Here is a 112578-nt window from a genome sequence, read left to right as displayed (position 1 = left end):
GCCCGTGCGACGGGCCGGTTCCGGAGCTGCCTACCCGCTTCCGGAGGAGCCGCCCCGCCGGGATCCGCTAGCCGGTCGCCTTCCGTGAGGCGTCGAGGGCGCGCAGCACGTCGGCGATCAGGTCCTCCGGGTCCTCCGCGCCGACCGAGAAGCGGACGAAGCCCTCCGGGACGGCGTCCCCGCCCCAGCGTCCGCGCCGCTCCGCCGAGGAGCGCACCCCGCCGAAGCTGGTGGCGTCGTCGACCAGGCGCAGCTCGTCCAGGAAGCGCTCGGCGCGGGCGCGGTCGGCGAGTTCGAAGGAGATCACCGAGCCGAAGCGGCGCATCTGCCGCGCGGCGAGCGCGTGCGAGGGGTCGTCGGGGAGCCCGGGGTGGCGCAGCCCGGTCACGTCGGGGTGGTCGGCGAGGACCCGGGCGAGCTCCAGGGCGGTGGCGCACTGGCGGTCGATCCGCAGCTGGAGGGTGGCCAGGGAGCGATGGGCGAGCCAGGCCTCCATGGGGCCGGGGATCGCGCCGACGATCTTGCGCCAGCGTCGTACCTCCGCGGCCCGCCGGGGGTCGCGGCAGCTGACGTGGCCGAGCAGCACGTCGCCGTGGCCGGTCATGCCCTTGGTGTCGCTGGCCACCGAGAAGTCCGCGCCCAGTTCCAGCGGTCGCTGGCCGAGCGGGGTGGCGAGGGTGTTGTCGACGGCGACGAGCGCCCCGCCGGCGTGCGCCTCGCGGACCAGCCGGCGGATGTCGCAGACGTCGAGCCCGGGGTTGGACGGGGTCTCGATCCACAGCAGCCTGGCGCCGTCGAGCACGTCGAGCTGGGCGTCCCCGCCGGTCGGGGCGGTGCGCACCTCGATCCCGTACGCGCGCAGCTGTTCGTGGAGGAGCGGCAGGGCCTGGTAGCCGTCGGCCGGCATGACGACGGCGTCGCCGGCGGAGAGCTGGGAGAGGAGCACGGCGGAGATCGCGGCCATGCCGGAGGCGAAGACCACGGTCTCGACGCCGGCCTCCCCGGGCGCCTCCAGGGTGCTGACGGCCCGTTCCAGATGGGTCCAGGTCGGGTTCTCGTCGCGGCCGTAGGTGTACGGGCCGGTGGGCTCGCCCGGCAGGTGGAAGTGGGCGGCGAAGACCGGCCCCGGCAAGGTCGGTTCGTGCTTCACGGGCTCGGGCAGTCCGGCCCGCACGGCGAGGGTCCCGTCGCCGGGACCCCCGTCGGGGTGGCGCTGTTCCTGAGGGCTCACGGTCTCACGGGGTCCTTTCCTCGATCTCGTCCCCCGAAGTGCCGGCCCGGAGGCCGGCGCGGACCGCGGCGAGGAGTCCCTCGCTCGCGGCCTCGGTCATCTGCAGGCATTCCTCGAAGCCCTCGTGTCCGCCGTAGTACGGGTCGGGGACGTCGAGCGCGTCCCCCGCGGCGGGGTCGTACGAGCGGAGCAGCCGGATCTTCGCGGCCTCGTCGGGGGTGCGGGCGAGGCGGCGGAGCTCCCGGACGTGCCCCTCGTCGAGCGCGACCACCAGGTCGAGGGCGGGGAACCAGGAGGCGCGGAACTGCCGGGCGGTGTGGGCGGAGGTGTAGCCGTGCTCCTCCAGGACGGCGACGGTGCGGGGATCCGCCCCGTCGCCCTCGTGCCATCCGCCGGTTCCCGCGCTGTCCACCTCGACCGCTCCGCCGAGGCCGGCCTCCTCCACGCGCGCGCGGAAGACGTGCTCGGCCATCGGGGAGCGGCAGATGTTGCCGGTGCAGACGAAGCAGACGCGGTAGGTCATGGGTGCGCTCAGTCGCCGTCGGGGAGCAGGACGTTGAGAGCCCAGGAGACGACGGAGATGATCAGGCCGCCGAGCACGGCGGTCCAGAAGCCGTCCACGTGGAAGCTGAGGTCGAACTGGCCGGCCAGCCACGAGGTGAGCAGCAGCATCAGGGCGTTGACCACCAGGGTGATCAGGCCGAGGGTGAGGATGAAGAGCGGCAGCGTCAGCAGCTTCACGATCGGCTTGACCAGGAAGTTGACGAGGCCGAAGACGAGGGCGACGAGCAGCAGGGTGACGATCGCCTTGCCGGTGCTCGCGTCGTCACCGGTCAGGGTGATGCCTTCGAGGAGCCAGATGGCGACTCCTAGGGCGCCCGCGTTGGCGAGCGTCTTGACTACGAAATTCTTCATGTGTCTGATCGTGGCAGAGACGATCGGGCAAAGGGCAGGGGCGAACGGCAGTGAAGGCATTCCGGCTGGACGAACTCGAGGCGGAGCGCCTCGCCAACGAGGGGGCGTACCTCCAGTTCCTGAGCGAACGGAACATGTCGGTGGGGCTGTACGCGCTCGACGCGGGCGCGCTGGACCCGCAGTCGCCGCACGCTCAGGACGAGGTGTACTTCGTGGTGTCCGGGCGGGCGGCGATCACCGTCGGGGAGGAGACGACGCAGGTGGCGCGGGGCAGCGTGGTCTACGTGCCGGCCGGTGTGCCGCACCGCTTCCACCACATCAGCGAGGACCTGCGGGTCCTGGTGGTCTTCTCCCCGCCGGAGGCGTGACGGGCCCCGGGCCTTCCGGTCTTTCGTCCGGGTTATCGGGGGCCGGATCCCCTGGTTCCCCTAGGGGGCGGGTCAGGGGAGAGCCCGGGCTTCCGGGGCCCCGTCGGGACGGGCTCCCCGCCTAGCCTTGAGGTGTCGGGGACGGAGGGTTCCGGACGGGCTTCGTGAGCGAAGGAGAGAGCCATGGCCGTACAGGAGATTCTCGCGGGGCTGCCGTGGTGGGTGAAGTGGATCGCGATACCCGCCCTGGTCCTGCTCGTCTTCGGCGGGGTCATCACCAGCGTCCTCGCCTTCGTCGTCGGCCTGCTGTTCAAGGTGCTGCTGTTCGTCGCGCTCGTGGCCGGACTCATCTACGCCGTACGGAAGTTCGGCACGCCGTCGAAGTCGGACCGCGACTGGTAGCACAAGCTACTCATCGGTATTCGGCCTCTGTCGGGCGTTAGCCCGGCAGAGGGAACGCGCTGGTGGAAACGGGGTGGGGGGTGAGGACAAGCCACTAGAGTGGCAAATCTCCGCCGAGTCGGGGGCTACGGGCGTAGATCTCCGGCAGACCAGCGGTTCCCCGCTCGTCCCTTGAGGGGTCCGTTCCACGGGCCCCATCGGTGTACCAGGTCCCAGGCCCGGCGGGTGCGCGGGGGCGGCCCCCGCGAGCGGGTGCAGTCATGCATTCGTTGTCACGCCTGGGGGTGACCTTTGGCCACGGCTACGCAGACAGCTGCGCCGACCCTGATCGGCTCGGTGCAGCGGGCGCTGAGACTTCTGGAGGCCGTGGCCTCCCACGAGGACGGCGCCCCCGCCAAGCAGCTCGCCCGGGAGACGGGCCTTCCGCTGCCCACGACGTACCACCTCCTCCGCACCCTGACGCACGAGGGCTATCTGCGCCGCGAGAAGGGTGCCTTCTATCTGGGGGAGGCAGCCGCCAGGTTGGCCGGCGGCGGGGCTGTGCAGAATCGTCGCATCAAGATCGAGGACTCCCTTGCCCACTGGCGGGACGAGATCGGTGTGCCGGTCTACTTCGCGCTCTACCGCGACGGCGAGATCGAGCTGGTCTCCGTGGCGGACACCCCCAACTCCCCCGCGGTGGAGGAGTGGGCGGACTTCCGGGAGACCGGTCACGCCCATGCGATCGGGCAGTGTCTGCTCAGCCAACTGGATCTGAAATCTCGTCAAGACCACCTTGACCGCCACCCGGTGGAAGCCATCACTCCGTACACGGTGCGTAACCGGCGGATGCTTTTGGATCGTTTGGGCGGTTTGGGGCGAATGGAGCCCCTGGTGGAGCGTCAGGAATATGCGCTCGGCACGGTCTGTGCGGCGATCCCCATTACAGCGGGTTCCACTGCCGCCACTCTGGCCATTTCCCTCCCCCTTCACCAGGAAGAACGGTTGCTCCCAGCAGTCGAGCGGCTACGCAAAGAGATCGGAAGTCTCTTCAGTTCGCTCGCCTTCTCTATCAGTATCTGAAAAATCACTCCTTGTGATCCGCTAGCGCGTACAGCACGATTGCGTCAAGAGGGCCACGGGGGATCATTCCTGGCCGTTTCGGTCACAGCTTTCAGCAGCTGTGTTTACACAACTGCTCCATCTACTGCGGGGTACATGATGCGAGAGTCGGTTCAGGCCGAGGTCCTGATGAGCTTCCTCGTCTCCGAGGAGCTCTCCTTCAAGATCCCGGTAGAACTGCGATACGAGACCCGGGATCCCTACGCGGTGCGGATGACCTTCCACCTCCCCGGAGACGCGCCCGTGACCTGGGCGTTCGGTCGAGAGCTGCTGCTCGACGGGATCAACCGCCCGAGCGGCGACGGCGACGTCCACATCGCCCCGACCGACCCCGAGGGCCTGTCGGACGTCTCCATCCGTCTCCAGGTGGGCGGCGACCGCGCCCTCTTCCGCGCCAGCGCCCCGCCGCTCGTCGCCTTCCTCGACCGCACGGACAAGCTCGTCCCGCTCGGTCAGGAGCAGACACTGGGCGACTTCGAGGACAGCCTGGAGGCCGCGCTCGGCCGGATCCTCGCCGAGGAGAGCGCCGGACCCGCCTGACCGCGCACGCTCCGTCCGGCTGACGCCGGCGCCCGCCCCGTACGCCCGACCCGAACCGCCCCGCTCGCGCACGGCCGTCGTCCGGCCCCGCCCGCGTACGGCTGCCGTCAGGCCCCGCTCGCGCACGGCCGCCGAACCGCCCCGCCCGCGTACGGCCGCGGAACGGCCCGCCCGGGTGTCGCCGCCGACAGGGACCGCGTCCCGTACGGCCGCCGCGCGCCCGTCACTTCGCGCGGCGCCGCCGCCCGCCGCGGCCCGCCGTCCGGACGCCGGTCTCCTCGGACGGGCGGTCGGCGGACACCACCAGTGCCGCGAGCGCCGTCGTGACCGGCACCGAGGCCACCAGGCCGATCGAGCCGACCAGGGTCCGGACGATCTCCTCCGCCACCAGCTCGCTGTTGGCCACCGTCCCCATGCTGCTCTGCGCGATGGTGAAGAGCAGGAGCAGCGGAAGCGCGGCACCGGCGTAGGCCAGGACCAGCGTGTTGACCACCGAGGCGATGTGGTCGCGGCCGATCCGGATGCCGGCCCGGTAGAGCGCGCGCGGCCCCATGCCCGGGTCGGCCTGGTGGAGTTCCCAGACCGCCGAGGTCTGGGTCACGGTGACGTCGTCGAGGACACCGAGCGAACCGATGATCACACCGGCCAGCAGCAGGCCGGACATGTCGATCTCCGGGTAGAGGCCGTGGATCAGCCCGGTGTAGTCGTCGGTGTTGCCGCTGAGCGAGGCCCAGCCGATGAAGAAGGAACCGAGCAGGCCGATCAGCAGCAGCGAGATCAGCGTGCCGAGGACGGCGACCGAGGTGCGCGCGGAGAGGCCGTGACACATGTAGAGCGCGAGCAGCATGATCGCGCTCGACCCGACCACGGCCACGACCAGCGGGTTCGAACCCTCCAGGATCGCGGGCAGGATGAAGAGCGTGAGCACCAGGAAGCTCGCCGCGAGCGCGATCAGCGCCATCACGCCCCGCAGCCGTCCGACGAGCACGACCGCGAGCGCGAAGATGCCGGCGAGGACCGCCATCGGCACCTTGCGGTTCACGTCCGTCACCGAGTACTGCAGGTCCTTCGGTGCGTCGGGGGCGTAGGCGACCACCACGCCCTGGCCCTCGTCCAGTTGGCGAGGCGCGTCCGGCTGGACGATCTCGGTGAACCGCCGCCCCTGGTCCGGGCCGCTGGTGACCTCGATCGTCGCCTTCTCGCACTGCCCCTGCTGGCCGTTGACCGCCTCGCGGCCCTGCGGGGTCGAGGTGTCGCCGGTGGGCGGCACCTGCGCGGCGTTCACGTCCTTGCAGTCCACCTGCTCGACCGCCACGACCTTGCCCTGCTCGGTCTGCCGGTCGAAGCCGACGCCGGTCCGCTCGTGCGCCGGCGTGCCGCCGGGCCAGAGCACCACGAGGCCGACGACCACGGCGGTGGCGAAGGGGATGAGGACGGCCGCGATGACTCTTCGCAGATGGCGGGAGACGGGTGCGGCGGGCCCGTGGCTGTGGCTGTGGCTGTGCCCGTGCCTGGAACCGTGCCCCGGGTCGTGGCCGTGACCAGCGCCGTGAGCAGCGCCGTTGCCGGAGCCGTGCCCGTGCCCGTGCCCGTGCTCGTGGCCGTGCGGATCGGGGGTCTGCTGCGAGGAAGTCACCGCCCGATCATCGCAAGAACGGCGGGGGCCCACTGTTCAGCACGCCAGGGAGGGCGCTAGCCTCGTGACACCTTTGCACACGCGGGAGCTCGGAGCACCGGGCTGAGAGGGCGCTGATCACCGTACGCGCGTACTGACTGACGTACGTACGGGAGGAGGCTGCGCCGACCGCCGAACCTGTTACCGGGTAATGCCGGCGTAGGGAGATTCGGTCTCATGACCATTCAGGACGCACGCACGCCTGCCTCCGACCAGAAGGACCCGAACGGCGCGCGCACGCCGGGCTGGCACAAGGGGTACGTCGAGGGCTCCCGCCCCGACCTCCGGGTGCCGGTCCGCCAGGTGCACCTCACCAACGGCAAGGACGTGACGCTGTACGACACGTCCGGTCCGTACACCGACCCCGCGGTCGACACCGACGTCCGCCGGGGCCTGCTCCCGCTCCGCGAGAACTGGATCATCGCGCGCGGCGACACCGAGGAGTACGCGGGCCGGCCGGTCCGCCCCGAGGACGACGGCATCAAGCACACCTCGCCGCGCGGCGGCGGGCTGAAGAACCTCGACGCGGTCTTCCCCGGCCGCCCGCGGCTGCCCCGTCGCGGCCGCGCCGGGCAGGCCGTGACCCAGCTCGCGTACGCCCGCCGCGGGGAGGTCACCCCGGAGATGGAGTACGTGGCGATCCGGGAGAACGTCTCCCCCGAGGTCGTCCGCGAGGAGATCGCGGCGGGTCGCGCGGTGCTGCCCGCCAACGTCAACCACCCCGAGATCGAGCCGATGATCATCGGCAAGCGGTTCCTGGTGAAGGTCAACGCCAACATCGGCAACTCCGCCGTCACCTCCTCCATCGAGGAGGAGGTGGAGAAGATGACCTGGGCGACCCGCTGGGGCGCCGACACGGTCATGGACCTGTCCACCGGCCGCAACATCCACACCACCCGCGAGTGGGTGCTGCGCAACTCCCCGGTGCCGATCGGCACCGTGCCGCTCTACCAGGCCCTGGAGAAGGTCGACGGCAAGGCCGAGGAGCTGACCTGGGAGATCTACAAGGACACGGTCATCGAGCAGGCCGAGCAGGGCGTGGACTACATGACCGTGCACGCCGGCGTGCTCCTGCCGTACGTGCCGCTCACCGCGCGCCGCAAGACCGGCATCGTCTCGCGCGGCGGCTCGATCATGGCGGCCTGGTGCCTCGCGCACCACAAGGAGAACTTCCTCTACACGCACTTCGAGGAGCTCTGCGAGATCCTCGCCGCGTACGACGTCACCTACTCGCTCGGCGACGGACTGCGGCCCGGCTCGATCGCCGACGCCAACGACGACGCCCAGTTCGCGGAGCTGCGCACGCTCGGCGAGCTGAACACGATCGCCAAGCGGCACAACGTGCAGACGATGATCGAGGGCCCGGGCCACGTCCCGATGCACAAGATCAAGGAGAACATCGACCTCCAGCAGGAGATCTGCGAGGAGGCGCCGTTCTACACCCTCGGCCCGTTGACCACGGACGTCGCGCCCGCGTACGACCACATCACCTCCGGCATCGGCGCGGCGATGATCGCCTGGTGGGGCACGGCGATGCTCTGCTACGTCACGCCCAAGGAGCACCTGGGTCTGCCGAACCGCGACGACGTGAAGACCGGCGTCATCACGTACAAGATCGCGGCGCACGCGGCGGACCTCGCCAAGGGCCACCCGGGCGCCCAGGAGTGGGACGACGCGCTCTCCGACGCGCGCTTCGAGTTCCGCTGGGAGGACCAGTTCAACCTGGCCCTCGACCCGGACACCGCCCGCGAGTTCCACGACGAGACGCTGCCGGCGGAGCCCGCGAAGACGGCTCACTTCTGCTCGATGTGCGGCCCGAAGTTCTGCTCGATGAAGATCTCCCAGGACATCCGCCGCGAGCACGGCGGTGACCTGAAGAAGGAGGAGATCGAGGCCGGCATGGCCGAGAAGTCGGCGGAGTTCGCGGCCTCCGGCAACCGGGTCTACCTGCCGCTGGCCGAGTAGCCGCCGGTCGTACGGGACGTGCCCCGGCCCGCGGTCCACGGGGGGATCGCGGGCCGGGGTGTCTCCGGGGCGTGCCCGGGACGTCTCCGGGGCCGTGCCCGGGGCGGGTCGGGGCCGGGTCGGGGTGGGTCAGACGGGCGGGGGCGGGGGGCCGGGGTCGGTGGTGGCGGTGAGAGCGGCCTGGAGGAAGGGGATGACACCGCGTTCCAGGAGGGCTTCACGCCAGTCGGCGCGGGCCCGGGTGAGTTCGTCGTCGGGGGCACCGGACTCGGCGGGGCTGTTGCGGAGGGCCGTCAGGAGGAGGCCGGCGCCGGCGCAGAGCAGTCCGGCGGCGGCGAGGGCGCCGAACATCAGGCCCGCGGTGAGCAGGGTGGCGCCGAGGGCGGCGTCCGGGGCGAACAGGTGGACCGCGGCGCCGACCAGGAGGAAGATCGCGGCCGCCGTGCCGGCGAGCACCGGGACGAGGACGGTGAGGACCGCGACGGCGCCCGGTGACTCGTCTGGGTCGGGGGTCCGGGGGCGGTTGGAGGCGGCGCGGTGCTCTTCGCGCACCTTGGTGAAGTGCTCGTACTCGCTCGCCGCCGCCGCGGTGATCAGCGCCGTCGCGTTCAGTGCCATCACGCGGAGCTGGGCGGCCGTCAGCCGCGTGCCCGCACCGGCGAGTTCCGGCCGTTCCGGTGCGGTGCGCAGTGCGTCGTCGAGGAGCCGCTCGTACTCGGCGCGGTCCTCGGTCAGCAGGTGCGGAGCCACGTTCATGTGCATCCCCCGATGCTCGATGGGCCGGGACCGGCCGTGGAGAACGGCGGTCCGGGCGGAAGCGGAGGAGAGCCTGCCTAGCTGGGGAGAACGATGGTAGGGCCGTGACCGTGCGCGCTGACAGGGGGTTTCCGGAATTCGCCTGCCCCGGATGCGCAGGGTGAGAGTCAGTCCGCCAGCGGGAGTTGGACCACCAGCAGCTTTCCGGCCATGGTGACCCCGCCGTCCATGGCGATGGCGAGCCCGTCGGCGTAGACGTGCGGACCGTCGACGGCCGGGCGGGAGTCCTCCTCGCCGTCCTCCGTGCCCACCTGGCCGAGGAGGTACGGGATCGGGCTGTGGCCGTGGACGATCCGGGAGCCTCCGTAGGTGCCGAGCAGCTCCTGGACGGCCTGGGGTCCGCCCTCGTCGCGGAAGGCGAAGCGCTTGGTGAACTTCCGGAAGAGGTCCCAGACCTCGTCGGCGTCGTTGCGCCGGATGATCTCGTGGACCGTCTCGTTGACGTCCTCGATGGTCTGGCCGTAGTCGAGGTACGCGGTGGTGTCCGAGTGCAGCAGCAGGTGGCCGTCCTCGTGGACGACGGCGTCGAGCCGGGACATCCACTGGAGGTGGACGTCCTGGAGGCGGTCCATGTCGTGCTTCTGCCCGCCGTTGAGCAGCCAGGCGGCCTGGAAGGTGGCGGTGCCGGCCCCGGAGTTGACCGGGGTGTCGCCGAAGCGCTTGGCGCCGATGAGGAGCAGCTCGTGGTTGCCCATGAGGGCCTTGCAGTAGCCGCCGGCGGCGGCGGCCTCGGCGGAGAGCCGCATGACGAGGTCGATGACGCCGATGCCGTCGGGGCCGCGGTCCGTGAAGTCGCCCAGGAACCACAGGCGGGCGTTGCCCGCGGCCCAGCCGCCGTTCTCGTCGACGAGGCCCTGGGCGCGCAGGGCGGCGACGAGTTCGTCGAGGTAGCCGTGGACGTCGCCGACGACGTAGAGCGGGCCGGGGCCGTCGCCGGTGGGGACGGGAGCGGGCGCGGCGGCCGCGGCGACGGGGACCTGGAGGGTGTCGCCGCGCTGGATGACCGGGAGGTCGCGCTCGGTCGGGGTGTAGCCGTCAGGGAAGTCACCGGGGTAGCCGTCGCCGGGGTGGGGCGCGGCGGCGTGTGCGGCGGGGGCGTGTGCGGCGGCGTGCCCGGTGGTGCCGTGGCCGGTGGGGGCGGGTGCGGCGGCGGGGTGGCCGGTGGGGTGCCCGGGGGTGGTGTGCCCAGTGGGGCCGTGGTCGGTGGCGCGCGTGGTGGCGTGCCCGGTGGCCAGGGGGGCTCCGGGAGCGGCCGGTTCGCGGTACGCGGCGGGTTCGGGGCGTGCCGGCGGCTCGGAGTACGCGGCGGGCTCGGGGCGCGCGGGCGGCTCCGGGAACGTGACCGGTTCGGGGTACGCGGCCGGGCGGGTGCCCAGGTGGAGTGTGGGATCGGCCGGTGCGGCGGGCGGCTCGGCCGGGTGGCCCTGCACGGGCACCCGGGCGTACGGGGGTACGCGGAAGTCACGCAATGTCGCCGTGCGCTCCACGGGATCCTGACCGGCCCCCTGAGTCATCGACCCCTCCACCACCGTCGCGATGCCCTGCACATCGCGGACCGGCCTGGTCGGGGGGTCCGCGGTGTCGTGCGCCCATCATAGGAATGAGGGTCCGCCTGTGTGACGCACCAGGGGTGGTGAATCCGGGTTCGCTCCGGGTTCACCGGTTGTTTCGCCCGAATTGAGAAGGTCCAGTCCAGGGTTGGGTCCGGTGGGGTGGCCGGTTTCGCCGTCTCCGCCCACGGGCAGGGGTGGGATGGCGCTCGTTCTTCCGGTCGTGGAGGGGCGCACGCGGGTCGTGCGCGGAATCGCGCGAGGGCGGTGCGAGAGGGCGCGCCCGGGTGGTGCGAGGGGGCGGGCCCGGGGTCGTACGAGAGGCCCGCGCCCGGGGTCGTACGAGGAGTCGGGCACGGGTCGTGCGGAGGGTTTCGGCGTGGGGCCGTCCCGGCCGCTCTTTCGGCGCGGCCGGGGTCCGGAGGGGGCGTCAGTCGTTCGCGGGCGAGCGCGGCGGGCTGACCGTCGTCCGCGGCGACCGGCGCTGCGAAGAGGTGCGGATGATGAGTTCGGTCGGTATCACCTGCTCGACCGGCCCGTCCCCCTCGACCCCTTCGATGGCGTCGATGAGGAGCTGGACGACGGCCGTGCCGATGCGGCGCGGTTTGAGCGAGAGCGTCGTGATGGGCGGTTCGGTCGTGGCGTACACGGTGGACTCGCTGCAGCACACGATCAGCAGGTCGTCGGGGACGCGCAGGCCGTAGCGCCGGGCGGCGGCGAGGAGGTCGGTGCCGTTGGGGTCGAAGAGGCCGTAGACGGCGTCGGGACGGTCGGGGCGGGCGAGCAGCCGGTCGGCCGCGACGGCGCCCGCGCACGGGTCGTGCGCCGGGTAGGCCTCGTAGACGGGGTCCTGTCCGACCCGCTCGCACCAGTTGAGGTACGCGGTGGTGGAGAGGCGGGTGTAGGTGTCGGTGGTGGTGCCGGTGAGGAGGCCGATGCGGCGGGCGCCGGCGTCGGCGAGGTGGTCGAGGAGGTCGAGGACGGCGGCCTCGTGGTCGTTGTCCACCCAGGCGGTCACCGGGAGCGTGCCGGCGGGGCGTCCGTCGGAGACGACGGGGAGGCCCTGCCGGACCAGCTCGGTGACGACCGGGTCGTGGTCGGAGGGGTCGATGACGACGGTGCCGTCGAGGGCGACGTTCGACCAGACGTCATGGCGTGATGTCGCGGGGAGGATGACGAGGGCGTAGCCGCGGGCTAGCGCGGCCGAGGTGGCGGCCCTGGCCATCTCCGCGAAGTAGGCGAACTCCGTGAAGGTGAAAGGTTCATCCCCGTACGTGGTCACGGTCAGGCCGATCAACCCCGACTTGCCGGTGCGGAGCGTGCGGGCCGCCGCGGAGGGGCGGTAGCCCAGCCGGTCGGCGACCTCGCGGACGTGTCGGCGGGTGGCGTCCGGGAGTCGGCCCTTGCCGTTGAGCGCGTCGGAGACAGTCGTGATGGAGACCCCGGCGGCGGCGGCCACGTCCCGGATGCCTGCCCGGCCCTGCCGGCTTCCCCGGGTCTGTGCCCGGCTCACCTGGTGCTTCCCTGCTGCTGTCATGGCGAGCCGATAGTAGGGCGATGAGGGGTGGGTGAGACGGCCGCATATGCAGACGTTGACAGGCACGTTTCTGCATGGTCGATGGGGGTGAATTAAGAGGTAATCCAAGGCAGTTGAGGGATTATCCATGCGAGTCGATGTCGTCGGGCGGGATGGGCCTGGCGTGGGGGCGAGGTCTCGAAGAGGTCTCAACTCACCTCTACGGGGGACGCGCGCCACGGCGCTCGCCACCGGCGCACGCCACCCACTCACGCGCCCCCTCCTGGGGGCGACCGGGCGAGGAGGGGGGCTGCTCCCGCCGGAAAGGACCTCGGGCAGGCCGGTGAGGAGGCCGCCGGGGAGGCCGCGAGGGAGGTCGCCGGAGAGACCGCCGGAGAGACCGCCGGAGAGACCGTCGGAGGGGGCCTTGGGGAGGCCGCGGGCGCGGGGTGCGAGGAAGCTCGTTCGGAAGCCCGTCCGCAAGGTCGTCGGAAGGCGGTCCGGAGGCGGTCCGGAGGCCGTGGGCGACGGCCTTCGAGGAGCCCCCTCGGGGAGGTTTTCCACAGCGTCGGCGTTGCAGGGCTGTTGTCCACAGCCCATTCGCAGCGGACGGGAATCCTCATAAAGTGAGAAGCATTGGCGGTACGGACGGTCGAGGAGGCCACACTGTGAGCGAGACGAGCGGGACGAGCGCGTCCACCCCGAAGCTGCGCGCCGCGCTGGACGGGGTCCCCACGTACAAGCCGGGCAAGCCGGCCGCGGCGGGCGGCCCGGTCGCCTTCAAGCTGTCCTCCAACGAGAACCCCTACCCGCCGCTGCCGGGCGTGATGGAGAGCGCGCTGGCCGCCGCCGCGAACTTCAACCGGTACCCGGACATGGCCTGCACCGAGCTGGCGGAGGAGCTGGCCGACCGCTTCGGCGTCCCCGTGTCCCACATCGCCACCGGCACCGGCTCGGTCGGCGTCGCCCAGTCGCTGCTCCAGGCGACCTCGGGCCCGGGCGACGAGGTGATCTACGCCTGGCGCTCCTTCGAGGCGTACCCGATCATCACCCAGATCAGCGGGGCCACCTCGGTGCAGGTGCCGCTGAACGCCGACGAGGAGCACGACCTCGACGCGATGGCGGCGGCGATCACCGACCGGACCCGCCTGATCTTCGTCTGCAACCCCAACAACCCGACGGGCACCGCGGTGCGCCGGGCCGAGCTGGAGCGCTTCCTGGACCGGGTGCCCTCCGACGTCCTGGTGGTGATCGACGAGGCGTACAAGGAGTTCGTGCGCGACACCGACATCCCGGACGGCGTCGAGCTCTACCGCGACCGGCCGAACGTGGCGGTGCTGCGCACCTTCTCCAAGGCGTACGGCCTGGCGGGGCTGCGGGTCGGCTTCGCGATCGCCCACGAGCCGGTGGCCGCCGCGCTGCGCAAGACGGCGGTGCCGTTCGGCGTGAGCCAGGTGGCGCAGGACGCGGCGGTGGCCTCGCTGCGCGCCGAGGACGAGCTCCTCGGCCGGGTCGGCTCGCTGGTGGCGGAGCGCGAGCGGGTCCACGCGGGGCTCGTGGCCCAGGGCTGGACGGTTCCGGACGCGCAGGCGAACTTCGTCTGGCTGCGGCTCGGTGAGCGGACCGTGGAGTTCGCGGCGGAGTGCGAGCGGCACGGCGTGGTGGTGCGTCCGTTCGCGGGGGAGGGCGTGCGCGTCACGATCGGCGAGACCGAGGCGAACGACCTGTTCCTGAAGGTGGCGGAGGGCTTCCGCCAGGGAGCCTGACGGCTCGGGACGCCCTTCTCAGACCCGTTCCACGCGGATCGGGTCGCCGTCGCGGACGGTGGCCAGGATCCGCGGGTCGTCGTCGAGCGAGCCCAGCAGATTGCACGGGCTCGCCAGCCGGCACTCCTCGCCCCGCGAGATCGGGGTGGGCCCGTAGGGGAGGGCGAGGGCGTCGCCGTCGGTCCAGAAGGCCACGGTGCCGGGGTCGACCACCTGGCGCGCCCCGTCCTCGCGCGGGACGGAGACCGGAGTGTCGAAGTAGACCTCCTCGCCCCAGGTGCGGGCGGTGGAGACGATCGGAAGAGCCCCCAGGAGCGCGCTGCTCGTGGGGGTTTCGTCGAGGGTGGCCGTGGTGTGTCCGGCCGGCCAGGCAATGCGTATCCGAAGGGTCATGGCCCGGATTCAACAATATGTTGAAGGTCTTGGGAAGGTGTGACCTTCGGTACAGCCCCCCGCTCTGCAGTACGGATTTCGTATGAGTCATAATGCTTGTGAATGTGAACGCGTTCACAAGCGTGTCCCGTTCGTCCCGGAAGCGGGGGGATATAAGGGGCAAACTGCCGATGTGACCACGGCGATGTAAGGAGAAGACGACGTGGACCTCGCTCTGGCGCCGGAGACCTTGGCGCGCTGGCAGTTCGGCATCACCACCGTCTACCACTTTCTCTTCGTCCCGCTGACGATCTCCCTCGCCGCACTCACCGCCGGTCTCCAGACCGCCTGGGTCCGGACCGAGAAGGAGAAGTACCTCAGGGCGACGAAGTTCTGGGGGAAGCTCTTCCTCATCAACATCGCGATGGGTGTCGTCACCGGCATCGTGCAGGAGTTCCAGTTCGGCATGAACTGGTCGGACTACTCCCGCTTCGTCGGCGACATCTTCGGCGCCCCGCTCGCCTTCGAGGCGCTCATCGCCTTCTTCTTCGAGTCCACCTTCATCGGGCTGTGGATCTTCGGCTGGGACAAGCTCCCGAAGAGGATCCACCTTGCCTGCATCTGGATGGTGTCGATCGGCACCATCCTCTCCGCCTACTTCATCCTGGCCGCCAACTCCTGGATGCAGCACCCGGTGGGCTACCGCATCAACGAGGACCGCGGCCAGGGCGCCCGGGCCGAGCTCACCGACTTCTGGGCGGTGCTCACCCAGAACACCGCGCTCACCCAGTTCTTCCACACCATGACGGCCGCCTTCCTCGTCGGCGGCGCCTTCATGGTCGGCATCTCCGCCTTCCACCTGGCCCGCAAGCGGCACGTCCCGGTGATGCGGACCTCGCTGCGGCTCGGCCTGATCACCCTGATCATCGCCGGCCTCGGCACCGCCATCAGCGGTGACATGCTCGGCAAGGTCATGTTCAAGCAGCAGCCGATGAAGATGGCCGCCGCCGAGGCGCTGTGGGACGGCGAGGCGCCCGCACCCTTCTCGATCTTCGCCTACGGCGACGTCGAGAAGGGCCACAACAAGGTCGCCATCGAGGTCCCCGGGATACTGTCCTACCTCGCCAACGGCGACTTCGACTCGTACGTCCCCGGCATCAACGACGTCAACAAGGCCGAGCAGGAGAAGTACGGGCCCGGCGACTACCGGCCCAACATCCCGGTCGCCTACTGGGGCTTCCGCTGGATGATCGGCTTCGGCATGGCCTCGCTCACCCTCGGTGTGATCGGGCTCTGGCTGACCCGCAAGAAGTTCATGCTCGCCCCCGGACTGAGGACCGGTGAGGACGAAGTGCCGAACCTCGTCCTCTTCAAGAACAAGGCGCTCAGCCCGAAGATCGGCAAGTGGTACTGGATCGTGGCCCTCTGGACCATGCTCTTCCCGCTGATCGCCAACTCCTGGGGCTGGATCTTCACCGAGATGGGCCGGCAGCCCTGGGTGGTCTACGGAGTGATGAAGACCAGCGCCGCCGTCTCCCCCGGGGTATCCCAGGGCGAGGTGCTCACCTCGATGATCGTCTTCACCACCCTCTACGCGATCCTCGCCGTCATCGAGGTCAAGCTCCTCGTGAAGTACGTGAAGGCCGGCCCGCCCGAGCTCACCGAGAACGACCTCAACCCGCCCACCAAGATCGGCGGGGACACCCGCGACCCCGACCGGCCCATGGCCTTCTCGTACTGAGGCTCAGGAGATCGAGGCATGGAACTCCACGACGTCTGGTTCGTACTCATCGCCGTCCTCTGGACCGGCTACTTCTTCCTGGAGGGCTTCGACTTCGGGGTCGGCATCCTCACCAAGCTGCTCGCCCGGAACCGGCCCGAGAAGCGGGTCCTGATCAACACCATCGGACCCGTCTGGGACGGCAACGAGGTGTGGCTGCTGACCGCCGGCGGCGCGACCTTCGCGGCCTTCCCCGAGTGGTACGCGACCCTCTTCTCCGGCTTCTACCTGCCGCTGCTGATCATCCTGGTCTGCCTCATCGTCCGCGGTGTCGCCTTCGAGTACCGCGCCAAGCGGCCCGAGGAGAACTGGCAGCGCAACTGGGAACAGGCCATCTTCTGGACCTCGCTGATCCCCGCGATCCTGTGGGGCGTGGCCTTCGGCAACATCGTCGGAGGCGTGAAGATCGACGGCGACATGGAGTACGTCGGCACCTTCTGGGACCTGCTCAATCCGTACGCGCTCCTCGGCGGGCTGGTCACGCTCACCCTCTTCACCTTCCACGGCACGGTCTTCGTCGCCCTGAAGACGGTCGGCGACATCCGGGTCCGCGCCCGCGCGCTGGCGGTGCGGCTGGGGCTGCTCACGGCGGTCCTCGCGGTCGCCTTCCTGCTCTGGACCCAGGTGGACTCGGGTGACGGCTGGAGCCTCGCGGCGATGCTGATCGCGGCGGTCGCGCTGGTCGGTGCGATCGGCGCGATCAAGGCGGGACGCGAGGGCTGGTCGTTCGCGCTCTCGGGGGTGGCGATCGCCGCCGCGGTCGCCATGCTGTTCCTGGCGCTCTTCCCGAACGTCATGCCGTCCTCGCTCGACCCCGCGTGGAGCCTGACGGTGACCAACGCGTCGTCGAGTCCGTACACGCTCAAGATCATGACGTGGTGCGCGGCCGTCGCCACGCCGCTGGTCCTGCTCTACCAGGGGTGGACCTACTGGGTGTTCCGCAAGCGGATCGGCACCCAGCACATCGCCGACGCCCACTAGGGCACACGCCGGCGCCTGCCAGGGCCGCTGTCGCCCGGGCCCTCGCGGACCCGGGCGGCTTTCCTCCAGGGGGCATGTTTCACGTGAAACCGCTGCCCCGGGCGCTCATCCAGAGGGGCATGTTTCACGTGAAACCGATCGACCCGCGTCTGCTCCGGTACGCCCGGGCGACCCGTTTCTTCCTCGTCGCGGTCGTCGTACTCGGCCTGGCCGGGGCGGCGCTGGTCATCGCCCAGGCGATGCTCATCGCCGAGATCGTAGTGGGGGCCTTCCAGAAGGGCCTCTCGGTTTCCGACCTGACCACTCCCCTGCTGCTGCTCGCCGGTGTCGCGGCCGCACGGGGCCTCGTCTCCTGGCTGACCGAACTCGCCGCCCACCGGGCGAGCGCGGCGGTCAAGTCCGAACTCCGCGGCCGGCTCCTCGACCGCGCCACCGCCCTCGGGCCCGGCTGGCTCGGCGGGCAGCGCACCGGCTCGCTCATCGCGCTCGCCACCCGGGGCGTCGACGCGCTCGACGACTACTTCGCCCGCTACCTCCCCCAGCTGGGCCTCGCCGTCGTCGTCCCCCTGGCGGTCCTCGCGCGGATCGTCACCGAGGACTGGGTCTCGGCCGCGATCATCGTCGGCACCCTGCCGCTCATCCCGCTCTTCATGATCCTGATCGGCTGGTACACCCAGGCCCGGATGGACCGGCAGTGGAAACTGCTCTCCCGGCTCTCCGGCCACTTCCTCGACGTCGTCGCCGGACTCCCCACCCTCAAGGTCTTCGGCCGGGCCAAGGCCCAGGCCGCCTCGATCCGCGCCGTCACCGCCGACTACCGGCGGGCGACCATGCGCACGCTGCGGATCGCCTTCCTGTCGTCCTTCGCCCTCGAACTGCTCTCCACGCTGTCGGTCGCGCTCGTCGCGGTCACCATCGGCATGCGGCTGGTGCACGGCACCCTCGACCTCTACACCGGACTCGTCATCCTGGTCCTCGCCCCCGAGGCCTATCTGCCGCTGCGCCAGGTCGGCGCGCAGTTCCACGCGGCGGCGGAGGGGCTGGCGGCGGCCGAGGAGATCTTTGAGGTCCTGGAGACCCCGGTGCGCGGCGGCGGTACGCGGGCGGTGCCGGCCGACGCGCGACTGGAGCTGGACCGGGTGACGGTCCGCCACCCGGGGCGCGCCGCGCCCTCGCTGGACTCGGCGAGTCTCACCGTGGAGCCGGGGGAGACCGTGGCCCTGGTCGGGCCGAGCGGGGCGGGGAAGTCGACCCTGCTCGACGTCGTCCTCGGCTTCACGGAGCCGGAGGAGGGCGGAGCCGTACGGGTCGGGGGCGTGGACCTGGCGGAGCTGGACCGGGCGGCCTGGCGGGAGCGGATCGCGTGGGTGCCGCAGCGGCCCTATCTCTTCGCCGGAACGATCGCAGAGAACGTGCGGCTCGCCCGGCCGGAGGCCGGTGACGAGGAGGTGCGGGCGGCGCTTCGGGACGCCGGCGCGGACTCCTTCGTGGACCGGCTGCCCGAGGGCGCCGCGACCGTGCTCGGTGAGGACGGGGAGGGGCTGTCGGCCGGTCAGCGGCAGCGGCTCGCGCTCGCCCGGGCCTTCCTCGCGGACCGGCCGCTGCTGCTGCTCGACGAGCCGACGGCGGCGCTGGACGGGGAGACGGAGGCGGGGATCGTCGACGCGGTGCGGCGGCTCGCCCGCGGCCGGACGGTGCTGCTGGTGGTGCACAGGCCGGCGCTGCTGGCCGTCGCGGACCGGGTGGTGACGATCGGGGCGGCGGCCGTGCCGGGGGACGCATCGGAGGTCGTACCGAAGGACGTGCAAGCGGCCGTACCGGCGGCCGTGCGGGCGGTCGTACCGGAGGGGGTGACGGCGGCGGGCGCGTCTGAGGAGCGGGCCGCCGGGGGGAGGGAGGCCGATGGCGGCCCCGGCGGCGGGGCGCGTCCTTCCGTGTCGGGGCCCGAGGGGCGGGCGGTGGAGGGACGCGGCGTACTCGCCCGGGTTCGGGCGACGGCCGGGGAACTCAAGGGGCGGATGGCGCTCGCGCTGCTGCTCGGGAGCCTGGCGCTCGGGTCGGCCGTGGGGCTCATGGCCGTCTCCGGATGGCTCATCTCGCGGGCCTCGGAGCAGCCCCCCGTGCTGCACCTGATGGTCGCCGTGACCGCCACCCGGGCCTTCGGCATCGGGCGGGCCGTCTTCCGGTACGCCGAGCGGCTGGTCTCGCACGACGCCGTGCTGCGGACGCTCGCCGAACTGCGGGTCTCCGTCTACGCCCGGCTGGAGCGGATCGCCCCCGCCGGACTGCGCCGCGCCCGGCGCGGCGACCTGCTCGCCCGGCTCGTCCACGACGTCGACGCCCTCCAGGACTACTGGCTGCGCTGGCTGCTCCCGGCCGGCGCCGCGCTCCTCGTCGGGTTCGGATCGGTCGGCTTCACCGCCTGGCTGCTGCCCGAGGCGGGCGCCGTGCTCGCGGTGGGCCTCCTCGTGGCGGGCGTGCTCGTGCCGCCGCTGGGCGCCGCGCTCGCCCGGCGGGCCGAGCGGCGGCTTGCCCCGGCGCGCGGTGCGCTCGCGACCGCCGTGGCCGATTCGCTGCGCGGCTGCGCCGAACTGACCGTGGCGGGGGCGCTGCGGGGCCGGCTCGACCGGGCGCGGGCCGTCGACCGCACCCTCACCGGCATCGCCTCCCGGCAGTCCGCCGCGGCCGCGCTGGGCGCCGGGCTGTCGGCGGTGGTGTGCGGACTGACCGTGGTGGCCGCGGCCTGGGTCGGCGTGCAGGCCGTCCGGGACGGGCGGCTCGACGGGGTCGCCCTCGCGGTCGTCGTCCTCACCCCGCTCGCGGCCTTCGAGGCCGTGACCGGGCTGCCGTCGGCCGTCCAGTACCGGCAGCGGGTCAAGCACAGCGCCGAGCGGGTCTTCGAGGTGCTGGACGCGCCCGTGCCCGTCCACGAGCCGGCCGTGCCCGCCGCTCCCCCGGCCGGGCCCTTCCCGCTGGAGCTGGCGGGGATCGGGGCCCGGTACGCCGGGCAGGAGCGGCCCGCGCTCGACGGTTTCGGGCTCACCCTGGACGCCGGGCGGCGGGTCGCCGTCGTCGGCGCCTCCGGCTCCGGCAAGACCACGCTCGCCCAGGTGCTGCTGCGCTTCCTGGACGCGGAAGCCGGTACGTACCGGATCGGCGGGGTGCCCGCGTCGGAACTCGACGGCGACGACGTGCGCCGCTTCGTCGGGCTCTGCGCGCAGGACGCGCACCTCTTCGACAGCTCCCTGCGGGAGAACCTGCGGCTGGCCCGCACCGACGCCGGCGACGAGCAGCTGCGCGAGGCGCTGCGCCGGGCCCGGCTCCTCGACTGGGTGGACGGCCTGCCCGACGGGCTCGACACCCTGGTGGGCGAGCACGGCTCGAAGCTCTCCGGCGGCCAGCGGCAGCGGCTCGCGCTGGCCCGGGCGCTCCTCGCCGACTTCCCGGTCCTCGTCCTCGACGAGCCGGCCGAGCACCTGGACCTGGCCACCGCCGACGCGCTCACCGACGACCTGCTGCGCGCCACCGAGGGGCGTACCACCGTCCTCATCACCCACCGGCTGCGCGGGCTCGACGCGGTCGACGAGGTGGTGGTCCTGGACGGCGGACGGACCGTGCAGCGCGGACCGTACGCCGAGCTCGCCGCCGAGGACGGCCCGTTGCGGCGGATGCTGGAGCAGGAGCGGGCCACCGATCTCCTCCTCGGCGGAGTCACGGCGGGCGCCGTCGCCGTCCGTCCGACTTTTCTCTCCAAATAGGACTAACTAGGCTCGGCTCCATGACCGCCGCCGCCACGCCCGATTCCCCGGACCCCCTGGTTGCCGCCACCGAGGCCACCCGCAGCCTCCAGGGGCTGTCGACGGAGCTGACCGCCCGGGTGCCGCAGCTGCTCGAAGCGATGCGGTCGGTGGGCAGCGGGCTGGAACTCCACACCACCCTCGACCGGATCTGCGAGACGGCCGCGGAGCTGGCGGGTGCCCGCTACGCGGCCATCGGGGTCGTCGACGAGGAGGGCAAGGGGCTCTCCGACTTCGTCACCCACGGCGTCGGGGAGGACGTGGCCCGCCGCATCGGGCGCCTGCCCGACGGGCACGCCGGGCTGCTCGGCGCGCTCATCCGCGAGCCCAGGACGATCCGGCTCGCCGACCTCTCCGCGGACCCGCGTGCGGCCGGCTTCCCGCCCGGCCACCCGGTTATGCGGACCTTCCTCGGCGTCCCCATCCGGGTCCAGGGCGAGATCTTCGGCAATCTCTACCTCGCGGAGAAGCGGAGCGGCGAGGAGTTCAACGACTACGACGAGCACATGGTCCGGGTCCTCGCGACCGAGGCGGGCATCGCGATCGGCAACGCCCGCCTCTACGAGGCGGCGCGTCAGCGCGAGCGGTGGATCGACGGCTCGGTCGCCGTGACCACCGCCCTGCTCTCCGGAGGCGACGCCGACGACGCCCTCGCCGTCGTGGCCGAACAGGCCCGGAGGCTCGCCGACGCGGACGCGGGGATCGTGCTGCTGCCGGCCGAGGACGGAGGGCTTGAGATCGTCGCGGTCTCCTCGGCCCGGCCCACCCGGTCCCTCGGCATGGTGATCCCGCCGGAGAGCCGGGTCGTGGAGCTGCTCCTGGAGGGCGAGGCGGTCTTCGTCCAGGACGCTTCCACCGACCCGCGCATGATCAGCCGGCTGACCTCCGCCTACGGGCCGAGCATGCTGCTGCCGCTGCAGAGCGGCGGCCGGGTCCTGGGCGCGCTCGCGATGCCCCGGGCCCGGGGGGACCGTCCCTTCTCGGAGGCCGAGCGGACCCTCGCCACCCAGTTCGCCTCGCAGGCCGCGCTCGCGCTGATGATGGCCGAGGCCCAGCGCGACCGGGAGCGGCTCGCGGTCTTCGAGGACCGCGACCGGATCGCCCGCGACCTGCACGACCTCGTGATCCAGCGGCTGTTCGCCACCGGGATGATGCTGGAGAGCGCGCAGCGGAAGGCGATCGTGCCGGCCGTCCAGGAGGGCGTCGGCAAGGCCGTGGACGAGTTGGACGTCACCATCCAGGAGATCCGTACGGCGATCTTTGCGCTCCAGCAGGGGCCGACGGAGGCGCCGTCGGGGCTGCGCACGCGGGTGCTGAGGGAGATCAACATGGCGGCGGTGCCGCTCGGCTTCAAGCCCGCGCACCGCTTCCTCGGCGCGATCGACGCCACCGTCGGCGAGCTGACCGGCAAGAACCTGATCGCCGCGCTCCGCGAGGCGCTCTCCAACGCCTTCCGGCACGCCTCGGCGAGCCGCATCGAGGTCGTCGTCGACGCGACCGTCACCCTGCCGGACGGCTCGCCCGGCGTACGGCTCACGGTCGCGGACGACGGCGTGGGTCTGCCCGCGGGCGGTCGCCGCAGCGGCCTGCGCAACCTCGCCCGCCGAGCCGAGTCCCTCGGCGGCGCGAGCTGGTGCGGCCCGGGCCTCGCCGAGGACGGCGGCGGCACGTCGGTGGTGTGGGAGGCGCCGCTCTGAGCGGGGCACCCGGGTGGTGCGGGGCGGGCCGGTGGTGCGGGGTGGTCAGCGGGTGCTTTTCTCCGCCGCTTCGGCGACGAGCTGTTCGATGACGACGGCGACGCCGTCGTCGTTGTTGCCGACGGTGCGGCCGGAGGCGGCGGCGATCACCTCGGGGTGGGCGTTGCCCATCGCGTACGAGCGGCCGGCCCAGCTCAGCATCTCGATGTCGTTCGGCATGTCGCCGAAGGCCACCACCTCGTCGGGCGTGATGCCGCGCTCGGCGCAGCAGAGCGCGAGCGTCGAGGCCTTGGAGACGCCGAGGGCGCTGATCTCGATGAGGGCGGTGGGGCTGGAGCGGGTGAAGGAGGCCAGGTCGCCTGCGGCCCGGCGGGCCGTCGCCAGGAAGACGTCGGGGTCGAGCTCGGGGTGCTGGGCGAGCAGCTTGAGGACGGGGGCGGCGGTGCCGGGCGCCTCCTCGTACAGCAGCTTCTCGGCGGTGGCGACGGTGGCGCCGGGGTCGAGGAAGAAGGGCGGGTACTGGGGCTCGTAGTGGATCCCGGTGGTCAGCTCGACGGCGAAGCTGGTGCCGGGGGCGGCGGCCCGCAGGGCCCGTACGACGTCGAGGGCGACGGGCCGGGCCAGCGGGCGGACCTCCACGAAGGTGCCGCCCGCGTGGAGGTCCACGACGGCCGCGCCGTTGGCGCAGATGGCGAGGCCGTGACCGTGGACGTGGGCGCTGACGACGTCCATCCAGCGGGCCGGACGGCCGGTGACGAAGAAGACCTCGATCCCCGCCCGCTCGGCTGCGGCGAGGGCGGCGACGGTCCGCTCGGAGACGGACTTGTCGTCACGCAGGAGGGTGCCGTCGAGGTCGGTGGCGACGAGACGGGCGGCGGGCCGGGAGGACGGTCGGGGAGAGGTCACCTTCTTATGGTGCCGCACCGGACGCACGGGCGTGCGGGTCCCCGCACATTTGAGTGGGTCGCGTGGTGAGGGCCCGTCCGGAGGTCTCGGCGACGGCCCGCCGGCCGGCGGCGGAGGGGCGGACGCCGTCGTCGGTGCGGAGGCCGGGGGCGGGGGCCCGGGCGGGGCGGGTGGTCACGCGGGGGTCTCCTCGTGGTGCGGGGGGCCGGTGCGGGCCCGGACGCGCGGGTCGGAGCGGTGGCGCGGCAGCAGGAACCCGGCCGCGATCAGCCACAGCAGACCGCCGAAGCGGGCGATCGGGAGCAGCACGGCGGCGCCGTCGAACAGCAGGGTGAGGGTGGACAGTTCCGCGACGGCGGCGAGGACGAGGCCGCCGAGGGCGAGCCCGCGGGGCAGCAGTCCCGCGAGCAGACCGGGCACGGCGATGCCGGCGACGAGCAGGCCCAGCGCCACCACGTGGCCGGGGCCGCCGGTCGCGAAGGCCAGTGTCTGGAGGGCGCGGACGACGCCCGTCTGGCCGAGTGCCTCGGGGCGGGAGAGCGTCCAGCTCAGCAGGGCGGACAGGCCGAGGAAACCCGAGGCGAGCAGGCCGCCGGCGAGCGCGATGGTGGCGCCGGGGGCGCGGACGCCGAGCCGGTGGAGGCGGGCGGAGGCGGTGGCGGCGTAGATCGCGAGCGGTACGGAGGCGCCGAACTGGAGCGTCGCGGCGATGCGGACGGCGTCGGTGTGGTCGCGGAAGTAGGCGGCGATGTCGTCGGTCGCGCCGGCGCCCCCGAAGGGCGAGGGGAAGGTGTCGCCGCCCGCCAGGGCGGTGCCGGCGACGAGCCCGGCGACGAAGAGGGCGGTGAAGACGAGGGCGAGCGGTCCGAGCGGGGGGCCGCCCTGGGCCTCGTGGCGCCGGGCGGTCTGGTTCTGGACGGCCATGGTCGTTTCCGTTCTCGGTAGAGAATGGTTCACCTTGGAGAATCATTCTTTTCGAGTACGATAACTCCGTGAGCAGCCAGGGGCAACGACCAGGGGAAGAGCGCGGGCCCGCCGAGGGGCAGGTCGGCGGATCGACCGGCGCACCGGCTGGCGGATCGAGTGGGGGGAGCGGCGGCGGACCCGCCGGGGCGCAGGGCGAGCGGATGCCGGGGCCGCGTGGGGCCGCGTTTCTGCTCGCGCAGCTCGGGGCGCACGCGGCGGGGCGGTTCGGCGAGCGCGTCGGCGGGCTGGGACTCGCCCCGCCGGACGTCGGCCTGCTGCGGATGATCGCCACCGACCCCGGCCGCAGCCAGCGCTCCCTCGCCGCCGACCTGGGCGTGGTGCCCAGCCGGGTCGTCGCCCTCATCGACAACCTGGAGCGGAAGGGCCTGGTGGAGCGGCGCCGCAGCACCGAGGACCGCCGCAACCACGAGCTGTACGTCTCCGACGCCGGCCGTGCCGCCCTCGCCGGGGTCCGCGAGGTGGCCGCCGCCCACGAGGACGACCTCCTGGCCGCGCTGGACGGGGCCGAGCGGGACCTGCTCGCGGAGCTGCTCGGCCGCGTCGCCGCGCAGCAGGGCCTCACCCCGGGCGTCCACCCGGGCTACCGCAACCTCTCCAAGCGGGCGGGGCGGCGGGAGGGGTAGGACTCACGGCCGGGCGGAGTCCCGCCGCGTGGAGTCCCGCCGGGCGGAGTCCCGCCGCGTGGGAGAGAGGGCTCCTCCCGTCCGTCGTACGCTCGGTGCATGAGTCTGCGCCTGAGCACCGTGATCCTTCCTGTCGACCGCTGGCACGAGGGTGGCCGTGCCACGTGGCAGCGCGCCGAGGAGCTCGGCTTCCACACCGCGTACACGTACGACCACCTGTCCTGGCGGTCCTTCCGGGACCGTCCGTGGTTCGGTGCCGTCCCCACGCTCACGGCCGCGGCTTCGGTCACGGAGCGCATGCGGGTGGGCACGCTCGTCACCTCGCCCAACTTCCGGCACCCGGTGACGCTGGCCAAGGAGCTGATCTCGCTCGACGACGTCTCCGGGGGCCGGGTCACCCTCGGCATCGGCGCCGGCGGCAACGGCTTCGACGCCACCGCGCTCGGCCAGGAGCCGTGGACGCCGAAGGAGCGGGCCGACCGGTTCGCCGAGTTCGTCCCGCTGCTCGACCGGCTGCTGACCGAGGACGCCGTGACGGAGAACGGCACGTTCTACTCGGCCGACGGGGCCCGCAACATCCCCGGCTGTGTGCAGCGCCCCCGGATTCCCTTCGCGGTGGCGGCGACCGGACCGCGCGGCATGCGGCTCGCCGCCCGCCACGGACAGGCGTGGGTGACGACCGGTGATCCCAAGCTGTACGAGTCGGGCACGGCGGCCCAGTCGGTGGAGGCCCTGCGCGGTCAGATCGAGCGGCTCGGCAAGGCGTGCGCGGAGACCGGCCGGGACGTGACCGAACTCGACAAGGTCCTGCTCACCAATTTCACCCCGGAGAAGAGCGCGGTGCTCTCCTCCCTGGAGGCTTTCGTGGACTTCGCCGGGACCCACCGGGACCTCGGCTTCACCGAGATCGTGATCCACTGGCCGATCCCGGACTCGGTCTTCGCCGCCGACCGGGCCGTCTTCGAGACCATCGCCACGGAGGCCCTCGGCCGCCTCGGCTGACCGGGCCGCGGGAGAGGACGTCGGTTCAGCGGAAGCGGCTGCTCAGCCACGGGGTGAGCGTCATCGTCGGGACCAGCTCCTTGTAGGTCTCGCCGCCGGGCACGGGGACGATCAGCCACTGGCCGGGCGGGAAGAACCGTCCCTTCACATGGGCCAGGCCGGTGTGGACCGCCCGGACGAAGCCGGGAACGGCGTCCCTGGGCACATCGGCGAACTCGATGCCGTCCACCGTGATCCGGGCGTCGCCCTCCGGGTGGAGCTGCACGGAGAGGTACGGGGAGCCGCCGAGCTCGATGAAGGCCTCGTGCGGCAGCGAGCCGTCCTCGTCCAGCACCCCGGAGGCGCCGGCGGAGGCGTGGCGGGAGGTCCGGTCCGCGCCGATGTCGTCGGTGACCGTGATCTCCAGGCGGAACTCCTCGGCGAGCGCGCGGACGGCGCCGACGGCGGCCTGGGTGCTGGGCAGGTGCGGAAGGGCCATGCCCCGATCATGCCCCAGCGGCCCAGGGCCTTCCGGGCGTTGCCCCGCGCGGGGCCGTCCCTCAGCCCGGGAAGCGGATGAACTCCGGCGGTACGGCTCCGGTCAGCCAGACCCCGTTGGCGCTGACCCGGAACTCGTGGCCCGCCCGGTGCATCGCGCCCGCGTCCACGCTCAGCACCACCGGTCGGCCGCGCCGGGCTCCGACCCGGGTCGCCGTCTCGCGGTCGGGGGAGAGGTGCACGTCGTGACGGGCCATGGGGCGCAGCCCCTCCGCCCGGATCGCGGGCAGCCGGTCCGCGACCGTGCCGTGGAAGAGGTACGCGGGCGGTTCGGCGGCCGGCAGGTCCAGGTCGACGTCGACGGTGTGGCCCTGGCTGGCGCGGATCCGGGTGCCCTCCACGGCGAACCGCTTCTTGTCGTTGGAGGCGACCACGTGGTCCAGCTCCGCGCGGCTGATCGGGAAGCCGTGGGAGGCCGCGGCGGCGAGCAGGGCGTCGATCTCGGTCCAGCCGTGCGCGTCCAGGGTCAGGCCGATCCGTTCGGGCTGGTGCCGCAGGTGCTTCGACAGGTACTTCGACACCTTCACCGTGCGACGTTCGTCCATCGTTCTTCCCCCTCCAGGTTTGGTCCACAGCCAACATGGGTTATCCACAGGCCAGTTGGTGATTCTGTGGACAACTACCCGGAAGAATCAAATGGTTTATTGAAGTGTGGGGTGATTACGGGCATTTGCCGCCAATATGTCCAATGTTCTTTTGTTGACCTCGCGTTCGGCGGCCGCCGTCACGAACGACGCTACGGCCTCCGGGCCGACCAGCGCCTGTACGGCCCTGATCGTGTCGGCCGGGATCTGCACCGGACGCGACTCCTCGCCCTGCGCGGGCAGCGGATCGGGGGACAGGTGGATCTGGAGGTGACGGGTCGCCAGGATCTGCATGGCCCTGGCCAGTTCGGCGTCCACGGTCTGCTGGGCGAGCGGGCGGAGCCGTCGCACCATCGTCGCCGCCTCGGCCGCGTCGGAGTCCGTCGGAGGACGGTGCTCCAGATAGCGGGAGAAGACGTGCTCGGTGGTGAACTCCAGGAAGCGCACCGCTATGTGCTCGACCTGTTCCCGAAGTTCCCGCAGGTGTCCGGTGATTGCCGACAGCGGGACGCCCGCCGCGTGCAACTCCACGGCCACCGCCAGCTCCTGGGGGCTGGGCACCAGGTACTCCTCGGTGTCCCGGCCCGGGATCCGCTCCAGGACGCCCAGCTCGACCGCCTCCCGGACGGCGTCCTCGTCCGGGGTGCCGCCGAAGCGGGCGTCGAGCTCCGCCCGGGTGATCCGGGCCGCCTCCTCGTCCGTCCACGGGCCCTGGACCTCCGCGACGAGCCCGAGCACCCCGCCGAGCCCCCTGCCGGTGTCCCACGCGTCGAGGAGCTCCTTGATCGAGGCCAGCGTGTAGCCCCGGTCCAGCAGGTCGGCGATCTGCCGCAACCGGGCCAGATGGCTGTCCCCGTACACGTTCGACCTGCCCCGCCGCTCCGGACGGGGCAGCAGACCGCGGTCCTGGTAGGCGCGGATCGTCCGGACCGTGGCCCCGCTGTGATGGGCCAGATCCTCGATCCGGTACTCCGGTCGCACTGCTGACTGCTCGGACAAAACCGCTCCCACCGGACGATCGCTCCACCCCGCGCGGGGCCCCTCCTGCGAGGGATCGTACGGCCGTCCGCCCGGCCCCCGGCCCCGGGCGGACGGCCGGGCCGCTACGCCGGCGGCTGCCAGCGGGCCAGGGTGCGCAGCACGCCCGGGGCCAGCCGGGAGAGGGCGTGGACCCCCCGCGCCTCCGGGGTGACCGGCACGACCGCGCGGTCGTGCAGCACGGCGTCCAGGATCGCGTCCGCGACCTTCTCCGGCGGGTAGTTGCGCAGCCCGTACATCCGCGAGGCCTTCCGCTGCCGCCGCTTCTCCTCCGCCGCGTCCGCGACCCCGGCGAAGCGGGTGGTCGCGGTGATGTTGGTGTTGACGATGCCGGGGCAGATCGCGCTCACCCCGATGGAGCGGTCGGCCAGTTCGGCCCGCAGGCACTCGCTGAGCATCAGCACCGCGGCCTTCGAGGTGCTGTACGCCGGAAGCGCCCGGGAGGGCTGGAAGGCGGCGGCCGAGGCGGTGTTGACGATGTGGCCGCCCTGGCCGCGCGCCACCATCTGCGCCCCGAACATCCGGCAGCCGTGGATCACGCCCCACAGATTGACGTCCAGGACCCGCTTCCACTCCTCGCCGGTGGTCTCGAAGAAGGAGCCGGTGAGGCCGATGCCCGCGTTGTTGACGAGGACGTCGACGATCCCGTACTCCTCGGCCACCTTGGCGGCCAGCTTCTCCATCGCCTGCTCGTCGGAGACGTCCACCGCCTCGCCCCAGGCCTCCGGGGCGCCGATCAGCCGGGCCATCTCCGCCGTCCGGGCCGCCCCCTCGGCGTCCCGGTCCACCGCGACGACCCGGGCCCCGGCCTCCGCGAAGGCGAAGGCGGTCGCACGCCCTATGCCGCTGGCGGCGCCGGTGACCAGCACCAGCTGGCCGCCGAACCGCTCCGCGTACTCCGGCCGCACCCCGCTCTTCGCCGTCGACCGCGCCACCGGCCGGGGCGCCCGTGTCTCCGGCTCCTCGTGGGTGCGGACGAAGTCCGTGATCCACGAGGTCAGCAGGTCGGGCCGGGTGCGGGGCACCCAGTGCTTCGCCGGCAGGGTGCGCCGGGTCAGCTCCGGCACCCAGGCGGCCAGGTCGTCGTAGAGCCGCTCGGAGAGGAAGGCGTCCCCGGTCGGGGTGATCAGCTGCACGGGCGCGTGCGCGAAGGCGTCGGCCCGGGGCCGGGAGAGGCGCGCCCGGACGTTGTCCCGGTAGAGCCAGGCGCCGTGGGCGGCGTCGCCGGGCAGCGAGGGCGTCGGGTAGTCGCCGGCCGGGACCTTCTCCATCCGCTCCAGGAGCTTCGGCCAGCGCTTGCCGAGCGGGCCGCGCCAGGCCAGCTCGGGCAGGACCGGGGTGTGCAGCATGTACACGTACCAGGACTTGGCGCCCTGGCCGAGGAGCTGCCCGACCCGGCGCGGGGTGGGCCGGGCCATCCGGCTCTTGATCCAGTGGCCGAAGTGGTCGAGCGACGGGCCCGACACCGAGGTGAAGGAGGCGATCCGCCCCTCGGTGCGGGCCACCGTGACGAACTCCCACGACTGCACCGAGCCCCAGTCGTGCCCGACGAGGTGGACCGGCCGGTCCGGGCTGACCGCGTCGGCGACGGCCAGGAAGTCGTCGGTCAGCTTCTCCAGGGTGAAGCCGCCGCGCAGCGGCGCCGGCGCCGTCGAACGCCCGTGGCCCCGCACGTCGTACAGCACGACGTGGAACTCCCCGGCGAGCCGCACCGCGACCTCGGACCAGACCTCCTTCGAGTCCGGGTAGCCGTGCACCAGCAGTACCGTCGGCCGGTCGGCGTCGCCGAGCTCGGCGACGCACAGCTCGATCCCGCCCGTCCGGACCCGGCGCTCCCGCGCCCCCTCCAGTCCCGCGCCCGCCATCACACCGCTCCTTCGTTCCACCGCCGCACGTGCGGCAGGTCGTCGTCCAGCCAGAACGCGCTCTGCTCGGGGTCCCCGGAGTCGGTGACGACCAGGATCTCCTCGAACTTCGCGCCCGTCCCCCGGAATCCGAGGTGCGGCTCGACCGCCCAGAGGCCCGGAGTGGGCGGGTGGTCGGAGAACTTGTACGGCGACCAGAGCGGCGACCAGCCGTCCCGGTGCCCGTGCACGGCATCGCTCAGCAGCCCCTTGAGGGACTGGGTGCCGAAGCCGAACAGGGTGGGGGCGAACCGCCGCTCCCGCACCCGGTCGATCTTGTGGGCGATCACGCCGAAGGGATAGGCCCGGTGCCGGTTGGCGTACCCCTGGCGGACCATGAGCCGGTCCACGTCCTCGTATATCTCGCGCAGGCTGCGGCGCTCGCGCACCTGGCGCAGGATCAGCTCGCGGTGCTCGCGCAGATCGGCGAGGAGCTTGTCGTGCAGCGGGTTGAGCCCGAGGCAGCCGCTGTAGCCGACGTCGGCCGTGTACCCCTTGTACACGGGCGCCATGTCGAGGATGAAGGGCATCCCCGCCTCCAGGCGCCTGTCGGTGGGGAAGAACTGCAGCGGGATCCTGAAGTCGACGAAGGCGGTGCGGTCGCCGAACCAGGCGAACGGGCGGTGGAACCAGTCCTTCACCCCCCGCTCGTACAGCCACTCGCGCTGCATCCGCGCCGCCTCGCGCTCGGTCACACCGGGCCTGAGCTGCGCCGCGACCGCTTCCGCGCAGGCGTAGGAGAGCTGCTGTACTTCCCTGAACCCCCGCAGTTCCGCGGTCAGTTCGCTTGCCACTGCTGAGGTCATGCCACCCGCCGTCCCGGTGTGAGCGTCCGGTCGCACTACGCGTCCGTAACTTGACACCGATGAATGTGACAATGCCCGGCGGCTACGTCAAGGGGTGTGCACGACCGCCTGTGGAAAACTCCCCCAAGCCGGGATCCGAACGACTTTCGTCTCGACCTTCCTCCGGGATCCGTACTCCCGAAGTCGGAGAGGGATCGAGCCGTAGGGCTGACGACCGCTGTGGCACGCGCCACTACCTTCGGAATGTGACTGTGATCGCCACCGAAAGCCTCAGCAAGCGGTTCCCCCGGGTGACCGCTCTCGACCGGCTCTCCCTGGACATCGGGCCCGGTGTGACCGGACTGGTGGGTGCCAACGGAGCCGGCAAGTCCACGATGATCAAGATCCTGCTCGGCCTCTCCCCCGCCACGGAGGGCCGCGCGGAGGTCCTGGGCCTCGACGTCTCGACGCACGGACCCGAGATCCGCGAGCGCGTCGGGTACATGCCCGAGCACGACTGCCTCCCGCCGGACGTCTCGGCCACCGAGTTCGTCGTCCACATGGCGCGGATGTCGGGCCTGCCGCCGGCCGCCGCCCGCGAGCGGACGGCCGACACCCTGCGCCACGTCGGTCTGTACGAGGAGCGCTACCGCCCCATCGGCGGCTACTCGACCGGCATGAAGCAGCGGGTGAAGCTGGCCCAGGCCCTGGTCCACGACCCCAAGCTGGTCCTGCTCGACGAGCCGACCAACGGCCTCGACCCGGTCGGCCGGGACGAGATGCTCGGCCTGATCCGCCGGGTCTGGACCGATTTCGGCATCTCCGTGCTCGTCACCTCCCACCTCCTCGGCGAGCTGGAGCGGACCTGCGACCACGTCGTCGTCATCGACGGCGGGAAGCTGCTGCGGTCCAGCTCCACCAGCGACTTCACCCGCACCACCACGACCCTGGCGGTCGAGGTCACCGACTCCGACGCCCACCCGGACGGCACCGGCGCCCTGCGCGCGGCCCTCACCGCCGCCGGCGTCACCCTCCACGCGGGCGTGGAGGAGGGCCTGCCCGGCGCCGGGCACATCCTGCTCCTGGAGGCCCCCGGCGAGGAGACGTACGACCTGGTGCGCGACACCGTCGCCGGCCTCGGCCTCGGCCTGGTCCGCATGGAACAGCGCCGCCACCACATCGCCGAGGTCTTCCGCCCCGAGGCCGCCGCGCAGCACGAGGAGGTCAAGGCCCGATGAGCAATCCCGCCCCCGAGGCCGCCCCCGACACCACCCGGATCCACAACATCGGATACCGGTCCTACGACGGCCCCCGGCTCGGCCGCTCCTACGCCCGCCGCTCGCTCTTCTCGCAGTCCCTGCGGGGGGCGTACGGCCTGGGCCGCAGCGCCAAGTCGAAGGTGCTGCCGATGCTGCTCTTCGCCGTGATGTGCATCCCGGCGTTGATCATCGTCGCCATCTCGGTCTACACGAAGGCCGACGAGCTCTTCGTGGAGTACACCCAGTACGCGATCCTCCTCCAGCTCGTCATCGCCGTCTTCCTGGCCTCCCAGGCCCCCCAGTCGGTCTCCCGCGACCTGAGGTTCCGGACGGTCCCGCTGTACTTCTCCCGCCCCATCGAGCGGGTGGACTACGTGCTCGCCAAGTACGGGGCGATGGCCTCGGCCCTCTTCATCCTCACCGCGTCCCCGCTGCTGATCCTGTGGATCGGATCGATGCTGGCCAAGATGGACTTCGCCCAGCAGGCCAAGCTGTTCGGACAGGGACTGGTCTCCGTCGCGGTCCTCTCGGTCCTCTTCAGCGGGATCGGCCTGGTCATGGCCGCGCTCACCCCGCGCCGCGGCTTCGGCGTCGCCGCCGTGATCGCCGTCCTCACCATCACCTACGGCGCGGTCTCCACCCTCCAGGGCATCTCCTACGCCACCGACAACACCGACGCCATCGCCTGGCTCGGCCTCTTCTCGCCCCTCACCCTCGTCATCGGCCTGCAGAACGCCTTCCTCGGCGCTCACGCCTCCTTCCCCGGCGAGGTGCCGGTCGGGGCCGGAGCCGGCGTGGTCTACCTCCTGGCCGTCCTCGGCCTCATCGCCGCCTGCTACGGCATCCTGATGCGCCGCTACCGAAAGGTCGGACTGTGAGCACCCTGCACATCGACCACGTCTCGCGCTGGTTCGGCAACGTCGTCGCGGTCAACGACATCACGATGTCGATCGGCCCCGGCGTGACCGGCCTCCTCGGCCCCAACGGCGCCGGGAAGTCCACCCTCATCAACATGATGGGCGGCTTCCTCGACCCCTCCACGGGCAAGGTGACCCTCGACGGCGAGCCGGTCTGGCGCAACGAGTCGGTCTACCGCTCCATCGGCGTCGTCCCCGAGCGGGAGGCGATGTACGACTTCCTCACCGGCCGCGAGTTCGTGGTGGCCAACGCGGAGCTCCAGGGCCTCGGCGCGGCGGAGGCCCAGCGGGCGCTGGCCACCGTGGAGATGGAGTACGCGCAGGACCGGAAGATCGCCACGTACAGCAAGGGCATGCGGCAGCGCGTGAAGATGGCCTCGGCCCTCGTCCACGAGCCGTCCGTGCTGCTGCTCGACGAGCCGTTCAACGGCATGGACCCGCGCCAGCGGATGCAGCTCATGGAGCTGCTGCGCCGGATGGGCGCCGAGGGCCGCACGGTCCTGTTCTCCTCGCACATCCTGGAGGAGGTCGAGCAGCTCGCCTCCCACATCGAGGTGATCGTCGCCGGCCGGCACGCCGCCTCCGGCGACTTCCGCCGGATCCGCCGCCTCATGACCGACCGTCCGCACCGCTACCTGGTCCGCTCCAGCGACGACCGGGAGCTCGCCGCCGCGCTGATCGCCGACCCGTCGACGGCCGGCATCGAGGTCGACGCGGTCGACGGCGGACTGCGGATCCAGGCCGTCGACTTCGGACGGTTCACCGAACTGCTGCCGAGGGTCGCGCGGGAGCGGGGCATCCGGCTGCTGACGGTCTCGCCCTCCGACGAGTCCCTCGAATCCGTCTTCTCGTATCTCGTCGCGGCCTGAAAGGAGCACGACCCCGATGTACGACCCCACGGTCGCCCGGCTCACCTACCGGGCCCTCCTCGGCCGCCGCCGGGCGGCGATCCTCTTCCTCCTGCCCGGCCTGCTCCTGATCATCGCCGCGGCCGTCCGGGCCATCAACGGCGCGGACGACCAGGTCGCGGCCGACCTCCTCGGCGGCTTCGCGCTGGCCACCATGGTCCCGCTGATCGGCGTCATCGCCGGCACGGGCGCGATCGGTCCGGAGATCGACGACGGCTCCATCGTCTACCTGCTCTCCAAGCCGGTGAAGCGGCCGACGATCATCGTCACCAAGCTGATCGTGGCCATCGCCGTGACCATGGTCTTCTCCGCGGTGCCCACCCTGATCGCCGGCTTCATCCTCAACGGCAACGGACAGCAGGTCGCCGTCGCCTACACGGTGGCCGCGCTGGTCGCCTCCATCGCCTACAGCGCGCTCTTCCTGCTGCTGGGCACGATCAGCCGGCACGCCGTGGTGATCGGCCTCGTCTACGCCCTGGTCTGGGAGGCGCTCTTCGGCTCCCTGATCGCCGGCGCCCGCACCCTCAGCGTCCAGCAGTGGGCCCTCGCGCTCGCCGAGAAGGTCACCGGCGAGGGGCTGATCAGCTCGGACGTGGCCCTGCCGACGGCGACGGTGCTGCTGGTCGCCGTCACCCTCGGCGCCACCTGGTTCGCCGGCCACAAGCTGCGCACGCTGACGCTGGCCGGCGAGGAGTAGCCGTCCTGGCGGACCGCGAGACGGTCCGCCGGCCCGACCGTCAGACGGTGCGGTCGCGGGCGGCGAGCAGTCCGACGCCCGCGGCCGCCGCGCAGACCCCGAGCACCAGCGTGATCGGCACCGTCCAGGAGCCGGTCACCTGGTGCAGGGCGCCGGCCGCGAGCGGTCCGGCGGCGGCCATCAGATAGCCGACCGTCTGGGCCATCCCGGAGAGCCGGGCGGCCGTCGGGGCGTCCTTGGTCCGCAGCACGATCAGGGTCAGGGCGAGCCCCAGGGCCCCGCCCTGGCCGATGCCGAGGACCGCGGACCAGAGCCAGGCGCCCTCGGCGGGGGCGACGAGCAGCCCGGCGTACCCGGCCGCGACCATCGCCGTCACCAGCACCACCAGCGGGCGCTGGCTCCGCATGCGGCCCGCGAGCAGCGGCACCGCGAAGGCCCCGGCGATCTGGATCAGGTTGTTGAAGGCGAAGACCACGCCGGCCTCGGAGCGGGTCATCCCGTGGTCGGTGAAGATCGTCGGCATCCAGGCGATCAGCACGTACGACCACAACGACTGCAGGCCCATGAATAGGGTCACCTGCCAGGCGAGCGCCGAGCGCCACACGCGCGTGGGCGCGGCGCCGGCGGCCGGGACGGCCCGTACCTCGTGACCGGTACGGCCCCGGGCGATCAGCACCTGCGGCAGCCAGCCCACCGCCGCCACGACGGCGAGCAGCGACCAGAAGCCGAGCGACCCCTGCCAGCCCCCGCCGAGCGCGTCCTCCAGGGGCACGGCCGCCGCCGCGGCGAGCGTGGCACCGGCGACCATGGCCCCGGTGTAGACGGAGGTCATCGTGGCGGCCCGGTCCGGGAAGTCCCGCTTGATGAGCCCCGGCATGAGCACGTTGAGCAGGGCGATCGCGGTGCCCACGAGGACCCCGCCGCCGTACAGCGCCAGGACCGAGGGCAGCAGGCGCACCAGGATGCCGCCGGCCAGCAGCAGGAGGGCGGCGAGGACCGTCCGCTCGGCGCCGAAGCGGCGGCCCAGCCAGGGCGCGACCAGGGCGCCGAGGCCCAGGAAGAGCACCGGGATCGAGGTGATGAGGGAGCCGGCCGTCGAGGAGAGGCCGAAGCTCCCGGCGATCTCGCCGACCAGCGGGGCCACGCTCGCCAGCGCGACCCGCATGTTGAGCGAGGCGAGCACGATGCCGACGAGCAGCAGCACCGGATGGGCGAGCAGCGCCCGCCGCGCGGCCGCCCCCGCCGCCGAGGGCCGTACGTCGGCCTCGGCGTCGACCAGCACGCGCGCGGGGCCCGTCTCCGTACCCCTCACGACCGGGCCCCGCCGTCCGCGCCGGCCGCGCCGGACCCCGGGTCCAGCAGCGCCGCCACCGTCTCCGCCGGTATCCGCAGCAGCTCGCGGGCCTGGCGTTCGGCGGCGTCCGCGTCGCCGGCCTCGACGGCGGCGACCAGGGCCTCGTGGGCGTCGATGTCGACCGGCGGCATCGCGCGGTCGCCGAGCGCCTCGACCAGGACCTCGTGGACCTGCGTCGAGAAGAAGCGGTAGACCTCGATGAAGGCGGCGTTGTGGGTGGCGCCGACCACGGCGAGGTGGAAGGCCAGGTCCGCGTCGGCGTCCCGGTCGCCCTCCTCGCGCAGGGTGGTCAGGGCGGCCCGCAGCCGCAGCAGGTCGTGGGTGTCCCGGCGCTCCGCCGCGAGCCGGGCCGCCTCCGCCTCCAGGGCGGTCCGCAGCTCCAGGACGTCGCGGGCGCCCGCGTGCCGGACCCCGTGCAGGACGGCGGCCGGGTCGGCGGTGGAGCGGACGAAGGTGCCGTTGCCCTGCCGGGACTCCAGGAGCCCGGCGTGGACGAGGACCCGGATCGCCTCGCGGACGGTGTTGCGGCCGACGCCGAGCTGCTCCGCGAGCTCGTGCTCGGTCGGGATGCGGTCGCCGACGGACCACTCGCCGCCGGCGAGTTGCGCCCGCAGCTGCTCCACCGCGGAGTCCACCAGCGAGGTCCGCCCCGCCGCTCTCAGTGCCGCCATCCGTTCCGCACCTCCATGCCGTCCGTCCCACCGGCTGATTCGCCCGGTTGCCCGGTCATCCTACAAGTAATCCACAGTGGTGGCCGCGGCCACCGGGCAGTGCCCGGCGACCGGACTACTGTGGGCTCGTACGTGCACCGAACACCCTCATCACCCTCGGGAGTCAGTCATGTCAGACCGCTTCGACGTCGTCGTACTCGGAGCTGGCCCCGGCGGCTACGTCGCCGCCATCCGCGCCGCCCAGCTGGGCAAGCGGGTCGCGGTCGTCGAGGAGAAGTACTGGGGCGGTGTCTGCCTGAACGTCGGCTGCATCCCCACCAAGGCGCTGCTCCGCAACGCCGAACTGGCGCACATCTTCCACCACGAGGCCAAGACCTTCGGCATCAAGGTCGACGGCACGGTGACCTTCGACTACGGCGACGCCTACCGCCGCAGCCGCACGGTCGCGGACGGCCGCGTCAAGGGCGTCCACTTCCTGATGAAGAAGAACGGCATCACGGAGTTCGACGGGCGGGGCACGTTCGTCGACGCGAACACCCTCCAGGTGGCGAAGGCCGACGGCACGACGCAGACGATCACCTTCGAGAACTGCATCATCGCCACCGGCGCCTCCCCGCGCCTGCTGCCCGGCACCGCCCTCAGCGACCGGGTCGTCTCGTACGAGCAGCAGATCCTCGCCGAGGACGCGCCGAAGTCGATCGTCATCGCCGGCGCCGGCGCCATCGGCATCGAGTTCGCGTACGTGCTGAACAACTACGGCACCAAGGTCACCATCGTCGAGTTCCTCGACCGGATGGCCCCGCTGGAGGACGAGGAGGTGTCGAAGGAGCTGGCGAAGCAGTACCGCAAGCTCGGCATCGACGTCCTCACCTCGACCCGCGTCGAGTCCATCGACGAGACCGGCCCGCAGGTCCGCGTCACCGTCACCGGCAAGGACGGCGCCAGCAAGGTCCTGGAGGCCGACAAGGTCCTCCAGGCCATCGGCTTCGCCCCGAACGTCTCCGGCTACGGCCTGGAGAACACCGGTGTCGCCCTCACCGAGCGCGGCGCGATCGACGTCGACGGCCGCTGCCGCACCTCGGTGCCGAACATCTTCGCGATCGGTGACGTCACCGCGAAGCTGATGCTCGCGCACACCGCCGAGGCCATGGGCGTCATCGCCGCCGAGACCATCGCGGACGCCGAGACCATGGAGCTCGACTACGCCATGATCCCGCGCGCGACCTACTGCCAGCCGCAGATCGCCAGCTTCGGCTACACCGAGGCGCAGGCCCGCGAGAAGGGCTACGACGTCAAGGTCGCGAAGTTCCCCTTCATGGCGAACGGCAAGGCGCACGGCCTCGGCGACTCCACCGGCTTCGTCAAGATCGTCGCCGACGCGAAGTACGGCGAGATCATCGGCGCCCACCTGATCGGCCCGGACGTCACCGAGCTGCTGCCCGAGCTGACCCTGGCCCAGCAGTGGGACCTCACCGTTCACGAGGTCGCGCGGAACGTCCACGCCCACCCGACCCTGGGCGAGGCCGTCAAGGAGGCGATCCACGGCATCGCCGGCCACATGATCAACTTCTGAGGCCCCGCCTGGCCTCATAGGTTTCTCCTGGTTCCAGGTGATAGGCACTGAGAAGTGCCGAGCGAAACCTTCCCGGGTGGCGAACCCTCCCGACCGATCAGGTCGTGGGTGCGTTCGTCACCCGGTACGCACCTCTGGCTCGCGGTCATCGCGCTCACCAGCCTGGTCCTCGCCCTCTCGCCCGACGGCTTCGACACCTATCTGCTGCACCGCAACAGCAGCAACCTCTACCAGCTCGCCCGCCATCCGGTCCGCGCCCTGCTCGGCAGCGCGTTCTGGATCCAGGACCCGGCCGCGCTGCTCTTCTACGCGGTCCTCTTCGAGCTGTTCCACGCGCCCGTGGAGCGCTGGCTGGGCACGCCGAAGTGGCTCTTCACCGTCGCCACCGCGCACATCGCCGCCACCCTCGTCAGCCAGCAGGTCGTCCTCCACGCGATCACCCACCACGACGTCCCGCGCAGCATGGCCCACGTCGTCGACATCGGCGTGAGCTACGGGCTGGCAGCCTCCGCCGGCGTCCTCGCCTACCGGCTGCACGGCGCCTGGCGCCTGCTGTACCTCACCGGGGCCGTCGCCTTCTTCCTCGTCCCGCTGCTCGCGGACCGCACGTACACCGACCTCGGGCACGCGATCTCGCTGGCGATCGGTCTTGCCTGCTACCCGCTCACCCGGAACCCGGACGGCGGCGGGCCGCGCGGAAAACCGTTCGCCCCCGAACGGCGCCCCGGCGCACACTAGTTGTGCGGGGGACACGGGGGATCTCCCGAGGGGCGGCCGCTTCGAGCGCGTGGACTCCGGTCCGCGCGGGCCGCCCCTTTCTCGTACACGGAAGGGCCCGCCTCCCCCGGGAGGCGGGCCCTTCCACGTACGTCCGAGACCCTCTCAGGAGGCCAGCAGGCGCTCCAGGACGACCGCGATGCCGTCCTCCTCATTGGAGGCGGTCACCTCGTCCGCGACCGCCCGCAGCTCCTCGTGCGCGTTGCCCATCGCGACCCCGCGCGCGGCCCAGCCGAACATCGGGATGTCGTTGGGCATGTCGCCGAAGGCGATGGTCTCCGCCGCCTTCACGCCGAGCCGGCGCGCCGCGAGCGAGAGGCCGGTGGCCTTGCTCAGGCCGAGCGGCAGGATCTCCACGATCCCCGGGCCCGCCATGACCACGTCGACCAGCCCGCCCACGGTGGCGCGCGCGACGGCGGTCAGCTCGTCGTCGGACATCGCCGGGTGCTGGATGTAGAGCTTGGTGAGCGGCGCCGCCCACACCTCGGCCGGATCCTCGTACGGCACGTACGGCAGCGGGCCCTCCTGCGCCTGGTAGCCGGGGCCGATCAGGACCTCGCCCTCCAGGCCGTCCCGGCTCGCGGCGATCGCCAGCGGGCCGGCCTCCGCCTCGATCTTGGACAGCGCGAGTCCGGCGAGCTGCCGGTCCAGGGTCAGGGAGGTCAGCAGCCGGTGCTCGCCGGCGTGGTAGACCTGCGCGCCCTGGCCGCACACCGCGAGGCCCTCGTAGCCGAGGTCGTCGAGGATGTGCCGGGTCCAGGGCACCGCCCGGCCGGTGACGACGATGTGCGCGGCGCCGGCCGCCGTCGCCGCGGCGAGCGCCTCCCGGGTGCGGTCCGAGACGGACTCGTCGGCCCGCAGCAGCGTGCCGTCGAGGTCCGTCGCGACCAGGCGGTAGGGGAAGGCGCTCACTTGGCGATCGGCTCCAGGACCTCGCGCCCGCCCAGGTACGGCCGGAGGATCTCCGGGACGCGCACCGAACCGTCGGCGAGCTGGTGGTTCTCCAGGATGGCGACGATCGTGCGCGGGACGGCGCACAGCGTGCCGTTCAGCGTGGCGAGCGGCTGGACGGTCTTCTTGCCGCCCTGCTCCTCGCGCATGCGGACCGAGAGGCGGCGGGCCTGGAAGCTGTCGCAGTTGGACGCCGAGGTCAGCTCGCGGTACTTGCCCTGGGTGGGGATCCAGGCCTCGCAGTCGAACTTGCGGGAGGCCGAGGCGCCGAGGTCGCCGGTGGCGACGTCGATCACCTGGAAGGGCAGCTCCAGGGAGGTGAGCCACTGCTTCTCCCAGTCGAGGAGCCGCTTGTGCTCGTTCTCCGCGTCCTCGGGCGCGACGTAGGAGAACATCTCGACCTTGTCGAACTGGTGGACGCGGAAGATGCCGCGGGTGTCCTTGCCGTACGTGCCTGCCTCGCGGCGGAAGCAGGGCGAGAAGCCCGCGTACCGCAGCGGCAGCTTGTCGGCGTCGATGATCTCGTCCATGTGGTACGCGGCGAGCGGGACCTCGGAGGTGCCGACCAGGTAGTAGTCGTCCTTCTCCAGGTGGTACACGTTCTCCGCGGCCTGGCCGAGGAAGCCGGTGCCCTCCATCGCGCGCGGGCGGACCAGCGCGGGGGTGAGCATCGGGACGAAGCCGGCCTCGGTGGCCTGCGCGATGGCCGCGTTGACCAGCGCGAGCTCCAGGAGGGCGCCGACGCCGGTCAGGTAGTAGAAGCGCGAGCCGGAGACCTTGGCGCCCCGCTCGACGTCGATGGCGCCGAGCGCCTCGCCCAGCTCCAGGTGGTCCTTGGGCTCGAAGCCCTCGGCGGCGAAGTCGCGGATGGTGCCGTGCGTCTCCAGGACGACGAAGTCCTCCTCGCCGCCGACCGGCACGTCCGTGTGGACGATGTTGCCGAGCCGGAGGAGGAGCGCGCGGGCCGTCTCGTCGGCCTCGTTCTGCTCGGCCTCGGCGGCCTTGACGTCGGTCTTGAGCTGCTCGGCCCGCTGGAGGAGCTCGGCGCGCTCCTCCGGGGTGGCCTTGGGGATCAGCTTTCCGAGCGACTTCTGCTCGGAGCGGAGCTCGTCGAAGCGGACGCCGGACGACCTGCGCCGCTCATCGGCGGAGAGCAGGGCGTCGACGAGGCCGACGTCCTCTCCACGGGCGCGCTGGGAGGCGCGAACACGGTCGGGGTCCTCACGGAGCAGGCGAAGGTCAATCACCCCACCAGGCTACCGGTGTGTGCTCGCCCGACCTCACCGGATATATGGGCGCGTGTTGATATGCCCGGATTGAGGTTGTTGTTGGGGTCTCGGGAATTCCATCGGGCCGAGTTATCCACAGGGTGTGCGGAAGTTCTGTGGATTTCGGCTCCGCCGCCTCCGAATTGCGTGATCAAACACCATTCACGCACTCATTTCGAGGGGAATCGATCGCTCCGGAGGGTGAGTGGGAGGGGGCCGTTCTGACGTATGCGGGGGTGGGCCCTGTGGATGGAGTGCATGCGCGCGAGGGGTGACGAGGGGGATTTGTCGACCTTGTCGGGGGCGGGTGTCGACTTGTCCCCAGCCTGCGCGTCACGCCTGTGGATAACTGATGTGGGAAACCGAAAAGTATGCAGGTAGGACTAATAAAGCCTGCCTGTGGATGACCGGACGCACGCACCGCGTCGTTCGGTCAGTATCGCGGTCAGGCCCTGCCGTCCTGGGCCCTCGCCAGCCAGTCGGAGGCAGCCGTGAACTCCTCGTCCGAGGTCCCCCGCCGCAGCGGCCTGACGTCCGCGCGGGACGCGCCCGCCCGCGGGTACGAGCCGAGGAACCGCACCTGCGGACAGATCCGCTTCAGACCCATCAGGGCCTCGCCGACCCGCCGGTCCGAGACGTGGCCCTCGGCGTCCACCGCGAAGCAGTAGTTCCCGATCCCCGCCCCGGTCGGCCGGGACTGGATCAGCATCAGGTTCACCCCGCGCACCGCGAACTCCTGGAGGAGTTCCAGAAGGGCACCCGGATGATCGTCACCCAGCCACAGCACCACCGAGGTCTTGTCCGCGCCGGTCGGCGCCGCCGGCCGGGCCGGCCGGCCCACGAGCACGAAACGCGTCTCCGCGTTCTCCGCGTCGTGGATCTCCTTGACCAGGGCCTCCAGGCCGTACGTCGCCGCCGCGAACTCACCCGCGAAGGCCGCGTCGAACCGCCCCTCCTGCACCAGCCGGGCGCCGTCCGCGTTGGACGCCGCCGACTCCCACACCGCCTCCGGGAGGTGCTTGCGCAGCCAGTTGCGCACCTGCGGCTGGGCCACCGGATGGCCCGTCACCGTCTTGACGTCCGACAGCGCGGTCCCGGGGCGCACCAGCAGCGCGAAGGCGATCGGCAGCAGCACCTCGCGGTAGATCATCAGCGGCTCGCCCGAGGCCAGCTCGTCGAGGGTCGCCGTCACACCGCCCTCGACCGAGTTCTCGATCGGGACGAGCGCGGCGGCCGCCTCCCCGTTCCGTACGGCGTCGAGCGCGGCCGGGACGGAGACCATGGGGACGAGTTCCCGCGTGGCCGCCTCGGGCAGGCTCCGCAGCGCGGCCTCCGTGAACGTGCCTTCGGGGCCGAGGTAGGTGTACCGGGTGGCGGACATACCGTCACCCTAATGCGGACCGGAGGCCCCGCCCTCCCCGTCTCAGCCCTCGGCCCCCGGCGGTCGCCTGCTCCCGGACGGCGGCGGGACTCAGCCCTCCAGCAGTCGCTGACCGACGTACTCGCCCTCGGCGGCCCCGCCCGGCACGGCGAAGAGCCCGCTGGACTCGTGCCGGATGAACGCCGACAGCGCGTCGCCCCGGTCGAGCTTGCGCTGCACCGGCACGAAGCCCCGCAGCGGGTCGGCCTGCCAGCAGATGAAGAGGAGCCCCGCGTCCGGGGTGCCGTCCGCACCGATCCCGTCGTGGAAGGAGAAGGGCCGGCGCAGCATCGCCGCGCCGCCGTTCTGTTCGGGGGCGGAGATCCGGGCGTGGGCGTTGTCGGGGACGGCGAGCTTTCCGTCCGGCCCCCTCTTGTCCAGGTCCAGGGGGGTGGTCTCCGAACCGCCGGACAGCGGGGCCCCGTCCGCCTTGCGCCGGCCGATGACCCGCTCCTGCCTCTCCCGCGGCAGGCCCTCCCAGTCGTCCAGGAGCATCCGGATCCGCCGCACGACCGCGTAGGAGCCGCCCGCCATCCAGTCCTGGGCGCCGGTCGCCCCGGCGGGGACGAAGATCCGCCGGTCGAAGTCGGGGTCGGTGGGCTTGGGGTTGTTGGTGCCGTCGACCTGGCCCATCAGGTTCCGGGCCGTCATCGGGCGGGCGGTCGCCCCGGCGGAGCGGTTGAAGCCGTTCATCTGCCAGCGCACCCGGGCCGCGTCCCCGGCCTCCTTCTGGAGCGCGCGCAGCGCGTGGAAGGCGACCAGGGCGTCGTCCGCCCCGATCTGCACCCACAGGTCGCCCTCCGAGCGCTTCGGGTCGACCGCGTCGGAGGAGAAGACGGGCAGCGGGTCGAGCTGCTCCGGACGCCGGGCGGCCAGCCCGGTCCGGTCGAAGAAGGTGCGGCCGAAGCCGAAGGTGACCGTCAGGGACGACGGGCCCGCGTCCAGCGCGATCCCGGTGTCCTCCGGCGGGGCCTCCCCGGCCATCAGCGTGCGCGCCGTCGCCGACCAGCGGCGCAGCAGCGCGGCGGCCTCCTTGCGCCCGGCGCCCGGCGCGAGGTCGAAGGCGACGAGATGGCCGCGGGCCTGGAGCGGGGTGGTGATCCCGGGCTGGTGTTTCCCGTGAAACATCACCTCGGTGGCCCCCACCGAGGCGAGGGCGCGGGAGCCACCGGCGCCGGCCGTCGCGGAGCCGTCGTCGGAGACGGCAGCCGCGATCCCGGCACCGCCGGCGGCGCCGATCACCAGGCCGGCCGCGCCCGCGGCGCCGACCGTGCCGAGCAGCCGGCGCCGGGAGATGTCGAGGTGGCCGCTGTCGGGGGCGGAGGCGGGGGCTCCGTCGGACGCGGGGCCGGTCACGGGGTTGCTCACGGTCATTCAGCCGATCTTGACGTTCTTCTCGATGGTGGTCTGGTCGATCTCGGAGGTACGGACCGTCACCTGGATCCGCCACTCGCCGGGCAGCGGGAGCTGGACGCCGCTCGCGCTCCAGTGCCCGGTCTGGATCCGGTCGGGGGCGACGGGCAGCGGGCCGACGCCCTTCTCCTCCAGGGTGAGGTTCACCTTGATCTCGGGGACGTCCAACGGCTTGCCGTTGGGGCGCTCGACGAAGAGGTGAAGGCCGTTGGCGCCGGTGCGGCCGGGGTCGAGGCTGAGCCGTACGACGCCCTTGCCGTCCACGCCGCCGGTGTCGAAGGGGAGCCGGAAGTCCACCGGGCGGTCGGGCACCGCGGTCGAGCCGGCCGTCGTCCCTCCGGTCCGGGCAGCCTCCTCCTCGGTGCGGCCGGGTTCGGTGGAGGTGAGGACGGTGGTCACGGCGAGCAGGACGACGGCGACGGCGGCCTCGGTCAGCACCGAGCGGCGCAGCCCGGTCCGCTCGGGGTCCGCGTCCCGCGCCTTCTTCCGCCGGGCGGTGGCCACGGCGGCCCGCTGCCGGGCGAGCTGGGCGGCCCGCTCGGGGTCGGGGTCGGGCTCGGGCTCGGAGGCGGTGCCGGGGCCGGTCTCCTCCTGAAGGCCCTCGCCCTCGGCGGCTCCGCTCTCCGGGCCCTCGCCCTCAAGGCCCTCTTCCTCGTCCTCCGGCTCCGGTTCGGCCTCGCCTTCCTGCTCCAGGCCCGGGTCCGGAAGCGCCGGCGCCCGGTCCGCCAGGCGCCGGGTCCAGCGGCGGGATATCCAGGCGATGCCGACGAGCACGCCCATCAGACCGATCTTCACCAGGAGCAGCTGCCCGTACCGGGTGCCGGTGAGGGCGGACCAGGAGCCGACCTGGCGCCAGGACTGGTAGAGGCCGGTGGCGACCAGGACGACCACCGAGACGAAGGCGACGCGGGAGAAGCGCTCGACCGCCGCGCGCTCCACGGAGGGCACCCGGTAGAGGGCGACCAGCAGGGTGGTGAGGCCGCCGAGCCAGGCGGCGACCGCGAGGAGGTGCAGGATGTCGACCGGCATCGCGATGCCGGGCTGGATGCCGGTGGAGGCGTGCTCGGCCAGCGCCCAGGTGCCGGCGATGCCCGCGGCGACCACGGTGCCGCCGAGGCCCAGGCCGAAGGAGAGGTCCTTGCGCTCCTTCGGGTCGGTGCGCCGGGCGTAGGCGCCGAAGAGGACGGCGACGAAGAGCGCGGCCGCCCCGAGCAGCAGCAGCCGGGAGGTGAGCGCCGCCCCGGTCTTGGTCTGGAGGACGGCCTGGAGGCCGCCCAGGTCGAAGACGTCGGCGAGCTTGCCGGAGCCGGTGTACGGACCGCGCAGCAGCAGCATGACCAGGGTGGCGCCGGTGAGGGTCAGCCAGCCCCGGACGACCGTCCGCTGAACGGGCCGGACGCCCGCCCCGCGCGGCCAGCACAGCAGCACGAAGGCGCCGCCGCCGACGAGGACGGCGAAGCCCGCGTACGACAGATAGCGCGCGATCCCGTAGAGGGCGCCGACGACCCCGCCGCCGGCCGCCTGCTCGGGCAGGGCGACCGAGGTGGCGGAGGGGGCGCCGATGGAGAAGGTGAAGGCCCCGGCGATGGGATGGCTGTCGGCGGAGACGGTCTGCCAGGCGACGGTGTAGGTGCCGTCCGGCAGACCGGCCCGCAGGGCCACGCCGTACTTGACGACGGCGCCGCTGCACAGGTCGATGATCTCGCCGGTGTCGGCCCGCCGGCCCGACGGGTCGAGGACCCGGATCGAGTCGGGGCTCATTGCGACCTGCTCCGAGAAGGTGAGGCCGACCTCCTCGGGGGCGGTGGCGACCACCGCCCCGTCCTGCGGGTCGCTCCCGGTCAGGGCCGCGTGCGCGGAGGCGGGGGCGGCGCCGGCGAGGAGCACGCCCAGGAGGGCGGCCGCGAGAACGAGCAGCCGGGCCAGGGCGGCGCCGAGGCGCGGGGCGGTGGATGTCGTCACAGTGTCACTCCGTCAACGAGCTCAGTGCTGCTGCGGGTTGTGGTTGGTGGCCTCGACGGGCAGCTCGACCGTGATCGGGTCGGCCTTCTCGAAGTGCAGCTCGACGCTGACCTTCTCGCCCTGCTTCGGCTTCTTCTTCAGTGCCATGAACATGAGGTGGTTGCCGCCCCGGGCCAGCTTCAGCTCCCCGTTGGCGGGGATGTCGAAGGCCTTCACCATCTGCATCTTCTGGTTCTTCGTCTCGTGCATGGTGACGTCGTCCGAGAGCGGGCTGGTGACCGAGGTCAGCCTGTCGGCGGTGTCACCGGTGTTCTCGATGGTGAGGAAGCCGCCGGCCATGTCCGCCACGGGCTGGGGCATGTACGCGCCGCTGACCTTCAGCTCGGGCTTTCCGCCGTCGGACGAGCACCCGGTGAGCGCGAGCGCGGCGGCGAGCGCCACGGCGGCGGACAGGGCGGTGGTGCGGCGGGTCACGGGTTCTCCCCCTTGATGATCTTCGGCAGGTCCTTGGCGTAGTCGTCGACGGTGGCGTCCTCCCCGTACAGGACGTAGCCCTGGTCGGTGGTGGGGGAGAAGGCGACGACCTGGGCGCCGTGCATGGAGACGACGGTGCCGTCCTTCTCCTTCTTCGGCGGGTCGATGCCGATGCCGATCGAGCGGGCGCCCGCCTGGATCGCCGAGAAGTCGCCGGTGAGCCCGGTGAAGGAGGCGTCGCCGAAGCCGGGCAGCCACTTGGCCAGCGAGGCGGCCGTGTCCCGCTCGGGGTCGGTGGTGACGAAGACGACCTGGAGCTTGTCCTGGTCGGCCTGGGGGAGCCGCTTCTTGGCGATGGCGATGTTGCTCATCGTCAGCGGGCACACGTCGGGGCAGTTGGTGTAGCCGAAGTAGATGAGCGTCGGCTTGCCCTTGGTGCGCTCGCGCAGGTCGTAGCTCTCGCCCTTGGTGTCGGTGAGGACGAGGTCGGGCTTGGTGAAGGGGCGGTCCAGGACGGTGGCGGCCCGGGTCTTCTCGGTGACGCCCTCGATCTGGGCGACGCCGGAGGACGCGGTGTCCTTCGTGTCGTCGCCGCCGAGGCCGACCGCGGCGACGATGCCGAGGGCGGCGACGATCGCGACGGCGGCGACGATCAGCGGGGTGCGCCGCCCGGGGCGGCCGGTGGTGCCGTCCCCGTCGCTCGGGGACGGGGACGTCTTCTCTGTGGACATGGCGGTGACTGTCTTTCGGAGTGCGGGACGTGCTGGAAGTGCTGGACGCGCCGGACGCGCAGGAGGCGCCGGGCGCGCTCGACGTCCCGGCGGGCCGGACGGGCCGGCCCGCCGGGACGGGCCGTCAGGCCGAGCGGCGGCGGCCGGCGAGGACGCCGAAGGCGATGCCGGCGAGGCCGACGAGGATGCCGACGACGCCGAGGACGCGGGCCATGGTGTCGGTGGAGGAGGCCGAGGCGGTCTCGGTGGTGGCGTGGTCGCCGTCGGCCCCGTGACCGGCCTTCGCGTCGGTGGAGGCGGAGGCCGAGGCGGTGGGCGCGGCGGAGGCGGCGCCGCCTCCGTGGTGGTCCTCGCCCGCGGGCGAGAGCTTCAGGACGGGGGCCGGGTTCTGGGGCTCCTCGGAGCCCTTCTGCTCCTCGATCCAGCGCACGACCTCGTCGTTGTCGTACGTCTGGACGGCCTTGAGGACGAGCTGGTCGGTGTCCTCCGGCAGCTGGCCGAGGGAGAGCGGGAACTGCTGGAACTGGCCGGGGCCGATCTTCGAGCCGTCCGCGGTCCAGGTGACCTTGGAGACGGCCTCGTTGATCTGCTTGCCGTGCAGGGTCAGCGGCTTGTCCAGCTTGGTCTTGGTGACCTCGGCCTTCCAGCCCGGGACCGGCTGCGGCATGACGGAGGCGAGCGGGTGGTCCAGCGGGAAGTTGACCTCCAGCTTCACGGTGGAGGCGTTGTCGCGCTCGTTCGGGACCTTGACGTTCACGGTCGCGTAGCCGCCCTGGGCGGCCTCGCCCTGCGGCTGCACGCCCACGTGGGCGAAGGCCGTGCCCGAGAGGAGCACGACGGAGGCGGCGGCGGTGCCGGCGGCGAGGGCGACGCGGGACAGGTTCATGAAGAGACACTCCGGCTCGGTGAGGGGGTCCGCGGAGGGACCCCGGAGAGGGGAAGGCGGTCCGGTCCTGCGCCGCGGGGCCACGGGGGAAACCGGGCGGGTGGGCGCGGACGGGCGCGGTCCCGCTCCCCGTGGAGCGGACCGCGTCAGGCTGCGAGGACGCAGGCGGCGGCCGGCGGGCCGCGGCGGATCACCGTGTGCTGGAGTGCCCCGGCCACCGGCGGCGGCGAGGAGTCGAAGGCGGTGCGGGTCGGGCCGCGCGGACCGGCGGGGGCCAGCGCCGCCAGGCCGGCGAGCAGGGCCCGGACGAGCCGGAGGGCGGTGCGCAGGGCGCGGACCAGGGTGCCCTCGGCGAGTTCGGCGGCCCGCTGTTCGGAGAGTTCGGCGACCCGGACCAGGGCGAGGTCGCCCCGGCGCAGCAGCCAGCCGGCCACCAGGGCGGCGAGCAGGTGCCCGAGGAGCATCGGCAGGCTCGGCAGCAGCGCGTCGCCGGGCGTCGCGCCGGCCGCGTGCATGCCCGCGTGGGCGTGCGCGGCGGCGGCCGGGTCGATGCCGGCGCGGCTGAGGATCCCGGCGGCGTCGCCGGGGGTGAGGGAGGCGGCGCCCGCCCCGCAGACGAGCTTGGCGGCCATCCGCACGAGCGTGTCGTCGGCCTGGGTGCTCAGGGCGAGCTGCCGCTGGCCGAGACCGAAGAGCAGATGGAGCCCGAGCTGGCCGCCGGCGAGGGCGGCGACGACGAAGCCGAGGGAGCGCTCGCGTCCGGTGAGCAGGACCGTGACCCCGAAGACGCCGAGGAGTCCGGCGAGGAGGGTCCACAGGGCGATGCCCGCACAGGCGGCGAGCGCGTGTCCCAGCGCGGACAGCACGACGCAGACCGCGGTGAACACCGCGGCCCTCAGCAGCCGTGGAGCGAGCGCGGGGGCAGACATGGCGGCCCCATCATCGCACCAGGCCCCCCGTCCTCATGAGGCAGGTCCGCAAGGTCGCTCTTGGGGGTGTTCGGGCGGACATACACCGGCCCCGGGGCCCCTCGCGTCCGCCGAACGGGCGCTCTTGACGCTTCCGCGCGCTTACGGACCGCCGTCGGCGGCAATAGCTAGGGGTATGTCGAGCCGCTGCCGGGAGGCTGGAGCATGAGCATCTGGTGGTCACTCCATCTGCGGCGCGAGGCCGCGAGCGTGCCGCTCGCCCGGCGCCTCTTCCTCGGCACCATGGAGACGGCCGGGGTCGATCCCGAGGTGTCCTACGACCTGTCGGTGGCCCTCACCGAGGCGTGTGCCAACGCGGTCGAGCACGGGGGCGGCGCGGCCGCGGGCCGGGGCTCGGAGGCGTACCGGGTGACGGCCTTCCTCGACGGCGAGACCTGCCGCATCGAGGTGACGGACGCCGGCCCCGGCTTCCCCGGCGCGCCGGCGGCGCCCGCTCCGGCGGCCCGTCCGGACGCCGAGGACGGCCGCGGCCTCCGCCTGATCGAGGAGCTCTCCGACCACGTCCACTTCGGCCGCTCGGGCCGGGGCGGCGCGGTGGTCAGCTTCGACAAGCTCCTCAAGTGGAAGGACACCCCGACCCTGCTGATGGCGTGACCGGACCGACGACGTGCCCCGGCCGCGGGCGTGATCGTGCCGACGACGCGCCCCGGCCGAAGCACTGGCCCGGCCGCGGGTCTGATCCGGTCGCGGGCACGGGAAAGGCCCCGCCCGGTGGTCACCGGGCGGGGCCTTCGCGCGGTCGTCAGCCCTTCAGGGCCGCCATCCACGCCTCGACCTCGTCGGAGCGGCGCGGCAGCTGGTCCGACAGGTTCCGGTTGCCGTCCTCGGTGACGAGGATGTCGTCCTCGATCCGGACGCCGATGCCGCGGTACTCCTCCGGCACGGTCAGGTCGTCGGCCTGGAAGTAGAGCCCCGGCTCGACGGTCAGGCACATGCCCGGCTCCAGCGTGGTGTCGACGTACGCCTCGGTGCGCGCGGCGGCGCAGTCGTGGACGTCCATGCCGAGCATGTGGCCGGTGCCGTGCAGGGTCCAGCGGCGCTGGAGGCCCAGCTCCAGGACGCGCTCGGCCGGGCCCTCGACGAGGCCCCACTCGACGAGCTTCTCCGCGAGCACGCGCTGGGCGGCGTCGTGGAAGTCGCGGTAGGCGGCGCCGGGCTTCACCGCGGCGATGCCCGCCTCCTGCGCCTCGTACACGGCGTCGTAGATCTTGCGCTGGATCTCCGTGTACCGGCCGTTGATCGGCAGGGTGCGGGTGACGTCGGCGGTGTACAGCTCGGTGGTCTCGACGCCGGCGTCGAGCAGGAGCAGGTCGCCGGAGCGGACGGCCCCGTCGTTGCGGACCCAGTGGAGGGTGCAGGCGTGCGGGCCGGCGGCGCAGATGGAGCCGTAGCCGACGTCGTTGCCCTCGACGCGGGCGCGGAGGAAGAAGGTGCCCTCGATGTAGCGCTCGCTGGTGGCCTCGGCCTTGTCGAGGACCTTCACGACGTCCTCGAAGCCGCGGGCGGTGGAGGCGCAGGCCTTCTCCAGCTCGGCGATCTCGAAGGAGTCCTTGATCAGCCGGGCCTCGGAGAGGTACACGCGCAGCTCTTCGTCGCGCTCGGCGGTGACCTTGTCGGTGAGGGCGGCCTCGATGCCGGCGTCGTGGCCGCGCACGGCGCGGACCGGGCCGGTGGCCTCGCCCAGGGCGGCGGTCAGCTCGCGCACGTCCTTCGCCGGGAGGCCGAGCAGCTGCTCCGCCTCGGCGAGGGAGTGGCGGCGGCCGACCCACAGCTCGCCCATGCCGTCGAGCCAGAACTCGCCGTTCTCGCGGTTCGAGCGCGGCAGCAGGTAGATCGTGGCCTCATGGCCGTCCTTCACCGGCTCCAGGACGAGGACGCCGTCGTGCGTCTGGTCGCCGGTGAGGTACGCGTACTCGGTGGAGGCGCGGAAGCTGTACTCGGTGTCGTTCGACCGGGTCTTCAGGTTGCCGGCCGGGATCACCAGGCGCTCGCCCGGGAAGCGGGCGGAGAGCGCGGCGCGGCGCGCGGCGGTCTCGGCGGCCTGCGGGATCGGCGCGAGGCCGGTCAGCTCCGTGTCGGCCCAGCCGGACTTCATGTTCTCGGCGAGCTCGTCGGACACGCCCTGGTACAGGCCGTTCTTCCGCTGCTTGATCGGCTCTTCGGCCTCGTCCGGGGTCTCCGGAGTGAGCTCTTCGGCCACGGGTCTGCCTCCTCTGGTACGACACTGAACCCCCTCCATCGTACGGTCGTACGGAAGGGGGCCCAGGGCCGGAGGACCTGTTACCGCGCGGTCACCGGCGGGATCAGTCGAAGCGGGCGGCGAGCAGCACCACGTCCTCGCCCTCCACCGCCGGGTCGAGCCCGTCCGGGAGCACGGTCCGCAGCACGTGGTCGGCGACGGCGCCCGGGTCGTCCCGGTCCGTCCGGGGCACGTTCGCGGCGGCGGCGTGGAGCCGGGCGAAGGCCCGGTCGACGGGGTCGCCGGTACGCCGCAGCAGCCCGTCCGTGTAGAGCAGCACCGTTTCTCCAGGCGCGGCCTCCAGCTCCACGCTGGGCGCCTCCCAGCAGGAGAGCATCCCGAGCGGGGCGGAGAGCGAGGTCTCCACGTACTCGGTGCGGCGCTCGCCGATGAGCAGCGGAGGGGCGTGGCCGGCTCCGGCCAGGACGAGCCGGCGGCGGGCGGGCTCGGCGTAGGCGAAGAGCGCGGTGGCCGAGCGGGCCGGCTCGGTGAGGCGGAGCAGCAGCTCCAGGTCGGAGAGGACGGCGACCGGGTCCTCGCCCTCCATCACCGCGTACGCCCGCAGCGAGGCGCGCAGCCGGCCCATCGCGGCCAGCGCGCTCGGCCCGGTGCCGGAGACGGAGCCGACGGAGAGCCCGAGGGCGCCGTCGGGCAGCGGGAGCGCGTCGTACCAGTCGCCGCCGCCGCGGGGGCCGGTGCGGTGGCGGGCGGCGAGCCGGACGCCGGGGACGCGGGGGAGCCGGCTCGGGAGCAGCTCCTCCGCGACGGTGGAGACCTGGACGCGGGCCCGCTCGACCTGGAGGAGGCGGGCGAGGTGCTCGGTGGCGAAGCGGCCGTAGAGGCCGACGAGGTGGCGCTGGCGGTCGGTGGGGGCGGCGGGCTCGTCGTAGAACCAGACGCCGGCGCCGATCCGGCCGGCCTCCTCGGTGGCGAGGGGGAGGGCGTAGCTGGCGGCGTAGCCGAGCCGGGCGGCGACCTCGCGGTGGCGGGGGTCGAGTCCCTCCTCGGCGCGCACGTCGGGGATGGCGATGGGGTCCGGGACGCGGGCGGGGCCGCGCGGGTCCGCCGGGTCGGCGAGTCCGTCGAGGAGGCGGCCGTGGCCGGTGGCGGCGCGGGGGACGGTCTCGATGGTGCCGAGGTCGGCGTGGGCGAGGCCGAGGCCGACGGTGGCGGTGGGGCCGAGGCCGTCGGCGGGTTCGAGGACGGCCATGCCGCGGCGGGCGCCCACGAGGGCGGCTCCCGCGGCGAGGACCTCGTGGAGGGCCTCGTCGAGGGTGGCGGTCCTGATGAGCCGCTCGGTGAGTTCGTGGAGGGTGGTGAGGTCGGAGACCCAGCCGGCGAGGCGGTCCGTGATCAGGGCGCCGGGCGCGGGGGCCGCGTCGGCCGGTGCCGCGGCGGCGGGAACGCCCGCGAGGGGCGCCTTAGTGTGCGGCGGAGCGGGAACCGTGGAGTCGATTCCGGCCACTTTCGCAAGGTGCTTCGGCAGGTGTGGGGAAGTCATCCCGGTCGGCTTTCCGACCGGTGCGTTTGAGGCCATGGCATCGCAAACCCCCATGTCATAGAGCACCGCTCGATGTCTCCACATGTACACGCACCCGAGGAGCGATGTCCAGCATTGTCCCCGTGGGACTTGTGGTGTCCGGGGGACGTTCCGGGAGGTCGTGCGCAGGGGTTGAAGTGAGCTGGAAGTTGGCTGAAAATTGCCCCCGGTGTGCACCATTTGCGGTCGACTGGCGTCGTTTGAAAGCGCGTCATTCTGAGCGTGTGGGGTACGTAATCGATGACAGGCAGGGGCAGTTGACAGTGCCCCGGGATCGAGAAGCGGAACCCCGGCGTCGTACGTGCCGCAGGCCGCGGCCCGTCCCCGCGTGGCGGGGATCGTGTTCTGAACCGGTTTCGACCTGACTGTGACCCGGCCCCGTTCCGGCCGGCCCCGCCCCGGGCGGGGCGACGCACCGCCGACGCTGTACGCGCTGATACGCACGGTGAAGAGATCTGCACGTGGTGTGATGTGGATTCGGCGTTCAACGGAAAGGAACGAGCGCTCATGCGCGAGATCCTCGGAAGGCGACGCAGGCTCCGGTTCCGGCGCAAGGCGAGGACCGCACGGCAGGAAGCGGCGGTCGCCTTCGCGGTCGATTGGGACTGGCCCGTCCTGCCGGGAGTGGGCCTGGCGGAGCCCGCCGGCGCGACGAAGACCTCCGGCCCCGGCGGCCCGCGGACGAAGCCCGGAACCGGCGGCGCGGAGCGGTCCGGCGCGGGCCGCGCGGAGCGGTCCGGAACCGGCGGCCCGGCCGAGCGGTCCGGCGGTGCGATCCGGGCCGGCGCCGACGGGCCGGTGTGCGCCTGCCCCGACGCCGACTGCGTGGTCCCCGGCGCCCACCCCTTCGACCCCGGCCTCCTGGCCGCCACCACCGACGAGCGGATGATCCGCTGGTGGTGGACCCGGCGCCCGGACGCCCCGGTCCTGCTGGCCACCGGCGGCCGCGCCCCCTGCGCGGTGAGCCTCCCGGCCCTCGCGGGCGCGCGCGCCCTGCGGGACCTCGACGCGATGGGCATGCGGCTCGGCCCCGTGGTGGCGACGCCGACCCGCTGGTCGATCCTGGTCGCCCCGTACGGCCTCGAACGGCTCGGCGAGCTGCTGTACGCGAAGGACAGCGTGCCCAGCTCGCTGCGCTTCCACGGAGAGGGCGGCTACCTGCTGCTGCCGCCGTCCACGGCGGGCACCGGTCAGGCCCGCTGGGAGCGGGCCCCGCTCGCGGGCTCCGCCCGCCCGTGGCTGCCGGACGTGGAGGCCGTCGTCGACGCCCTGGTCGCGGCGAGCACGGCCACGCCGGGCGGCGGGAGCCGGCTCGCGTACTGAGCCGGAGCCGGTGCGGGAGGGGGCCACGCGCGCGTGCCGGGTGATCCGGCCGCCCGCCGCCGTTCACCCGAACGGGTGTGTCCTGGGCCGACGCGTACGGGAATCGGGCGCGCGGCCCGCCGGGTGCCCGTCCGGCGCCGATAGGTTCGCCCCACCGTCCTCGATCGTCTCCCGAACAGAGCAGGTGGGTCGCATGAGTCGGCTGAGCCCGGCGCACCTCCGCATGGCCGGCCTCGGCACCGCCGTCGCGATCGCCGTCCTGGTGCCCCTGGCGGCCAAGGCGGGCGGCGGCGCCGGCACCCCGCCGAGGGCGGCGCTCCCGGCACCGGCCGATGCGAAGCCCGCCGATGCGAAGCCCGCCGACCCGGGGTCCGCCGACCCGGGGTCCGCCGACCCGGGGTCCACCGACCCGGGCGTCGGAGGTGCGGAAGGCGGTGGTCCGGACGGCGGCGGGGGCGGGTCGGTGGGCGAGCTGCTCGGTGGCCTGGGGCTCGGCCGGGAGGCCGGTGTATCCGGGGGCACCCCGCCCTCCCCGGCGGCTCCGGTACGCGGGGAGGCCGCCGCCCCCGCGGGGGCGCCCGAGCGGATCAGCCGCTGCGGTCCCGAAGTCGCCGCGCCCGAGGGCGTCGAGGCGCAGACCTGTGTCCTCTCCGAGGGACCGGACGTCTGGGCGCGCACCTACTACCGCAACGCCACCGGCCGGAAGATCGACGCGATTCTGACCCTCATGGCGCCCGGCGGCCGGACGGTCCAGGTGCGCTGCGCGGTGCCCGCGCGCGACGAGCCGGGCACCTGTGAGACCCCGGAGGAACCGGGGGCGGGAGCGGCGTCCGCGTATACGGCCGTGGCGGAATTCGCGGAGAGCGACGAAGGCGGCGACGCGCCGCTGTTGCTCCGCTCGGGCAGCAACACGGCCGACGACGAAGCGAGTTGAGAAGCGGCCCCGGCGCGACGGCGGGGCGGGCATGGAAACGCCCGGTCGCTGGCGACGGGGGATGCACCAGCGACCGGGCTCCCAGAACGGTAACAAGAGATCTGCTGTTCGCAAATTCGATCTCGGTTATTCGGACAGGGATTTACCGCTCCGTAGGTTCCGCTGTGGCGGAAGTCACCGACTGGTCGGTCTGTCAGTCACCGATACCACCTGGGGTATCAGCTGAGAGTGACCTGACGGTTCGTGAGGCCGCCGCGCGCCCGGCGCTCCTCGGCGGTGAGCGGGGCGTCGACGCCGAGCGCCTCCGCCAGCCGACCGGCGAACTCGGCGGCGGGCTTCTCGCACTCCTCGGCGGTCATCGCCGACGGCAGGTCCCACACCGGCACCATCAGGCCGTGGGCGCGGAAGGAGCCGACGAGACGGGTGTCCGGGCCGAGCGAGGTGGTGCCGGCGACGTGGAGGCGGGCGAGCGCGTCGAGGAGCTTCTCCTCCGGGTGCGGCATGACCCAGCGCAGGTGGTTCTTCTCCGGGGTCTCGCACCAGTAGGCGGCGTCGACCGAGTCCAGCTTCACCGTCGGGATGGCGGCGGCGTTGGCCCGCTCCAGGGAGGCGGCGACCTCGGGGTCGGCGCCGTCCGCCGACTGCGGGATCCAGAACTCGAAGCCGGTGTGGACCTCGGGCACGAACGCGGCGTCCGCGTCGAGCAGGTCCTGCAGGCGCGGGCCCTCGGGGTCGACGCGGCGCGGCGGCACCGGGTTGCCCGGCTCGGTCTCCAGCGCGCGCTGGAGCGTGTCGGCGAGGTCGCGGGAGAGGTCGCCGGAGGTCCCGTCGTTCTGCAGGGCGAGCAGGACCGAGCCGTCGTCGCGGCGGAGCGCCGGCCAGGCCATCGGCAGGACCGTCGCGAGGGTCACCGACGGCACGCCCTCGGGCAGACCGCCCTTGAGGGTGAGCGGCACGGTGGCGGCGGGCACCAGCTCGCGCAGCGCGACCAGGTCGCACTCGCCGGACAGGCCCTCGAAGGGGCGCTGGACGTGCTCGGTCGCGGCGTGCGCGGCGGCCCGGCCGTGGCACGCCTTGTAGCGGCGGCCCGAACCGCACGGGCACGGCTCGCGCGCGCCGACGACCGGGATCTCCCCGTTCGTGACCTGTGCCTGGCCGCTCTTGGCGGCCTTCGTCTGGGGGCGCTTCTTGGCCATGGTGTGGCTTTCTCCCGATCGCGGTGCTGTGTCGGGCGCGAGCCTAGCCGTCCGGACGCCCCCGGAAGCTCAGCCGTGCCACGACCCCCCGTCGGCGCGGTGCCCGCCGGCCACGGCTCCCACGGCCCGGACGCCGCGCCCGGAGCCGTACGGACGGTCCGGCGTACGGGGTGTACGGACGGTCCGATGCGATGTACGAAGCCGTGCGGACGGTCCGGCGTACGGAGCCGTGCGGACGGAGCGGCGTACCGGTGGCCGACGTACCGGCCGGGAGCGGGCCGGCCGTCGGTCGTCCCCCGGGGCGTCAGTCCAGGTCGTCGTACGCGTCGAGGAGGTCGAAGCCGGAGCCGGTGCCGACCCGGGCCGCGAAGTCCTCGCGGCGGTGGCCCTCCGTCACGCGCACCCAGACGGTGACCTCGCCCGTCGCGCTGTCGCGCACGCCCCAGTCCTGGGCCAGGGCGCCGATGATGTGGAGCCCGCGTCCGCCGCGCGCCGTGACCGAGGGCGTGGACGGGACGGGTCTCGTGGGACCGCCTCCGTCCGTCACCTCGACCATCAGGCCGCCCGACGGATCGAGCCGCCAGGCCGCCAGCACGTCGCCCTCGCCACGGTCGCCCCGGCCCAGCGGCCTGCCGTGCCGGTAGGCGTTGCTGAGCAGTTCGGACAAGATCAGGATCGCGTCGTCGACGACCGATTCCGACACCCCGCCGCGGTACAGCTCGTCCCGCATCCGGTGTCGCGCTTCCCCCACGCCCGCAGGGCCATGGGGTACGGCCATGCTCGACGACGTGGGCACCTTCTGTGCCACCACCAACGCCACCCCCGAGACCTCCTTCGCCCCACGCCACCGTGTGGATGCCCCGGTGACCGCGACCGGAAACCGCCTGTTCCGGGTGGGGTGGAGCACAAGTGACGATCGCGTACGCGCCGAACGCGCCGGCGTGCTCCCCGCGGCCGCCCCCGGCGGGGCGTCCGGGGCCGTGACTCAGGAGCGGCCGAGGTGCTCCAGGACCCGCTTGGGGCGGTTGGTGATGATCGCGTCGACCCCGAGCCGCAGGCAGAGCTCGACGTCCTCCGGATCGTCCACCGTCCAGACGTGGACCTGGTGGCCCGCCTTCTGGAGGCGGAGGATGACGGCCGGGTGGTGACGGACGATCCGGATGGAGGGCCCCGCCACGCGCGCGCCCGCGGGCAGCCGCCCGTCGCGCAGCCGGGGGGTGACGAACTGGGTGAGGGAGACGGTCGGGAGCGTCGGCGAGGCGGCGGAGATCCGTTGCAGCGAGCGGGCCGAGAAGCTCATGACCCGGACCGGGGACTCCTCGGCCGCCACGGGTGCGTGCAGGCCGAAACGCTTCAGGAGCGCGAGGAGCCGGTCCTCGACCTGGCCCGCCCAGCGGGTGGGGTGCTTGGTCTCGATGGCGAGCTCGACCCGCCGCCCCGCGTCGGAGACGAGCTCCAGGAGCCGTTCCAGGGTGAGGACCGAGGTGTACTCGGGGTCGCCCCAGTCCGGGCTCTCCCCCGGCTCGCCGGAGTCCTCGCGCTCCTTGAACCGCTTCCAGGCGCCGAAGTCCAGCGTGGAGAGGTCGGCGAGTTCGAGGGTGGAGACGGCTCCGCGGCCGTTGGAGGTACGGTCGACGCGACGGTCGTGGACGCAGACCAGGTGGCCGTCGGCCGTGAGCCGTACGTCGCACTCCAGGGCGTCGGCGCCGTCCTCGATGGCCTTCACATAGGCGGCCAGGGTGTGTTCCGGCGCGTCCTCCGAGGCCCCTCGGTGGGCGACGACCTGGACGGGACCGGGGTGCGGTTGCTGCCGTGCGTGGGTCACCGCGTCATGGTGCCATTGGCGGGGCGGGCAGGGCACATCGGACCTGTCCGTTCTGCCCAGTTATAAAGAGTGGGGTGCGGACGCACAGCTCCGTCTTACCGCGGCCTGACGCCGGGTGGGAAAAGCTGTCTCCAGCACCCTGGAGCGAGTATCACCGTCCCCGCGCTGTGAACGAGGAGAGCGAGCTGTGAGCACCGAGAACGAGGGCACCGAGGTTCCGGCGGACCCGACTGCCCCGTCCGCCCCCGCCACGCCGCCCGTCCCCGCCACGCCGCCCGCCGCGCCGGCGCCGCAGCAGGCCGGGGCGCCCGCGCCGGAGGCCCCGACCCGGATCCAGCCGCCGGTCCAGCCGCCGGCCCCGCCCGCGCCGCCGGCGCAGGCCCCCTCCGCCGCGCCCGCTCCCGATCCGGTCACCGCCGCGCAGGCGCCCGCGCAGGCCCCCGAGCCCGCCGCGGCGGCCGCCGGGGCCGGCGGCTGGCCTCCGGCCCCTCCGGTCGTGCCGTCCTGGGGCGAGCCGGTCCCGGCCCTCCCCGCGGCCCCGCGCAAGCGCACCGGCGGCCTCGTCGCGGCGGTCCTGGTGGCGGCGCTCGTCGCCGGCGGCATCGGCGGCGGCATCGGCTACTGGGCCGCCCAGCGCGAGGACCGGGGCACGGAGTCGACCACGGTCGCCTCGGGCGAGGCCCCCGCCTCCTTCAAGAGGGAGCCGGGCACGGTCGCGGCGGTCGCCGCGAAGGCGCTGCCGAGCGTGGTCACCATCCAGGCCAAGTCGGGCGGCACCCAGGGCGAGGGCGGCACCGGCACCGGCTTCGTCTACGACCAGGAGGGCCACATCGTCACCAACAACCACGTGGTGGCGTCGGCGGCGGAGGGCGGCACCCTCTCCGCGACCTTCTCGGACGGCAGGACGTACGACGCGGAGGTCGTCGGCCGGGCCGAGGGCTACGACGTGGCCGTGATCAAGCTGAAGGAGGCCCCGAAGGGGCTGAAGCCGCTGCCGCTGGGCAACTCGGACAAGGTGGCGGTCGGCGACTCGACGATCGCCATCGGCGCGCCCTTCGGCCTCTCCAACACGGTGACGACCGGCATCATCAGCGCCAAGAACCGCCCGGTGGCCTCGGGCGACGGCGGCGGCAGCAACTCGTACATGAGCGCCCTGCAGACGGACGCGTCGATCAACCCGGGCAACTCGGGCGGTCCGCTGCTCGACGCGGCCGGCGCGGTGATCGGCATCAACTCGGCGATCCAGTCCACCGGCGGCGGCTACGGCCAGTCGCAGGCGGGCTCCATCGGCCTCGGCTTCGCGATCCCGGTCAACCAGGCGAAGACGGTGGCCGAGCAGCTGATCAAGACCGGCAAGCCGGTCTACCCGGTGATCGGCGCGACCGTGAACATGAACGACAAGGGCGAGGGCGCGAGGATCGCCGAGCAGGGGGCGGGCGGCACGGAGGCGGTGACCCCGAGCGGTCCCGCGGCCAAGGCGGGCCTGCGGGCCGGCGACGTGATCACGGCCTTCGGGGACCACCCGATCGACAGCGGACCCTCCCTCATCAGCGAGATCTGGACCCACAAGCCGGGCGACTCGGTGAAGATCACCTACGAGCGGGACGGCAGGACGGCGACGACGACGGTCGTCCTCGGCGAGCGCACCGGCGACAGCTGACCGTCCCCCGCGCGCGGGGGACGCGCGGGCGGGGATACGCGGGCGGGGGACGCGCGGGCCGGAATACGCGGGCAGGGGAGGCGCGGGCCGGGACGCGGAACGGCGCCGGGGAACACCCCCGGCGCCGTCTCCTTCGGTGGAAGCGGCTGCCTAGAGCCGGTGGTGCCCCGGGCTCCCGCTGGTGACGCCCCAGTTGTTGTCGGCGTTCAGGTCGGCCTGGAGGTCGCCGATGTCGATGCGCTGGACGGGTCCGGCGGCGGGCTCGTCGTCGCCCATGATCAGCATCGGGTCGAGCATCACCACGGCGGCGGCCAGGACCAGGAAGATGAGGGGGCCGACGAGCAGCGGCAGCACGTCGATGGCCGAGGAGCCGTCGCCCGTCGTGGCGTGGGCGTCGTGGGCGACCCGGACGCCCACGGCTGCCATGCCGGTGTAGTGCATGCCGGTCACGGCGACGCCCATGATGACGCTCGCGCCGAGACTGGCGAGGAAGCCGCGGACGGAGACGGCGGCCCAGAGGGCGGCGGTCGCGGCGACGACGGCGATGAGGACGGAGAGCGCGACGACGCCGGGCTCGTAGGTGACGGAGCCGTCCATCCGCATGGCGGCCATGCCCAGGTAGTGCATCCCGGCGACGCCGAGCCCGGTGAAGAGGCCGGCGGCGAGCAGCGGCACCGGCCGGGTGCCCCGGTAGCCCACGGTGAAGACGCCCGCGCCGACGACGAGCACCGCGACGAGCAGGCTGAGGAAGGTCAGCCCGCCGTCGTACGAGATCTCCGTCTCGCTCACCTGGAAGCCGAGCATCGCGATGAAGTGCATCGTCCAGATCCCGCACCCGATCGACGCGGCGCCGAGCGCCAGCCACCCGGGCTTGCGGGTCCGCCCGGTCGCGAGCGACCGCACGGTGCAGCGCAGCCCCAGCGCGCTGCCCAGGCAGGCCATCACATAGCCCACGAGGGGCGTGACCATGCCGTAGCTGAACCCGTCGATCGTGCCCTGCACCGTGCGACCCTCTGTTCTTCTCGTAAAACGTGGAGATGTTGTGAAGGGACTCTAGCCCGGCGATTCGGGCGATCTTGAAGCGCCCGCCGCCTCCCGGCCCCCTCCCCCTCTCCCCACCCGGTACGCTGTAGCCGCTCCGCCCCAAGCGGGCGGGAGCGCAGGTGGGTTGCCCGAGCGGCCTAAGGGAACGGTCTTGAAAACCGTCGAGGCAGCGATGTCTCCGTGGGTTCAAATCCCACACCCACCGCGGCAGGTCAGCGTCTGCGCCGGCCACAAGGGGCGCCCCTGACTGGGGCGCCCCTTTCGCATGGTGTCTGCCTCACCTTGATTCGCCCTTGTCACGGCGTTGACCAGGTGGGGACCCCAGCACGGGAACAGACGGTGTGGCGCCCCCCAGCGGGTCGGCCGTCTGTGGGGTCCCCGCCTCCCCGCTACGAGGCCGAGACCCGACTGCAAAATCGCAGATCGTAGTAACGATGCCCTTTGCCTCGGACAAGGACTGCCCCGTGCCTGGTCAGGGGGAAGCCTGGGCCCTCGGGTTGGCCTGTCTGGTCAGACGAGCCGGCTCCACAAGGGGCCTCGTGGCCTTCGCTCGCTGACTGCCGACGTTGTCAGTGGCTCAAAGTACGGTGCGGATCGATAGGCCGGACGGAGATCGTGGGGGACTCGCGGCCATGGGGGGTGGGTAGGAAGGTCCCCGGCATCCAGCCCGGGACTGGATGGGTATCCGTGTCCCCACCCCCCACCCCCACCTGCCGGAGTGGTGACGAGGCGCGGTGATGCGGTGGAGCATCCGAAGGCACTGGACAGGTGGTGACCTCGTGGCGTCCTGGAGCCGGTGGTTACGCCGCTGTGGTGTGGGTGAAGCCGAGGGAGGTCAGTCCTTCGGCCTGGCACAGTCGGTCGGAGGGGCCGTCGACCTCGGTCTGGAGGAGCTGGTAGGCGGCGTCATGGGCCTGACCCCAGTGCATCGCGGTCCGCCACAAGGCGCGCCCCAGTCCCCGGCCTCGGGCCTCGGGCAGGACAGCGAAGTACTGGGGCATGAGTTGGGGGCGTCCGATGGCATCGGGGAGCACCTCCATGGGGCCGATCGCGCCCACGATGCGGTCCTCGATGGCGGCGGCGAGGATCGGGCCGCACCGGCCAGCCTCCCACTGGGTGTGGAGGAAGGCCAGGCCATCGCCCGCCATGGCCTCGGCGAACGGGGCGAAGGTCTTGTGCACGGCGGCCGGCCAGGCGGTGACGGGCCGGACCGGGCCACCCGGGTCGGGGCAGGGGCCGACGGCGAAGTCCTTCAGCTGGATGCGGGTACCCCGCGGGTGTGTGGTCTCGGGGCCGAGGGGGCGTACGACCCGGGCGCTGACCACGTCGTGCACGGACGCGAGTTTCGCGGCCAGTTCGGCGGCCTCCTCCACGACGCTGTCGCGGAGCCCGTAGGCGAAGACCTTGGCGCTGCCGCGTCCACGCCGACTCAGGGTGGGGATGAGGGTGTGCTCGCGCTGGTGCACCACGTCTTCGCGGAGGACTTTCTCGTCCTTCTCGCCTCCCCAGCGCCGGTCCTTGTCGTAGGGCAGGAAATCCCCGGTTTCGGCCGCCCGCAGAACGTCCTCGAAAAGGCCGACGGACAGGGCGTCGGGGTGGACGGGGCCAAGGGTCGGCACGATCGGCGCGGTCAGTACGGGCCGAAGCCAGTCCCAGCGGAAGAACATGATCGGCACCCTAGCGACGGGACGGGCAGGGCTCAGGCCCCGACGCGAGGACGCCGGGGCCTGAACGGAGTTGACCGGATCAGGTGGGTCAGTGGGGGTTGTCGTCACCGGCGTCGCAGGAGCACTCCGCGCTCTCCACGATCACGTCGAGGTCCTGGACGGCGGTGATCGACGCGGTTGCGACGGGCGGGGCAGCGCGGCGGGCCGAGGTCGGTGGGCCGGGGAGGATGGTCACCTGTACGGGCGGGGTCATGAGGCGTTCTCCTTGTCTCCGTGCTGGCAGTAGCTGTGCAGCGGCGCCTTGGCCTCCTGGTAGTGCTTGGCCAGGGGGCGGCAGACCCGGCAGGTGCCGGACAGGGCGCAGCCCTCGCACCCTCCGGTGCGAAGCATGAGGCGGTCGGCGATGGCACCGAGCCTGGTGAGGCCGTCGATGCCCTCGGCCATCAGGTCGATCTGGTCGTCGCGGCCGACCTTGCAGATCGAGACCTTGGCGTGCGGGTCGGCGTGGAAGAAGGTGTGTCCCGCGTTGCAGCCGGCGAACGGCTTGCGCTGCCGCAGGTGGGCGGCGGACTGGGCGAGCAGCGGCTCACCGCCGCCGTAGATCGTGGGCGTCATGTTCGTGTACGCGTGGTTCTCGACGTTCCACTCGTCGGCGAGGGCGGCCATCTCGTCGGCCTCGGAGGCGTTGTCCTCGGTCACCACCACGTTGATCCGCAGCGGCAGCCCCGCCTCACGGGCGGCGTCCATGCCGCGCCGGAACGCCTTCCACGCCCCCCGGCGCTGGGTGAGCGTGTCGAAGGACTCCTCGCTCGCCCCGTACATGCTGACCACCAGGCGGTAGGGCGGGCAGTCCTGGAAGAGCTTGAGGAGGTCCGGCCGCCAGAGCAGCGAGCCGTTCGTGGAGATGGTGAGCATCATCCCGGCCAGCCAGGCGTACCGGTAGGCGCCCTGGAAGTGAGGATCCATGGTGGGCTCGCCGCCGGTGATCTGGAGCCAGAGGACACCGGCCTCACGCATGATGTCCAGCAGTCGCACCTTGTCCTCCCAGCCGAGGCCGGAGAACGGCCGCTCGCCGAGATAGCAGTGCTTGCAGCCGAAGTTGCAGCCGAGGTTGATCTCCCAGGAGGCCCGGCAGTAGCCGTACGGGGACGGCTCGCGCATCAGCACGGTGCCCTGCGCGGTCTGGCCACCCAGGTCCAGACCCCACACGTCGGAGGCGGTCTGCACCGCCCAGGTGGGAAGCGACTCACCGTCGGCGGCGGCCTGGCGCAGGCCCTCGAAGTGGTCGGCGGAGATGCGGGCGCCGGCCCGTGCTCCCGGCTTGAGGAGAAGGTGTCCGTCGAGGAACGGGGAAGCGATCAGAGCGTGGGCCATCGGTGGCCCTCCTTCCGGATCACGGAGCGGGACAGGGCGCGGGGCTCCTGGAGGCCGACGCGGCAGTGGATCTCGCCCAGGCCGTTGCAGGTGCCGCAGGTCTTGCCGGACGAGTTGGCGCCGCTGCCACCGCAGTCCCCGCACTGTTCGTTGCGAGGCGAGCGAGGGTGCCGGGTCTTGTGCGGGCTCGTGATCAGTTGGTGCACGAGACCTCCTCCAGGGCGTCTTCCCAGGTGTGCTGCTTGGCGTGGTCGGCGAACAGACAGCAGCCCTCACCGTCAGGACCAGGGGCGGTCACCGGGCAGTCCGGCAGCACGACGAGTTCCGTCTCGTCTGTCCCGTGCCAGCGGAGCCACAGCGCGGTTCCGTATGCGCCGGTGTCGGTGAGGAGACCGAAGTGCTCATCTCCGTCGTGTGCGGACAGTTGGCACTGCACTGCCCTGTCGATGTACGGGGCGGTCGACTTCTCCCGTGCTTCTCGTGCCAGGTCGAGGGGCACCCGGTGCCAGTGCGCGCACCGCATCACGACATCATCCGGAAGGACGCGACGGCGTTCCGGGCCTGCTGCGAGCACCGGGGGCAGACGCACGGCGGGTAGCGGCCCGGGTTCTCCGGGACCACCGGGTCCTCGCCCACGCGGACCTCTGTGCGAGGCCCCCACGTCTGGCCGGAGTCACGGGAGACCCGCAATGTCATCCGTACGTTGTCCTGTCCGTTCACCATGGCCAGGAGCATCGCGATCCGCGGGCCCGACCAGAAAGGCCAAGCGGATTACCCAACTTGGGTAACATCACCCTCGGTTGACCAAGTGCAGCGATCCGTAGTCCTCATGCCGGAGCGTGCCCGATGCCCGAGCCATTTCGCTCGAAGGAACTCCCGGCCAGCCTGCTCACGGACCCAGTGATGATCGAGGCATGCCAGGCGAGGGACTTCGGCCACATCTTTCAGCTGGTCAAGGCACGAGCAGGCATCTATCCGTCGATGGTCGCGCGCCGCTGCGACCTGACCCCGAGCCGTGTGGGCGAGGTGATCGCCGGACGGCGGCAGTTGCTGCACATGGACGTGATCGAACGGATCTCGGACGGGCTGCGCATCCCCGGGCACATGCTCGGCCTTGCCCGTCGTTCCTGGGAGACGCCCCCCAGCCTGACGGTCACGCCCCCCGAACCGGCCGAGGTGCCGACCTCAGCCGTCGAACCGCTGGTCGCCGGACTACCGGGGGCGGACGTCGACAGCATCCTCGCCCTGGCGGCCGAGCGGGATCTCAGCACGTCGACGCTGGACGCGCTGCACTCATCGATCGCGGACTACTGGCGCCGGGACGACGAGCACGGCGGCGAGACCTTACGGCCGGCGGTCGTCGGCCAGCTTCGCTACGTCGTCGACCTCCTCAAGGAACAGCGTCCGGCTCCTTTACGGGACGGCCTGCACACCATCGCGGCCGAGCTGGCCCGGCTCACGGGATGGACCTACTTCGACGCTCGCCAGTACAACCAGGCACGCGCCTACTTCACCGAATCCCTTGGCCTGGCCAAGGCCATCGACGACCGCCAGTTCATGGCCAACGTCCTCGCCTGCATGAGCCTCCAGGCCACCTACCAGGACAAGCCCGGCGACGCCCTCGCACTCGTCACGGCCGCCCAGGACCAGGCCAGAGCGGCTGCGGGGACGACTCCGCGCGTACTGGCCATGCTTGCGATGCGCGAAGCCTTCGCCCACGCCACCCTCGGCAACCACGGCGCGACCCACACCGCGATCTCGGAAGCCCACACCCAGTTCGGCAGGATCAGCACCGGCGATCCGGACCCGGCCTGGGTCGCCTACTTCGACGAACCGAAGCTGGTCGTGGACACCGGCATCGCGCATGGCCGTCTGGGCGAAGCCGCCCTCGCCGAACCCCTTATCGCGGATGCCCTCCGCCGAGAACACCAGACCAACCACCGAGGCCGCGCCTTCCACGCCTTCTGGCTCGCCCGCACCCAGCTCCAGCGCGGCAAACTCGACGAGGCGTGCCACACGGCCATGGACGCCCTGGCCCCGGCGGCGGCCGTCAGCTCACAACGAGTCGCCGGCCACCTCAAGGAGTTCTACGAACAACTGGAGCCCTTCCGTCGCGAACCGGCCGCGGTGGCGTTCGAGTCCCGGCTCCGGGAAGTGCTGCCCCGTCAGGTCAGCGGATCGCCTCGTCCATGAGCACGTAGAGCAGCCCGACCAGAGAGCCGCTGCTGACGATCTCCCGGCGGTCGATCATGCCCCGGACGTCGGCCAGCGGGATCCACTCGATCCGGTCCGACTCGTTCTTCTCGGTCGGCGGACCCTCGTATGTCGCCCCGTCGGCCCGGAAGATGTGGTGCTGGGAGTCGGTGATGCCGTTGGCCGGCTCGGCATAGATCAGCGACTTGATCGGGCCGGGACGCCAGCCGGTCTCCTCCAGCACCTCACGGGCAGCCGCTTCAGCCGGGCTCTCGCCCTCCTCCACCAGGCCCATGGGCAGCTCCCATGCCCAGGCGTCCGTGATGAAGCGGTGCCGCCACATCATCAGCACCTCGCGTCGCTCGTTGACCACGGCGGCCACGGCCAGGTGCCGGAGCTTGACGACGTGGTGTTCCCAACGGTTCCCGTCCGGCGTCTCGATGTCGGTGAGCCACAGGTTCACCCAGCTGTTCTCGTAGATCGGACGTTCCCCGTGGATCTTCCACTGCATCGCTGCGGCCCCTCTCGATCGACCTCCAGCATCGCAGAGAGGGGGATGGTCAGGGCGGGGTTCGGCCATGATTCACGTCAGGGTGACGAATAGGGGGGGTGATGTCAGTGGCCGCTGTTAGCGTCCGGCCGTTCCGGAAGAGCTGTGTGGGGAGGGGCCGGCATATGGGCGCGTCAGGGTGGGACTACTCGGTGCCGTATCAGGAGGATCTCGTCGGGGCGTTCGATGCACTGCGGCGGAAGGTCTTCGAGGAGCGGGAGTACTACTGGGGTCCGGGCGGGACCTGGCGGCCGGAGGAAGAACGGCTGCCGTGGCCCGACACCGAGGAGGAGCTGTGGGAGCACGAGCTTGTGCAGCACGACGGGACTCACTCGATTCTCGACATCTTCCGGATCATCGGACCGGACGAGGAGCCGGATTACTCCACGATGAAGCAGGTGACCGAGGAGGAGTCGCTGCGGGTCCTGGGCACGCGGAAGCTCACCCGGGCGCACGTGCCGAGGTTCGAAGAGTTCGACTACTGGCGTTGGTACGGGCGGTGCGCCGTGCTCCACGACGACCAGGGGGAGCCCCAGGAGATCTACTTCTGGGGCTTCTCCGGCGACTGAGCCGGCCCACTGGACCAGGTGTGGCCCGCCGACAGCGACGATGGGCCCGGAGGACGGGGAACGTCCAGGTCAGGCACGTACAACAGGCTTCCTGCAGCACTCTCTTGAAAACCGTCGAGGCAGCGATGTCTCCGTGGGTTCAAATCCCACACCCACCGCGGTGCGCGAGAGCCCCCGCCCGGCGAGACCGGGCGGGGGCTCTCGGCTTTCCGGGCGGACCCGGCGCCTCAGGGGAGGGGGTGGCTGCGGGCCTGCGGGCTGTTCAGGCAGAGGGCGATGTTCCGGACCGCGGCGGTGAGTTCCTCGATCACCCGGGCCGCCTGCTCCGCGTTGTGGAAGACCGGCGGGGAGGTGAGGGAACGGCTCAGCTCCTCCGCGGCCCGCACGACGGGCGTGGCGTCCGGAACGGCCGGCGACGCGCCCTCGGGAGCGGCCGTGGGGACGGCCGTGGGGGCAGGGGCCGGTGCGGGGAGCGGGGCGGCGGCGGTTGCGGACGGGCCGGCCTGGGTGATGTGGGTGGCCTGCGCGGTGTGAGTGGCCTGGGTGGCTTGGGTGCTCTGGGTGGCTTGGTTGGGGTGGGTGGACTGCGGGGGCTGGGGGGACGGGGGCGGTGCCGAGGGGTACGGGCCGGGCTCCGGCCGGTAGTCCTCGAAGGCCGGCGAGAAGGCGCCGGAGCCGGTGACCAGCGAGGAGCGTGCCTCCTCCTGGGGACGCGGCGCCGCGGACCCCTGCCCGTGCTCCGCCATGAGGCCCTGGCCGTGCACGGGCGCGTGGCCGTGGGCGGAGGTCTGACCGTGTGTGGGGCCCTGGCCGTGGCCGTGGGAGTGCGCGGGGCTCTGGCCCTGGCCGTGGGTGGGCGCGGGGCCGTGGCTGTGGGCGGGGGCGGGGGCGAGGTCGTGGCCGTGGGTGGAGTTCTGGCCGTGGGAGTGCGCGGAGTTCTGGCCGTGGGGAGGCGTGAGGTCGTGGCCGTGGGCGGGGGCCAGGTCGTGGTTGTGGGCGAGGGCGGGGGCCGGTGCGGCGTCGTGGCGGGGCTGGGGCAGGAAGAAGTGGTCGAAGCCGGGGAAGGCCGGGGTGGGCGGGTGGACGGCGGGCTGGGGGTACGCGGCCTGCCACTGCGCCCGGTAGAGCGCCACCTGGTCCTCGCAGGCGGACCGGGCGTGGAAGACCGCGGTGTCCTCGCCCAGGTCCGGGTACCAGAGGTTGGGGCCGGGGAAGCGCACGGTCCGCATGCGCGGCTTGATCACCTCGGCGCATCCCATGCAGCAGCCCTCCGGCACGATGAGCGGGATGCCGCCGTTCTGCTCCGGGACGCGGGGGCCGCCCTCGGGGCTGTACTCCCCGTGGTGGCAGGGCGGCAGTTCGCCGCAGGCCCGGCAGACGGCGTAGTGCTCGGGAAGGACCTGCCAGCCCAGGCTGGCGGGGGCGCACCAGTGCTTCGGCGCGGAGCGGGGGAGGTTCTCGTCGCGCAGGACGAGGACCACCGGGCGCTTGTAGAAGTTGCCGCGGTCCGAAGCCGGTTTGACCGACTGGTTGTTGACCCTGCGCAGCTCGTTGGCGTGCCACCACAGCTCCATGTGGTCGCGCCAGGCCTTCTCGTAGGCGTCGGGCCAGTGGTCGCTGGGGTAACCGGTGATCTCCATGACCCGCCACGCGCGCCGGTCGAGCACGACGATGGAACCCGCCCGCAGTCGCAGGTGGGTTCCCTCGTCTCCCTCGTCCGGCCAGTCGTGGCGGCCGATGAGGGTGGGCTGGTCCGGGAGCCACCTGCGAATCTGCATGACACGCTCCTAGGCGACGAGACGTCGTGGTTTCAACTGGGGCAGTAGGTGAAATTCTGGATAATTTAGGCGCGGGTGCGAGGTTAGACACGCGCTTTTCTCCTTCCGGTTCGGGGTGAAACACCTGTTGGACCGGCCATTTCGCTCCCGGTGTCCCTCGGAGGGCCATGGAAGTCGGGTCCGGAAGCGGTGGTTCCGGGGGTGGCCGCGAGGGCCGGAACACCCACTCGTACGTGTGACATCGCTTCCTTCGTACCGGCTCGTAGGTATGCATTGCCCCGTGTACGGGCCGTCCCCGGCCCCGTTCCGTGGCCCGCGGGGCGGCGGCGTGGGGTAAAAGCGCGCGGGGGAAAAGCGCTTCCTCCCACCGTCGGGGCGGCGGGAGGATGGAAGGGTCGAGGGCCTTGGTTCCGCAAGGTCTACGGGCTCCGCGGGTCCCGTGGGTTCCGCGAGTGGAGGAGGGTGTCGTGGTCCGGATCGCGCTGGTGCGGGGGGACATCACCGCCGAGGCGGTGGACGCGGTGGTCAACGCCGCGAACTCGTCCCTGCTCGGGGGCGGCGGGGTCGACGGGGCCATCCACCGCAAGGGCGGCCCGGAGATCCTCGCCGCCTGCCGGGACCTGCGGCGCTCGCACTACGGCAAGGGGCTACCGACCGGGCGCGCGGTCGCGACCACGGCCGGACGGCTGCCGGCGCGCCACGTGATCCACACCGTGGGACCGGTCTGGTCGGCGAGCGAGGACCGCTCGGGGCTGCTGGCCTCCTGCTACCGCGAGTCCCTGCGGGTGGCGGACGAGCTGGGGGCCCGTACGGTCGCCTTCCCCGCCGTCTCCACCGGTGTGTACGGCTGGCCGATCGACGACGGGGCGCGGATCGCGGTCGAGACGGTGCGGGCGGCGGATACGGAGGTCGAGGAGGTGCGGTTCGTACTCTTCGACGCGACCGCGTACGCGGCCTTCGAGGCGGCCGTGAGTGACGACGGCGACGGTGAGGGTGAAGGCGACGGTGAAGGCGACGGCGGCTGATCCGGGTTCCTCGCCCCTGCTCCGGATTCCCCTGATCCGATTCCCCCCGATCCGGATTTCTCCCTGATCCGGTGTCGCCGCCCCTGGTGTCCCGGCTCCCTTTCGAGTTTCTGCTCGAAAGGGAGCTTTTGTGTTCGAGGGGGGGGGTGGGGGCGGCCGGAGGGGCGTCGTCCGGTTTCGGGGCGGGGTGGCGGAACGCTTCCTCTCTTGGGGGGTACGGAATCGAGGGGGTTGGGGGCCGTGGGGCCGGGCTGAGCTGGGCCTTTCTCGGCTACGAAGGGTTTATCGGCTTGTCCTCACGCTTGCGGGGGAATCAGCCGCTCCGGGGTGGTTCGCCGGGGATTCGGTGGGCAACTCTGGTTTCGCGACGTCGAGCAGAGAACGACCGGGGGGGTAGGCCAACTTCCCTGGTCAGGGCCGGAGTTATCGGCCCTCCTTCATCACCGATCATTCCGTGCACAGCAGACTGGCTTCAGTTCCCGGAGGAACAGACATGGCAAGCATCCGTACCGCCCGCATCGTCGCCGCCGTTGCCGCCCTGCCGCTCGCCGCCGCCCTCTTCGGCGGGGTGGCGCAGGCCGACAACGGTGGCTTCGCGGACGACGGATCGAACACGAGCGTCGCCACGATCATCGGCAGCGGCGTGGGTGGCGACAACAACGGCAACTCGACCACCACGCAGCAGGTGGCGACCGGCTCCGGTGCCTCCAACCAGAACAACACCGCGAGCGTGAACGGCTCGGCCTTCACCCACATCTCCCAGGCGAACAACACGGTCAACTTCCTCCCGTGGTGGTGACCGCCCCACGGGCCCGGCCCGAGGGGGGCGTGCTCGCGGCCTGACCGCGGTGTGAACGGCGGCCCGCGCGCAGGTGCTTCGGTACCGGCGTGCGGGCCGCCCGCCGTTTCCCGCGGATCGCCCCTCCGTCCCGCCCCTGACCTCTCCGTCCCGTGCCTGCCCCCTCCGTCCCGCCCCTGCCTCCTCCGTCCCGCCCCTGCCCCCCTCCGTCCCGCCCCTGCCCCCCTCCGTCCCGTGCCTGCCCCCGCCCCCGACCGCCCCCCTCGGCCGCCCCCGCCCCCGACCGCGCCTCCCGACCGCCCCCCGACCGCGCCCCCGTCGCCCCTCCGTTTCCGCCGGGACGCCTTGACAGGGCGAGTAGATCTGACGGACAGTCAGAAACCTTCGTCGTCCCCTCCGGGAGGCCGCCCCGTGCACCTCGCCCCGACCGAGCGCCAGCTCCGGCTGCGCGCCGAACTCCGCGCGTACTTCCGCGAGACGATGCCCGACGGGCCGCCCCCGGCGACCGACGGCGCCGCCCAGCGCCGGCTGCTGCGGCGGATCGGCGCCGACGGGCTCCTGGGACTCGGCTGGCCGGAGGAGTACGGCGGCCGGGGCCGCGGCCCCGACGAGCAGTTCGTCTTCTTCGACGAGGCGTACCGCGCCGGCGCCCCCGTCTCGATGGTCACCCTCAACACCGTCGGCCCCACCCTCATGCGGTACGGCACCGAGGAGCAGAAGGCCGCCTTCCTGCCCCGGATCCTGCGCGGGGAGTGCGTCTTCGCCATCGGCTACAGCGAGCCCGAGGCCGGTACGGACCTGGCCTCGCTCCGTACCCGCGCGGTGCGCGACGGCGATTCCTGGGTCGTCGACGGCCAGAAGATCTTCACCTCCAACGCGCAGAACGCCGACTGGATCTGGCTCGCCTGCCGCACCGACCCCGACGCGCCCCCGCACCGGGGCATCTCCCTCCTCCTCGTCCCCACCGACGCGCCGGGCTTCTCCTGGACCCCGATCGAGACCGTCGGCGGGCTCACCACGACCGCGACCTACTACGACGGCGTCCAGGTCCCGGCCGGGAACCTCGTCGGCGAGGAGAACGACGGCTGGGGGCTGATCACCAACCAGCTCAACCACGAACGGGTCGCGCTGGCCGCGATCGGGATGCAGGCGGAGGACTTCTTCGCCGCCGCCCTCGACCGCGCCCGCACCCCCGACCCGGTGACCGGGCGGCGCCGGACCGACGAGCCCTGGGTGCGGATCAGGGCGGCCGAGGCGCACGCCCGGCTGGCGGCGACGCGCCTGCTCAACTGGCGGCTGGTGGGGGACGTGGGGGCCGGCCAGCTGAGCCCCGGGGACGCCAGCGGCGTGAAGTTCGCGGGCACCGAGTCGGCGGTGGAGGTGTACCGGATATGCCAGGAGATCGCGGGCGAGGCGGGGACGGTGCGCGCGGGATCGCCGGGGGAGCGGGACGGCGGCGAGCTGGAGCGCATGAACCGCGCCGCCCAGATCAACACCTTCGGGGGAGGGGTGAGCGAGGTGCAGCGGGAGATCGTCGCGCGGGCCCGGCTCGGCATGCGGGGAAGGGGACGGCGATGAGCGGGGAGGAGCGGTCGACCGGCGCCCGGGACGGGCTGTACGAGCGGCTGAAGGCGTACGAGGGGCGGCCCGCGGCCACCGCGGGGCGGGGGAAGGACCCGGTGAACCTGCCGATGATCCGGCACTGGTGCGAGGCCATGGGGGACGCGCACCCGGCGTACCGGGGGCCGGACGCGGTGGCGCCGCCGACCATGCTCCAGGCGTGGACGATGGGCGGGCTCTCCGGGCACCAGGACCGCTCGGAGGCGTACGGGGAGCTGCTCGGCCTGCTCGACGGAGCCGGGTACACCTCGGTGGTCGCCACCGACTGCGAGCAGGAGTACCTGCGGCCGCTCCGGCCCGGGGACGAGATCACCTTCGACGCCGTCGTCGAGTCCGTCTCGCCGCGCAAGACCACCCGGCTCGGCACCGGCCACTTCGTCACCACCCGGACGGACGTGCGCGCGGGCGGCGAACTCGCCGGCACCCACCGCTTCCGGATCCTCAAGTACGCCCCCGCCCCCCGCCCCGCGAAACCGGCGGAACCCACCGGCCCCGCCCAAGTCACGAGCTCCGCGCAGCCCACCACCCTCACTCAGCCCACCAACCCCGCGCAGCCCACCAACCCCACCCAACCCGCCATCCCCGCCCAGCCCACCGACCCCGCCAGCCCCGCGGCCCCCGTGGAGCGGCCCCGCCGGCCCCGGCCGGTGATCAACCGGGACAACGCCGGGTTCTGGGAGGGCGTCGCCGCGCACCGGCTGCTGATCCAGCGGTGCACGGCCTGCGGCACCCTCCGCTTCCCCTGGCTGCCGGGGTGCAACGACTGCGGCGCGGGGGAGTGGGAGGCCGTCGAGGCGGGCGGCGGGGGGACCGTCCACTCGTACGTGGTCATGCACCACCCGCCGTTCCCCGCCTTCGACCCCCCGTACGCGGTCGGCCTGATCGAACTGGCCGAGGGCGTCCGGATGATCAGCAACGTGGTGGGGGTGCCGTACGACAAGGTCCGGATCGGGATGCCGGTCCGGCTGGAGTTCCAGCGGGTCGACGAGGAGCTGGAGCTGCCCGTCTTCCGCGCCGTGGCGGACGGGTCGGCCGCGGGACCCGGGGAAGGGGAGCGCTGACATGGACTTCACGCCCACCGAGGAGCAGGAGGCCGCGCGGGAGCTGGCGGCCCGGATCCTCGGCGACCTCTCCACGCACGAGCGGCTCGCCGCCGCCGGCACCGGCACGGACGACGCGCTGTGGAAGGCGCTGTGCGCGGCCGGACTGCCCGCCGCGGTCGAGGAGATCGGTCTGCTCGGCCTGGTCCTCCTCCTGGAGGAGCAGGGCCGCGTGACCGCCCAGGTGCCGCTCGCCGCCACCGGGGTGTACGGGATCCTCGCCGTCGCCCGGCACGGCACGGAGGAGCAGCGCGCCCGCCTGCTGCCGGGGCTGCGGGACGGGACGGCCGTCGCCACCGGCGCCTTCCCCGCGAACGGCTCGGTCGCGGCGCGCGACGGGCGGCTCACCGGCACCGTCGCCTGGGTGCCCTGGCTGCGGGACGCCGGCCACGTCCTCGTACCGGACGCGGACCGGGCCCTGTGGCTGGTCCGCGCCGAGGAGGCGGCCGTCGAACCGGTCGAGCTGACCGCCCCCTGGTCGGCGGGGCGGCTGGTGCTCGACGGGACGCCCGCCGAGCGGCTGGGGGACGGGACGGGACCGGAGGCGTACGGGGACGTGCTCGCCGCCGCCCGGACCGCCTTCGCGGGGCTCCAGGCGGGGGTCTGCGCCGGCTCGCTGGCCCGGGCCGTCGCGCACACCTCCGTACGGGAACAGTTCGGGCGGCCGCTCGCCACCCGGCAGGCGGTGCAACTGCGGGCGGCCGACGCCCACATGGACACCGAGTCCATCCGGGTCACCGCCTACGAGGCGGCCTGGCGGTCCGACGCGGGCCTGGACTGCGAGCGGGCCGCGCTGACCGCCGCCTGGTGGGCCTCGGAGGCGGGGAAACGGGTCGTGCACAGCGGCCAGCACCTCCACGGGGGCACGGGCGCCGACCTCGACCACCCCGTCCACCGGCACTTCCTGTGGGGCCGGCAGCTCGACGCCTACCTCGGCCACGGCACCGAACTCCTCGCCGAACTCGGCGACCTGCTCGCGGAAGGGGACCCCGCATGACGACCGTCCCGAGGGCCGGCGACGCGCTGCCGCCGCTGGAGGTCCCGGTGACCCGCACCCTGATCGTGGCCGGGGCCGTCGCCTCCCGCGACTACCAGGACGTGCACCACGACGCCGAGGCCGCCCGGGAGAAGGGCTCCCCGGACGTCTTCATGAACATCCTGACCACCAACGGCCTCGTCGGCCGGTACGTCACCGACCACTTCGGCCCGGGCGCGGTGCTCCGCAAGGTCGCCATCCGGCTCGGCGCCCCCAACTACCCCGGAGACACCATGACGTTGACCGGGACGGTCGCGGAGGTCGCCGAAGGCCCCGGGGGCACCGCCCGCGCGGTCGTCCGGATCGCCGGGGCCAACGGCCTCGGCCACCACGTCACCGGCACCGTCACCGTGGAGGTGCCCCGATGAGCCTGCGCCGCCCCGACGGCCTCGGCGGCCGGGCCGCCGTCGCCGGCATCGGCGCGACCGAGTTCTCCAAGGACTCCGGCCGCAGCGAGCTCTCCCTCGCCGTCGAGGCGGTGCGCGCCGCGCTCGACGACGCCGGCCTCGCCCCGGGGGACGTGGACGGGCTCGTCACCTTCACCATGGACACCAGCCCCGAGATCACCGTCGCCCAGGCGGCCGGCATCGGCGAGCTGTCCTTCTTCTCCCGCGTCCACTACGGCGGCGGCGCCGCCTGCGCCACCGTCCAGCAGGCCGCGCTCGCCGTCGCCGCCGGCGTCGCCGAGGTCGTCGTCTGCTACCGGGCCTTCAACGAGCGGTCGGGCCGCCGCTTCGGCTCCGGGGTGCAGCGGCGCGAGCCGTCCGCCGAGGGCGCCGCGCTCGGCTGGCAACTGCCCTTCGGGCTGCTCACCCCCGCCTCCTGGGTCGCCATGGCCGCCCAGCGCTACCTGCACGACCACGGCCTCACCCCGGAGGTCTTCGGCCACGTCGCCGTCACGGACCGCCGGTACGCGGCGACCAACCCGGCCGCCTGGTTCCACGGCAGGCCGATCACCCTCGCCGACCACGCGGCCTCCCGCTGGATCGCGGAGCCGCTCCGCCTCCTCGACTGCTGCCAGGAGACCGACGGCGGCCAGGCGATCGTCGTCACCAGTGTCGAGCGCGCCCGCGACCTGCGCCGGCCGCCCGCCGTCGTCCTCGCCGCCGCCCAGGGCGCGGGCCGCAAGCAGGAGGCCATGACCAGCTTCTACCGGGACGGGCTGAGCGGCCTGCCCGAGATGGGGGTGGTGGCGCGCCAGCTGTGGCGGACCTCGGGACTCCGCCCGGCCGACATCGACGTGGGCATCCTCTACGACCACTTCACCCCCTTCGTGCTCATGCAGCTGGAGGAGTTCGGCTTCTGCGGCCCGGGCGAGGGCGGGGACTTCGTCGCGGCGGACGCGCTGCCCATCAACACCCACGGCGGCCAGCTCGGCGAGGCCTACCTGCACGGCATGAACGGCATCGCCGAGGCGGTGCGGCAGCTGCGGGGCACCTCCGTGAACCAGGTACCGGGCGCGGCACGGGCCCTGGTCACGGCCGGCACCGGCGTGCCGACCTCGGGCCTGGTCCTGGGCACGGACGGCTGAGGGGCGCCCGTCGGGCGCCGGCCCCGAGCGCCGCCGGCCGCCCGCCGTCCGACGAGCGCCGCCTGCCGCCTGCCGTCCGACGAGCGCTGCCCGCCGCCTGCCGTCCGACGAGCGTCGCCCGTCGTCCGTCGCCCGTCGCCCGTCGCCCGCCGCCCGGGACCGGGCTCCCGTGCCGGGGCCGGGGCGTGGGAGCCCGGTCCCGGGCGGACCCTGACCCCGGGGTGACGGCGGCTCCACCCAGAGGAGGTGGGGGCACCCCGAGGACTCCGACCTGAGGGGGAGCCAGGGTCGGGACCTGGGGCCGATCCGCCCGGCACCCCGCCGCTCCTAGCGTGGAGGCATGACTCCGCCACCCACTGGCCCCGTCTGCGCCGGCGCCTCGACGGCCGCCACCCGGCCCGCACCGCGACCGGCCCCGCGCACCTCCCCGCGTCAGGGGCCGCGCCCGGTCGCGTACCCCTCGTTCTCCTCGTTCGTGCGGGAGCGCCGGCCGCTGCTGCTGCGCACCGCGCGCTCGCTGACCGCGAACCCGAACGACGCCGAGGACCTGCTCCAGACCGCGCTCACCAAGACCTTCGTGGCCTGGGAGCGGATCGAGGACCACCGGGCCCTCGACGGCTACGTGCGCCGGGCGCTGGTGAACACCCGCACCTCGCAGTGGCGCAAGCGCAAGGTCGAGGAGTTCGTCTGCGAGGAGCTGCCCGAGCCCGCCGGCCCGGGCGAGCCGGACCCGGCCGAGCGCCAGGTCCTGCACGACGCCATGTGGCGCGCCGTGATGAAGCTCCCGGAGCGGCAGCGGCAGATGGTCGTCCTGCGGTACTACGAGGACCTCAGCGAGGCCCAGACGGCCGAGGTGCTCGGGGTCTCCGTGGGCACGGTGAAGAGCGCGGTCTCGCGCGCGCTGGGGCGGCTCCGGGAGGACCCGGAGCTCACCGCGGGGGTCGCCGCCTGACCCGCGGCCCCCGCCCCGGCGCCCGGCCGCTCCGGCCGGCCGTTGACATCCGCCAGTGATCACTGGCAATTTCGGTACTCCCGGGTAGTGACATACCGCGCGGTACGTGCGCAGAATCTGCACATCCTTACTGCCACGTAGCGCCCACCGGGAGGACGCCCCGTGTACAGCACCATGCAGGACGTACAGCTCACCATCAGCCGGATCCTCGAACACGGCCGGCGGGTCCACGGCGGGTCCACCGTCACGACCTGGACCGGTGAGCCGGAGCCGCAGCGCCGCACCTACGCGGAGATCGGCGACCGCGCGGCCCAGCTCGCCAACGCGCTCCGCGACGAGCTGGGAGTCCGGCCGGGCGAACCGACGGCGACGCTGATGTGGAACAACGCGGAGCACGTCGAGGCGTACTTCGCGCTGCCGTCCATGGGCGCCGTCCTGCACACCCTCAACCTGCGGCTTCCCCCCGAGCAGCTGGTCTTCATCGTCAACCACGCCGCCGACCGGGTCGTCCTCGTCAACGGTTCGCTGCTCCCCCTGCTCGCCCCGCTCCTGCCGCACCTGCCGACGGTCGAGCACGTCGTCGTCGCCGGCCCCGGCGACCGCTCCCTCCTGGAGGGCGCCGCCCCGCGCGTCCACGACTACGAGGAGCTGATCGCGGGCCGCCCGACCACCTACGACTGGCCCGAGCTGGACGAGCGCGCGGCCGCCGCCATGTGCTACACCTCCGGCACCACCGGCGACCCGAAGGGCGTCGTCTATTCCCACCGTTCGATCTACCTGCACTCCATGCAGGTGAACATGGCCGAGTCGATGGGCCTCACCGACCGCGACACCACCCTGGTCGTCGTCCCGCAGTTCCACGTCAACGCCTGGGGCCTGCCGCACGCCACCTTCATGACCGGCATCAACATGCTCATGCCGGACCGTTTCCTCCAGCCGGCCCCGCTCGCCGAGATGATCGAGAGCGAGAAGCCCAGCCACGCCGCCGCCGTCCCCACCATCTGGCAGGGCCTGCTCGCCGAGGTCACGGCCAACCCCCGCGACCTCTCCTCGATGAAGCAGGTCACCATCGGCGGCGCCGCCTGCCCGCCCTCCCTCATGGAGGCGTACGACAAGCTCGGCGTCCGCCTCTGCCACGCCTGGGGCATGACGGAGACGTCCCCGCTCGGCACGATGGCGCACCCGCCCTCCGGGCTGACCCCGGAGGAGGAGTGGCCCTACCGCGTCACGCAGGGACGCTTCCCCGCCGGCGTCGAGGCCCGTCTGGTCGGCCCCTCCGGCGAGCACCTGGCCTGGGACGGCGAGTCCGCCGGCGAGCTGGAGGTGCGCGGCACCTGGATCGCGGGCGCGTACTTCGGCGGCATCGGCGCGGACCCGATCCGCCCCGAGGACAAGTTCAGCGAGGACGGCTGGCTGAAGACCGGCGACGTCGGCGTGATCAGCCCCGACGGCTTCCTCACCCTCACCGACCGCGCCAAGGACGTCATCAAGTCCGGCGGCGAGTGGATCTCCAGCGTCGAGCTGGAGAACGCGATCATGGCCCACCCGGCCGTCGCCGAGGCCGCCGTCGTCGCGGTCCCCGACGAGAAGTGGGGCGAGCGCCCGCTCGCGACCGTCGTCCTCAAGGAGGGCGAGACCGCCGACTACGCGACCCTGCGGGACTTCCTCGCCACCGAGGGCGGCATCGCCAAGTGGCAGCTGCCCGAGCGCTGGGCGATCGTGCCCGCGGTTCCGAAGACCAGCGTCGGCAAGTTCGACAAGAAGGTCATCCGCAGGCAGTACGCGGAGGGCGAGCTGGACGTCACCCGGCTGTAAGCCGGTACGGGGAAGGGGGGAGGGCCGCCGAAAGGGCCCTCCCCCCTTCTCAGTTGGTGCCGATCTTCGCCAGCAGGTCGACGATCCGGGCCTGGACCTCGGCGCTGTTGGAGCGCTCGGCCAGGAAGAGGACCGTCTCGCCGGAGGACAGCTCGGGCAGCCTTTCCGCGTCCAGGCCGGTCGAGGTGTAGACGACCAGCGGGGTGCGGTTGAGCTGCCCGTTCGCCCGCAGCCAGTCGATGATCCCGGCCCGCCGGCGGCGCACCTGCATGAGGTCCATGACCACCAGGTTCGGCCGGCTCTCGGCGGCCATCGCCACCGCCTCGCTGTCCGTGGCGGCGCGCACGACCTGCATGCCGCGCCGCTCCAGGGTGGCGGCGAGGGCGTCCGCGATGTGTTCGTTCTCCTCGATGACCAGCACCCGGGACGGATGCTGCTCGCTGTCGCGCGGGGCGAGCGCCTTGAGCAGGACGGCGGGATCGGCGCCGTACGCCTCCTCCCGGCCCGCCTGTCCGAGTCCGGCCGCGAGCAGCACCGGCACCTCGGCGGAGACGGCAGCCTGGCGCAGCGACTGGAGCGCGGTCCGGGTGATGGGCCCGGTCAGCGGGTCGACGAAGAGCGCGGCCGGGAAGGCGGCGATCTGCGCGTCGACCTCCTCGCGGGAGTGCACGATCACCGGCCGGTAGCCGCGGTCGCTCAGCGCCTGCTGGGTGGAGACGTCGGGCGCGGGCCAGACGAGCAGCCGGCGCGGGTTGTCGAGCGGCTCCGGGGGCAGCTCGTCGTCGACGGGCAGCGGCGCGGGCCGGTTGACGACCTCGACCGCGCCCCCGGGACCGTCGAGCGGCTCGGGCCCCTCGGCGGACCCCTCGGCGGGCGCCCCTATCGCGTACGCGCGCCCCCGCCCCTCGGACCCGGCCACGGGCGGCAGCCCGAGCGGCTCCGGCACGGACGCGGCCGCGGGTGCGGCGGCGGCGGGCGGGAGCGGCGACGGGGCCTGGCCCGCGGCGGCCGGGGCCGGGGCCGGCGGGTCGAGCTCCGGCGGCGTCGCGAGCTTGCGGCGGCGGCCCGACCCGTTCGACGAGGCGGCCACGGGCGTTCCGGCCTGCGCCGGCGGCGCGAAGGGCACGCCCTGCCCGAGCGTCCGCACGCTGAACGCCCGCCCCTGCGTGGAGTCCTTCGGCAGCGGCGCCGCCGGGGGGACGGGGGCGGGCAGGGGCATCGCGGCGGGCGCCGCCGGCGCCGGGTTCGGCATCGGAAGCTCGGGAGGCAGCGGTACGGAACCGGTGCCGCCGCCGGCAGCCGCACCGGTGCCGTGCGCGGGCGTGGCCGAGGGACCGGCCGACGGGGCGGTCGGCGGGGCGACCGGCGGGGTGACCGGAGGTACGGAGGCCGGCGGCGCGGGGTGGGGTGCGGGCGCGGCCGGCGGGACGGCGTGGGGTGCGGGCGCGGCCGAGGGGCCGGCCGGCGGGGTGACCGGAGGCACGGCGGCCGGTGCGACGGCGTGGGGTACGGGCGTGGCCGAGGGGCCGGTCGGCGGCACGGCGTGGGGCGTGGTCGTGGCCGGAGGCACGGCGGTCGGTGGGACGGCGTGGGGCGCGGGTCCGGCCGCCGGTGCCAGACCGGTGGGCGGGACCGCGGTGGCCGACGGGACGGACGGGGCCGGCGGAACCGTCGGGTTCGACGGGGCCGTCGGGACCGCCGTGGCCGGGGCCGTCGGGAGGGGGTGCGGCTGTGGGGGCGTGTGGCCTGCGGGCACGTCCCGCACGGGCTCGTGGGCGGACCCGGGCGCGGACCCGTGGGGGAGGCCGTCGGGCGCGGACCCTTCCCCTGCGGCCACCGGCTCCTCGCGGTCGGCGTCGGCCGGCGGCAGCGCGAACGGCGTCCGGGGGCCGGCCTCGGCGGCGGCGGCCCGCTCCTGCGCGGCGGCGAGCGCGCGCCGGCGGCGCCCGGTGGGCCGCCCGGCGGCCTCGGGGCCCTCCAGGGAGGCCACGGCCGGCGCCCCCTGGGGCGCGGCCGACAGGGCCGGGGTCAGCGCGGGAGCCCCGGCAGGCTCGACGGGCACGCCCTGCGGCGGCACGGCGGCACCGAGCGCGGCCCGCTCCTGCGCGCCCTCGGCGGCGGTCACCACGGCGCCCTCGGCCGGGCGGCCCCGGCGGCGGCCGGTCGGCCCGGCGCCGGTGGACTGCTGGGCGGGGATCAGTTCGGCGGGGCCCGCGGCCTCCTCCGTACGGGCGCGGCGGCGTCCGCCACCGGAGGCCGGCACGGCGACCGCCCCGGCACCGCCCTCCGGGGCCACCGGACTCTCCAGGAACGCGTCGGTGGACCCGCGCCGGGCCCGGCGCCGGCCGGAGCCGCCCGCGGTCCCGTCCGCGCGGCCGTCCACCGGGCCGCCGTCCACCGGACCGCCGGCCGCCGGACCGCCGGCCGCCGGACCGGAGGCCTGCGCGGGCAGCGCGGGAACGCCGCTCCCGCCCTGCGCGGACGCGGTCCTCGGCTCCTGCTCGTGCTCGGGTCCGGTCCCGGTGCCGGCCCCCGCCTCGGGCTCCGGCTCCGGCTCGGGCTTCTGTTCGGCTGCGGGAACGGTTCCCCGACCGGCCCCGATCGGCACCTCCAGGACGTACGCGCCGCCGCTCGTCCCCGGCACCTCGTGGGTCTGCACGACACCGCCGTGCGCCGCCACGATGCCGCGCACGATGGGCCCGTGGACCGGGTCGCCGCCCGCGTACGGGCCGCGGACCTCGATGCGGACGACCTCGCCGCGCTGCGCCGCCGCGACCACGATCGTCGAGTCGGAGGGGGCGGCCGCGCCCTGCGCCGAGGCGCGGGTCTTGCCGGTGGCGTCGACCCCGGCCACGTCCGCGACGAGGTGGGCGAGCGCGGTCGTCAGCCGGCCGGCGTCGACCTCGGCCTCGATCGGCGGCGCGTGCACGGCGAACTGCGCGCGGCCCGGGCCGATCAGCTCCACGGCCGCGTCGATGCCGCCGGTCACGATCCCGTCGAGCAGCGCGACCTTCCGGTCCAGCTCCTCCTCGCCCGCGTCCAGCCGCTGGTAGCCGAGGACGTTGTCGACGAGGGCGGTCATCCGGGCGTACCCGGCGACCAGGTGGTGCAGCACCTGGTTGGCCTCGGGCCACAGCTGCACGCCGTCGTCGGCGGCCAGCGAGCCCAGCTCGGCGCGCAGTTCCTCCAGGGGGCCGCGCAGCGACTCGGCCAGCACGGCGGTCAGCTGGGCGTGCCGGGAGGCCAGCGCCGCGTACTTCTCCGCCTGCGCCTCGCGCTCGGCGGCGTGCCGCTCGGCCCGGTCGGCCAGCTCGGCGGCGTGCTTCTCGACCAGCTCCTCGTGCTGCCTGCGGTCGGTGAAGGTCATCACGGCGCCGACCAGCTGGTCCCCGTCGCGCACCGGCGCCGTCGTCAGGTCGACGGGCACCCGCTCGCCGCTCTTCGACCACAGCACCTGGCCGCGCACCCGGTGCTTGCGGCCGGACTTGAGGGTGTCGGCGAGCGGGGACTCCTCGTACGGGAACGGCGTGCCGTCGGCGCGCTTGGCCAGGATCAGCGGGTGCAGCTCGGCGCCGCCGAGCTCGCCGGCCCGGTAGCCGAGGATCTGCGCGAAGGCGGGGTTGACCAGGACGACACGGCCGTCGGTGTCCGTGCCGACGACGCCTTCGGAGGCGGCCCGCAGGATCATCTCGGTCTGCCGCTGCGAGCGGGCCAGCTCGGCCTCGGTGTCGAGGGTGCCGGTGAGGTCGCGGACGACGAGCATCAGCAGCTCGTCGCCGGTGTAGCCGCTGTACGAGTCGTACGCCTCGCGCCCGTCCTCCAGGCTGGCGCTCGTCACCTCCACGGGGAACTCGCCGCCGTCCGTGCGGCGGGCGACCATCCGCATCGGCTTGGTGCGGCCCCGCTCGTCCGCCGGGTCGGGGCGGCGCATCGAGCCGGGGATCAGGCGCGAGTCGAAGTCCGGCAGCAGATCGAGCAGCCCGCGCCCGACGAGCGCGGTGCCGGGGGTCTCGAACATGCCGAGCGCGATGGTGTTGGCGTTGACGACCGTTCCGTTGCAGTTGACGAGCACGAGGCCGTCGGGGAGGGCGTCGAGTATGGCTGCGAGGCGAGCAGCGCCTCGGGATGGCCTGCTGCTCACGACGACGCTTCCTCCCTGACGCCTGCAATTGCCTGCGGGCCGTGCCCGCGGTGTGCGCCGTCCGGCATGTGCCGTGACGGCGGGCCGCCCCATCTTGCCCCTCGGGCGGCGGCCCTGTCACTGAGGGAGTCTAACGGCGCCCCCGTCCCTCAGTCCCGGACGCTCGGAAGGAGCGGTTCCACGTTCTCCCAGCGGTCGATCTCGCAGCCGTTCGCGCGGGAGAAGCGGGCGTCGATCCGCCGCCCCTGCCAGGTGCCCGTGACCCGGGCGGTCACCGGGCCGCCGTACACCTGCGTGCACAGCGCGTCCGCCGGCACCGGCGCGAAGGGGTCCTCCCCGGCGCGCGCGAAGCCCTCCAGTCGCTCGCAGGCCCGCGCGGCCGCCGGATGGTCGCCCTGCGGCCGGTCGTCGCAGGTGAGCTTCCAGCTCCCCTCGGCGTCCGGGTTCCCGCTGCCGCTGACGGTCACCGTCAGCGAGTCGGGCGGCGAGAGCAGCGGCAGCGGCGGCAGCGGCACCGCCGAGGCGGCGCCGGCGAGCCCGGCGGTGAGGGAGGCGGCGAGACCGCCGGCGAGAACGAGACGGCGCAGTGCCATGGAACGACTCCGGGTGCGTACGTACGGGACACGGGCTACGGGCTACGACGGAAGACGACGGGAAGGGGTATCGGTCGGTACGGCGGTCGGCGGGGCGTCACGGTCGGGGCGGCCGCCACCTCTCTAACGCTCCGGCCCCACGGGCGTTGCGCAACCGGGGTGCGCCGGGCGGGGGCGGCGTCGGTACCGGAGCCGGAGCCGGTACCGGTGCCCGCGGAGTCCGGGACGCGCCGGGGGCTTTGCCCTGGGCCCCGCCCGCCTAGTACGGTGAAAGCGATTGGTGACACGAGGCTCGCCTGTGTCATCATCTGCACGCACCTTCCGCGCATGCGCGGGGTGCGAGGAGGCGTCGCCTAGTCCGGTCTATGGCGCCGCACTGCTAATGCGGTTTGGGCTTTATCGCCCATCGAGGGTTCAAATCCCTCCGCCTCCGCCCTCAGGAAGCCCCGGCCCCACGGCCGGGGCTTCCGCCGTTCCCGGCCCGCTTTCCCCGCCCCCGCGGCGTGGGAGCCCCGCCCGGCCCACTCTCCTGTGACCCCGGTCTCTTTCGCCCCCTCCAGCCCCGTTCCCCCCGCTGGAACCCTCCGCTCCAGCGTGACGCCCGCCGACCCCTCCGGCGACGTTTTCGCAGGTCAGATGGGGTGGGCTAATCGGATTTCACATGACGGCGGGACTCATGTAATGTTCTTCCTGTCGCCGGGACAGCGGGCCGAAAGGGCCGGGAAACGGAGACAAGAACTAAAAACAAGCACTCGTAGCTTAACGGATAGAGCATCTGACTACGGATCAGAAGGTTGCAGGTTCGAATCCTGCCGAGTGCACACAGGTCAAAGGCCCCCTGGACATCGTCCAGGGGGCCTTTGACATCAGCGGATGACATCAACGTCCACGGCCGAACCGATCAGGCGGCGGGGTTCTCCTCGGGCTCCTGTCCTTCGTCCGGGTCGATGTCGTCCAGCCCGAGGGCGTCGTCCAGCCGATCCGCGGCCCCCCCGCCCGAGCGCGCGTTCTTCGGCACGGACCTGGTTACGGTCTCGCTCGGCGGCAAGTACGAGGCGGGGAAGGCTCCTGACGAGTTCCCCAGCCAAGTGATCACCCGCGAAGACCTCGGCAACTTCGAGCACCTGCGGAAGCTGCTGGGCGGCATGAAGCTGGACGCTCAGTACGAGGTGATTCCGCCGTCGGGGATGGTGAATCTCAACCGAGAGAACCATGTCGTGATCTGCGGCCCCCGGCTCTCACCCCCTCATCGCGCAGATCCTCGAAGGCGACGACAACCTCGGGTTGGCCAAGGACAGCGCATGGCACCCGCTCGACAAGACCGCCGGCAAGGAATACCGGTCCCCCCAGGATGAGGACGGGTCGGCCGGCGACGTGGGATGCCTGGGACGTCTCCCCCGCCTGGATGGCAAGGGAACGTTTCTCTACGTCGCCGGTATCCACTCCATCGGAGCGAACGGCGTCATTCACTTCCTGGAGAACAACCTGGCCGAGCTGTACCGAGAGGTCCGCACGCGCCGGTTCTCCACTCTGATCTCTTGCCGCTGTGACCCGAAGACCCCCGAAGTTCTGGAGAGTCGACGCGTTACCCCGCTGTACCGACACGAAGGCTGATCATGCGCGTTGCCATCGACACCGAACCCGGCGGGTCGGCCCCCAACGAGGACTGGGTAGCTGCCACGCCCTCCCTCGCGATCGTGCTGGATGGGGTGAGCACCGCAGGTCTCGACACAGGATGCCGCCATGGTGTCCCGTGGTACGTCTCTCGGCTCGGAAGCCGCCTTGTCGCTGCGCTGGCGGATTCGGACGAATCGCTACCGACCGGCCTGGCCGTTGCCCTGGAACGAGTGGCGGCGCTGCACCCTGAGGGTGACTTGGCCGACCCCGGGACCCCGTCCGCGACGGTCGCCGTCCTGCGCCAGCGGGAAGAGTGCTTCGATCACCTCGTGCCGGCGGACTCTCCGATCATTCTGGAGTGCGCCCAGGACTTCACTGTGATCACAGACCTGCGCGTCGACGACGTGCTTCCGGAGCTTCGCGCCGAGGTCGAACAGCACGAGACCCACACGGAGGAACACAGAGAAGCCCTAAGGCGATTCGTGACCGCACAACGCCAGACGCGGAACACCCCGGGTGGCTACTGGGTGGCAGCCGGCAGCCCGGCGGCAGCGGCTCACGCGATCGTCGGCAGCACCCCTGCCGAGGTGGTCCGCTCGGCTGCAGTGTTGTCCGATGGCACCTCGCGCCTCGTCACGGAGTACGGCATGGCGACGTGGCCCGAGGTCTTCGCGACGCTCCGGACCGGTGGCCCGCGAGCGCTGATCAGTCACGTTCGAAAGGTCGAAGCGACGGACCCCACGGGCCGCCGATGGCCGCGGTACAAGTCGGGGGATGACGCTTCCGTCGCTTTCTGTCAGTAAGGACCTACAGAGTGGTCACCGATCGGGTGAGGGCCGTCTGCGGATGGCAGGCGAGGCATTCGGGCGGTGGTTCGAGATGTCCGACCTCTCGAACCACTGGGACAGGGGGCTCGTACAACCTCTGCTCCTGGTCGATGGTCATACAGGTCGGTCCGCGGATCTTTGTGGGCCGCCCCGTCTTCGTCTGGAGAGTCCGTGCTTGCTGTGCGTGTAGCTCGGCGTCGTACCGCCGCCGCCATCGCCACCGTCCTCGCCGTCACCCTCGGCGCCGGGGCCCTGTCCGTCCCCGCCGCCGTCGCGGACTCCGCACCCAGCGCGGCCGCGGAGACGCGGGAGGCCGTCGCGCAGATGCCCGTGAACCACGCCATCGAGGCGGGTGGCCACGCCGGGTTCTTCAGCACCTACTTCGGCGACCCGGGGAGAGTCACCTGGACGAGCTACAAGGACGGCACGACCAGCTCCTTGGGGGCCTACCTGATGGTGGCCGGCGGCGACCTGTACGTCGACGAGCTGTCCAGGAACGTGGTCGACATGGCGACCGGGGCCCGCTACCGACTGCCCGAGCACGACGCCCAGGCGGTGGGCGTCGCCGGACCGTACGTCTTCACCACCCTCACCCTCGACACCACCGACGGCACCGGGCCCGGCCCCTTCCTGTCGGCCCACACCGCCCAGGGCACGCGCCGGATCACCGGACTGCCCGCCGGCGCCGAGGACTTCAAGGTCCGGCCCGGCACCGACGAGCACGGCGTCGTCACCTTCACGGGCGCCGACGGCGCCCGGTACCACGGTCTCGTGGACCTCGAAGCGGGGAAGGTCACCGAGACCTACCGGACCCCGGGCACCGGGGCGTTCGCCGTCTCGGACACCCGGGTCGCCTGGGTGGAGAACGACGAGGCCGGCACGGCCCAGGCGGTCGTGGTCACCCGGGGCACGACCGACCGGAGGACCGTCGCGCTCGGCCCGGCGAAGTCCCAGCCCGTGATCGGCCTGGTCGGCGACTGGCTCCTCGACGGCGTGGTCCCCCGGCTCGCGAAGGAGGCGACGCCCTACCCCGGCCTGCGCGCCCGGAGCCTCACCGACGCCACCGCCGCGCCGGTCACCCTGCTCGACCGCTTCGAGGAGCTGGTCCCGGACACCAGCGGCGGCATGCTGGCCGGCGGCGGCCGGCTCGGGACCGGTGACGGCGCCTACCGCGTCACCGCCGGCGCGGACGGCAAGCCGGGCGCCACCTTCGTCGCGGCCAGCGGCTCGCCGACGGAGACCGCCGAGATGAAGCCCGCCGGGGTGCCCACCGGCACGGTGAACCTGGACGACGCTTCGACCGTCTCGTTCGACTGGTACCTGAACCACTGGGACACGAAGGTCACGGTGCAGCTGCGGCACGTCCGCACCGGCAGGACCTACGACTGGGTCATGGACGGCTACGACGAGCCCGGCGGCTGGGACAGCGACTACAGCGAGGGTTTCCCCTTCGGCCCGGCGTGGTCGGGAACGCTCGGCGACGGGAACAGGTTCGGCGAACCCCATACCCGCATGGCCTACAACGGCGCGTACACCTGGGAGATGATCGCCGAGCCGTGGACCGGCGTCGGCCCGGCCCTGAAGAGGTCCGGCTCCTTCACCGTCACCCGCTCGGCGAAGCCCCACGACTTCGACGACGACGGCGCCCCCGACCTGCTGGCCCGGGACGCCTCCGGCGTCCTCTGGTCGGACACCGGCTTCCGCGACAGCCGGTACAGCAGCGAGGTCGACGTTCCGAAGACCCAGATCGGCGGCGGCTGGCAGATCTACGACCGGATCGAGGCCACCGGCGACCTCGCGGGCTCGTCCCACGCGGACATCGTCGCCCGTGACAAGGCGGGCGTCCTCTGGCTCTACCAGGGCAACGGGCTCGGCGGGTTCGCCCGCCGCGTCCAGGTCGGCGGCGGCTGGCAGACCTACGACAAGCTCACCGGCGGCTCCGACTTCACCGGCGACGGCCGCCCGGACCTCCTCGCCGCCGACAAGACCGGCGTCCTGTGGCTCTACAAGGCCACCGGCAGCACCACCAAGCCCTTCGAGACCCGCAAGCGGATCGGCTCCGGCTGGGGCGTCTACAACCAGCTCACCGCCCCCGGCAACATCGCGGGCGCGGGCGCGGGAGACCTGCTCGCCCGCGACAAGGACGGCGTGCTGTGGATGTACCTCGGCAAGGGCGACGGCACCTTCACCAAGCGCAGCCTCATCGGCGGCGGCTTCGGCCGCTACGGCGAGCTCGTCGGCTCCGGGGACTACGACGGCGACGGCAAGAACGACCTCCTCGCCTACGAGTCCGCCACCAAGAGGACGTACTACTTCTCCGGCACGGGCGGGCGCGACGTCCCGTTCCGCCTGGCCCGCGTCAGCACGACCCTCTACGCGTCGGGCTCATACAACCTGTTCGGCTGACAGCGGTCCCTCCCACGCCTCGTCGCTGCCGTCGTAGGCAGATCAAAGGCTGGTCAACCTCACAGGGCCATCCCCCTCCGAATCGACCAGCCTGAAGATCCTTGGTGAAGGAAGTGGAGTTCCTCGGCTCGGCGGGTCCTGACAGCAGTTGCTGACACCAACGTTCACGCCCAACGGCAAACGTCCATGGGCGGGCAATCGAGAAAGTGCCTGCCGAACGGCGTGAATCGGCAGGCGTGATCCCGGGGCGCGAGACATGGCACGCGCCTACGGATCAAAAGGCTGCAGGTTCGAATCCTGCCGAGTGCACACAGACAAGAGGCCCGGACGAGAGTCCGAGCCTCTTGCGTCGTCCCGCGCCGCCGGGATCAGAAGCGTCCGCGGATCCGCTTGCCCGTGTCGCTCTCCGGGTGGTTCAGCGCGTCGTAGACCTTGTGGCCGGAGTCGCGGGCGCCGCCCGCCCAGGAGACGGCTCCCCGGTCGGTCACCTTGGCCGCGATGCCGCTCCAGTACTTCGCCTCGCGCTCCCACTGGATGCCGTCCAGCAGGCGCTCCAGGGAGAGGCCCTCGGGCAGGGGGGCAGTGCTCCAGGACATGGTGCGGTTCAGGGTCGCGCCGAGGCCGGCCACGACGGCGGGGGCGGTGACCGCGGTCTTCGCGTGGAAGAGCGCGGCGTTCTCCTGGAGGAACGCGCCGACCGCCTCCATGACCTCGCGCTGGACGACGAGCCTGTCCGGACGGTCGCCGTTCTCGTCGGCGGGGATGTCCTCGTGCTCGATGCCGGTCGACGCGGCGTGGATACCGGCCTTGCCGAGCATGGCGGTGGAGACGAGGGTCCGCAGGACCGACATCGTCATCCACTCCGGTGCCTTGTCCGACACCTGGCGCTTCCCGGTGAGGATCAGCCGGGACAGCGGAACCACGGACTCCTCGAACGGCACCTTCAGCGACTCCATCAGCTTGCGCGTGACCGTGGTGCCGAAGTCGCGCCCGTCCATGGACATGGCCAGGGACTTGTCGACCGGGACGCCCTTCAGGTTGCGGTCGTGGAAGATCTGGCGGGCCGCCATGGTGCCGATGCCGTGGAACACCTCGAACGACAGCGGGGTCGCGCCGAAGTCGAAGTCCTCCTCCAGGCCGTAGGCGACCGGGTTCTTCTTGATCCGGTGCCAGGCGGTCACCTGGGTCTCGCTGTCGAGGACGTACAGACCGTCCTTGATCGGCAGTGCCGCCGAGCCCTCCTCGGAGATGACGAGCGGACGCGGCGACCACAGGGTGATCTGCGGCAGTGACCAGGCATCGTCGAAGTCCCCTCGCAGACCGGCCGCGATGTAGTCGGCGTACTCGCCCACGTTCTTGGCCTTCTTGCTGCCGGCGGTGCCGAGGAGCCGCTGGATCTCGGCGCGCGTGCGGGCGTACTCGGAGACCGGCTGCCCGGCCTTCTGGGCGCGCTTGGCGGCGTCCTCGACCTCCTGGGGGTCGTTGACGATGGCCAGCAGGTTCTCGCAGTCGATGACGCCGTTCGCCATGACCCCCTTGCGGATCACCCGGAGGTCGACGGGCAGCCCGGTGGTCACCGGCTTCAAGGACTTGGTGAGGCTCAAGACTTCATCTCCCTTTTGCTGGCGCGTTTTTGATGCGCTGTCATATTTGGGGAAGCTAGTGGTCCTGTCGGCAGGTGAGCAACTCGGGTGGCTCGAAGCGCGCGCTTCTCCTCACCGCAGTGGGTCGTTCGGCGGCTGCGGCGGTGATGGGGCACTGCCTGGGTGGCTGCGGTGTGCTTCTTTCGGTCCACCGGGGCGTCCGCGGGCGGGGCGGAGGGAGGGGAGGTGGAGGGGCCCGGGGGCGTTGCCAGGAGTGGGGTGGGTGGGGTTAGGTTCGGGTGATCGTATTTTTTGTCTGAAAAGTGGGGGGTAAGGGCATGGCGCTCTTCGGGAACGCGCACGCGATCGATCCGGCGCAGGCGCAGCAGGACTACGCGCGGCTGCTCGGGCAGGGGGAGCAGGTGCACGCCGCGTACCTGCTGATCCGCGACGTCATCTTCTTCACGGACCGGCGGCTCGTGCTGGTCGACAAGCAGGGCATCACCGGCAAGAAGGTCGAGTACCACTCGATCCCGTACCGGAGCATCACGCACTTCGCCGTCGAGACGGCCGGCACCTTCGACCTCGACGCCGAGCTGAAGATCTGGATCTCGGGCCAGCAGCTGCCCGTCACCAAGACCTTCACCAAGGGCGTGGACATCTACGAGGTGCAGGCGATCCTCACGCAGTTCGTCGCCCGCTGACGCGCGGCGAGACTCGTACGGAGGCCCCGGGTTTACCCGGGGCCTTCCCCTTTCGGGTGAACCCATCTGATTTGCATGTCAGTTGAATATGCCTTCGGCCTAGCGTGCGGGTGGAGGTGATCATCGTTGGACGCGATCGACATCGATGACTTCGTACGGGCCGCCGCGGGGGGCCGGCTGAGGCGGCTGACCGCCCTCGACGGGGCGCACTGGTTCCCCGTCGTGGACGTGGCCCGGCGGCTGGGGTACGCGGGGCCGCGCGAGGCGCTGCGGAGCGTGGCGCTGCCCGCCTGGTGCCTGGCGCCGGCCCGCGAGCTGGCCCCGAGCCCGGACATACTCGCGCGCAGCGGCATCCGCGGCACCGCGCGCATGGTGAGCCTCCCCGGACTCGTGCAGCTCGTCACCGCCTGCCGCTCGCCCGAGGCCGGGCCGTTCAGGGCCTGGGTGGGCGAGCTGGTGGCCGAGGTGCAGCGGCACGGCGGCTACGGCCTCGAACCGGCTCCGGCGCACGACGGGTCCGTGCTGCCGCCCGAACTCGTCGACGTGCTCGTCCGGCTGGAAGGACGGTTCGACGAGGGCGCCGCCGACCTCGCCGGCTACGCGGAGCTGCTGCGCGAGACGCGGCACAGCCTCTCAAGGGTCGCCGACTCCCTTGAGCGCTCCTTCGCCGTCCCCCGGCAGCGGGGCACCGAGGGTCCGCCCCGGCTCAGCGCGCAGGAACTCGTCGAGTCCTGGGAGATCAGCGGCGACGTGCGGGCCGTCGCCAGCTTCCTCGCCCCCGCCCTCGTCCGCGGCGGGATCCGCTGCCGGCCCCAGGACGTCACCCGCCGCACCGGCATCTCCGGCGAACGGGTCCGCGACTGCGTCCGGCTGCTCATCGAGCGGGGCTGCATGCGCGAGGTCGGAGACCCCTGCCCGGACGGCACCCGGATCTACGTCCTGCCCTGAGGGAGAGGATGGGAACGGCGGGACGGGACGTGGGAGGTGACCGGCCGTGTGGCGGAGTGGCGGCGTCGGGTGGCGCGGGGAATCGGCCGTGCTGCGGTGGTGGGGCGGGCGGACGAGCCCCGTCGCGTACGGACGGGGACTCGTCTTCCGGGCCGTGGGGGGACGGGTCTGCGCGGGGGCGCGGGGGCACGGCTGCCCCCTCGCCGCCGCCGTGCCCGGCCGGTCCACCGGCGGGCTCTGCCCCGAGTGCGCCCGGCTCGACCGGGCCCGCTCCGTGGCCGCCGACACCTTCGCCGACGACCCCCGGCCCTACCGCGTGTACCTCGCCTGGTTCGGGCCCGGCACCGTCAAGGCCGGCATCACCGGGGAGCACCGGGGGCCCGCCCGCCTCCTGGAACAGGGCGCCGTCGCCTTCTGCTGGCTCGGGCGCGGACCGCTGATGGCCGCCCGGCGGACGGAGGAGGTGCTGCGGCAGGCCCTCGGCGTGCCCGACCGGGTGCCGTACGACCGGAAGCGGGCGCTGCGGGTCGCCCTCCCCGACGCCGGAGCCCGGGCCGCGGAGATCGAGGAGCTGTACGGGCGGGCGCTGGGCGTCGGGGGCTGGGGCGAGACGCTGGACGTGCTGCCGTTCGCCGCGCACGACCACGGGGAGGCCTTCGGCCTCGGTGGGCTGCCCGCGCTCGACGGGACGGTCACCGAACTCGTGGACGGCGGGACCGTCACCGGGCGGGTGCTCGCCGCCGCCGGGCCCGACCTGCACCTGCTCGACCCCGGCGGGCGCCACCTCGTGCTCGACGGCCGGCTGCTCGGCGGGTGGGGGCTGGAGCGGGGCGGGGAGGGCGACGCCTGGAGCGTGCCGGTGGGGCGCGCGCCCCACCGGGAGAGCGCCGGCCAGGACGGTCTGTTCTGATCGTAAAGTCTTGGATCCCTTTGACCGGCGGCCGTGGACAGCGCCCGGTCCGCCCGGCGAGGGTGGCCGCATGACGCAGAAGCCGATCGGCGGGCTCGAACCGCCCTACTACACCGCCGTGTTCACCTCCCTGCGGCCCGACGCCCCCGAGGGCTACGCCGAGACCGCCGCCGAGCTGCGCGAACGGGTCGCCGGCGTGCCCGGTTTCCTCGGCTACGAGTCCGCCCGCACGCCCGGTGGCATCGGCATCACCGTGGCCTACTTCCGTGACCTGGAGGCGCTCGACGCCTGGCGCCTGGACACCGCGCACGCGGCGGCGAAGAAGCACGGGCGGGAGCACTGGTACGAGGCGTACAGCGTCCACGTCGGGAAGGTCGAGCGGAGTTACGGCTTTGAGCGGGAGTGAGGCCACCGGCGCCCGAGGGGCGGAGACCGCCCGGGCGTCGGAGGCGGGCCGTGAGGCGGTGGAGGCCGGCCGGGAGGCGGAGACCGCTCGGGAGACGGGGCCGGTCCGGGAGCTGACCGCGCGGCTCGGACTGCCCGGACTCGTCGACGTGCACACCCACTTCATGCCGAAGAACGTCCTCGACAAGGTGTGGGCGTACTTCGACGCCGTCGGGCCGCTGACCGGACAGCCCTGGCCCATCACCTACCGCGAGGAGGAGGACCGGCGCGTCGAGCTGCTGCGCGGCTTCGGGGTGCTCGCCTTCACCTCGATGCTCTACCCGCACAAGCCCGGCATGGGCGCCTGGCTCAACGCCTGGGCCGCGGACTTCGCCGCGCGGACGCCCGGCTGTCTGCACACCGCGACCCTCTTCCCCGAGCCGGAGGCCGCCGGCTACGTGCGGCAGGCCCTCGACGCCGGGGCCCGGGTCTTCAAGGTGCACCTCCAGGTCGGCGGCTTCGACCCGAACGACCCGCTGCTCGACGAGGTGTGGGGGCTGCTGGCCGAGCGGGAGACGCCGGTCGTCATCCACTGCGGCTCCGGGCCCGCGCCCGGGGCCTTCACCGGGCCGGGCCCGGTCGGGGCGCTGATGGCCCGGTACCCGCGGCTGCGGCTGGTCGTCGCCCACATGGGCATGCCGGAGTACGAGGACTTCCTCGGGCTCGCGGAGCGGTACGAGGGCGTGCGGCTGGACACCACCATGGCGTTCACCGACTTCAGCGAGCGGCTCGCGCCCTTCCCGCCCGACGCGCTCAAGCGGCTGGCCGGCCTCCAGGACCGGGTCCTGCTCGGCTCCGACTTCCCGAACATCCCGTACCCGTACGTCCACCAGCTCCACGCCCTCGAACGGCTCGGGCTCGGCGACGACTGGCTCCGGGCGGTCCTCCACGACAACGGGGCCGCGATGTTTCACGTGAAACCCTGACCGGTCCCCTCCGGGGGAGGGTTTCACGTGAAACCCTCCCCCGGAGGGGACGTGGCTTTCTCAGGGAATTCACAGGAAAGCGAAAGAGTGATCTCAGCGGCGGCGGCGAGCGTGGAGCCATGACCGTCACCACTCGCAGCACTTCAGCCCGCCGCGGCACCCGCGCCGATCTGCTCCGTGCCGACGGCACCGCCGTCCGCGTCCTCGTCGTGGACGACGAGGCGTCCCTCTCCGAACTGCTCTCGATGGCCCTGCGCTACGAGGGCTGGCAGGTCCGCAGCGCCGGCGACGGCGCCGGCGCGCTGCGGGCCGTCCGCGAGTTCCGGCCCGACGTCGTCATCCTGGACATCATGCTCCCGGACGTCGACGGGCTCAGCCTGCTCGGCTCGATCCGGCGCGAGCTGCCCGAGGTGCCGGTCCTCTTCCTGACGGCGAAGGACGCCGTCGAGGACCGGATCGCGGGACTCACCGCCGGCGGCGACGACTACGTCACCAAGCCGTTCAGCCTGGAGGAGGTCGTCGCCCGGCTGCGCGGCCTGATCCGGCGCTCCGGGGCCGCGCAGGCCCGCAGCGAGTCCGTGCTCACGGTCGGCGACCTCACCCTCGACGAGGACAGCCACGAGGTCACCCGGGGCGGCGACTCGATCCACCTCACCGCGACCGAGTTCGAGCTGCTGCGTTACCTCATGCGCAACCCGCGCCGGGTGCTCAGCAAGGCGCAGATCCTCGACCGGGTCTGGTCGTACGACTTCGGCGGCCAGGCCAACGTCGTCGAGCTGTACATCTCCTACCTGCGCCGGAAGATCGACGCCGGGCGCTCGCCGATGATCCACACCCGGCGGGGGGCCGGTTACCTCATCAAGCCGGGGGAGTAGACCCCCATGCGCCTCCGCCTCCGGAGCCGCACCCGGCGGCCCTGGTCGCTGCGGACGCGGCTGGTGGTCTCCGCCGTCGCGCTGATCGCGGTCGTCGCGGCCGTCATCGGCACCGTCACCACCATCGCGTACCGCTCCTACCTCTACGACCGGGCCGACGAACAGCTGACGGCGCTCGCCCAGCGGGCCTCCGGGCCGCCGGCCGTGCCTTTCGGTCCTGACCCGGGCCGGGGCCGTGAACCCCTCGCCTTCCTCGGCACGCCGGGCTCCCCGATAGGGACCCTCGGCGCCGTCGTGGACGGCGGGGAGGTCACCGAGGCGGGGTACTCGACGGAGGTCCCCGGCAGCGGCACCGGCGACGGACCCCGCTTCCCGGTCGAGAAGCTGGACGCCGCGCAGGAGGCCGCGCTCGCCGACGTGCCCCGCGACGGCCGCGCGCACACGGTCGAGCTGCCCGGCGGGCCGGGCCCGTACCGGGTCGTGTACGCCGAGGGCGTCCACGGCGCCTTCCTCACCGGCATCCCGCTCACCGAGGTCGAGAACGCCCTCTCCACCCTCGTCCTCGTCGAACTCAGCCTCACCGGCGCCTCTCTCGCCGCCGCCTCGCTCGCCGGGACGGTGCTCGTGCGGATCGCGCTGCGGCCGCTGCGCCGGGTCGCCGCCACCGCCTCCCAGGTCGCCCGGCTGCCGCTGCACAGCGGCGAGGTCGCGCTCCACCAGCGCGTCCCGGAGGCCGAGGCCGATCCGCGGACCGAGGTCGGGCAGGTCGGCGCCGCGCTCAACCGGATGCTCGACCACGTCCACGCGGCCCTCGACGCCCGCCAGCAGAGCGAGACCCGGGTCCGGCAGTTCGTCGCCGACGCCAGCCACGAACTGCGCACCCCGCTCGCCTCCATCCGCGGCTACGCCGAACTCACCCGGCGCGGCCGGGAGGAGTGCGGGCCCGACACCCGGCACGCGCTCGGCCGGATCGAGTCCGAGGCCACCCGCATGACCGGTCTGGTCGACGACCTCCTGCTGCTCGCCCGGCTCGACGCCGGACGCCCCCTCTCGTACGAGGAGACCGACCTCGTCCCCCTGGTCGTGGACGCCGTCGGCGACGCCCGCGCCGCCGGGCCCGACCACCACTGGCGCCTCGAACTGCCCGGGGAGACCGGGGCGCAGGCCGTCCGCGGCGACGCCGCCCGGCTCCACCAGGTGCTGCTCAACCTGCTCGCCAACGCCCGCACCCACACCCCGCCCGGGACCACCGTCACCGCGGGGGTTCGGGCCGAGGGCACGGACGTCGTCGTCGAGGTGCGGGACGACGGGCCCGGCATCCCGCCCGGGCTGCTGCCCACCGTCTTCGAGCGCTTCGCCCGCGGCGACGCCTCCCGCTCCCGGCAGGCCGGTTCCACCGGGCTCGGCCTCGCCATCGTGCGGGCCGTCGTCGTCGCCCACGGCGGCGAGGTGACCGTCGACTCCGTCCCCGGACGGACCGTCTTCTCGGTGGTCCTGCCGGCGGAGAAGAACCCCGTGGGCGCGCACTCACAGGCGGAGCACAGGCTGATCACACAGCCGTGACAGCGGGCCCGGCGAGGGTCGTGGACATGCGAACCCACACCCTCGCGGGGCCCGCGACGCAGGCCCCCGGCACCCTCCCCGCCCGGGAGCACCTGCCGGCGAGCGAAGCGGGACGGCCCGTTCTGGACGTGGTGATCCCCGTCTACAACGAGGAGAAGGACCTGGAGCCGTGCGTCCGCCGGCTCCACGCGCACCTGAAGCGCACCTTCCCGTACGGCTTCCGCGTCACCGTCGCCGACAACGCCTCCACCGACGCCACGCCCGGCATCGCCGCCGCCCTCGCCGCGGAGGTGCCCGAGGTGCGGTCGGTCCGCCTCGAACAGAAGGGGCGCGGCCGGGCGCTGCGGACCGTGTGGTCGGCTTCCGACGCCCCCGTCCTCGCCTACATGGACGTGGACCTGTCCACCGACCTCAACGCGCTGCTCCCGCTCGTCGCCCCGCTGATCTCCGGCCACTCCGACCTGGCCATCGGCTCCCGGCTGGCCCGCTCCTCGCGGGTGGTGCGCGGGCCCAAGCGGGAGTTCATCTCGCGGGCGTACAACCTGATCCTGCGCGGCTCGCTCGCCGCCCGCTTCTCCGACGCCCAGTGCGGCTTCAAGGCGATCCGGCGCGACGTCGCCGAGCGGCTGCTGCCGATGGTCGAGGACACCGGCTGGTTCTTCGACACCGAGATGCTCGTGCTCGCCGAGCGGGCCGGGCTGCGGATCCACGAGGTGCCGGTCGACTGGGTCGACGACCCCGACTCGACCGTGCACCTCGTGAGGACCGCCACCGACGACCTGAAGGGCGTGTGGCGGGTCGGGCGGGCGCTCGCGACCGGTTCGCTGCCGCTGGACCGGCTCGCCCGGCCCTTCGGCGACGACCCGCGCGACCGCGACCTCTCCGGCGTCCCCGGCGGACTCGCCCGCCAGCTGGTCGGCTTCTGCGTGGTCGGCGTGCTCTCCACGCTCTTCTACCTCGCCCTCTACTCCCTCTTCCGGCTCGGCGCCGGCGCCCAGCTCGCCAACGCCGCCGCCCTCCTCGTCTCCGCCGTCGCCAACACGGCCGCCAACCGCCGGCTCACCTTCGGCGTCCGCGGCCGCGACCGGGCCGTCCGCCACCAGGCGCAGGGGCTCGTGGTCTTCGCCATCGGCCTCGCCCTGACCAGCGGCTCGCTCGCCGCGCTCGGCGCGGCCACCGGCGATCCGGCGCACTCCACCGAACTCGCCGTGCTCGTCGTCGCCAACCTCGCCGCGACCGTCCTGCGCTTCCTGCTCTTCCGGCTCTGGGTCTTCCCGGAGCGCCGACACCCCACGGGGGCCGACCGATGACCGCGACGACTCCCCCCGCGCTCCCGGCGGCGCACGCGGGCCCCCGGGCCCCCGGACGGCTCGCCCGGCTGTGGCGCGGCCGCCCCGGCGACGCCCCCTGGGTGCGCCCGGCCCTCCTCGGCCTGCTCGCCGCCACCACCGCGCTCTACCTCTGGAACCTGAGCGCCTCCGGCTACGCCAACTCCTTCTACTCGGCGGCCGTCCAGGCCGGCGGCGAAAGCTGGAAGGCCTTCTTCTTCGGCTCGCTCGACGCGGCCAACGCCATCACCGTCGACAAGCCGCCGGCCGCGCTCTGGCCGATGGCGCTCTCCGTCCGCCTCTTCGGCCTCGGCTCCTGGCAGATCCTCGTGCCGGAGGTGCTGATGGGCGTGGCCACGGTCGCCGTGCTGTACGCGGCCGTCCGCCGCCGCTTCGGCGCCGGCGCGGGTCTGATCGCGGGCACGGTGCTCGCGCTGACCCCGGTCGCCGCGCTGATGTTCCGCTTCAACAACCCGGACGCGCTGCTCGCGCTGCTCATGACCGTGGCCGTGTACGCCGTGCTGCGGGCCCTGGAGCGGGCCGAGGGCGGTACGAAGTGGCTGGTCGCGGCCGGGGTCGCGTTCGGCTTCGCGTTCCTGACGAAGACGCTCCAGGCCTTCCTGATCCTGCCGCCGCTCGCGCTCGTGTACGCGGTGTGCGCCCCGGCCCGGCCGCTGAAGCGGCTCGGGCAGCTGGGCCTCGCCGGGCTGGCGCTGGTCGTCTCCGGCGGCTGGTGGGTGGCGCTCGTCGAGCTCTGGCCGGCGGCCTCGCGCCCGTACGTCGGCGGCTCGCAGAACAACAGCTTCCTTGAGCTGACCTTCGGCTACAACGGCCTCGGCCGGATCAACGGCAACGAGGTCGGCAGCGTCGGCGGCGGAGGCCGCGGCGGGGGACAGGGCGGCGGCTGGGGCGAGACCGGTCCGCTCCGCATGTTCAACGACTCCATCGGCGGCCAGATCTCCTGGCTGCTCCCGGCCGCGCTGCTCCTGCTCCTGGCCGGACTCGTCGTCACCCGGCGGGCGCCGCGCACGGACACGGCCCGGGCCGCGTTCCTGGTGTGGGGCGGGGCGCTGCTGATGACGCTGGGCGTCTTCAGCTTCATGGCCGGCATCTTCCACGAGTACTACACGGTGGCGCTGGCGCCGTACCTCGCCGCCCTGATCGGCATGGGCGCGGCGGTGCTGTGGGAGGAGCGGACGGGCTTCGCCGCCTCGGCGGCGCTCGCGCTCGCGGCCGGGGTGACCGCCTGGTGGGGCTGGACGCTGCTCGGCCGGACGCCGGACCACCTCCCCTGGCTGCGCTGGACCGTGCTGGTGACGGGGGCGGTGGCCGCGCTCGGCCTGCTCGTCGCGGGCCGAGCCGACCGTCGCCTGGGCCTCGCCGCGGCGGGCCTCGGTCTGGCGGCGGGACTCGCGGGCCCGTTCGCGTACACCCTGGAGACGCTCTCCACCGGCCACCAGGGCTCCATCGTCACGGCGGGCCCCGCGGGCGCCGGCTTCGGCGGCCGAGGCCCCGGCGGCGGCTTCCCCGGCGGGGGTCCGCGCGCGGACGGCACCGGGCAGCGTACGGACGGCGCCGGGCAGCGTACGGACGGCGGTGACGGAGCCGGAGGTGTGCAACCGCCCAACGGCATGCAGCCCCCGAACGGCTTCCCGGGCGGCTTCCCGGGCGGCGGCCGGGGCCAGGCACAGGGCCAGGCACAGGGTCAGCCCCCGACGGGTGGGCAGATGCCCGGCTTCGGTGAGCGCGGCGGCATGGGCGGGGGCGGCGGCATGGGCGGGCTCCTCAACGGCGCCAGTGTCGGGGCGGAGGCCAGGGCGAAGCTGCTCCAGGACGCCGACGCGTACACCTGGGCCGCCGCCGCGATCGGCGCGCAGAACGCGGCCGGTTACCAGCTCGCCACCGAGAAGCCGGTGATGGCGATCGGCGGCTTCAACGGCAGCGACCCGTCCCCGACCCTCGCCCAGTTCCAGCGGTACGTCGCCGAGGGGAGGATCCACTACTTCATCGGAGGCGGGGGCATGGGCGGCGGCTCCGGGATCAGCGGCTGGGTCGAGGAGAACTTCACCGCCGTCACCGTCGGCAACGCCACCTTCTACGACCTGACCGCCCCGAAATAAAACCCCTATACAGCGTACGAGACCTCCTCTACGGTGTACGAGCCCTGTTTCTCGTACACCGTATAAGGAGTTTCCATGACGGCCACCCCCGCGGCCACTCCCCCGGCCGGGGCCACCGGCGGCCACCCGCAGCGCTGGCTGATCCTCGGCGTCATCTGTCTCGCCCAGCTCACCGTGCTGCTCGACAACACCATCCTCAGCGTCGCCATCCCCTCGCTGACCACCGAGCTGCACGCCTCCACCAGCGACATCCAGTGGATGATCAACGCCTACTCGCTCGTCCAGTCCGGCCTCCTCCTCTCCGCCGGCAACGCCGCCGACCGCTACGGCCGCAAGAAGCTGCTCGCCGTCGGCCTCGCGCTCTTCGGCCTCGGCTCGCTCGCCGCGGGTCTGGCCGGCTCCACCGGGCAGCTGATCGCCGCCCGCGCGGGCATGGGCGTCGGCGGTGCGCTCCTGATGACCACCACGCTCGCCGTCGTCATGCAGATCTTCGACGACTCCGAGCGCGTGAAGGCCATCGCCCTCTGGGCCACCGTCAGCTCGCTCGGCTTCGCCGCCGGACCGCTGATCGGCGGCGCGATCCTCGACCACTTCTGGTGGGGGATGATCTTCCTCATCAACATCCCGGTGGCCGTCATCGGCCTGGTCGCCGTCCTCAAGCTGGTCCCCGAGTCGAAGAACCCGCAGGGCGACCGCCCCGACCTGATGGGCGCGCTGCTCTCCACCGTCGGCATGACCGCCGCCGTGTACGCGATCATCACCGGTCCCGAGCACGGCTGGACCTCCACCGAGGTGCTGGTCCCGGCCGCGATCGGCGTCGCGGTGCTCGCCGCGTTCGCGCTGTGGGAGCTGCGGACCCCGTACCCGATGCTCGACATGCACTTCTTCCGCAACCAGAAGTTCGTGGGCGCGGTCGCCGGCGCGATCCTCGTGATGTTCGGGATGGGCGGCTCGATGTTCCTGCTCACCCAGCACCTCCAGTTCGTGCTCGGCTACGAGCCGCTGGAGGCGGGGCTGCGGATGGCGCCGCTGGCGCTGACCGTGGTCCTCCTCAACCTCAGCGGCATCGGCCCGCGGATCGTGATGAAGCTCGGCACCCCGCCGACCGTGACGGTGGGCATGACGCTGGTCGCGGCCGGCCTCGCCTCCATCGCCCTGATCGGCGGCGGTTCGGAGGGCACGTACTGGGGCATGCTGCTCGGCCTGGTCCTCATGGGGACCGGCCTCGCGGTCTCCAACCCGGCCATGGCCAACGCGATCATGAGCGCGATCCCGCCGGAGAAGGCGGGCGTCGGCGCGGGCGTCAACGGCACCCTCGCCGAGTTCGGCAACGGCCTCGGCGTCGCCGTCCTCGGCGCCGTCCTCAACGCCCGCTTCGCCGCCCTCGTCACCGTCACCGCGGCCTCGCTCCCCGCGGCCCTCGCGGCGGCCGGCGACGAGGCCGAGCGGGCGCGGATCTCCGACGCCTTCGCCTCCGGGCTCCAGACCAGCCAGCTGGTCGGCGCGGTCGCCGTCCTCGTGGGCGGCCTGCTCGCCGCCTTCCTGCTGAAGCGGGCGGAGCGGGTGGAGCAGTCCGCGGCAGCCGAGCCGGTCGCCGCTGCCTAGCATGGGCACGAGCACCGACGGACGGAGGAACCGCATGGTCAAGGCCGCGGACCGGCAGAAGAACCCGGCGGGCTCCAGCGTCTGGCTGGAGCAGAGGGCCGCCCGCACCGGCGGCGGTCCGACCGGGCTCGACCGCGAGCGGATCGTGGCGGCCTCCGTCCGCATGCTCGACCGGGACGGCCTCGGCAAGCTGTCGATGCGCCGGCTCGCGGCCGAGCTCGGCGTCACCGCGATGTCCCTGTACTGGTACGTGGACACCAAGGACGACATCATCGAGTACGCGATCGACACCGTGTACGCCGAGATCGACCTGGACGCGGTCGCCGCCGGGGCCGACTGGCGCGAGCGGCTGAGGACGCTCGCCCTCCAGTACCGCGGGATGCTCGTCCGCCACCCGTGGATGTCGCCGTGCGCGGGCCAGTACCTGAACATCGGGCCGCACGCGATCGCCGTCGGGGGGAAGATCCAGGAGACGATCCGGGACACCGGGCTGCCGACCGGCCGGCAGCCGAGCGCGATGTCGGCGGTCTTCCAGTTCGTGTACGGCTACGGGACCATCGAGGCGCAGTTCGCGCGGCGCGCGGTCGAGGCCGGGATGGACGCGGACGACTTCTACGGCCAGTCGATCAAGGCGTTCCGGGACGATCCCGCCTTCATGGAGACGCTGGAGCCGATGGCGGACCTCCTGGAGGAGCGGGCCTCGCACGGCTCGGTCAGCGACATCTGGGACCGCGACTTCGCCTTCGCCCTGGACCTCATGATCGCCGGGATCGAGGCGATGGTCGCCCGGGAGGCCCCCGGAACGTGACGGAGCGGCGGGCCGTCCCCTGCCCGCCGCTCCGTTCGTGCCCCGGCCGCGCCTCCGCTCGAAGCGCGGCCGGGAGTCTTTCTAGGCGTCCTCCGCCGTGACGGTGTTGCTCTTCAGCGCGACCTCCTTGATGAAGAGCGTCACCAGGAAGGCGAGCAGCGCGAAGGGCGCCGCGTAGAGGAAGACGTCGCCGACGCCGTGGCCGTACGCGCTCTCCATCACCGTGCGGATCGGGGCGGGCAGCTTGTCCATGTCGGGGATGGCACCGCCGGGGCCGCCCTGGCCCATGGCCGCCGCGGCCTTCGGGCCGAGCTCCGCCATGCCCTCCTTGACGTAGTCGGTGACCCGGTGGGCCATGACCGCGCCGAGCGCCGAGACGCCGATCGCGCCGCCGAGGGAGCGGAAGAAGGTGACGACGGAGGAGGCGGCGCCGAGGTCGGCGGGGGCCACCTGGTTCTGCGTGCAGAGCACCAGGTTCTGCATCATCATGCCGATGCCCAGGCCGAGGACCGCCATGAAGAGGGCGATGTGCCAGTACGGGGTGTCGTACCGCAGGGTGCCGAGGAGGCCGAGGCCCGCGGTGGCGAGCGCGCCGCCGCTGATCAGCCAGGCCTTCCAGCGGCCGGTCTTGGTGATGATCAGGCCGGAGGCCGTCGAGGAGACGAAGAGGCCGGCGATCATCGGGATGGTGAGGACGCCGGACATGGTCGGCGACTCGTTGCGGGCCAGCTGGAAGTACTGGCTGAAGAAGACCGTGCCGGCGAACATCGCGACGCCGACGAAGAGCGAGGCGAGCGAGGCCAGCGTGATGGTCCGGTTGCGGAAGAGGCGCAGCGGGATGATCGGCTCGGAGGCCTTGGACTCGACGAGCACGAAGACCGCGCCGAGCAGGACCGAACCGCCGACCATGGCGGCCGTCTGCCAGGACATCCAGTCGTACTTGTCACCGGCGAAGGTGACCCAGACGAGCAGCAGGGAGACGGCGGCGCTGATGAAGAAGGCGCCGGCCCAGTCGACCTTGACCTCGCGCTTCACGACGGGGAGCTTGAGGGTCTTCTGGAGGACGATCAGGGCGATGATCGCGAAGGGCACGCCGACGTAGAAGCACCAGCGCCAGCCGAGCCACTCGGTGTCGGTGATGACGCCGCCGAGCAGCGGGCCGCCGACGGTGGCGACGGCGAAGACCGCGCCGAGGTAGCCGCTGTACCGGCCGCGCTCACGGGGGGCGATCATCGCGGCGAGGATGATCTGGGAGAGGGCGGTGAGACCGCCGACGCCGATGCCCTGGACCACGCGGCAGGCGATGAGCATGCCGGTGGACTGGGAGAGGCCGGCGACGATCGAGCCCGCGACGTAGATCGTCAGGGCTATCTGGATGAGCAGCTTCTTGGAGAAGAGGTCGGCCAGCTTGCCCCAGAGCGGGGTGGTGGCGGTCATCGACAGCAGGGTCGCGGTGACGACCCAGGTGTAGGCGGACTGGCCGCCCTCCAGGTCGGTGATGATCTGGGGGAGGGCGTTGGAGACGATCGTCGAGGACAGGATGGCGACGAACATGCCGAGCAGCAGCCCGGAGAGCGCCTCCATGATCTGACGGTGCGTCATCGGAGCGGCGGAGTCTCCGGTTCCGGCCGGGGCGCTCCGCACACCGGTGTCGGGTGTGGTCGTAGCCATGAAGTGGGGTTCCTCTGGTTTCAAGCGAGTGCGGGCGAGTTCAGGCGTGGGTGGCCCGGCAGTCCCCGAAGGAGTCGCGGAGTCGGGCGAGCAGGGTGGTGAGCAGTGCGACGTCGTCGTCGGACCACTCCGCGAGGTGGTGGGTGAAGGATTCGGTCACCCGGCGGTCGAGTTCGGTGAGCATCGTGAAGCCGTCGGGGCTCAGCCGCAGGATGCGGGAGCGGCCGTCGTCGGGGTCGGGCAGTCGCTCGACCCAGCCGCGGGAGACGGCGTGCGCCACGTGGCGGCTGCACACCGACATGTCCACGGCCATGAGCTCGGCCAGCCGGCTCGTCCGCATGTCGCCGTGGTGCTTGAGCAGGGCGAGCACGGCGGCGGCGCCGCCCTGGCAGTCGCCCGGCAGGACGCGGGCGATCCCGCGCTTCACGGCGCCGAACGCGCTGATGGCGCGTGCCAGGTCCTCGTAGCGGTTGCTCGGTTCCACGAGGACCCCTTCCAACTTGTTGCTTAGGGCAACCATAGAGATGGATGGTTGCTCCAGGCAAACTAAATCGGTCAAACGGCGCTAAAGAATCGGCAAAGGGGAGGCGAGGGGGAGGCCTGGAGGAGGCCGGGACCCGGAGCTTGGGCCCCTCCCCCCGGTTTCGCTAGGGTCCTGGCCCATGGCACACAATCCGCAAGCACCGTACGGCCAGGGCGCCCAGGGCCCCGAGGGCTACGACCCCGCCGGCAGCACCCAGATGTTCCGCGCCTTCGTCGACGAGGGCACCCCGCAGCGTCAGCCGCAGCAGGCGGCCGCCGCCTCGGGCGGCCCGCGCCTCGGCGTCATCGCCGGCGTGATCGCCGCGATCGTGGTCGTGGCGGGAGTCGTCTGGCTCGCCGCCTTCTGATCCCCCGTTCCCGGAAGGGGCCGGATCCCGACGGATCCGGCCCCTTTTCCATGCCCCGACGGGGGAGCCCCCGCCGTGAGGGGAGACGATCCCCGCAGGTCGTCCCGGTCGTCCCGGTCGTCCCGGTCATCCCGGTCGTCCCGGTCATCCCGGTCGTCCGGTTATTCGGCGTCCAGGGCCGGGGCCAGCTGGGTGAAGGCGCGCACGATCAGGACGAGCGGGTCGGCGTCCCCGGCCCCGGCCCCAGCCGCGTCCCCGGCGTCCTCGCTCCAGCGCCGCAGCACCGTGTCGAAGGCGGTGAGCGCCATGCCCGCCGCGAGCCGGGGGTAGAGCGAGTCCGCCGGGTCGAGCCCGAGCCGGACGGCCAGCTCCCCGGCCAGCTCCTCGCGCCAGCCGGCCTCGTGCTCCAGGAAGCGGGCGAGCAGCGCGGGCGTCCGCAGGATCAGCCGGACGACGGGAAGGACCCGCTCGGCGTGGTCGCCGCAGGCGGCGAGCGGCACGGAGACGGCGTGCAGCAGCGCGGCCGAGGGCGGCTCGCCGGCCGGCCGGGCGGCCAGCTCCGTCCGCATGTCGGTGCCCATCCCGGCCAGGAACTGGACGACGACGTCCTCCTTGGACGCGAAGTACCGGAAGAAGGTCCGCTTGGAGACGCCGGCGGCGGTCGCGATCTCGTCGACCGTCACCGCCTCGAAGCCCTCGTGCGCGAAGAGCTGGAGCGCGGTCTCGGTCAGCTCGGTCGCGACCAGCTCCCGCTTGCGCTGGGCGAGCGTCATGGCGCGGGGGGCGGACCCGGGTGCGGCCGGCCCGGACCCGGGCGCGGCGGACGTGGGGCCGGTCGCGGCGGGCGCGGGCTCGGGCGCGGCGGGCTCGGGTGCGGTGCTCACGTGCCGATGCTAACGCGGTGGCATCGATGACATCCATCGACATGTTTGACACTAAGTGACACGAGCGGCAGTGTGTGTCGTATGAGTCGTACGCGCACCCAGCACTGGACCGCCGACGCCATCCCCGACCTCACCGGCCGGGTCCACGTCGTCACCGGAGCCACCGGCGGCCTCGGCCTCGCGACCACCCGCGCCCTCGCCCGGCGGGGCGGCCGGGTGGTCCTGGCCGTACGGGACGAGGCGAAGGGCCACCGGACCGTCGCCGCCCTCACCGCCGAGGGCATCGCCCCGGACCTCCTGACCGTCCGCCGGATCGACCTCGCCGACCTCGACTCGGTGCGCGCCTTCGCCGAGGCGGTGCGCGCCGACCACCCGCGGCTGGACGTCCTCGTCAACAACGCGGGCGTGATGGGCCCGCCCCGCACGCTCAGCGCCCAGGGCCACGAGCTGCAGTTCGCCGCCAACCACCTCGGCCACTTCGCCCTCACCGGCCTGCTCCTCGACCGGTTGCCGGACGGCGGCCGGGTCGTCACGGTCAGCTCGCTGATGCACCGGCAGGGCGACCTCCGCCTCGGCGACCCCGCCGCCCTCACGGGCGAGCGCGGCTACGCCCCGATGGCCTTCTACAGCCGCTCGAAGCTCGCCAACGCCGTCTTCGGCCACGAGCTGCACCGCCGGCTCTCCGCCGCCGGCCGCCCGGTCCGCAGCGTCCTCGCCCACCCCGGCTACACCGCGACCGGCCTCCAGACCCGTGACGTCACCGGCTTCACCCGCTTCTTCTACAGCCGGATCGGCAACCCGCTCCTCGCCCAGCGCCCGGAGCGCGGAGCCCTGCCCCAGCTGTACGCGGCGACCGCCCCGGAGGCGGCCGGCGGCGACTTCATCGGCCCGGACGGCCCCGGCGAACTCCGCGGCTCCCCGGTCCGGGTGAAGCCCTCGGCCGCCGCGGCCGACCCGGAGACGGGCCGCCGCCTCTGGGACCTCTCCGAGGAGCTGACGGGGGTGCGGTACGGGCTCACCGCCAGCTAGCGGTCACCTCGCGGGTGTCGACGCGCATGCCGAGCGGCACCCGCCAGGACTCCACGCACACCGTGTACGTCTGCTTCCGCGCCGCCCCGGCGGCGATCGGGGCCGGCAGCGGCTGGGTGGTGGTGACCGTGCCCCAGTCGAGGCCGAGCGCGCCGATGACGTGGGTGGCGAAGGTCGCGGTGCCGGAGGTCACGGGGGAGCCGCCGGTGTTCCGGAAGGTCACCGTGACCCGCTCGCACCAGCGGGTGTCGCCGTCCGCGGTGACGGGCGCGGAGACCGTGAGCACGGCCGGGCCGGGCGCGGGAGCCGGCGAGGACGGCCGCGGTGCCGTGGTGGTGGGCCGGGGTGCGGGGGCGGTGGTGCGGGGCGGCGCCGTGGTCGCGCCGGACGACGCGCCGCCGCCGGAGGACCCCCCGGGCGGCGCCCCCGGCTCCGTACGCCCTCCGGAACCGCCGCCGGGCCCCGTACCGGAGCCGGAGGAGCCCGGGCCGGCGCCGGAAGCCGCGCCCGTCCGCGTACCGGAACCGGGCTGCGCGCCGGAGCCGGAGCCGGAGTCCGCGCCCGTCCCCGTACCGGCGGAGGGCGAGGGGGACGCGCCCGGCGGTCGCGGGGACTGCGGGGCGACCGGGGGCGGGGAGGAGGTGCTGGAGGTGGTGCCGCTCGCCGTGGGGCTCTCCAGCGGAACCAGGGTGACCGCGCCCGAGGGGGCGACCGCGCCGCCGGGCGAGGGACCGGCGCCGACCGCCGTGAACCCCTCGCCGTCTCCTCCGCCTCCGCACGCGGTGAGCGCTCCGCCGAGGCAGAGCGCCACCGCCACGAGTACCGGCTGCTTCCTGCGCCTCATGCGCCCCAGTGTGGCTGACGGCACGTCAACAAGGGGCGGTTTCCGGGAAGTCGACCGCGATCCGGCCGGACGTCAGTCGGAGATCAGGCCCTCGCGGAGCTGGGCGAGCGTACGGGTGAGCAGCCGCGAGACGTGCATCTGCGAGATGCCGACCTCCTCGCCGATCTGCGACTGGGTCATGTTCGCGAAGAAGCGCAGCATGATGATCTGCCGCTCCCGGGGCGGGAGTTTGGCGAGCAGCGGCTTCAGGGACTCGCGGTACTCGACGCCCTCCAGGGCCGTGTCCTCGTAGCCGAGGCGGTCCGCGAGGGAGCCCTCGCCGCCGTCGTCCTCCGGGGAGGGCGAGTCGAGCGAGGAGGCGGTGTACGCGTTGCCCACCGCGAGGCCGTCGACGACGTCGTCCTCCGACACCCCGAGCACGGCGGCGAGTTCGGGCACGGTCGGCGAGCGGTCGAGCTTCTGGGCGAGCTCGTCGCTGGCCTTGGTGAGGGCGAGCCGCAGCTCCTGGAGCCGGCGCGGCACCCGCACCGACCACGAGGTGTCGCGGAAGAAGCGCTTGATCTCGCCGACGACCGTCGGCATCGCGAACGTCGGGAACTCCACGCCCCGTTCGCAGTCGAAGCGGTCGATCGCCTTGATCAGCCCGATGGTGCCGACCTGGACGATGTCCTCCATCGGCTCGTTGCGCGAGCGGAAGCGGGCCGCCGCGTACCGCACGAGCGGCAGGTTCAGCTCGATCAGGGTGTCGCGTACGTAGGTCCGCTCCGGGCTGTCGGCCGCGGCGCCCTCGGTGTCGAGCGCGCGCAGCCTCAGGAACAGGGACCGGGAGAGGGTGCGGGTGTCGAGCGCCTCCGGGGCGACGGCGGGCGGCGGCGGGGCCGGCAGCGCCCCGCTCTCGGCGGCGGTCGGCGCCGTCGTCTGCGTGGGCACGGGCTCGGACACGAGGACCGGAACGGGCGTGAGCGTGAGCACCTTCGAGCTGCCCTGATCTGCGGACATGCCACCCCCTAGAGGTCGCGGACGGTCGCGGTGGGCCGCGACCATCGGAGGAACGCAGCTTCCACCTGAATACCGGCCGTGGGGCTGCGGCAAACGCGTCCCCAGCAGAATGTCACATGTCGGCAACACGCTGTAGTGACTTGTCGACAAGGAGTGGGTGCATATCCGCAGGAAACAAGGGGTGTACGGCATGTGAGCCGGCGTCGGACCGCTCCGAACCGGTCTACCCGTTCCGGTTACGCCTCGATCCTGTTTGCGGACCTCAGCCGGGCGAAGCTCCGGGCGAGGAGCCTTGACACGTGCATCTGCGAGACCCCGAGCTCCTGGCTGATCTGAGACTGGGTCAGGTTGCTGTAGTAGCGCAGCATCAGGATCCGCTGCTCCCGCTCGGGGAGCTGGACGAGCAGGTGCCGGACCAGGTCGCGGTGCTCGACGCCGGCCAGCGCCGGGTCCTCGTAGCCGAGCCGGTCGAGCAGCCCGGGCAGCCCGTCGCCCTCCTGGGCCGCCTCCAGGGAGGTGGCGTGGTACGACCGTCCGGCCTCGATGCAGGCGAGCACCTCGTCCTCGCCGATCCGCAGCCGCTCGGCGATCTCGGCGGTGGTGGGGGAGCGGCCGTGGGCCGTCGTCAGGTCCTCGGTGGCGCCGTTCACCTGTACCCACAGCTCGTGCAGCCGGCGCGGCACGTGCACGGTGCGGACGTTGTCCCGGAAGTAGCGCTTGATCTCGCCGACCACGGTGGGCATGGCGAAGGTCGGGAACTGCACGCCGCGCTCCGGGTCGAAGCGGTCGATCGCGTTGATCAGGCCGATCGTGCCGACCTGGACGACGTCCTCCATCGGCTCGTTGCGCGAGCGGAAGCGGGCCGCCGCGTACCGCACGAGCGGCAGGTTGGCCTCGATCAGGGCCCCGCGCACCCGGTCGTGTTCGGGGCTTCCCGGCTCCAGGTCCTTGAGCTGCCCGAAGAGCACCTGGGTGAGCGCCCGGGTGTCGGCGCCGCGACTGCTCCGGGGGCGGGGGGTGTCCGCGGCTCCGGCTCCCTCGTGCTGGGGCGGGACCTGAGGCGCTGTACTGGCCGGCACGTTCACGCCACCCCTTTGGCTGGTGTAGCCGGCTGTGGGGCCGACTACGTACAAACGATCAATTCATCCATCAAAAGCGGTCATAGCATCACAAGACATGTCCACTGTGTGCAAGCACCGCATAACCACGTGTTGAAGGCATGGTGGACGAAAAAGCGGAGGCCAGAGGCGCGGGAGGCGGAAACGCGCGAGACCCCCCGCCCGTACGGCGGGGGGTCTCGGAGTCGCGGGAGGGCGAAGGGCCTAGAAGGGGTAGTCCGCGATCACCCAGGTGGAGAACTCGCGCCACAGCCCCACCCCGGCCTGGTGCGCCGGGTGGTCGAGGTAGCGCTGGAGCGCGTCCAGGTCCTCCACGGCCGAGTTGATCGCGAAGTCGTAGGCGATCGGCCGGTCCGACACGTTCCAGTCGCACTCCCAGAAGCGCAGCTCGGGGATCTGCCCGCCGAGCGCGCGGAACGCCTCGACGCCGGCGACGACGCGCGGCTCGTCGCGCTCGACGCCCTCGTTGAGCTTGAAGAGGACCAGATGGCGGATCACGGAGGGCTCCTAGTTGATGAGTTCGGTCATGAACTCGCCGACACCCTTGGCGGCGCTGGAAAGGCCCTCGAACCCTATCTGGACCAGCTCCGCGGAGCGGTCCGGGGCCGTGATGATCGCGTACAGGATGAAGACCCCGAACGCGTACACCGCGACCTTCCTCGCCTGGGACACCAGCCCCACCCCTCCCCGTACCGTCACCCCGCCTCGGCGGTGGCCCACTCTAACCGAGCCTTTATGGACCAAGGGCCCGGCGTTCGGGGTCTTTCGCCGTCCCCCGGACGGGCGAGAGGGGAGCAGGATGGATGTCGGGCCCGGCGGATCTGGCAGGAATCCGCGGGGCACACGGAACCGGCCCGCACTGCGGGGCCCGCGCCGCGAGCTTCCCCCCTGACTGCGGCGCAGGGCTTGCCGGACCGGTTCTCATCGGGGGGAGCGGCTTGTCCCCCCGATGCCGCTCCCCCCGTCCTCTTCCCCGGGCGGGACGCGAGCAGGAGACGAAGGGCCCCGGCGGTGCGCCGGGGCCCTTCGCCGTACGCGGGGACGCACCGGGCACACGGGGCAACGCGCGGGGAGCACACCGGGGAACGCCGAAGGCCCGATGCGATGCATCGGGCCTTCGTAGTGGCGGTAGCGGAGGGATTTGAACCCTCGGTGAGTTTCCCCACACTCGCTTTCGAGGCGAGCTCCTTCGGCCGCTCGGACACGCTACCGAGAGAGAGCTTAGCCCAAACCGGCCCGGTGAAGAAATCCGTGTCCCCGCGCAGGTCAGCGGGTGCGGAAGAAGGCGGTGAGCTGCTGCGCGCACTCCTCGCCGAGGACGCCCCGGACGACCTCCGGGCGGTGGTTGAGGCGCTGGTCGCGGACGAGGTCCCAGAGGGAGCCGGCGGCGCCCGCCTTCTCGTCGTCGGCGCCGTAGACGACGCGTTCGACGCGGGACTGGACCAGGGCGCCCGCGCACATCACGCAGGGCTCCAGGGTCACCACGAGGGTGCAGCCGGTCAGCCGCCACTCGCCGGTGGCGGCGGCGGCCCGGCGCAGCGCCAGGACCTCGGCGTGGGCGGTCGGATCGCCGGTCGCCTCCCGCTCGTTGCGGCCGAGGGAGAGGACCTCGCCGGCCGGCGAGAGCACGACCGCGCCGACCGGTACGTCACCGGCCGGCACGGCCGCGGCGGCCTCGGCGAGGGCGAGGCGCATGGCGTCCCGCCAGGGTTCCGGCACGGGGCCGGGCACTGCGGGCGGCACTAGCGGACGGCCTCCAGGATGTCGGAGGCGCCGATGGCGTCGGCGATCTCCCCGAGGGCGTCCTCGGTCAGGCCGAGCAGGGTCCGCTCCGGCATGCCGAGGTCGGCGAGGATCCGGCCGTCGCCGAGCGGGCCGGCCGGCGCGATGCCGGTGCTGCCGGCGGAGGCGTCGTCCTCCTCGCGGTCCTCGCCGGCCGCGCGCTCCGGTTCGCCGTCCTCGGTGCCGTCCAGGTCCGCGAGTTCGTCGAGCTCGCTGTCCAGGTCGTCGTCGCCGAGCAGTTCCGAGGTGAGGATCTCCCCGTACGAGGAGCGGGCCGCCGCCGCCGCGTGGGAGACGTAGACCCGGGGGTCGTCCTCTCCGTCGACGCGGACGACGCCGAACCACGCGTCCTCCTGCTCGATGAAGACGAGGACGGTCTCCCCCTCGTCGGCCGCCGCCTCACGGGCCAGATCGGCCAGGTCCGCCAGCGTCTCCACGTCGTCGAGCTCCGTATCGCTCGCTTCCCACCCGTCTTCGGTGCGCGCGAGCAGTGCGGCGAAGTACACCTGACTCTCCCACTGATCAGAGGTGTGATGATCCGGCGGCGCGCTCCTGAGCCCCGCCCAACCGGCATCGTGACAGAAACGGCGGCCTCAGGAGAGGTCTTCGGCTCTTGCGTCGTGCATCAGTCTGAACCACACCGCGTTCGGGTGGGCGTACGACCCCGGCGCACAGAGGGGGCGCACGGCGGGGCGCGGCCCGGGCGGCCGCGGCCCGGCCTCCGGCCGCGGCCGGAGGCCTCACCAGCGGAAGGTGCGCATGCGCATGGCCTGTCTCATCCGGGCCGCCCGGGCGCGCCGCGGCTGGACGCGGTCGCGCAGCGCCTTCGCCTCGCCGAGTTCGCGGAGGAACTGGGCGCGGCGCCTGCGGCGCTCCGCGTCGGTCTCCGGCTGTGTCTCCGGCGCCCGGGCCTCCGTGTCGGCCCCGGCCTGGCCGGATGTGTTCTTCGGGTCGGGCATCGGCCACACCACCCCATCGCTGGGTCCCTGTGCCCCCACCTTGCCGCAGGGGCCCGGGTCGGTGCCAGTGGTGCGTCGGTGCCGGTCGCGGCCGGTGCCGCGGTGGGCCGGTGGCGGGGCGGGGCGGGCTACTGTGGGGTCATGCG

103 protein-coding genes, 4 tRNA genes and 1 riboswitch (1 of these 108 only partly in view) are annotated in these 112578 nt (G+C 72.9%); of the genes, 53 read left to right on the top strand and 54 right to left on the bottom strand.

The window, feature by feature from the left end:
• Positions 1-67: 67 nt before the first annotated feature.
• Genes ACFW6A_RS03795 through ACFW6A_RS03785 form a run of 3 tightly spaced genes read right to left on the bottom strand, consistent with a single transcriptional unit; the run spans position 68 to position 2146 of the window.
• Positions 68-1231 (bottom strand): cystathionine gamma-lyase, encoded by a 1164-nt coding sequence (locus ACFW6A_RS03795; protein WP_386638497.1) that lies wholly within the window; start codon positions 1229-1231, stop codon positions 68-70.
• 4 nt (positions 1232-1235) lie between these two features.
• Positions 1236-1754, bottom strand: coding sequence for a low molecular weight protein-tyrosine-phosphatase (locus ACFW6A_RS03790; protein ID WP_351842830.1), 519 nt, complete (start codon positions 1752-1754; stop codon positions 1236-1238).
• Between the two features lie 8 nt (positions 1755-1762).
• Positions 1763-2146 (bottom strand): phage holin family protein, encoded by a 384-nt coding sequence (locus ACFW6A_RS03785; RefSeq protein ID WP_351842828.1) that lies wholly within the window; start codon positions 2144-2146, stop codon positions 1763-1765.
• 50 nt (positions 2147-2196) lie between these two features.
• Between ACFW6A_RS03785 and ACFW6A_RS03780 the strand changes: the two genes are divergently transcribed.
• From ACFW6A_RS03780 to ACFW6A_RS03765, 4 genes are all read left to right on the top strand, one after another.
• Positions 2197-2514, top strand: a complete 318-nt coding sequence (locus ACFW6A_RS03780) for a cupin domain-containing protein (protein WP_351842826.1) — start codon at positions 2197-2199, stop codon at positions 2512-2514.
• Between the two features lie 183 nt (positions 2515-2697).
• Positions 2698-2916 carry a DUF5326 family protein gene (locus ACFW6A_RS03775; protein ID WP_351842824.1) on the top strand — a complete coding sequence of 73 codons (219 nt, stop codon included), beginning with the start codon at positions 2698-2700 and terminating at the stop codon, positions 2914-2916.
• 291 nt (positions 2917-3207) lie between these two features.
• A complete protein-coding gene (locus ACFW6A_RS03770) occupies positions 3208-3978 on the top strand; it encodes a helix-turn-helix domain-containing protein (protein ID WP_351842822.1) in 771 nt (256 codons plus the stop codon).
• A gap of 138 nt (positions 3979-4116) precedes the next feature.
• On the top strand, positions 4117-4557 hold the full coding sequence (locus ACFW6A_RS03765) for an SsgA family sporulation/cell division regulator (protein ID WP_030493805.1): 441 nt from the start codon (positions 4117-4119) through the stop codon (positions 4555-4557).
• A 223-nt stretch (positions 4558-4780) separates the two neighbouring features.
• On the opposite strand, the gene ACFW6A_RS03760 is transcribed toward ACFW6A_RS03765, so the two are convergent.
• Positions 4781-6193, bottom strand: coding sequence for a YibE/F family protein (locus ACFW6A_RS03760; RefSeq protein WP_386638493.1), 1413 nt, complete (start codon positions 6191-6193; stop codon positions 4781-4783).
• A gap of 71 nt (positions 6194-6264) precedes the next feature.
• Positions 6265-6415: riboswitch (TPP riboswitch) on the top strand.
• Here ACFW6A_RS03760 and thiC point away from each other — a divergent pair.
• Positions 6410-8197 (top strand): phosphomethylpyrimidine synthase ThiC, encoded by a 1788-nt coding sequence (thiC, locus tag ACFW6A_RS03755; protein ID WP_351842818.1) that lies wholly within the window; start codon positions 6410-6412, stop codon positions 8195-8197. It overlaps the preceding riboswitch by 6 nt.
• Positions 8198-8326: 129 nt before the next feature.
• On the opposite strand, the gene ACFW6A_RS03750 is transcribed toward thiC, so the two are convergent.
• The 3 genes from ACFW6A_RS03750 to ACFW6A_RS03740 all read right to left on the bottom strand — a co-directional run bounded on the left by ACFW6A_RS03750 (position 8327) and on the right by ACFW6A_RS03740 (position 12100).
• Positions 8327-8959: a hypothetical protein gene (locus ACFW6A_RS03750; protein ID WP_386638490.1), complete on the bottom strand. Its 633-nt coding sequence runs from the start codon at positions 8957-8959 to the stop codon at positions 8327-8329.
• 161 nt (positions 8960-9120) lie between these two features.
• Complete coding sequence (locus ACFW6A_RS03745) at positions 9121-10527, bottom strand: metallophosphoesterase (RefSeq protein WP_386638487.1); 1407 nt, start codon at positions 10525-10527, stop codon at positions 9121-9123.
• A gap of 466 nt (positions 10528-10993) precedes the next feature.
• Entirely contained in the window at positions 10994-12100 is a 1107-nt protein-coding gene (locus tag ACFW6A_RS03740) for a LacI family DNA-binding transcriptional regulator (protein ID WP_351842814.1), read from the bottom strand.
• A 647-nt stretch (positions 12101-12747) separates the two neighbouring features.
• On the opposite strand from ACFW6A_RS03740, the gene hisC reads away from it, so the two are divergent.
• Complete coding sequence (gene hisC, locus ACFW6A_RS03735; RefSeq protein ID WP_351842812.1) at positions 12748-13845, top strand: histidinol-phosphate transaminase; 1098 nt, start codon at positions 12748-12750, stop codon at positions 13843-13845.
• 18 nt (positions 13846-13863) lie between these two features.
• On the opposite strand, the gene ACFW6A_RS03730 is transcribed toward hisC, so the two are convergent.
• A complete protein-coding gene (locus ACFW6A_RS03730) occupies positions 13864-14238 on the bottom strand; it encodes a cyclophilin-like fold protein (RefSeq protein WP_351842810.1) in 375 nt (124 codons plus the stop codon).
• 202 nt (positions 14239-14440) lie between these two features.
• On the opposite strand from ACFW6A_RS03730, the gene ACFW6A_RS03725 reads away from it, so the two are divergent.
• The 4 genes from ACFW6A_RS03725 to ACFW6A_RS03710 all read left to right on the top strand — a co-directional run bounded on the left by ACFW6A_RS03725 (position 14441) and on the right by ACFW6A_RS03710 (position 22472).
• Positions 14441-15958 (top strand): cytochrome ubiquinol oxidase subunit I, encoded by a 1518-nt coding sequence (locus ACFW6A_RS03725; protein WP_351842808.1) that lies wholly within the window; start codon positions 14441-14443, stop codon positions 15956-15958.
• Positions 15959-15976: 18 nt separating this feature from the next.
• On the top strand, positions 15977-16978 hold the full coding sequence (cydB, locus tag ACFW6A_RS03720) for a cytochrome d ubiquinol oxidase subunit II (protein WP_386638484.1): 1002 nt from the start codon (positions 15977-15979) through the stop codon (positions 16976-16978).
• A gap of 128 nt (positions 16979-17106) precedes the next feature.
• The gene (gene cydD, locus ACFW6A_RS03715) at positions 17107-20736 is read left to right on the top strand and encodes a thiol reductant ABC exporter subunit CydD (protein ID WP_386638481.1); all 3630 of its coding nucleotides are present in this window, start codon (positions 17107-17109) and stop codon (positions 20734-20736) included.
• Positions 20737-20756: 20 nt separating this feature from the next.
• Positions 20757-22472: a GAF domain-containing sensor histidine kinase gene (locus tag ACFW6A_RS03710; RefSeq protein WP_386638478.1), complete on the top strand. Its 1716-nt coding sequence runs from the start codon at positions 20757-20759 to the stop codon at positions 22470-22472.
• A gap of 45 nt (positions 22473-22517) precedes the next feature.
• Here the strand turns inward: ACFW6A_RS03710 and ACFW6A_RS03705 are convergent, their stop codons facing one another.
• Both ACFW6A_RS03705 and ACFW6A_RS03700 read right to left on the bottom strand, forming a co-directional pair.
• Positions 22518-23378 (bottom strand): Cof-type HAD-IIB family hydrolase, encoded by an 861-nt coding sequence (locus tag ACFW6A_RS03705; protein WP_386638475.1) that lies wholly within the window; start codon positions 23376-23378, stop codon positions 22518-22520.
• Between the two features lie 174 nt (positions 23379-23552).
• Entirely contained in the window at positions 23553-24302 is a 750-nt protein-coding gene (locus ACFW6A_RS03700) for a hypothetical protein (RefSeq protein ID WP_386638472.1), read from the bottom strand.
• 203 nt (positions 24303-24505) lie between these two features.
• On the opposite strand from ACFW6A_RS03700, the gene ACFW6A_RS03695 reads away from it, so the two are divergent.
• Positions 24506-24988, top strand: a complete 483-nt coding sequence (locus ACFW6A_RS03695; RefSeq protein ID WP_386484145.1) for a MarR family winged helix-turn-helix transcriptional regulator — start codon at positions 24506-24508, stop codon at positions 24986-24988.
• 99 nt (positions 24989-25087) lie between these two features.
• Positions 25088-25990 (top strand): LLM class flavin-dependent oxidoreductase, encoded by a 903-nt coding sequence (locus ACFW6A_RS03690; RefSeq protein ID WP_351842794.1) that lies wholly within the window; start codon positions 25088-25090, stop codon positions 25988-25990.
• Positions 25991-26015: 25 nt separating this feature from the next.
• Here the strand turns inward: ACFW6A_RS03690 and ACFW6A_RS03685 are convergent, their stop codons facing one another.
• The 5 genes from ACFW6A_RS03685 to ACFW6A_RS03665 all read right to left on the bottom strand — a co-directional run bounded on the left by ACFW6A_RS03685 (position 26016) and on the right by ACFW6A_RS03665 (position 30859).
• Positions 26016-26468 carry a hypothetical protein gene (locus ACFW6A_RS03685; protein WP_351842792.1) on the bottom strand — a complete coding sequence of 151 codons (453 nt, stop codon included), beginning with the start codon at positions 26466-26468 and terminating at the stop codon, positions 26016-26018.
• A 61-nt stretch (positions 26469-26529) separates the two neighbouring features.
• The gene (locus tag ACFW6A_RS03680; RefSeq protein ID WP_351842790.1) at positions 26530-27072 is read right to left on the bottom strand and encodes an RNA 2'-phosphotransferase; all 543 of its coding nucleotides are present in this window, start codon (positions 27070-27072) and stop codon (positions 26530-26532) included.
• Between the two features lie 96 nt (positions 27073-27168).
• Complete coding sequence (locus tag ACFW6A_RS03675; RefSeq protein ID WP_386638469.1) at positions 27169-28092, bottom strand: MerR family transcriptional regulator; 924 nt, start codon at positions 28090-28092, stop codon at positions 27169-27171.
• A 122-nt stretch (positions 28093-28214) separates the two neighbouring features.
• On the bottom strand, positions 28215-30014 hold the full coding sequence (locus ACFW6A_RS03670; RefSeq protein WP_351842786.1) for an SDR family oxidoreductase: 1800 nt from the start codon (positions 30012-30014) through the stop codon (positions 28215-28217).
• A complete protein-coding gene (locus ACFW6A_RS03665; protein ID WP_386484140.1) occupies positions 30014-30859 on the bottom strand; it encodes a M24 family metallopeptidase in 846 nt (281 codons plus the stop codon). Before ACFW6A_RS03665 ends, ACFW6A_RS03670 begins: the two co-directional genes overlap by 1 nt.
• A gap of 251 nt (positions 30860-31110) precedes the next feature.
• Between ACFW6A_RS03665 and ACFW6A_RS03660 the strand changes: the two genes are divergently transcribed.
• From ACFW6A_RS03660 to ACFW6A_RS03645, 4 genes are read left to right on the top strand one after another with little or no spacing between them, the layout of a single operon-like run.
• The gene (locus ACFW6A_RS03660; RefSeq protein ID WP_386484150.1) at positions 31111-32076 is read left to right on the top strand and encodes an ABC transporter ATP-binding protein; all 966 of its coding nucleotides are present in this window, start codon (positions 31111-31113) and stop codon (positions 32074-32076) included.
• Positions 32073-32975 carry an ABC transporter permease gene (locus tag ACFW6A_RS03655; RefSeq protein ID WP_386484138.1) on the top strand — a complete coding sequence of 301 codons (903 nt, stop codon included), beginning with the start codon at positions 32073-32075 and terminating at the stop codon, positions 32973-32975. The genes ACFW6A_RS03660 and ACFW6A_RS03655 overlap by 4 nt, the downstream gene beginning before the upstream one ends.
• A complete protein-coding gene (locus tag ACFW6A_RS03650; RefSeq protein WP_351842780.1) occupies positions 32972-33883 on the top strand; it encodes an ABC transporter ATP-binding protein in 912 nt (303 codons plus the stop codon). The genes ACFW6A_RS03655 and ACFW6A_RS03650 overlap by 4 nt, the downstream gene beginning before the upstream one ends.
• A 16-nt stretch (positions 33884-33899) precedes the next feature.
• The gene (locus tag ACFW6A_RS03645) at positions 33900-34619 is read left to right on the top strand and encodes an ABC transporter permease (RefSeq protein WP_351842778.1); all 720 of its coding nucleotides are present in this window, start codon (positions 33900-33902) and stop codon (positions 34617-34619) included.
• Positions 34620-34659: 40 nt separating this feature from the next.
• On the opposite strand, the gene ACFW6A_RS03640 is transcribed toward ACFW6A_RS03645, so the two are convergent.
• Positions 34660-35931 (bottom strand): MFS transporter, encoded by a 1272-nt coding sequence (locus tag ACFW6A_RS03640; RefSeq protein ID WP_351842776.1) that lies wholly within the window; start codon positions 35929-35931, stop codon positions 34660-34662.
• Complete coding sequence (locus tag ACFW6A_RS03635) at positions 35928-36644, bottom strand: FCD domain-containing protein (RefSeq protein WP_351842774.1); 717 nt, start codon at positions 36642-36644, stop codon at positions 35928-35930. The genes ACFW6A_RS03640 and ACFW6A_RS03635 overlap by 4 nt, the downstream gene beginning before the upstream one ends.
• 169 nt (positions 36645-36813) lie before the next feature.
• On the opposite strand from ACFW6A_RS03635, the gene lpdA reads away from it, so the two are divergent.
• A complete protein-coding gene (gene lpdA, locus ACFW6A_RS03630; RefSeq protein ID WP_351842772.1) occupies positions 36814-38217 on the top strand; it encodes a dihydrolipoyl dehydrogenase in 1404 nt (467 codons plus the stop codon).
• Positions 38218-38325: 108 nt separating this feature from the next.
• Entirely contained in the window at positions 38326-38955 is a 630-nt protein-coding gene (locus ACFW6A_RS03625; protein ID WP_386481717.1) for a rhomboid-like protein, read from the top strand.
• 144 nt (positions 38956-39099) lie between these two features.
• Here ACFW6A_RS03625 and ACFW6A_RS03620 read toward each other — a convergent pair whose 3' ends face one another.
• The 9 genes from ACFW6A_RS03620 to ACFW6A_RS03580 all read right to left on the bottom strand — a co-directional run bounded on the left by ACFW6A_RS03620 (position 39100) and on the right by ACFW6A_RS03580 (position 49028).
• Positions 39100-39906, bottom strand: coding sequence for an HAD family hydrolase (locus ACFW6A_RS03620; RefSeq protein ID WP_351842769.1), 807 nt, complete (start codon positions 39904-39906; stop codon positions 39100-39102).
• Entirely contained in the window at positions 39903-41192 is a 1290-nt protein-coding gene (serS, locus tag ACFW6A_RS03615; RefSeq protein WP_351842767.1) for a serine--tRNA ligase, read from the bottom strand. Before serS ends, ACFW6A_RS03620 begins: the two co-directional genes overlap by 4 nt.
• Positions 41193-41658: 466 nt before the next feature.
• A complete protein-coding gene (gene pheA / locus ACFW6A_RS03610; RefSeq protein WP_351842765.1) occupies positions 41659-42594 on the bottom strand; it encodes a prephenate dehydratase in 936 nt (311 codons plus the stop codon).
• Between the two features lie 90 nt (positions 42595-42684).
• Positions 42685-44007: an iron uptake transporter deferrochelatase/peroxidase subunit gene (gene efeB / locus ACFW6A_RS03605; protein WP_386481721.1), complete on the bottom strand. Its 1323-nt coding sequence runs from the start codon at positions 44005-44007 to the stop codon at positions 42685-42687.
• Positions 44008-46008, bottom strand: a complete 2001-nt coding sequence (locus tag ACFW6A_RS03600; RefSeq protein WP_386638462.1) for a copper resistance CopC/CopD family protein — start codon at positions 46006-46008, stop codon at positions 44008-44010.
• Positions 46009-46029: 21 nt separating this feature from the next.
• Positions 46030-46482, bottom strand: coding sequence for a copper chaperone PCu(A)C (locus tag ACFW6A_RS03595; RefSeq protein WP_351842761.1), 453 nt, complete (start codon positions 46480-46482; stop codon positions 46030-46032).
• Entirely contained in the window at positions 46479-47213 is a 735-nt protein-coding gene (locus ACFW6A_RS03590) for an SCO family protein (RefSeq protein ID WP_351842759.1), read from the bottom strand. Before ACFW6A_RS03590 ends, ACFW6A_RS03595 begins: the two co-directional genes overlap by 4 nt.
• Positions 47214-47337: 124 nt before the next feature.
• Positions 47338-48099, bottom strand: a complete 762-nt coding sequence (locus ACFW6A_RS03585) for a YcnI family protein (protein WP_351842757.1) — start codon at positions 48097-48099, stop codon at positions 47338-47340.
• 146 nt (positions 48100-48245) lie between these two features.
• Entirely contained in the window at positions 48246-49028 is a 783-nt protein-coding gene (locus tag ACFW6A_RS03580) for a hypothetical protein (RefSeq protein WP_386481728.1), read from the bottom strand.
• Between the two features lie 204 nt (positions 49029-49232).
• Here ACFW6A_RS03580 and ACFW6A_RS03575 point away from each other — a divergent pair, with 204 nt between their 5' ends.
• Entirely contained in the window at positions 49233-49682 is a 450-nt protein-coding gene (locus ACFW6A_RS03575) for an ATP-binding protein (protein ID WP_351842753.1), read from the top strand.
• 148 nt (positions 49683-49830) lie between these two features.
• Here ACFW6A_RS03575 and ACFW6A_RS03570 read toward each other — a convergent pair whose 3' ends face one another.
• Both ACFW6A_RS03570 and ACFW6A_RS03565 read right to left on the bottom strand, forming a co-directional pair.
• Positions 49831-51288 (bottom strand): aminopeptidase P family protein, encoded by a 1458-nt coding sequence (locus tag ACFW6A_RS03570; RefSeq protein ID WP_351842751.1) that lies wholly within the window; start codon positions 51286-51288, stop codon positions 49831-49833.
• Between the two features lie 103 nt (positions 51289-51391).
• Complete coding sequence (locus ACFW6A_RS03565) at positions 51392-52882, bottom strand: PP2C family protein-serine/threonine phosphatase (RefSeq protein WP_351842749.1); 1491 nt, start codon at positions 52880-52882, stop codon at positions 51392-51394.
• A gap of 492 nt (positions 52883-53374) precedes the next feature.
• Here ACFW6A_RS03565 and ACFW6A_RS03560 point away from each other — a divergent pair, with 492 nt between their 5' ends.
• Together ACFW6A_RS03560 and ACFW6A_RS03555 are read left to right on the top strand one after the other, a co-directional pair.
• Positions 53375-54190 (top strand): bifunctional DNA primase/polymerase, encoded by an 816-nt coding sequence (locus ACFW6A_RS03560; protein WP_386638458.1) that lies wholly within the window; start codon positions 53375-53377, stop codon positions 54188-54190.
• 193 nt (positions 54191-54383) lie between these two features.
• The gene (locus ACFW6A_RS03555; protein ID WP_386638455.1) at positions 54384-55124 is read left to right on the top strand and encodes a hypothetical protein; all 741 of its coding nucleotides are present in this window, start codon (positions 54384-54386) and stop codon (positions 55122-55124) included.
• A gap of 218 nt (positions 55125-55342) precedes the next feature.
• Here ACFW6A_RS03555 and ACFW6A_RS03550 read toward each other — a convergent pair whose 3' ends face one another.
• From ACFW6A_RS03550 to ACFW6A_RS03540, 3 genes are all read right to left on the bottom strand, one after another.
• Complete coding sequence (locus ACFW6A_RS03550; RefSeq protein ID WP_386486291.1) at positions 55343-56320, bottom strand: DUF5926 family protein; 978 nt, start codon at positions 56318-56320, stop codon at positions 55343-55345.
• Between the two features lie 304 nt (positions 56321-56624).
• The gene (locus tag ACFW6A_RS03545) at positions 56625-57227 is read right to left on the bottom strand and encodes an ATP-binding protein (RefSeq protein ID WP_386486294.1); all 603 of its coding nucleotides are present in this window, start codon (positions 57225-57227) and stop codon (positions 56625-56627) included.
• A gap of 78 nt (positions 57228-57305) precedes the next feature.
• Positions 57306-58145 (bottom strand): glycerophosphodiester phosphodiesterase, encoded by an 840-nt coding sequence (locus ACFW6A_RS03540; protein ID WP_351842739.1) that lies wholly within the window; start codon positions 58143-58145, stop codon positions 57306-57308.
• Between the two features lie 187 nt (positions 58146-58332).
• On the opposite strand from ACFW6A_RS03540, the gene ACFW6A_RS03535 reads away from it, so the two are divergent.
• Entirely contained in the window at positions 58333-59805 is a 1473-nt protein-coding gene (locus ACFW6A_RS03535) for a trypsin-like peptidase domain-containing protein (protein ID WP_351842737.1), read from the top strand.
• 150 nt (positions 59806-59955) lie between these two features.
• Here the strand turns inward: ACFW6A_RS03535 and ACFW6A_RS03530 are convergent, their stop codons facing one another.
• On the bottom strand, positions 59956-60807 hold the full coding sequence (locus ACFW6A_RS03530) for an MHYT domain-containing protein (protein WP_351842735.1): 852 nt from the start codon (positions 60805-60807) through the stop codon (positions 59956-59958).
• Positions 60808-60967: 160 nt separating this feature from the next.
• Between ACFW6A_RS03530 and ACFW6A_RS03525 the strand changes: the two genes are divergently transcribed.
• A tRNA-Ser gene (locus ACFW6A_RS03525) sits at positions 60968-61054 on the top strand.
• 595 nt (positions 61055-61649) lie between these two features.
• On the opposite strand, the gene ACFW6A_RS03520 is transcribed toward ACFW6A_RS03525, so the two are convergent.
• From ACFW6A_RS03520 to ACFW6A_RS03500, 5 genes are all read right to left on the bottom strand, one after another.
• A complete protein-coding gene (locus ACFW6A_RS03520) occupies positions 61650-62516 on the bottom strand; it encodes a GNAT family N-acetyltransferase (protein ID WP_351842733.1) in 867 nt (288 codons plus the stop codon).
• Between the two features lie 88 nt (positions 62517-62604).
• Positions 62605-62769, bottom strand: coding sequence for a hypothetical protein (locus ACFW6A_RS03515; RefSeq protein WP_351842731.1), 165 nt, complete (start codon positions 62767-62769; stop codon positions 62605-62607).
• A complete protein-coding gene (locus tag ACFW6A_RS03510; RefSeq protein WP_351842729.1) occupies positions 62766-63890 on the bottom strand; it encodes a radical SAM protein in 1125 nt (374 codons plus the stop codon). Before ACFW6A_RS03510 ends, ACFW6A_RS03515 begins: the two co-directional genes overlap by 4 nt.
• Positions 63875-64096: a hypothetical protein gene (locus tag ACFW6A_RS03505; RefSeq protein WP_351842727.1), complete on the bottom strand. Its 222-nt coding sequence runs from the start codon at positions 64094-64096 to the stop codon at positions 63875-63877. The genes ACFW6A_RS03510 and ACFW6A_RS03505 overlap by 16 nt, the downstream gene beginning before the upstream one ends.
• Positions 64084-64413, bottom strand: a complete 330-nt coding sequence (locus tag ACFW6A_RS03500; RefSeq protein WP_351842725.1) for a hypothetical protein — start codon at positions 64411-64413, stop codon at positions 64084-64086. Before ACFW6A_RS03500 ends, ACFW6A_RS03505 begins: the two co-directional genes overlap by 13 nt.
• A 323-nt stretch (positions 64414-64736) precedes the next feature.
• On the opposite strand from ACFW6A_RS03500, the gene ACFW6A_RS03495 reads away from it, so the two are divergent.
• Positions 64737-66083, top strand: coding sequence for a hypothetical protein (locus ACFW6A_RS03495; RefSeq protein WP_351842723.1), 1347 nt, complete (start codon positions 64737-64739; stop codon positions 66081-66083).
• Here the strand turns inward: ACFW6A_RS03495 and ACFW6A_RS03490 are convergent.
• Complete coding sequence (locus ACFW6A_RS03490; RefSeq protein WP_351842721.1) at positions 66061-66594, bottom strand: NUDIX hydrolase; 534 nt, start codon at positions 66592-66594, stop codon at positions 66061-66063. The genes ACFW6A_RS03495 and ACFW6A_RS03490 overlap by 23 nt on opposite strands.
• 164 nt (positions 66595-66758) lie before the next feature.
• Here ACFW6A_RS03490 and ACFW6A_RS03485 point away from each other — a divergent pair, with 164 nt between their 5' ends.
• Complete coding sequence (locus tag ACFW6A_RS03485) at positions 66759-67202, top strand: hypothetical protein (RefSeq protein WP_386638448.1); 444 nt, start codon at positions 66759-66761, stop codon at positions 67200-67202.
• Between the two features lie 227 nt (positions 67203-67429).
• On the opposite strand, the gene ACFW6A_RS03480 is transcribed toward ACFW6A_RS03485, so the two are convergent.
• Positions 67430-68980, bottom strand: coding sequence for a hypothetical protein (locus tag ACFW6A_RS03480; RefSeq protein WP_386638445.1), 1551 nt, complete (start codon positions 68978-68980; stop codon positions 67430-67432).
• Between the two features lie 467 nt (positions 68981-69447).
• On the opposite strand from ACFW6A_RS03480, the gene ACFW6A_RS03475 reads away from it, so the two are divergent.
• From ACFW6A_RS03475 to ACFW6A_RS03435, 9 genes are all read left to right on the top strand, one after another.
• Positions 69448-70005, top strand: coding sequence for an O-acetyl-ADP-ribose deacetylase (locus ACFW6A_RS03475; RefSeq protein ID WP_386638442.1), 558 nt, complete (start codon positions 69448-69450; stop codon positions 70003-70005).
• Positions 70006-70498: 493 nt separating this feature from the next.
• Complete coding sequence (locus tag ACFW6A_RS03470) at positions 70499-70804, top strand: hypothetical protein (RefSeq protein WP_031003269.1); 306 nt, start codon at positions 70499-70501, stop codon at positions 70802-70804.
• Positions 70805-71215: 411 nt separating this feature from the next.
• Positions 71216-72382 (top strand): acyl-CoA dehydrogenase family protein, encoded by a 1167-nt coding sequence (locus tag ACFW6A_RS03465; RefSeq protein ID WP_386483112.1) that lies wholly within the window; start codon positions 71216-71218, stop codon positions 72380-72382.
• Entirely contained in the window at positions 72379-73485 is a 1107-nt protein-coding gene (locus tag ACFW6A_RS03460; protein WP_386638439.1) for an OB-fold domain-containing protein, read from the top strand. The genes ACFW6A_RS03465 and ACFW6A_RS03460 overlap by 4 nt, the downstream gene beginning before the upstream one ends.
• A 1-nt stretch (position 73486) precedes the next feature.
• Positions 73487-74521 carry an acyl-CoA dehydrogenase family protein gene (locus ACFW6A_RS03455; RefSeq protein WP_386638436.1) on the top strand — a complete coding sequence of 345 codons (1035 nt, stop codon included), beginning with the start codon at positions 73487-73489 and terminating at the stop codon, positions 74519-74521.
• Positions 74518-74928 carry a MaoC family dehydratase gene (locus tag ACFW6A_RS03450; RefSeq protein ID WP_351842707.1) on the top strand — a complete coding sequence of 137 codons (411 nt, stop codon included), beginning with the start codon at positions 74518-74520 and terminating at the stop codon, positions 74926-74928. The genes ACFW6A_RS03455 and ACFW6A_RS03450 overlap by 4 nt, the downstream gene beginning before the upstream one ends.
• The gene (locus ACFW6A_RS03445) at positions 74925-76091 is read left to right on the top strand and encodes a lipid-transfer protein (protein ID WP_351842705.1); all 1167 of its coding nucleotides are present in this window, start codon (positions 74925-74927) and stop codon (positions 76089-76091) included. Before ACFW6A_RS03450 ends, ACFW6A_RS03445 begins: the two co-directional genes overlap by 4 nt.
• A 340-nt stretch (positions 76092-76431) precedes the next feature.
• Entirely contained in the window at positions 76432-77043 is a 612-nt protein-coding gene (locus ACFW6A_RS03440) for a SigE family RNA polymerase sigma factor (protein WP_351842703.1), read from the top strand.
• Positions 77044-77205: 162 nt separating this feature from the next.
• Positions 77206-78858 carry a long-chain fatty acid--CoA ligase gene (locus tag ACFW6A_RS03435; protein WP_351842701.1) on the top strand — a complete coding sequence of 551 codons (1653 nt, stop codon included), beginning with the start codon at positions 77206-77208 and terminating at the stop codon, positions 78856-78858.
• Between the two features lie 49 nt (positions 78859-78907).
• Here ACFW6A_RS03435 and ACFW6A_RS03430 read toward each other — a convergent pair whose 3' ends face one another.
• Both ACFW6A_RS03430 and ACFW6A_RS03425 read right to left on the bottom strand, forming a co-directional pair.
• Positions 78908-82999 carry a PAS domain-containing protein gene (locus tag ACFW6A_RS03430; protein WP_386638433.1) on the bottom strand — a complete coding sequence of 1364 codons (4092 nt, stop codon included), beginning with the start codon at positions 82997-82999 and terminating at the stop codon, positions 78908-78910.
• A gap of 149 nt (positions 83000-83148) precedes the next feature.
• The gene (locus ACFW6A_RS03425) at positions 83149-83592 is read right to left on the bottom strand and encodes an SSI family serine proteinase inhibitor (RefSeq protein WP_386638430.1); all 444 of its coding nucleotides are present in this window, start codon (positions 83590-83592) and stop codon (positions 83149-83151) included.
• A gap of 342 nt (positions 83593-83934) precedes the next feature.
• On the opposite strand from ACFW6A_RS03425, the gene ACFW6A_RS03420 reads away from it, so the two are divergent.
• From ACFW6A_RS03420 to ACFW6A_RS03400, 5 genes are all read left to right on the top strand, one after another.
• Positions 83935-84025, top strand: a tRNA-Ser gene (locus tag ACFW6A_RS03420).
• Between the two features lie 315 nt (positions 84026-84340).
• A tRNA-Arg gene (locus ACFW6A_RS03415) sits at positions 84341-84413 on the top strand.
• A 463-nt stretch (positions 84414-84876) separates the two neighbouring features.
• Positions 84877-85206, top strand: coding sequence for a hypothetical protein (locus tag ACFW6A_RS03410; protein ID WP_386638427.1), 330 nt, complete (start codon positions 84877-84879; stop codon positions 85204-85206).
• 2 nt (positions 85207-85208) lie between these two features.
• Entirely contained in the window at positions 85209-86012 is an 804-nt protein-coding gene (locus tag ACFW6A_RS03405) for a hypothetical protein (protein WP_386638424.1), read from the top strand.
• A gap of 195 nt (positions 86013-86207) precedes the next feature.
• Positions 86208-88442, top strand: coding sequence for an FG-GAP repeat domain-containing protein (locus ACFW6A_RS03400; RefSeq protein ID WP_386638421.1), 2235 nt, complete (start codon positions 86208-86210; stop codon positions 88440-88442).
• A 368-nt stretch (positions 88443-88810) separates the two neighbouring features.
• Here ACFW6A_RS03400 and ACFW6A_RS03395 read toward each other — a convergent pair whose 3' ends face one another.
• A complete protein-coding gene (locus ACFW6A_RS03395) occupies positions 88811-90046 on the bottom strand; it encodes a DNA sulfur modification protein DndB (RefSeq protein WP_386477750.1) in 1236 nt (411 codons plus the stop codon).
• 317 nt (positions 90047-90363) lie between these two features.
• Between ACFW6A_RS03395 and ACFW6A_RS03390 the strand changes: the two genes are divergently transcribed.
• From ACFW6A_RS03390 to ACFW6A_RS03340, 11 genes are all read left to right on the top strand, one after another.
• Positions 90364-90729: a PH domain-containing protein gene (locus tag ACFW6A_RS03390; protein WP_043224835.1), complete on the top strand. Its 366-nt coding sequence runs from the start codon at positions 90364-90366 to the stop codon at positions 90727-90729.
• A 126-nt stretch (positions 90730-90855) separates the two neighbouring features.
• On the top strand, positions 90856-91677 hold the full coding sequence (locus ACFW6A_RS03385; protein ID WP_351842688.1) for a BRO family protein: 822 nt from the start codon (positions 90856-90858) through the stop codon (positions 91675-91677).
• A gap of 88 nt (positions 91678-91765) precedes the next feature.
• On the top strand, positions 91766-92587 hold the full coding sequence (locus ACFW6A_RS03380) for a DUF2797 domain-containing protein (protein WP_386638418.1): 822 nt from the start codon (positions 91766-91768) through the stop codon (positions 92585-92587).
• A gap of 70 nt (positions 92588-92657) precedes the next feature.
• Positions 92658-92993, top strand: a complete 336-nt coding sequence (locus ACFW6A_RS03375) for an antibiotic biosynthesis monooxygenase (RefSeq protein WP_351842684.1) — start codon at positions 92658-92660, stop codon at positions 92991-92993.
• A 58-nt stretch (positions 92994-93051) separates the two neighbouring features.
• A complete protein-coding gene (locus tag ACFW6A_RS03370; RefSeq protein WP_386638632.1) occupies positions 93052-93957 on the top strand; it encodes an amidohydrolase family protein in 906 nt (301 codons plus the stop codon).
• A gap of 119 nt (positions 93958-94076) precedes the next feature.
• Positions 94077-94832: a response regulator transcription factor gene (locus ACFW6A_RS03365; protein WP_351842682.1), complete on the top strand. Its 756-nt coding sequence runs from the start codon at positions 94077-94079 to the stop codon at positions 94830-94832.
• A gap of 6 nt (positions 94833-94838) precedes the next feature.
• A complete protein-coding gene (locus tag ACFW6A_RS03360) occupies positions 94839-96395 on the top strand; it encodes a sensor histidine kinase (protein ID WP_386638415.1) in 1557 nt (518 codons plus the stop codon).
• A 26-nt stretch (positions 96396-96421) separates the two neighbouring features.
• Positions 96422-97705: a glycosyltransferase gene (locus tag ACFW6A_RS03355; protein ID WP_386477741.1), complete on the top strand. Its 1284-nt coding sequence runs from the start codon at positions 96422-96424 to the stop codon at positions 97703-97705.
• Positions 97702-99843 carry an ArnT family glycosyltransferase gene (locus tag ACFW6A_RS03350; RefSeq protein ID WP_386638412.1) on the top strand — a complete coding sequence of 714 codons (2142 nt, stop codon included), beginning with the start codon at positions 97702-97704 and terminating at the stop codon, positions 99841-99843. The genes ACFW6A_RS03355 and ACFW6A_RS03350 overlap by 4 nt, the downstream gene beginning before the upstream one ends.
• Before the next feature lie 75 nt (positions 99844-99918).
• Positions 99919-101448, top strand: coding sequence for an MFS transporter (locus ACFW6A_RS03345; protein WP_386638409.1), 1530 nt, complete (start codon positions 99919-99921; stop codon positions 101446-101448).
• Between the two features lie 34 nt (positions 101449-101482).
• On the top strand, positions 101483-102256 hold the full coding sequence (locus ACFW6A_RS03340) for a TetR/AcrR family transcriptional regulator (RefSeq protein WP_351842850.1): 774 nt from the start codon (positions 101483-101485) through the stop codon (positions 102254-102256).
• Between the two features lie 81 nt (positions 102257-102337).
• Here the strand turns inward: ACFW6A_RS03340 and ACFW6A_RS03335 are convergent, their stop codons facing one another.
• Together ACFW6A_RS03335 and ACFW6A_RS03330 are read right to left on the bottom strand one after the other, a co-directional pair.
• Complete coding sequence (locus ACFW6A_RS03335) at positions 102338-103927, bottom strand: MDR family MFS transporter (protein ID WP_351842672.1); 1590 nt, start codon at positions 103925-103927, stop codon at positions 102338-102340.
• Between the two features lie 40 nt (positions 103928-103967).
• Positions 103968-104411 carry a MarR family winged helix-turn-helix transcriptional regulator gene (locus tag ACFW6A_RS03330; protein ID WP_386638406.1) on the bottom strand — a complete coding sequence of 148 codons (444 nt, stop codon included), beginning with the start codon at positions 104409-104411 and terminating at the stop codon, positions 103968-103970.
• Positions 104412-104589: 178 nt separating this feature from the next.
• Between ACFW6A_RS03330 and ACFW6A_RS03325 the strand changes: the two genes are divergently transcribed.
• On the top strand, positions 104590-104817 hold the full coding sequence (locus ACFW6A_RS03325) for a hypothetical protein (RefSeq protein ID WP_351842668.1): 228 nt from the start codon (positions 104590-104592) through the stop codon (positions 104815-104817).
• Positions 104818-104978: 161 nt separating this feature from the next.
• On the opposite strand, the gene ACFW6A_RS03320 is transcribed toward ACFW6A_RS03325, so the two are convergent.
• Entirely contained in the window at positions 104979-105590 is a 612-nt protein-coding gene (locus ACFW6A_RS03320; protein ID WP_386638629.1) for a TetR family transcriptional regulator, read from the bottom strand.
• Between the two features lie 192 nt (positions 105591-105782).
• Between ACFW6A_RS03320 and ACFW6A_RS03315 the strand changes: the two genes are divergently transcribed.
• The gene (locus tag ACFW6A_RS03315) at positions 105783-106730 is read left to right on the top strand and encodes an oxidoreductase (RefSeq protein ID WP_386638402.1); all 948 of its coding nucleotides are present in this window, start codon (positions 105783-105785) and stop codon (positions 106728-106730) included.
• Here the strand turns inward: ACFW6A_RS03315 and ACFW6A_RS03310 are convergent.
• From ACFW6A_RS03310 to ACFW6A_RS03270, 9 genes are all read right to left on the bottom strand, one after another.
• Complete coding sequence (locus ACFW6A_RS03310) at positions 106717-107574, bottom strand: hypothetical protein (protein WP_386638399.1); 858 nt, start codon at positions 107572-107574, stop codon at positions 106717-106719. The genes ACFW6A_RS03315 and ACFW6A_RS03310 overlap by 14 nt on opposite strands.
• A gap of 72 nt (positions 107575-107646) precedes the next feature.
• The gene (locus ACFW6A_RS03305; RefSeq protein ID WP_386638396.1) at positions 107647-108573 is read right to left on the bottom strand and encodes an RNA polymerase sigma factor SigF; all 927 of its coding nucleotides are present in this window, start codon (positions 108571-108573) and stop codon (positions 107647-107649) included.
• 236 nt (positions 108574-108809) lie between these two features.
• A complete protein-coding gene (locus ACFW6A_RS03300) occupies positions 108810-109652 on the bottom strand; it encodes an RNA polymerase sigma factor SigF (RefSeq protein ID WP_351842660.1) in 843 nt (280 codons plus the stop codon).
• 243 nt (positions 109653-109895) lie between these two features.
• Positions 109896-110189 (bottom strand): Dabb family protein, encoded by a 294-nt coding sequence (locus ACFW6A_RS03295; protein WP_351842658.1) that lies wholly within the window; start codon positions 110187-110189, stop codon positions 109896-109898.
• Between the two features lie 9 nt (positions 110190-110198).
• On the bottom strand, positions 110199-110363 hold the full coding sequence (locus ACFW6A_RS03290; protein ID WP_189949201.1) for a hypothetical protein: 165 nt from the start codon (positions 110361-110363) through the stop codon (positions 110199-110201).
• A 451-nt stretch (positions 110364-110814) separates the two neighbouring features.
• Positions 110815-110902: transfer RNA gene (locus tag ACFW6A_RS03285), tRNA-Ser, on the bottom strand.
• A gap of 55 nt (positions 110903-110957) precedes the next feature.
• A complete protein-coding gene (gene tadA / locus ACFW6A_RS03280) occupies positions 110958-111386 on the bottom strand; it encodes a tRNA adenosine(34) deaminase TadA (protein ID WP_351842846.1) in 429 nt (142 codons plus the stop codon).
• Between the two features lie 47 nt (positions 111387-111433).
• Positions 111434-111979: a hypothetical protein gene (locus ACFW6A_RS03275; protein ID WP_351842656.1), complete on the bottom strand. Its 546-nt coding sequence runs from the start codon at positions 111977-111979 to the stop codon at positions 111434-111436.
• A gap of 234 nt (positions 111980-112213) precedes the next feature.
• Complete coding sequence (locus ACFW6A_RS03270) at positions 112214-112432, bottom strand: hypothetical protein (RefSeq protein WP_351842654.1); 219 nt, start codon at positions 112430-112432, stop codon at positions 112214-112216.
• A gap of 141 nt (positions 112433-112573) precedes the next feature.
• On the opposite strand from ACFW6A_RS03270, the gene upp reads away from it, so the two are divergent.
• On the top strand, positions 112574-112578 hold the 5' portion of the coding sequence (upp, locus tag ACFW6A_RS03265; protein WP_351842652.1) for a uracil phosphoribosyltransferase. 631 nt of this gene lie beyond the right edge of the window; 5 of the gene's 636 nt are visible here — the first part of the coding sequence; the start codon lies at positions 112574-112576; its stop codon lies beyond the right edge, outside the window.

It is taken from the genome of Streptomyces sp. NPDC058758 (assembly GCF_042746075.1).
GTDB lineage: Bacteria > Actinomycetota > Actinomycetes > Streptomycetales > Streptomycetaceae > Streptomyces.
This window is presented reverse-complemented; position numbering and strand designations above follow the sequence as displayed.

Coding starts and splice junctions, on each gene's coding strand:
- ACFW6A_RS03790 (WP_351842830.1), bottom strand. CDS start 1,754: ATGACCTACCGCGTCTGCTTCGTCTGCACCGGCAACATCTGCCGCTCC.
- ACFW6A_RS03785 (WP_351842828.1), bottom strand. CDS start 2,146: ATGAAGAATTTCGTAGTCAAGACGCTCGCCAACGCGGGCGCCCTAGGA.
- ACFW6A_RS03775 (WP_351842824.1), top strand. CDS start 2,698: ATGGCCGTACAGGAGATTCTCGCGGGGCTGCCGTGGTGGGTGAAGTGG.
- ACFW6A_RS03765 (WP_030493805.1), top strand. CDS start 4,117: ATGCGAGAGTCGGTTCAGGCCGAGGTCCTGATGAGCTTCCTCGTCTCC.
- thiC (WP_351842818.1), top strand. CDS start 6,410: ATGACCATTCAGGACGCACGCACGCCTGCCTCCGACCAGAAGGACCCG.
- ACFW6A_RS03750 (WP_386638490.1), bottom strand. CDS start 8,959: ATGCACATGAACGTGGCTCCGCACCTGCTGACCGAGGACCGCGCCGAG.
- ACFW6A_RS03745 (WP_386638487.1), bottom strand. CDS start 10,527: ATGACTCAGGGGGCCGGTCAGGATCCCGTGGAGCGCACGGCGACATTG.
- ACFW6A_RS03740 (WP_351842814.1), bottom strand. CDS start 12,100: ATGACAGCAGCAGGGAAGCACCAGGTGAGCCGGGCACAGACCCGGGGA.
- ACFW6A_RS03730 (WP_351842810.1), bottom strand. CDS start 14,238: ATGACCCTTCGGATACGCATTGCCTGGCCGGCCGGACACACCACGGCC.
- cydB (WP_386638484.1), top strand. CDS start 15,977: ATGGAACTCCACGACGTCTGGTTCGTACTCATCGCCGTCCTCTGGACC.
- ACFW6A_RS03710 (WP_386638478.1), top strand. CDS start 20,757: ATGACCGCCGCCGCCACGCCCGATTCCCCGGACCCCCTGGTTGCCGCC.
- ACFW6A_RS03700 (WP_386638472.1), bottom strand. CDS start 24,302: ATGGCCGTCCAGAACCAGACCGCCCGGCGCCACGAGGCCCAGGGCGGC.
- ACFW6A_RS03695 (WP_386484145.1), top strand. CDS start 24,506: ATGCCGGGGCCGCGTGGGGCCGCGTTTCTGCTCGCGCAGCTCGGGGCG.
- ACFW6A_RS03690 (WP_351842794.1), top strand. CDS start 25,088: ATGAGTCTGCGCCTGAGCACCGTGATCCTTCCTGTCGACCGCTGGCAC.
- ACFW6A_RS03685 (WP_351842792.1), bottom strand. CDS start 26,468: ATGGCCCTTCCGCACCTGCCCAGCACCCAGGCCGCCGTCGGCGCCGTC.
- ACFW6A_RS03680 (WP_351842790.1), bottom strand. CDS start 27,072: ATGGACGAACGTCGCACGGTGAAGGTGTCGAAGTACCTGTCGAAGCAC.
- ACFW6A_RS03670 (WP_351842786.1), bottom strand. CDS start 30,014: ATGGCGGGCGCGGGACTGGAGGGGGCGCGGGAGCGCCGGGTCCGGACG.
- ACFW6A_RS03665 (WP_386484140.1), bottom strand. CDS start 30,859: ATGACCTCAGCAGTGGCAAGCGAACTGACCGCGGAACTGCGGGGGTTC.
- ACFW6A_RS03655 (WP_386484138.1), top strand. CDS start 32,073: ATGAGCAATCCCGCCCCCGAGGCCGCCCCCGACACCACCCGGATCCAC.
- ACFW6A_RS03645 (WP_351842778.1), top strand. CDS start 33,900: ATGTACGACCCCACGGTCGCCCGGCTCACCTACCGGGCCCTCCTCGGC.
- ACFW6A_RS03635 (WP_351842774.1), bottom strand. CDS start 36,644: ATGGCGGCACTGAGAGCGGCGGGGCGGACCTCGCTGGTGGACTCCGCG.
- lpdA (WP_351842772.1), top strand. CDS start 36,814: ATGTCAGACCGCTTCGACGTCGTCGTACTCGGAGCTGGCCCCGGCGGC.
- pheA (WP_351842765.1), bottom strand. CDS start 42,594: ATGTCCGCCACCCGGTACACCTACCTCGGCCCCGAAGGCACGTTCACG.
- efeB (WP_386481721.1), bottom strand. CDS start 44,007: ATGACCGTGAGCAACCCCGTGACCGGCCCCGCGTCCGACGGAGCCCCC.
- ACFW6A_RS03590 (WP_351842759.1), bottom strand. CDS start 47,213: ATGTCCACAGAGAAGACGTCCCCGTCCCCGAGCGACGGGGACGGCACC.
- ACFW6A_RS03585 (WP_351842757.1), bottom strand. CDS start 48,099: ATGAACCTGTCCCGCGTCGCCCTCGCCGCCGGCACCGCCGCCGCCTCC.
- ACFW6A_RS03580 (WP_386481728.1), bottom strand. CDS start 49,028: ATGTCTGCCCCCGCGCTCGCTCCACGGCTGCTGAGGGCCGCGGTGTTC.
- ACFW6A_RS03575 (WP_351842753.1), top strand. CDS start 49,233: ATGAGCATCTGGTGGTCACTCCATCTGCGGCGCGAGGCCGCGAGCGTG.
- ACFW6A_RS03565 (WP_351842749.1), bottom strand. CDS start 52,882: ATGGGGGTTTGCGATGCCATGGCCTCAAACGCACCGGTCGGAAAGCCG.
- ACFW6A_RS03560 (WP_386638458.1), top strand. CDS start 53,375: ATGCGCGAGATCCTCGGAAGGCGACGCAGGCTCCGGTTCCGGCGCAAG.
- ACFW6A_RS03555 (WP_386638455.1), top strand. CDS start 54,384: ATGAGTCGGCTGAGCCCGGCGCACCTCCGCATGGCCGGCCTCGGCACC.
- ACFW6A_RS03550 (WP_386486291.1), bottom strand. CDS start 56,320: ATGGCCAAGAAGCGCCCCCAGACGAAGGCCGCCAAGAGCGGCCAGGCA.
- ACFW6A_RS03520 (WP_351842733.1), bottom strand. CDS start 62,516: ATGTTCTTCCGCTGGGACTGGCTTCGGCCCGTACTGACCGCGCCGATC.
- ACFW6A_RS03515 (WP_351842731.1), bottom strand. CDS start 62,769: ATGACCCCGCCCGTACAGGTGACCATCCTCCCCGGCCCACCGACCTCG.
- ACFW6A_RS03510 (WP_351842729.1), bottom strand. CDS start 63,890: ATGGCCCACGCTCTGATCGCTTCCCCGTTCCTCGACGGACACCTTCTC.
- ACFW6A_RS03500 (WP_351842725.1), bottom strand. CDS start 64,413: ATGCGGTGCGCGCACTGGCACCGGGTGCCCCTCGACCTGGCACGAGAA.
- ACFW6A_RS03495 (WP_351842723.1), top strand. CDS start 64,737: ATGCCCGAGCCATTTCGCTCGAAGGAACTCCCGGCCAGCCTGCTCACG.
- ACFW6A_RS03490 (WP_351842721.1), bottom strand. CDS start 66,594: ATGCAGTGGAAGATCCACGGGGAACGTCCGATCTACGAGAACAGCTGG.
- ACFW6A_RS03485 (WP_386638448.1), top strand. CDS start 66,759: ATGGGCGCGTCAGGGTGGGACTACTCGGTGCCGTATCAGGAGGATCTC.
- ACFW6A_RS03480 (WP_386638445.1), bottom strand. CDS start 68,980: ATGCAGATTCGCAGGTGGCTCCCGGACCAGCCCACCCTCATCGGCCGC.
- ACFW6A_RS03470 (WP_031003269.1), top strand. CDS start 70,499: ATGGCAAGCATCCGTACCGCCCGCATCGTCGCCGCCGTTGCCGCCCTG.
- ACFW6A_RS03460 (WP_386638439.1), top strand. CDS start 72,379: ATGAGCGGGGAGGAGCGGTCGACCGGCGCCCGGGACGGGCTGTACGAG.
- ACFW6A_RS03455 (WP_386638436.1), top strand. CDS start 73,487: ATGGACTTCACGCCCACCGAGGAGCAGGAGGCCGCGCGGGAGCTGGCG.
- ACFW6A_RS03450 (WP_351842707.1), top strand. CDS start 74,518: ATGACGACCGTCCCGAGGGCCGGCGACGCGCTGCCGCCGCTGGAGGTC.
- ACFW6A_RS03445 (WP_351842705.1), top strand. CDS start 74,925: ATGAGCCTGCGCCGCCCCGACGGCCTCGGCGGCCGGGCCGCCGTCGCC.
- ACFW6A_RS03440 (WP_351842703.1), top strand. CDS start 76,432: ATGACTCCGCCACCCACTGGCCCCGTCTGCGCCGGCGCCTCGACGGCC.
- ACFW6A_RS03425 (WP_386638430.1), bottom strand. CDS start 83,592: ATGGCACTGCGCCGTCTCGTTCTCGCCGGCGGTCTCGCCGCCTCCCTC.
- ACFW6A_RS03405 (WP_386638424.1), top strand. CDS start 85,209: ATGCGCGTTGCCATCGACACCGAACCCGGCGGGTCGGCCCCCAACGAG.
- ACFW6A_RS03390 (WP_043224835.1), top strand. CDS start 90,364: ATGGCGCTCTTCGGGAACGCGCACGCGATCGATCCGGCGCAGGCGCAG.
- ACFW6A_RS03375 (WP_351842684.1), top strand. CDS start 92,658: ATGACGCAGAAGCCGATCGGCGGGCTCGAACCGCCCTACTACACCGCC.
- ACFW6A_RS03365 (WP_351842682.1), top strand. CDS start 94,077: ATGACCGTCACCACTCGCAGCACTTCAGCCCGCCGCGGCACCCGCGCC.
- ACFW6A_RS03360 (WP_386638415.1), top strand. CDS start 94,839: ATGCGCCTCCGCCTCCGGAGCCGCACCCGGCGGCCCTGGTCGCTGCGG.
- ACFW6A_RS03355 (WP_386477741.1), top strand. CDS start 96,422: ATGCGAACCCACACCCTCGCGGGGCCCGCGACGCAGGCCCCCGGCACC.
- ACFW6A_RS03350 (WP_386638412.1), top strand. CDS start 97,702: ATGACCGCGACGACTCCCCCCGCGCTCCCGGCGGCGCACGCGGGCCCC.
- ACFW6A_RS03345 (WP_386638409.1), top strand. CDS start 99,919: ATGACGGCCACCCCCGCGGCCACTCCCCCGGCCGGGGCCACCGGCGGC.
- ACFW6A_RS03340 (WP_351842850.1), top strand. CDS start 101,483: ATGGTCAAGGCCGCGGACCGGCAGAAGAACCCGGCGGGCTCCAGCGTC.
- ACFW6A_RS03335 (WP_351842672.1), bottom strand. CDS start 103,927: ATGGCTACGACCACACCCGACACCGGTGTGCGGAGCGCCCCGGCCGGA.
- ACFW6A_RS03325 (WP_351842668.1), top strand. CDS start 104,590: ATGGCACACAATCCGCAAGCACCGTACGGCCAGGGCGCCCAGGGCCCC.
- ACFW6A_RS03320 (WP_386638629.1), bottom strand. CDS start 105,590: ATGACGCTCGCCCAGCGCAAGCGGGAGCTGGTCGCGACCGAGCTGACC.
- ACFW6A_RS03315 (WP_386638402.1), top strand. CDS start 105,783: ATGAGTCGTACGCGCACCCAGCACTGGACCGCCGACGCCATCCCCGAC.
- ACFW6A_RS03310 (WP_386638399.1), bottom strand. CDS start 107,574: ATGAGGCGCAGGAAGCAGCCGGTACTCGTGGCGGTGGCGCTCTGCCTC.
- ACFW6A_RS03305 (WP_386638396.1), bottom strand. CDS start 108,573: ATGTCCGCAGATCAGGGCAGCTCGAAGGTGCTCACGCTCACGCCCGTT.
- tadA (WP_351842846.1), bottom strand. CDS start 111,386: ATGCGCCTCGCCCTCGCCGAGGCCGCCGCGGCCGTGCCGGCCGGTGAC.
- ACFW6A_RS03270 (WP_351842654.1), bottom strand. CDS start 112,432: ATGCCCGACCCGAAGAACACATCCGGCCAGGCCGGGGCCGACACGGAG.